At 33.5% G+C, this 115,343-nt stretch carries 106 protein-coding genes, 14 pseudogenes, 1 riboswitch and 1 other annotated feature; of the genes and pseudogenes, 34 read left to right on the forward strand and 86 right to left on the reverse strand.

The features are described 5' to 3' along the window. Positions 1-443 precede the first annotated feature (443 nt). The 4 genes from BM350_RS13140 to nadE all read left to right on the forward strand — a co-directional run bounded on the left by BM350_RS13140 (position 444) and on the right by nadE (position 4,354). Entirely contained in the window at positions 444-1,220 is a 777-nt protein-coding gene (locus BM350_RS13140) for an NUDIX domain-containing protein (protein ID WP_090914654.1), read from the forward strand. Positions 1,221-1,312: 92 nt separating this feature from the next. Beyond that, positions 1,313-2,782, forward strand: a complete 1,470-nt coding sequence (locus BM350_RS13145) for a nicotinate phosphoribosyltransferase (protein WP_090914653.1) — start codon at positions 1,313-1,315, stop codon at positions 2,780-2,782. Continuing rightward, positions 2,779-3,483, forward strand: a complete 705-nt coding sequence (gene nadD, locus BM350_RS13150) for a nicotinate (nicotinamide) nucleotide adenylyltransferase (RefSeq protein WP_090914652.1) — start codon at positions 2,779-2,781, stop codon at positions 3,481-3,483. Before BM350_RS13145 ends, nadD begins: the two co-directional genes overlap by 4 nt. Positions 3,484-3,532: 49 nt before the next feature. Further along, positions 3,533-4,354, forward strand: coding sequence for an ammonia-dependent NAD(+) synthetase (gene nadE / locus BM350_RS13155; protein WP_090914651.1), 822 nt, complete (start codon positions 3,533-3,535; stop codon positions 4,352-4,354). A 134-nt stretch (positions 4,355-4,488) separates the two neighbouring features. Here the strand turns inward: nadE and BM350_RS26945 are convergent, their stop codons facing one another. The 3 genes from BM350_RS26945 to BM350_RS13165 form a co-directional block, all read right to left on the reverse strand. Beyond that, entirely contained in the window at positions 4,489-4,650 is a 162-nt protein-coding gene (locus BM350_RS26945; protein WP_170857704.1) for a hypothetical protein, read from the reverse strand. Beyond that, positions 4,650-5,744 (reverse strand): response regulator aspartate phosphatase, encoded by a 1,095-nt coding sequence (locus tag BM350_RS13160; RefSeq protein ID WP_090914650.1) that lies wholly within the window; start codon positions 5,742-5,744, stop codon positions 4,650-4,652. Before BM350_RS13160 ends, BM350_RS26945 begins: the two co-directional genes overlap by 1 nt. Positions 5,745-5,892: 148 nt before the next feature. Further along, entirely contained in the window at positions 5,893-6,273 is a 381-nt protein-coding gene (locus tag BM350_RS13165) for a VOC family protein (RefSeq protein WP_090914649.1), read from the reverse strand. 523 nt (positions 6,274-6,796) lie between these two features. Between BM350_RS13165 and BM350_RS13170 the strand changes: the two are divergent. The 4 genes and pseudogenes from BM350_RS13170 to BM350_RS13185 form a co-directional block, all read left to right on the forward strand. Next, a pseudogene (locus BM350_RS13170) lies at positions 6,797-7,235 on the forward strand (zinc-binding dehydrogenase); the annotation flags it as partial. 190 nt (positions 7,236-7,425) lie between these two features. Further along, a pseudogene (locus tag BM350_RS27545) lies at positions 7,426-7,698 on the forward strand (phosphotransferase); the annotation flags it as partial. Between the two features lie 125 nt (positions 7,699-7,823). Then, the gene (locus BM350_RS13180) at positions 7,824-9,023 is read left to right on the forward strand and encodes an iron-containing alcohol dehydrogenase (RefSeq protein WP_090914648.1); all 1,200 of its coding nucleotides are present in this window, start codon (positions 7,824-7,826) and stop codon (positions 9,021-9,023) included. A gap of 329 nt (positions 9,024-9,352) precedes the next feature. Beyond that, the gene (locus BM350_RS13185; RefSeq protein ID WP_090914647.1) at positions 9,353-10,123 is read left to right on the forward strand and encodes an LAGLIDADG family homing endonuclease; all 771 of its coding nucleotides are present in this window, start codon (positions 9,353-9,355) and stop codon (positions 10,121-10,123) included. 722 nt (positions 10,124-10,845) lie between these two features. Here the strand turns inward: BM350_RS13185 and BM350_RS13190 are convergent. From BM350_RS13190 to BM350_RS13210, 4 genes and pseudogenes are all read right to left on the reverse strand, one after another. Then, complete coding sequence (locus tag BM350_RS13190; RefSeq protein ID WP_090914646.1) at positions 10,846-11,259, reverse strand: DnaJ family domain-containing protein; 414 nt, start codon at positions 11,257-11,259, stop codon at positions 10,846-10,848. A 17-nt stretch (positions 11,260-11,276) separates the two neighbouring features. Next, a complete protein-coding gene (locus tag BM350_RS13195) occupies positions 11,277-12,470 on the reverse strand; it encodes an alpha/beta hydrolase (RefSeq protein ID WP_090914645.1) in 1,194 nt (397 codons plus the stop codon). A gap of 211 nt (positions 12,471-12,681) precedes the next feature. Then, positions 12,682-13,167 (reverse strand): annotated as a pseudogene (locus BM350_RS13200) (dihydrofolate reductase). 284 nt (positions 13,168-13,451) lie between these two features. Then, entirely contained in the window at positions 13,452-14,321 is an 870-nt protein-coding gene (locus tag BM350_RS13210; protein ID WP_090914644.1) for a patatin-like phospholipase family protein, read from the reverse strand. 196 nt (positions 14,322-14,517) lie between these two features. On the opposite strand from BM350_RS13210, the gene BM350_RS13215 reads away from it, so the two are divergent. After that, the gene (locus BM350_RS13215) at positions 14,518-14,895 is read left to right on the forward strand and encodes a PH domain-containing protein (RefSeq protein ID WP_090914643.1); all 378 of its coding nucleotides are present in this window, start codon (positions 14,518-14,520) and stop codon (positions 14,893-14,895) included. 172 nt (positions 14,896-15,067) lie between these two features. On the opposite strand, the gene BM350_RS13220 is transcribed toward BM350_RS13215, so the two are convergent. Further along, a complete protein-coding gene (locus tag BM350_RS13220; RefSeq protein WP_090914642.1) occupies positions 15,068-16,741 on the reverse strand; it encodes a ribonuclease J in 1,674 nt (557 codons plus the stop codon). A 330-nt stretch (positions 16,742-17,071) separates the two neighbouring features. On the opposite strand from BM350_RS13220, the gene BM350_RS13225 reads away from it, so the two are divergent. Continuing rightward, positions 17,072-18,271, forward strand: a complete 1,200-nt coding sequence (locus BM350_RS13225) for a bacillibactin exporter BcbE (protein WP_348272203.1) — start codon at positions 17,072-17,074, stop codon at positions 18,269-18,271. A 52-nt stretch (positions 18,272-18,323) separates the two neighbouring features. Here BM350_RS13225 and BM350_RS13230 read toward each other — a convergent pair whose 3' ends face one another. The 11 genes and pseudogenes from BM350_RS13230 to proB form a co-directional block, all read right to left on the reverse strand. Further along, positions 18,324-19,220, reverse strand: coding sequence for a pentapeptide repeat-containing protein (locus tag BM350_RS13230; RefSeq protein WP_090914640.1), 897 nt, complete (start codon positions 19,218-19,220; stop codon positions 18,324-18,326). 145 nt (positions 19,221-19,365) lie between these two features. Beyond that, positions 19,366-19,887, reverse strand: a complete 522-nt coding sequence (locus BM350_RS13235) for a YfiT family bacillithiol transferase (RefSeq protein WP_090915008.1) — start codon at positions 19,885-19,887, stop codon at positions 19,366-19,368. A gap of 22 nt (positions 19,888-19,909) precedes the next feature. Continuing rightward, complete coding sequence (locus BM350_RS13240; RefSeq protein ID WP_090914639.1) at positions 19,910-20,410, reverse strand: GNAT family N-acetyltransferase; 501 nt, start codon at positions 20,408-20,410, stop codon at positions 19,910-19,912. Between the two features lie 78 nt (positions 20,411-20,488). Next, positions 20,489-21,826 carry an NAD(P)/FAD-dependent oxidoreductase gene (locus tag BM350_RS13245; protein ID WP_090914638.1) on the reverse strand — a complete coding sequence of 446 codons (1,338 nt, stop codon included), beginning with the start codon at positions 21,824-21,826 and terminating at the stop codon, positions 20,489-20,491. A 113-nt stretch (positions 21,827-21,939) separates the two neighbouring features. Beyond that, entirely contained in the window at positions 21,940-22,104 is a 165-nt protein-coding gene (locus BM350_RS26950; protein ID WP_170857705.1) for a hypothetical protein, read from the reverse strand. A gap of 11 nt (positions 22,105-22,115) precedes the next feature. Then, positions 22,116-22,895, reverse strand: a complete 780-nt coding sequence (locus BM350_RS13250) for an undecaprenyl-diphosphate phosphatase (RefSeq protein ID WP_090914637.1) — start codon at positions 22,893-22,895, stop codon at positions 22,116-22,118. A 206-nt stretch (positions 22,896-23,101) separates the two neighbouring features. Beyond that, positions 23,102-23,476 (reverse strand): nucleotide excision repair endonuclease, encoded by a 375-nt coding sequence (locus tag BM350_RS13255; protein ID WP_139207629.1) that lies wholly within the window; start codon positions 23,474-23,476, stop codon positions 23,102-23,104. Positions 23,477-23,582: 106 nt separating this feature from the next. Further along, a pseudogene (locus BM350_RS26240) lies at positions 23,583-23,660 on the reverse strand (spore gernimation protein GerA); the annotation flags it as partial. Between the two features lie 65 nt (positions 23,661-23,725). Beyond that, on the reverse strand, positions 23,726-23,851 hold the full coding sequence (locus BM350_RS27870; protein ID WP_280141378.1) for a hypothetical protein: 126 nt from the start codon (positions 23,849-23,851) through the stop codon (positions 23,726-23,728). 287 nt (positions 23,852-24,138) lie between these two features. After that, complete coding sequence (locus tag BM350_RS13260; protein WP_090914636.1) at positions 24,139-25,386, reverse strand: glutamate-5-semialdehyde dehydrogenase; 1,248 nt, start codon at positions 25,384-25,386, stop codon at positions 24,139-24,141. A gap of 190 nt (positions 25,387-25,576) precedes the next feature. Beyond that, a complete protein-coding gene (gene proB / locus BM350_RS13265; protein ID WP_090914635.1) occupies positions 25,577-26,680 on the reverse strand; it encodes a glutamate 5-kinase in 1,104 nt (367 codons plus the stop codon). 158 nt (positions 26,681-26,838) lie between these two features. Next, positions 26,839-27,049 (reverse strand) — a binding site (T-box leader). 267 nt (positions 27,050-27,316) lie between these two features. Between proB and proC the strand changes: the two genes are divergently transcribed. Then, entirely contained in the window at positions 27,317-28,135 is an 819-nt protein-coding gene (gene proC, locus BM350_RS13275; protein WP_090914634.1) for a pyrroline-5-carboxylate reductase, read from the forward strand. A 153-nt stretch (positions 28,136-28,288) separates the two neighbouring features. Here proC and BM350_RS13280 read toward each other — a convergent pair whose 3' ends face one another. The 3 genes and pseudogenes from BM350_RS13280 to BM350_RS13290 all read right to left on the reverse strand — a co-directional run bounded on the left by BM350_RS13280 (position 28,289) and on the right by BM350_RS13290 (position 30,327). Continuing rightward, positions 28,289-29,242 (reverse strand): TRM11 family SAM-dependent methyltransferase, encoded by a 954-nt coding sequence (locus BM350_RS13280; protein ID WP_090914633.1) that lies wholly within the window; start codon positions 29,240-29,242, stop codon positions 28,289-28,291. A gap of 143 nt (positions 29,243-29,385) precedes the next feature. Then, positions 29,386-29,565 (reverse strand): annotated as a pseudogene (locus BM350_RS13285) (GIY-YIG nuclease family protein); the annotation flags it as partial. 252 nt (positions 29,566-29,817) lie between these two features. Then, on the reverse strand, positions 29,818-30,327 hold the full coding sequence (locus BM350_RS13290; protein ID WP_090914631.1) for a MepB family protein: 510 nt from the start codon (positions 30,325-30,327) through the stop codon (positions 29,818-29,820). Between the two features lie 41 nt (positions 30,328-30,368). Between BM350_RS13290 and BM350_RS13295 the strand changes: the two are divergent. Beyond that, positions 30,369-30,753, forward strand: a pseudogene (locus tag BM350_RS13295) (transposase); the annotation flags it as partial. Positions 30,754-31,046: 293 nt separating this feature from the next. Here BM350_RS13295 and BM350_RS13300 read toward each other — a convergent pair. The 4 genes and pseudogenes from BM350_RS13300 to BM350_RS27255 form a co-directional block, all read right to left on the reverse strand. Then, on the reverse strand, positions 31,047-32,174 hold the full coding sequence (locus tag BM350_RS13300) for an NAD(P)/FAD-dependent oxidoreductase (RefSeq protein ID WP_090914630.1): 1,128 nt from the start codon (positions 32,172-32,174) through the stop codon (positions 31,047-31,049). A gap of 137 nt (positions 32,175-32,311) precedes the next feature. Next, positions 32,312-33,607, reverse strand: a complete 1,296-nt coding sequence (locus BM350_RS13305) for an MFS transporter (protein WP_090914629.1) — start codon at positions 33,605-33,607, stop codon at positions 32,312-32,314. A 119-nt stretch (positions 33,608-33,726) separates the two neighbouring features. Then, a complete protein-coding gene (locus tag BM350_RS13310; RefSeq protein ID WP_090914628.1) occupies positions 33,727-34,944 on the reverse strand; it encodes a methyltransferase domain-containing protein in 1,218 nt (405 codons plus the stop codon). Positions 34,945-35,016: 72 nt separating this feature from the next. Next, positions 35,017-35,190: pseudogene (locus tag BM350_RS27255) on the reverse strand (amidase); the annotation flags it as partial. Between the two features lie 438 nt (positions 35,191-35,628). On the opposite strand from BM350_RS27255, the gene secY reads away from it, so the two are divergent. Continuing rightward, entirely contained in the window at positions 35,629-36,933 is a 1,305-nt protein-coding gene (secY, locus tag BM350_RS13320) for a preprotein translocase subunit SecY (RefSeq protein WP_090914624.1), read from the forward strand. A gap of 153 nt (positions 36,934-37,086) precedes the next feature. Here secY and BM350_RS13325 read toward each other — a convergent pair whose 3' ends face one another. Genes BM350_RS13325 through BM350_RS13335 form a run of 3 tightly spaced genes read right to left on the reverse strand, consistent with a single transcriptional unit; the run spans position 37,087 to position 39,627 of the window. After that, the gene (locus tag BM350_RS13325; RefSeq protein ID WP_090914622.1) at positions 37,087-37,953 is read right to left on the reverse strand and encodes a DUF4097 family beta strand repeat-containing protein; all 867 of its coding nucleotides are present in this window, start codon (positions 37,951-37,953) and stop codon (positions 37,087-37,089) included. Between the two features lie 53 nt (positions 37,954-38,006). Continuing rightward, complete coding sequence (locus BM350_RS13330; RefSeq protein WP_090914620.1) at positions 38,007-38,711, reverse strand: ABC transporter permease; 705 nt, start codon at positions 38,709-38,711, stop codon at positions 38,007-38,009. Further along, positions 38,704-39,627: an ABC transporter ATP-binding protein gene (locus BM350_RS13335; RefSeq protein WP_090914618.1), complete on the reverse strand. Its 924-nt coding sequence runs from the start codon at positions 39,625-39,627 to the stop codon at positions 38,704-38,706. The genes BM350_RS13330 and BM350_RS13335 overlap by 8 nt, the downstream gene beginning before the upstream one ends. Positions 39,628-39,788: 161 nt before the next feature. On the opposite strand from BM350_RS13335, the gene BM350_RS13340 reads away from it, so the two are divergent. The 3 genes from BM350_RS13340 (at position 39,789) to BM350_RS13350 (ending at position 42,637) form a co-directional block, all read left to right on the forward strand. Beyond that, entirely contained in the window at positions 39,789-40,508 is a 720-nt protein-coding gene (locus tag BM350_RS13340) for a response regulator transcription factor (protein ID WP_090914617.1), read from the forward strand. Further along, a complete protein-coding gene (locus tag BM350_RS13345) occupies positions 40,499-41,602 on the forward strand; it encodes a sensor histidine kinase (protein ID WP_090914615.1) in 1,104 nt (367 codons plus the stop codon). Before BM350_RS13340 ends, BM350_RS13345 begins: the two co-directional genes overlap by 10 nt. A 282-nt stretch (positions 41,603-41,884) precedes the next feature. Next, positions 41,885-42,637, forward strand: coding sequence for a DUF975 family protein (locus tag BM350_RS13350; protein WP_090914613.1), 753 nt, complete (start codon positions 41,885-41,887; stop codon positions 42,635-42,637). Positions 42,638-42,834: 197 nt separating this feature from the next. Here the strand turns inward: BM350_RS13350 and BM350_RS13355 are convergent, their stop codons facing one another. From BM350_RS13355 to BM350_RS13370, 4 genes are all read right to left on the reverse strand, one after another. Continuing rightward, on the reverse strand, positions 42,835-43,332 hold the full coding sequence (locus tag BM350_RS13355) for a DUF421 domain-containing protein (protein WP_090914611.1): 498 nt from the start codon (positions 43,330-43,332) through the stop codon (positions 42,835-42,837). 139 nt (positions 43,333-43,471) lie between these two features. Next, entirely contained in the window at positions 43,472-43,843 is a 372-nt protein-coding gene (locus BM350_RS13360; RefSeq protein WP_090914610.1) for an ArsR/SmtB family transcription factor, read from the reverse strand. Beyond that, positions 43,844-44,263 carry an SRPBCC family protein gene (locus tag BM350_RS13365; RefSeq protein ID WP_090914608.1) on the reverse strand — a complete coding sequence of 140 codons (420 nt, stop codon included), beginning with the start codon at positions 44,261-44,263 and terminating at the stop codon, positions 43,844-43,846. Between the two features lie 197 nt (positions 44,264-44,460). Then, complete coding sequence (locus BM350_RS13370; protein WP_090914606.1) at positions 44,461-45,339, reverse strand: SDR family oxidoreductase; 879 nt, start codon at positions 45,337-45,339, stop codon at positions 44,461-44,463. Positions 45,340-45,568: 229 nt separating this feature from the next. Here BM350_RS13370 and BM350_RS13375 point away from each other — a divergent pair, with 229 nt between their 5' ends. From BM350_RS13375 to BM350_RS13405, 6 genes are all read left to right on the forward strand, one after another. Next, positions 45,569-46,021, forward strand: a complete 453-nt coding sequence (locus BM350_RS13375; protein WP_170857706.1) for a PH domain-containing protein — start codon at positions 45,569-45,571, stop codon at positions 46,019-46,021. 453 nt (positions 46,022-46,474) lie between these two features. Beyond that, positions 46,475-46,595: riboswitch (glycine riboswitch) on the forward strand. A gap of 107 nt (positions 46,596-46,702) precedes the next feature. Beyond that, entirely contained in the window at positions 46,703-48,070 is a 1,368-nt protein-coding gene (locus BM350_RS13380; RefSeq protein WP_090914604.1) for an alanine/glycine:cation symporter family protein, read from the forward strand. A gap of 884 nt (positions 48,071-48,954) precedes the next feature. Beyond that, the gene (locus BM350_RS13390; protein ID WP_090914602.1) at positions 48,955-49,917 is read left to right on the forward strand and encodes an AAA family ATPase; all 963 of its coding nucleotides are present in this window, start codon (positions 48,955-48,957) and stop codon (positions 49,915-49,917) included. Next, the gene (locus BM350_RS13395) at positions 49,917-51,131 is read left to right on the forward strand and encodes a DUF58 domain-containing protein (RefSeq protein ID WP_090914601.1); all 1,215 of its coding nucleotides are present in this window, start codon (positions 49,917-49,919) and stop codon (positions 51,129-51,131) included. Before BM350_RS13390 ends, BM350_RS13395 begins: the two co-directional genes overlap by 1 nt. Then, positions 51,128-53,344 (forward strand): transglutaminase TgpA family protein, encoded by a 2,217-nt coding sequence (locus BM350_RS13400; protein WP_090914599.1) that lies wholly within the window; start codon positions 51,128-51,130, stop codon positions 53,342-53,344. The genes BM350_RS13395 and BM350_RS13400 overlap by 4 nt, the downstream gene beginning before the upstream one ends. A gap of 355 nt (positions 53,345-53,699) precedes the next feature. Further along, the gene (locus tag BM350_RS13405) at positions 53,700-54,269 is read left to right on the forward strand and encodes a dihydrofolate reductase family protein (protein ID WP_090948250.1); all 570 of its coding nucleotides are present in this window, start codon (positions 53,700-53,702) and stop codon (positions 54,267-54,269) included. Between the two features lie 269 nt (positions 54,270-54,538). Here BM350_RS13405 and BM350_RS27550 read toward each other — a convergent pair whose 3' ends face one another. The 4 genes from BM350_RS27550 to BM350_RS13425 all read right to left on the reverse strand — a co-directional run bounded on the left by BM350_RS27550 (position 54,539) and on the right by BM350_RS13425 (position 57,518). Then, positions 54,539-54,949 carry a hypothetical protein gene (locus tag BM350_RS27550; RefSeq protein WP_244547997.1) on the reverse strand — a complete coding sequence of 137 codons (411 nt, stop codon included), beginning with the start codon at positions 54,947-54,949 and terminating at the stop codon, positions 54,539-54,541. 49 nt (positions 54,950-54,998) lie between these two features. Then, positions 54,999-55,469: a DinB family protein gene (locus tag BM350_RS13415; protein WP_170857707.1), complete on the reverse strand. Its 471-nt coding sequence runs from the start codon at positions 55,467-55,469 to the stop codon at positions 54,999-55,001. A 247-nt stretch (positions 55,470-55,716) separates the two neighbouring features. Next, positions 55,717-56,274, reverse strand: coding sequence for an isochorismatase family protein (locus tag BM350_RS13420; RefSeq protein WP_090914593.1), 558 nt, complete (start codon positions 56,272-56,274; stop codon positions 55,717-55,719). Between the two features lie 200 nt (positions 56,275-56,474). Then, positions 56,475-57,518 carry a serine hydrolase domain-containing protein gene (locus tag BM350_RS13425; protein ID WP_170857708.1) on the reverse strand — a complete coding sequence of 348 codons (1,044 nt, stop codon included), beginning with the start codon at positions 57,516-57,518 and terminating at the stop codon, positions 56,475-56,477. 286 nt (positions 57,519-57,804) lie between these two features. Between BM350_RS13425 and BM350_RS13430 the strand changes: the two genes are divergently transcribed. Next, positions 57,805-58,734 carry a GNAT family N-acetyltransferase gene (locus BM350_RS13430; RefSeq protein ID WP_090914591.1) on the forward strand — a complete coding sequence of 310 codons (930 nt, stop codon included), beginning with the start codon at positions 57,805-57,807 and terminating at the stop codon, positions 58,732-58,734. Between the two features lie 152 nt (positions 58,735-58,886). Here BM350_RS13430 and BM350_RS13435 read toward each other — a convergent pair whose 3' ends face one another. The 5 genes from BM350_RS13435 to BM350_RS13455 form a co-directional block, all read right to left on the reverse strand. Continuing rightward, positions 58,887-59,318: a hypothetical protein gene (locus BM350_RS13435; protein WP_090914589.1), complete on the reverse strand. Its 432-nt coding sequence runs from the start codon at positions 59,316-59,318 to the stop codon at positions 58,887-58,889. Further along, positions 59,315-60,196, reverse strand: a complete 882-nt coding sequence (locus BM350_RS13440; RefSeq protein WP_090914587.1) for an aminoglycoside 6-adenylyltransferase — start codon at positions 60,194-60,196, stop codon at positions 59,315-59,317. The genes BM350_RS13435 and BM350_RS13440 overlap by 4 nt, the downstream gene beginning before the upstream one ends. Positions 60,197-60,626: 430 nt before the next feature. Then, a complete protein-coding gene (locus BM350_RS13445) occupies positions 60,627-61,046 on the reverse strand; it encodes a GNAT family N-acetyltransferase (protein WP_003210015.1) in 420 nt (139 codons plus the stop codon). Between the two features lie 184 nt (positions 61,047-61,230). Continuing rightward, entirely contained in the window at positions 61,231-61,671 is a 441-nt protein-coding gene (locus BM350_RS13450) for a GNAT family N-acetyltransferase (protein WP_090914585.1), read from the reverse strand. Positions 61,672-61,782: 111 nt separating this feature from the next. After that, positions 61,783-63,126: an aminotransferase-like domain-containing protein gene (locus tag BM350_RS13455; protein WP_090914583.1), complete on the reverse strand. Its 1,344-nt coding sequence runs from the start codon at positions 63,124-63,126 to the stop codon at positions 61,783-61,785. Between the two features lie 125 nt (positions 63,127-63,251). Between BM350_RS13455 and BM350_RS13460 the strand changes: the two genes are divergently transcribed. Continuing rightward, positions 63,252-64,184: a DMT family transporter gene (locus BM350_RS13460; protein ID WP_090914581.1), complete on the forward strand. Its 933-nt coding sequence runs from the start codon at positions 63,252-63,254 to the stop codon at positions 64,182-64,184. A 92-nt stretch (positions 64,185-64,276) separates the two neighbouring features. Here BM350_RS13460 and BM350_RS13465 read toward each other — a convergent pair whose 3' ends face one another. Next, a complete protein-coding gene (locus tag BM350_RS13465; protein ID WP_090914579.1) occupies positions 64,277-64,690 on the reverse strand; it encodes a carboxymuconolactone decarboxylase family protein in 414 nt (137 codons plus the stop codon). A gap of 121 nt (positions 64,691-64,811) precedes the next feature. On the opposite strand from BM350_RS13465, the gene BM350_RS13470 reads away from it, so the two are divergent. Together BM350_RS13470 and BM350_RS27555 are read left to right on the forward strand one after the other, a co-directional pair. Then, positions 64,812-65,252, forward strand: a complete 441-nt coding sequence (locus tag BM350_RS13470; protein ID WP_090914577.1) for an Lrp/AsnC family transcriptional regulator — start codon at positions 64,812-64,814, stop codon at positions 65,250-65,252. 323 nt (positions 65,253-65,575) lie between these two features. After that, positions 65,576-65,818, forward strand: a complete 243-nt coding sequence (locus tag BM350_RS27555; RefSeq protein ID WP_244547998.1) for a DUF4183 domain-containing protein — start codon at positions 65,576-65,578, stop codon at positions 65,816-65,818. 44 nt (positions 65,819-65,862) lie between these two features. Here the strand turns inward: BM350_RS27555 and BM350_RS13480 are convergent, their stop codons facing one another. Both BM350_RS13480 and BM350_RS13485 read right to left on the reverse strand, forming a co-directional pair. Continuing rightward, positions 65,863-66,147 carry a DUF4183 domain-containing protein gene (locus tag BM350_RS13480; protein ID WP_090914575.1) on the reverse strand — a complete coding sequence of 95 codons (285 nt, stop codon included), beginning with the start codon at positions 66,145-66,147 and terminating at the stop codon, positions 65,863-65,865. 351 nt (positions 66,148-66,498) lie between these two features. After that, positions 66,499-66,687 carry a hypothetical protein gene (locus tag BM350_RS13485; protein WP_244547999.1) on the reverse strand — a complete coding sequence of 63 codons (189 nt, stop codon included), beginning with the start codon at positions 66,685-66,687 and terminating at the stop codon, positions 66,499-66,501. A 197-nt stretch (positions 66,688-66,884) separates the two neighbouring features. Between BM350_RS13485 and BM350_RS13490 the strand changes: the two genes are divergently transcribed. Next, entirely contained in the window at positions 66,885-67,196 is a 312-nt protein-coding gene (locus BM350_RS13490) for a DUF3784 domain-containing protein (RefSeq protein ID WP_090914571.1), read from the forward strand. Between the two features lie 200 nt (positions 67,197-67,396). Here the strand turns inward: BM350_RS13490 and BM350_RS13495 are convergent, their stop codons facing one another. From BM350_RS13495 to BM350_RS13515, 5 genes and pseudogenes are all read right to left on the reverse strand, one after another. Continuing rightward, a complete protein-coding gene (locus tag BM350_RS13495; protein WP_090914569.1) occupies positions 67,397-68,269 on the reverse strand; it encodes an AraC family transcriptional regulator in 873 nt (290 codons plus the stop codon). 878 nt (positions 68,270-69,147) lie between these two features. Next, a complete protein-coding gene (locus tag BM350_RS13500; RefSeq protein WP_090914567.1) occupies positions 69,148-70,368 on the reverse strand; it encodes an MFS transporter in 1,221 nt (406 codons plus the stop codon). A 60-nt stretch (positions 70,369-70,428) separates the two neighbouring features. Beyond that, positions 70,429-71,004 carry a TetR/AcrR family transcriptional regulator gene (locus BM350_RS13505; RefSeq protein ID WP_090914565.1) on the reverse strand — a complete coding sequence of 192 codons (576 nt, stop codon included), beginning with the start codon at positions 71,002-71,004 and terminating at the stop codon, positions 70,429-70,431. A 772-nt stretch (positions 71,005-71,776) separates the two neighbouring features. Then, positions 71,777-73,158: pseudogene (locus BM350_RS13510) on the reverse strand (alpha/beta fold hydrolase). A gap of 572 nt (positions 73,159-73,730) precedes the next feature. After that, positions 73,731-73,949, reverse strand: coding sequence for an alpha/beta-type small acid-soluble spore protein (locus BM350_RS13515; protein WP_090914563.1), 219 nt, complete (start codon positions 73,947-73,949; stop codon positions 73,731-73,733). A 384-nt stretch (positions 73,950-74,333) separates the two neighbouring features. Here BM350_RS13515 and BM350_RS13520 point away from each other — a divergent pair, with 384 nt between their 5' ends. Together BM350_RS13520 and BM350_RS13525 are read left to right on the forward strand one after the other, a co-directional pair. Next, positions 74,334-75,551, forward strand: coding sequence for a macrolide family glycosyltransferase (locus BM350_RS13520; RefSeq protein ID WP_090914561.1), 1,218 nt, complete (start codon positions 74,334-74,336; stop codon positions 75,549-75,551). 48 nt (positions 75,552-75,599) lie between these two features. Continuing rightward, positions 75,600-76,019 (forward strand): annotated as a pseudogene (locus tag BM350_RS13525) (Tn3 family transposase); the annotation flags it as partial. 138 nt (positions 76,020-76,157) lie between these two features. On the opposite strand, the gene BM350_RS13530 reads toward BM350_RS13525, so the two are convergent. The 3 genes from BM350_RS13530 to BM350_RS13540 all read right to left on the reverse strand — a co-directional run bounded on the left by BM350_RS13530 (position 76,158) and on the right by BM350_RS13540 (position 80,624). After that, a complete protein-coding gene (locus tag BM350_RS13530) occupies positions 76,158-77,021 on the reverse strand; it encodes a hypothetical protein (protein WP_090914559.1) in 864 nt (287 codons plus the stop codon). A gap of 70 nt (positions 77,022-77,091) precedes the next feature. Beyond that, a complete protein-coding gene (locus tag BM350_RS13535) occupies positions 77,092-79,389 on the reverse strand; it encodes an isoprenoid biosynthesis enzyme family protein (RefSeq protein ID WP_090914557.1) in 2,298 nt (765 codons plus the stop codon). A gap of 173 nt (positions 79,390-79,562) precedes the next feature. Then, complete coding sequence (locus tag BM350_RS13540) at positions 79,563-80,624, reverse strand: alpha-xenorhabdolysin family binary toxin subunit A (protein WP_090914556.1); 1,062 nt, start codon at positions 80,622-80,624, stop codon at positions 79,563-79,565. A 310-nt stretch (positions 80,625-80,934) separates the two neighbouring features. On the opposite strand from BM350_RS13540, the pseudogene BM350_RS13545 reads away from it, so the two are divergent. Continuing rightward, positions 80,935-81,507, forward strand: a pseudogene (locus BM350_RS13545) (recombinase family protein). 766 nt (positions 81,508-82,273) lie between these two features. Here the strand turns inward: BM350_RS13545 and BM350_RS13555 are convergent. The 13 genes and pseudogenes from BM350_RS13555 to mtnN all read right to left on the reverse strand — a co-directional run. Then, positions 82,274-82,585, reverse strand: a pseudogene (locus BM350_RS13555) (hypothetical protein); the annotation flags it as partial. Positions 82,586-83,125: 540 nt separating this feature from the next. Further along, entirely contained in the window at positions 83,126-83,941 is an 816-nt protein-coding gene (locus BM350_RS13560) for an alpha/beta fold hydrolase (protein ID WP_090914994.1), read from the reverse strand. A 264-nt stretch (positions 83,942-84,205) separates the two neighbouring features. Beyond that, on the reverse strand, positions 84,206-84,511 hold the full coding sequence (locus BM350_RS13565) for a MazG-like family protein (RefSeq protein WP_090914554.1): 306 nt from the start codon (positions 84,509-84,511) through the stop codon (positions 84,206-84,208). Positions 84,512-84,524: 13 nt separating this feature from the next. Further along, positions 84,525-85,625, reverse strand: a complete 1,101-nt coding sequence (locus BM350_RS13570) for a C45 family autoproteolytic acyltransferase/hydrolase (protein ID WP_090914552.1) — start codon at positions 85,623-85,625, stop codon at positions 84,525-84,527. 27 nt (positions 85,626-85,652) lie between these two features. Beyond that, positions 85,653-85,790, reverse strand: coding sequence for a hypothetical protein (locus tag BM350_RS26970; RefSeq protein WP_170857694.1), 138 nt, complete (start codon positions 85,788-85,790; stop codon positions 85,653-85,655). A 102-nt stretch (positions 85,791-85,892) separates the two neighbouring features. Continuing rightward, positions 85,893-86,738, reverse strand: a complete 846-nt coding sequence (locus BM350_RS13575) for a MerR family transcriptional regulator (protein WP_090914550.1) — start codon at positions 86,736-86,738, stop codon at positions 85,893-85,895. Between the two features lie 63 nt (positions 86,739-86,801). After that, the gene (locus BM350_RS13580) at positions 86,802-88,460 is read right to left on the reverse strand and encodes a M3 family oligoendopeptidase (protein WP_244548004.1); all 1,659 of its coding nucleotides are present in this window, start codon (positions 88,458-88,460) and stop codon (positions 86,802-86,804) included. Positions 88,461-88,508: 48 nt separating this feature from the next. After that, the gene (locus BM350_RS13585; RefSeq protein WP_090914546.1) at positions 88,509-88,757 is read right to left on the reverse strand and encodes a hypothetical protein; all 249 of its coding nucleotides are present in this window, start codon (positions 88,755-88,757) and stop codon (positions 88,509-88,511) included. 130 nt (positions 88,758-88,887) lie between these two features. Further along, positions 88,888-89,802 carry a UDP-N-acetylmuramate dehydrogenase gene (gene murB, locus BM350_RS13590; protein WP_090914544.1) on the reverse strand — a complete coding sequence of 305 codons (915 nt, stop codon included), beginning with the start codon at positions 89,800-89,802 and terminating at the stop codon, positions 88,888-88,890. 254 nt (positions 89,803-90,056) lie between these two features. After that, positions 90,057-90,575, reverse strand: coding sequence for a DUF6933 domain-containing protein (locus BM350_RS13595; RefSeq protein WP_090914542.1), 519 nt, complete (start codon positions 90,573-90,575; stop codon positions 90,057-90,059). Between the two features lie 231 nt (positions 90,576-90,806). Further along, positions 90,807-91,394 (reverse strand): GrpB family protein, encoded by a 588-nt coding sequence (locus tag BM350_RS13600; RefSeq protein WP_090914540.1) that lies wholly within the window; start codon positions 91,392-91,394, stop codon positions 90,807-90,809. A 97-nt stretch (positions 91,395-91,491) separates the two neighbouring features. Then, the gene (locus BM350_RS13605; protein ID WP_090914538.1) at positions 91,492-91,836 is read right to left on the reverse strand and encodes a DUF3221 domain-containing protein; all 345 of its coding nucleotides are present in this window, start codon (positions 91,834-91,836) and stop codon (positions 91,492-91,494) included. Positions 91,837-91,964: 128 nt separating this feature from the next. Then, entirely contained in the window at positions 91,965-92,669 is a 705-nt protein-coding gene (mtnN, locus tag BM350_RS13610) for a 5'-methylthioadenosine/S-adenosylhomocysteine nucleosidase (RefSeq protein WP_090914536.1), read from the reverse strand. A gap of 621 nt (positions 92,670-93,290) precedes the next feature. On the opposite strand from mtnN, the gene BM350_RS13615 reads away from it, so the two are divergent. Then, a complete protein-coding gene (locus BM350_RS13615; protein ID WP_090914534.1) occupies positions 93,291-94,175 on the forward strand; it encodes a PhzF family phenazine biosynthesis protein in 885 nt (294 codons plus the stop codon). A gap of 71 nt (positions 94,176-94,246) precedes the next feature. On the opposite strand, the pseudogene BM350_RS27560 reads toward BM350_RS13615, so the two are convergent. From BM350_RS27560 to BM350_RS27880, 14 genes and pseudogenes are all read right to left on the reverse strand, one after another. Next, positions 94,247-94,440, reverse strand: a pseudogene (locus tag BM350_RS27560) (IS3 family transposase); the annotation flags it as partial. A gap of 94 nt (positions 94,441-94,534) precedes the next feature. Beyond that, a complete protein-coding gene (locus tag BM350_RS13620) occupies positions 94,535-95,053 on the reverse strand; it encodes a SecY-interacting protein Syd (RefSeq protein ID WP_090914532.1) in 519 nt (172 codons plus the stop codon). 163 nt (positions 95,054-95,216) lie between these two features. Beyond that, a complete protein-coding gene (locus BM350_RS13625; RefSeq protein WP_244548000.1) occupies positions 95,217-95,483 on the reverse strand; it encodes a hypothetical protein in 267 nt (88 codons plus the stop codon). 101 nt (positions 95,484-95,584) lie between these two features. After that, positions 95,585-96,985, reverse strand: a complete 1,401-nt coding sequence (locus BM350_RS13630) for a sensor histidine kinase (RefSeq protein ID WP_090914530.1) — start codon at positions 96,983-96,985, stop codon at positions 95,585-95,587. A 1-nt stretch (position 96,986) separates the two neighbouring features. After that, a complete protein-coding gene (locus BM350_RS13635; protein WP_170857710.1) occupies positions 96,987-97,718 on the reverse strand; it encodes a response regulator transcription factor in 732 nt (243 codons plus the stop codon). A 28-nt stretch (positions 97,719-97,746) separates the two neighbouring features. Then, a complete protein-coding gene (locus BM350_RS13640; RefSeq protein WP_090914528.1) occupies positions 97,747-98,475 on the reverse strand; it encodes an ABC transporter permease in 729 nt (242 codons plus the stop codon). A gap of 13 nt (positions 98,476-98,488) precedes the next feature. Then, a complete protein-coding gene (locus tag BM350_RS13645) occupies positions 98,489-99,241 on the reverse strand; it encodes an ABC transporter permease (protein ID WP_090914527.1) in 753 nt (250 codons plus the stop codon). After that, complete coding sequence (locus BM350_RS13650) at positions 99,238-100,149, reverse strand: ABC transporter ATP-binding protein (RefSeq protein WP_090914525.1); 912 nt, start codon at positions 100,147-100,149, stop codon at positions 99,238-99,240. Before BM350_RS13650 ends, BM350_RS13645 begins: the two co-directional genes overlap by 4 nt. A gap of 277 nt (positions 100,150-100,426) precedes the next feature. After that, entirely contained in the window at positions 100,427-100,504 is a 78-nt protein-coding gene (locus BM350_RS27875; protein WP_280141382.1) for a hypothetical protein, read from the reverse strand. 574 nt (positions 100,505-101,078) lie between these two features. Beyond that, positions 101,079-101,468 carry an immunity 22 family protein gene (locus tag BM350_RS13660; protein ID WP_090914523.1) on the reverse strand — a complete coding sequence of 130 codons (390 nt, stop codon included), beginning with the start codon at positions 101,466-101,468 and terminating at the stop codon, positions 101,079-101,081. A gap of 98 nt (positions 101,469-101,566) precedes the next feature. Beyond that, on the reverse strand, positions 101,567-102,103 hold the full coding sequence (locus tag BM350_RS13665; RefSeq protein ID WP_090914521.1) for a hypothetical protein: 537 nt from the start codon (positions 102,101-102,103) through the stop codon (positions 101,567-101,569). A 132-nt stretch (positions 102,104-102,235) separates the two neighbouring features. Next, positions 102,236-102,520 (reverse strand): annotated as a pseudogene (locus BM350_RS13670) (hypothetical protein); the annotation flags it as partial. 403 nt (positions 102,521-102,923) lie between these two features. Further along, complete coding sequence (locus BM350_RS13675) at positions 102,924-103,421, reverse strand: barstar family protein (RefSeq protein WP_090914518.1); 498 nt, start codon at positions 103,419-103,421, stop codon at positions 102,924-102,926. Next, positions 103,421-103,588 (reverse strand): ribonuclease domain-containing protein, encoded by a 168-nt coding sequence (locus BM350_RS27880; RefSeq protein ID WP_254786480.1) that lies wholly within the window; start codon positions 103,586-103,588, stop codon positions 103,421-103,423. Before BM350_RS27880 ends, BM350_RS13675 begins: the two co-directional genes overlap by 1 nt. A 781-nt stretch (positions 103,589-104,369) precedes the next feature. On the opposite strand from BM350_RS27880, the gene BM350_RS13685 reads away from it, so the two are divergent. After that, positions 104,370-105,194: a VanW family protein gene (locus BM350_RS13685; protein ID WP_090914516.1), complete on the forward strand. Its 825-nt coding sequence runs from the start codon at positions 104,370-104,372 to the stop codon at positions 105,192-105,194. Positions 105,195-105,547: 353 nt separating this feature from the next. On the opposite strand, the gene BM350_RS13690 is transcribed toward BM350_RS13685, so the two are convergent. Then, positions 105,548-105,994 (reverse strand): GNAT family N-acetyltransferase, encoded by a 447-nt coding sequence (locus BM350_RS13690; RefSeq protein WP_090914514.1) that lies wholly within the window; start codon positions 105,992-105,994, stop codon positions 105,548-105,550. A gap of 360 nt (positions 105,995-106,354) precedes the next feature. On the opposite strand from BM350_RS13690, the gene BM350_RS13695 reads away from it, so the two are divergent. After that, positions 106,355-106,651 (forward strand): hypothetical protein, encoded by a 297-nt coding sequence (locus BM350_RS13695; RefSeq protein ID WP_244548001.1) that lies wholly within the window; start codon positions 106,355-106,357, stop codon positions 106,649-106,651. A 692-nt stretch (positions 106,652-107,343) separates the two neighbouring features. Here the strand turns inward: BM350_RS13695 and BM350_RS13700 are convergent. Beyond that, a pseudogene (locus BM350_RS13700) lies at positions 107,344-107,610 on the reverse strand (endonuclease); the annotation flags it as partial. A gap of 166 nt (positions 107,611-107,776) precedes the next feature. Between BM350_RS13700 and BM350_RS13705 the strand changes: the two are divergent. After that, positions 107,777-108,634 carry a metallophosphoesterase gene (locus BM350_RS13705; RefSeq protein ID WP_090914511.1) on the forward strand — a complete coding sequence of 286 codons (858 nt, stop codon included), beginning with the start codon at positions 107,777-107,779 and terminating at the stop codon, positions 108,632-108,634. 283 nt (positions 108,635-108,917) lie between these two features. Here BM350_RS13705 and ppsA read toward each other — a convergent pair whose 3' ends face one another. From ppsA to BM350_RS13725, 4 genes are all read right to left on the reverse strand, one after another. Beyond that, complete coding sequence (gene ppsA / locus BM350_RS13710; RefSeq protein WP_090914509.1) at positions 108,918-111,533, reverse strand: phosphoenolpyruvate synthase; 2,616 nt, start codon at positions 111,531-111,533, stop codon at positions 108,918-108,920. Between the two features lie 677 nt (positions 111,534-112,210). Beyond that, positions 112,211-114,064, reverse strand: coding sequence for an FtsX-like permease family protein (locus BM350_RS13715; protein ID WP_090914507.1), 1,854 nt, complete (start codon positions 114,062-114,064; stop codon positions 112,211-112,213). Between the two features lie 15 nt (positions 114,065-114,079). Then, positions 114,080-114,841, reverse strand: a complete 762-nt coding sequence (locus tag BM350_RS13720) for an ABC transporter ATP-binding protein (protein ID WP_090914506.1) — start codon at positions 114,839-114,841, stop codon at positions 114,080-114,082. Between the two features lie 42 nt (positions 114,842-114,883). Beyond that, the gene (locus BM350_RS13725) at positions 114,884-115,231 is read right to left on the reverse strand and encodes a YxeA family protein (RefSeq protein ID WP_090914504.1); all 348 of its coding nucleotides are present in this window, start codon (positions 115,229-115,231) and stop codon (positions 114,884-114,886) included. Between the last annotated feature and the right edge of the window lie 112 nt (positions 115,232-115,343).

Raw genomic sequence — 115,343 nt, forward strand, 5'->3', positions numbered from 1 at the left:
AACCTGCATTTTCCTGACACTCCCCCTATTAGTCTTACAAAACTGTAAGGTATCTGTCATCTTCTTCAATAGCATTTAAAAATATCCAGCTTATATACTAAAGGTAAATTTAATCAAAAGAGGAGTGGGCGAATATGTATGAAGTGATTGAAGAAGTGGTATCTGGCCTATGTGAATTTGTAGTTGAAGTTGCAGTTGACGCCGTAACTAGCATCTTTACAGATTGGAATACAGAGGAAGAAGAAATATTGTAAATTCAAATCATCCATTATATAAAAACAAACGGTGTAAAATTTAAACTAAGCCATATGGGGATTTTTAAAAATTTCTATGGACAAATAAAAATAATTCGTGCATAATTGAATTAATAATTAACCAATTGTTAATTATTAAGAGAAGAGAAATACGTAAAGAAAAATACTAACCGTTTAGGAGGGAGCTAAATGTCAAACCAAGAAGCTTTACAACAATATGATGTTAAAAAATATAAGACACCTGATGGCTATACATCAGATATCGCAGTATTTACTATTGTTACTGAGGAAAAAGAAGAACATAAACCTCCTGTTATGGCTTTGAAATTAATGCTGATAAAACGGGCATTGACCAATTCAGAAGGAAAACCTAATATTGAAGCAGGGAAGTGGGCGTTACCTGGCGGCTTTGTACAGGATGATGAAACGGCGTTTGAAGCAGCAAAGCGAGAGCTAGAAGAAGAAACAGGTGTAGAAGGTATACATATTAAACATTATGGCGTGTATGATAAACCTGGCCGTGATCCACGAGGTTGGATTATTTCTAACGCGCATTATGCAATTGTACCAGAGTATTATTTAGAAAAACGTCAAGCTAATGATGATGCTGCAGAAGTTGCATTATTTTCAATTGATGAAGTCCTGAAATTAGACTTAGCTTTTGATCATAACCAGATCATACGTGACGCAATTAAAGTCATCACAATTGATTTACTTCAAACAACTGTAGCAAAAAACTTCTTACCAAAGAGTTTCACATACTCTGAGCTACAAGCCGTATTATTGACTGTTACTGAAGATCCAGCAATTAAGAGTGGGCAGGCATTTGCGAGAAAAATAAAAACTTTGCCGTTCATTCAAGAAATTACGGGCCAAACGACTCAGCGAACATCGAAAAAATCCGCACAATTATATCGTTTTATAGAGATGGATATAGTGCAACCAATATACACAGCTAGATACTAATTTTTTTAAAATTAATATTTAACAATTTGTTAATTGTTAAATATTATAGATGTATACATACAATATATTTTAAATAATTGGAGGGAATTATAATGAATAATACATATACAGACGATAGCCTAACACTACATACTGACCTTTATCAAATTAATATGGCGGAAACGTACTGGGAAGATAATATGCATAATCGTAAAGCAGTATTTGAAGTATTCTTTCGAAAACTTCCATTCGGAAACGGGTACGCTGTTTTCGCTGGTTTAGAAAGAATTATAAATTACTTAAAAAATTTCCGTTTTACTGAAAGTGATATTGCATATCTTCGCGATGAATTAGGGTATCAAGAGGATTTCTTGGAGTTTTTAAAAGGTATAAAGTTTACTGGAACTGTCCGTTCGATGAAAGAAGGTGAATTAGTCTTTGGGAATGAGCCGATGCTTCGAATTGAAGCACCTTTAGTAGAGGCTCAACTCATTGAAACAGCTATTCTAAACATTGTAAATTACCAAACATTAATTGCAACAAAAGCTTCGCGAATGAAACAAGTAGTAGGAGAACAAACTGCAATGGAATTTGGAACTCGTCGCTCTCACGAAATGGATGCAGCAATTTGGGGTACAAGAGCAGCCTATATCGGAGGATTTGACGCTACATCTAATGTACGTGCCGGAAAACTGTTTGGCATTCCTGTAGTTGGTACACACGCACATGCAATGGTTCAAGCATATCGCGATGAATATACCGCTTTTCATAAATACGCTCGTAGACATAAGGATTGTGTATTTTTAGTAGATACTTACGATACATTAAAATCAGGGGTGCCAAATGCTATTAAAGTGGCCAAAGAACTTGGAGATCAAATTAATTTTAAGGGAATTCGACTAGATAGCGGAGATTTAGCTTACTTATCTAAAGAAGCGAGAAAAATGTTAGATGAAGCAGGTTTTACAGAAACAAAAATTATTGCATCCAATGATCTAGACGAAAAAACGATCACTCATTTAAAATCACAAGGAGCGAAAATTGATATTTGGGGAATTGGCACAAAATTAATCACAGCATTTGATTCTCCTGCTCTAGGAGCTGTTTACAAGCTTGTTTCCATCGAAGATATAAACGGTGAAATGGTAGATACAATTAAAATCAGCTCCAATCCAGAAAAAGTAACTACTCCAGGTCTTAAGAAAGTGTACCGTATTATTAATACGACAAACAAAAAATCAGAAGGAGATTATATCGCGTTAGAGACAGAAAATCCAGCTGAAGAAGATCGATTAAAAATGTTTCATCCAATGCATACTTTTATTAGTAAATTTGTAACGAACTTTGAGGCTAAAGAGCTGCATCACGATATTTTCATAGAAGGCGAGTGTGTATATCAATCTGCATCACTGCAAGAAATCCAGCAATTCACAAAAGACAACTTAAATTTACTTTGGGATGAATATAAACGCGGATTAAATCCAGAAGAATATCCTTTAGACCTTAGTCAAAAGTGTTGGGATAACAAAATGAAACATATTGAGGAAGTAAAACAAAAAGTTGCGGAGATGATTAGAAAATGAAAATAAATGAAATCAAATCAACTAAAAGTATGGAGTACCTTCAAGAATTGAATCCAGAAAAAGATATTAGCGGACTATTAAAAAAAGGGCGACGAATTGGAATATATGGTTCATCATTTGACCCAATTACGAATGTTCATTTGTGGACTGCTTCAACTGTGGCACATCGTAAAAAGCTAGATTATATTATCTTTTTACCTTCTACAAACAAGCGCATTGATAAGAAAATACAAACGACAGGTGATCACCGTGCTAAGATGCTCAGTTTAGCCATACAGGATAATCCCAAGTTCGTTCTGGACACCCATGAATTAAACGTATTACCAGGAAAACATTATACATACTATACAATGAAGCATTTTAGATCTATATTAAAAGAAGCAGAATTGTTCTTTATCATGGGTGCAGACCTTTTAGTAGATATCGCTGATGGAAAATGGAAGATGGCCGAAGAATTGATAAGTGAAAATAATTTTATCGTTATGGCTCGCAATGGTATCGATATGCTCCAAACGATTAGTCGATCCGCTCTCCTGCGCAATTATGATGATGGTAGATTTCAATTAATTGATAAAGGATTAGCTATGGAAATTAGTTCTACATATATACGCGAAGAATTTTCTAAAGGCGGCGAACCACGTTACCTTCTCCCGGATAGCTGCTACTATTACATCAAGGAAAAAGGTTTGTATCAATCATAAGGATTACATTGCATATAAAACTTTAAAAACTGAAAGGGAATGTTTTGAAATGACAACTTTACAACAAAAAATCATGTCGGATTTACATGTATCAGCAGTAATTGATCCTATTCAAGAAATTCGTAAAAGAGTAAATTTTTTAAAGGAGTACGCACTTAAAACAGGAGCAAAAGGCTTCGTTTTAGGAATTAGCGGTGGGCAAGATTCAACATTAGCTGGAAGACTTGCTCAACTAGCAGTAGAAGAACTGAGAACCGAAGGGAAAAATGTAAAATTCGTGGCCATCCGCCTACCTTACGGCGTTCAAAAAGATGAAGATGATGCACAAGCAGCATTACAATTTATTCGAGCAGACGAAGAATTTGTATTTGATATCAAAACGACAGTTGACGCTTTTGCAGAGCAATATAAAAAAGATGCAAAAGAGCAACTTACAGATTTCAATAAAGGAAATGTGAAAGCCAGGGTTCGAATGATTACGCAATATGCGGTAGGTGGGCAAAATGGCCTTCTTGTAATCGGGACAGACCACGCAGCAGAAGCTGTAACAGGCTTCTTTACGAAGTACGGCGATGGTGGTGCTGACATTCTTCCGTTATCTGGATTAACAAAAAGACAAGGAAGAGAACTATTGAAAGCTTTAGACGCTTCTGAAAGATTGTATTTAAAAGTTCCAACAGCTGATTTATTAGATAATAAACCACAACAAGCAGATGAAACCGAGCTAGGAATTTCTTATGAAGAGCTAGATGATTATTTAGAAGGTAAGAAAGTGTCAAAAGAAGTAGCAGAAGCAATCGAAAAACGATATTTAGCTACAGAACATAAACGACAACTTCCTACAACTATGTTTGATGATTGGTGGAAGTAATATATCATCATATTCTCTAACTAGCGGAGACAGATTAGTTCAATAACAAATCAATTAAAGAATGCACATATAAGGCATGTCTTATATGTGCATTCTTTTTATTTTTTAAAGGTCTTTTCATTTTGTAACTTAAATCAAAACGTTTTACCATGTTCTCTTTGAGGATCACTCGATTGTTCCAGGAATGTTTTACCATGTTCTGCTTGGAATGTGTTTGAAGGAGTATATCCAATAATTCCTGTTAGTAGTAAAGTTAATCCAAATGTAATTCCAAAAAATTTAGCTAATTTTTTCATTATTTTAAAGCCTCCTTATCGTGTAGTTTTTGTTCAGCTTCGTGTGACTTATAAAAATATTGACTTGCTTTATCAGGTTGATTAGAAGCATAAAACTTTAAAGCCAATTGTTTAGAGTAGTCATGCACGAACCCTAATAAATCTTCTCGCTCAAAGTATTGAATTCCTTCTTTAATTATTGTTTCAAATGTATTAATTGGTTCTTCTGTATTTAATGCGTGAAGGATGGAAAAGTGATGTTTATATCCAATTACTTGTAAACGGTTACAAATTTCCAATCCTTTTTCAATAAATTTATTTGTTTCTTCAGTGTGACCTAATTTAAAATGTTCTCTTGCTAATAGGAAGGTACATTTATAGTCAGTTTCAGGATCTTCAATGGAAGCAGATAAATTTCTAATAGCGGCTTTAGATAAGTTTTGCTCAGCATATAAGAAACCTAAATTATGTCTAATTTTTAGAGCAAGTAGTGTACTTTTCTTTTTATTAGCAATATCTAAAGCATTTATGAAATATTCTTCAGCTGATTCATATTGACCTAAAGAAGTACATGTAAGTCCTAAAATATTTGTACAACCAGCAATATTAACCTCATATCCTATTGAGTTTTCATAATAATTTTTAGCTTTTGTTGCATAATTAATAGCGACAAGTGGTTGACGAACTTGATAGTAGTATGCAGCAGCTTTGTAGTGAAATTCAGCTCTTTCAGCTTCGTCAGGTATAGTTTTTAATAACTCTTTAGCATTACTAAAGTATTCGTTAGCTTCTTTAAATTTACCAATCTCAGTAGCATGTATTGCTTTAAAGAAATGATAGTAATATGTTAAAGAATCATCAGTTGGTTTTTCGAAGCTATTAATTTTTTCTAACAAAGTATTTGATTCTTTATAATCATTTGTAAGTAATTTATATCTAAATTCTAGTAAAAAGTAGTATAGTAGAATGTTCTGATTTTCCTCAATCCTATCAATTTTCTTGTTTACATCATTTCTAATTTCAAGTGCAAGAACTGTATTTTGACTACGAATTGCATCATACCAATTATTTAATAAAGAAGTAATTTGTTCTAACGTAACTGTTGTAGTCTCCATGGCATAACCCCCCCCTAATATATTTTTATATAATTGTATCAAGTTTTACAATATTTAGGGATTGAGAAAAATATTTCTCAATAAAATACTATTGATTTAAAGAAAGGAGAAAATTTGTTATTTTTTCGTAAGAAGCATGTTGTGAACTTTAGATTGTTATTTCAATCTGATTGCCTTCTGGATCACTTACTACACTTTCATAGTATCCATCACCAGTAAAGCGAGGTTCACTCAATATAGGATAGCCAGCTTTTCTTAATGTTTCCGTTAATCGATTAACGTTATTTTTGCTTCCGACAGAAAAAGCGAAATGAGCATATCCAGTAATTTCATTTTTAGGTTTATTCTTTACTCCTTTCTTTCGCATAATTTCTATACGTGCCCCTGTTTCAAATGTAATAAAATAAGATTCAAATTGTTTTGTTTCATTACGATATAAGTTATTAGCTTTACCTTTAAAATATTTGGTATAAAACGTGCGCATTACTTCTAAATCATTTACCCAAATAGCTATATGTTCAATTTTCATTATCTTCACCTTTCAATTCATAGTCTTATTTTGATTCTCTTATAAAAGAATGGACTATAAAATTCAGTATCAATAAAGTGGCTGCTGGCTTTGTTGGGATTCCATAATAAGTTTATTTAATATATTGTTCAGGATAGTTAAAGGCTATTATAAACTTGTTAAATATGATCCTACAAAAAACTCTCTTTTGAGAAAAGAGAGTTTTTTTGTAGGTTCCAAATATAATTGTATATATTTCAGAATAATAAGTCTATAATTTATTTTTTAGAATTTTATAATTAATCATATTAATTCGGAAGTGGTAGGGAGTTATGAGAACGTGGATTTGTAGAAGATGCAAAACATTATGCACGCTTAAATGTTTATCAAATAGTACCAACTCTATATAAAGATCATTTTGTTGAGGAGAAAAATGTATTTACATAATCCATTTTTTAATTGACAGAGCAGGGTAGTTTAAGACCCGTTATTGAAGAATGAACCATTGTTCTATTTATTCATATTTTTCGTATGATATTAATAAATAGAACAATTTCTTCAACTAAAAGAAATAGAAAAACCCGCTCCTAGGGAAAATGAAATACTGGTAAAAATAAAAACGACAACCGTAACAGCAGGGGATATTCGGTCACGGAGTTTTACAGTTCCTCTCTCTGTTTGGTTGCCTGCTCGAATAACACTTGGTAAAATCTCTGGGAGCCGACAAGGTAATTGATTACACAGCAAAAGATTTTTCTCGTACAGACGAGACTTATGATATTATCTTTGAAGCAGTAAACAAGAGTTCATTTTCAGATTGTAATAAATTGCTAAAGGAGGACGGTACCTATATAAATGTTGTTGAACCGTTGCCAAGCGTTCGAATGCTATGGACTAAATTGACAAGCAGCAAGAAATTAATATTAAGTCAAAATTCACCTGAAACTTCCGAAGCATTAAATTTCCTTAAAGAACTTGTCGACTTATGAAATCAGCAATATTCATTGCGAAAAAATAGGTACAATTCTTGCAACAATACATAAAGCTGATTTTTCGGAGTTAAGTATAACAAATGATGGATTTGATAACGGACAACCTACTAATTGGAATTATTATTTGTAAAAAGGTAAAGAAAATCGTTCAGAATGGGTTAAGTTACTCCTTGAAAATCTCGATAACCTTAGTGAATGGAATTTAAAGGAAATTCGCGCATCTGAATCTCTTTCATCAAATATGGTTATTAGCCATAGGGATTTAGATTCTAAGAATGTTATGTGGAACCAATACAATCCCGTTCTTATTGATTGGGAATCAGCTGGTTATATAAATCCAATGCAAGACTTAATTGAAACGGCAATCTATTGGTCTAAAAATGAAAAAGGCGTCATTGATAAACAAAGATTCCTAAGTTTATTGATAAAGAAAAACAGTATCGTATATATGTAAGTAGTAAAAAAGACATTCATTTTATAGAAAACTCAAAGTATAAAAATAGTATTTTTGGTCTTCTTGCTACTATATTTATAGCTATGTATCTTAATACTTACCAAAAAGGAAAGGTAGGTCTTAATATGTACAAGTTGTATTGTAGATTATATCAAAACACGTTTAAGTTAGTTTCCCACTTTTTACCTTGGCGTGAACCTCAATTATTAACTGGAGAAAATAGCTTAAGTAAACTTCCAATTCACTTAAATAGTATCAATATTGATAGGGTGTTAATAGTGACAGACAAGGGTATTACGTCAATTGGATTATTAGATGAATTTCTTAAACAACTAAAAGAAGCAGGAGTAAAATATTTTATTTATGATAAAACCGTTCCAAACCCTACAATTTATAATATTGAAGATGCACTATCTCTTTACCACGTAAGTAAGTGTCAAGGTATCATTGCATTTGGCGGTGGATCACCGATTGATTGTGCAAAAGGGGTCGGGGCGCGTGTTGCTAGACCGAGAAAAAGTATTCCTGAAATGAAAGGGGTTTTAAAGGTCAGAAAAAAGATTCCACCCTTATTCGTAATCCCTACAACATCAGGTACAGGAAGTGAGGCTACAGTTGCTGCTGTCGTATCTAATAGTGAGACACATGAAAAGTATGCAATTAACGATCATGCACTCATCCCGCAGTTAGCCGTACTGGATCCGATGCTTACAGTTAAACTACCTCCCCATATAACATCAACTACTGGAATGGACGCTTTGACACATGCAGTTGAGGCATACATCGGAAAAAGTAATACAGAAGAAACAAAACAGAACAGTAGAGAGGCAGTTCAATTGATATTTAATAATCTTTATGAATCCTATATAAATGGTTCAAATATTCATGCACGCAAAAACATGCAGAAAGCATCATATTTAGCTGGTGTAGCGTTTACTCGTGCATATGTTGGAAATGTTCATGCTATTGCGCATACATTAGGAGGATTTTATTCCGCTCCTCATGGATTAGCTAATGCTATAATCTTGCCTTATGTTTTGGATTATTATGGAAAATCAGTATATAAACCTTTAGCTGAACTGGCAGATTTAATTGGGATCAGTAACTCATCTGACACCGATGAACAAAAATCAAAAAAGTTTATAGAAGCAATAAAAAAACTCAATGAAGACATGAGTATACCCAAAAAGGTCAGCTGCATTCTTGATAAAGATATTCCTGCTATGGTAAATCAGGCTTTAAAAGAGGCGAATCCGCTCTATCCCGTTCCCAAAATCCTTTCAACAGAAGACATGGTTCGGCTTTACCAAATGATAAAAGAATAAGAATGTTGCTCTTAAACTATTTAATTCTATCCATTAAATAAGTGGAAGGTTTATATAGAAAATTAAAACAAACAAGCTATTATTTTGGAAGACAACTCAACAAATTCTGAACAATTCGGAGTTACCTATTTACTTAAAAGAAAATATTAAACTTGCTGATAGATTAATAAAACTTAATGTTTCTCCTTAATTTATTTATAAATCATAGTTTTATCTCATTTAATTTGTTAGCTATCTTTTTTATTCCCAATAGACAGAACATAAGTTCTTTTCGTATGATAGAGAAGAAGATGTACTCAATTTATATCTGTTGAAAGGGGATAATTCTAATGTGTAGAAAGAGCAGAGGAAGGTCTAAATGTACAATGGAAAAGGGCGAAATGATTAAGTTATATTTAGATGGTTCTAGCACATCAGACATTGCAAATTTGGCTAACGTTACTTCTAGATACGTTCGCATGGTCCTAGCAGATAATAATGTCGAAATGAGAGCACGTGGCAGTTGGAAGCGTAAATATGATATAAATGAAGATTATTTTAAAACTTGGTCTAACAACATGGCATATATTTTAGGTTTTTTCATCGCTGACGGCGTAATAGCTAAGAACTGTCATACAGTTAGTATTTCTCAAAAAGAAAAAGAAATTTTAGAGGATATTAAAAAAGAAATAAAGTCAAACCAGCCATTATGTAAAAACAAAAATACCGATGTATATATGCTAAACTTAAATAGCAAAATCATGAAAAACGACTTAATAGATATACACGGCATTACTCCTTGTAAATCATACGATGTACAATTCCCGTATGTTCCAGAAGAATTTTTACATCATTTTATTAGAGGATATTTTGATGGAGATGGACATGTTAATCCTAAAAAATATTTTGCAAGTTTTGTCAGCGGATCACATCTTTTTATGAATTCTTTAAAAGAAGTATTAATCGCTCAAAACCTCAAACCTAAGTTTATTGATAAAGAAAAACAGTACCGAATATATTTAAGTGGTAAAAAAGACATTCAACATTTTGCAGAATGGATCTATAAAGACAAAGAATTATTTTTACGAAGAAAACGTGAAATTTTTCAACAGAAAAAATAAATTACCTTTCAGTTAGTGTGCATACTCTAAAGAAGCACACTAACTGATTTTTTATTAATAACAGAAAGATAAAGAATAGGGAGGTATCTAACAATACTTACTTAAACTTAGTTGATTTATTTTTTACAGTTGACATAATATAAATTATAGGTAGTTGTGAAAAGAAAGGGGTTTTATATCTCTATAAGCAAGTAAACTATACATTTTGAGATGAAACAGGGATTTTTGAAACAATCCATAACATATTTACATACCGGTTTAAAACTTCATAAATTTAAATACACGCTAAAATTTCATACACAAAATTCATTACATACCGTCGTAAAAATTTTTATGATGAATCCTCACACATAATTTATATTGAATTTCACTGAACATTGTATTTGTGAACTTCTCTTTATTTTATATTCATTTATATCTTAGTTTCTGAATATTCACAGAAGCTTGCTGTATATAAAAATTTTGCATAATTCGGTCTAACCTATCTTTCTTTTATTCAATTTACAATTCTTAGTTAACATAATGTTTTTATGAAACAAAAAAATTCTCCCTTATTATTTTGGGGAGAATTTTAATAATAGTATTGGTTTACTTGCTAAGAGTTTGATCCATATACCCGCTGTCCATAATTAATGATGTTTCTCTGTAATTTTTATGATGTCACATTATGAATATTCTCTTCTATAAAGAACTGTATCAAATTTAGATACCATGCTAAAATATTAACTTGGTATATTTATCTTCATTTTTTGCGCTGACGGCGGACAAGTTAAATTGTACTCATGAATTTTTTTATTAATCATTTCAACCATTGCAACAGTTTCTTCTTTTTCTGTACATGTATGCAACTTTTCCTTTAACGTATCAATCTCTTTCGAAAGCTCAATCCACCTCGGCAATATATGATTATCTTTCATCGTTTTATATAGTTGTTTTTCTGGATTATAAGAGAGACTTTTATCAATTTGCAGTGGCTTCCCTTTTCCTACTAAATCATCAAATACTCCTTCTTTTTGCGATCGTTTAATAATTGAACTAATATGATCTTCGTACGTATATGACCATACTTTTTCATCTTTTACTAAAATTTCTTGTTTCTTTAATGCCTTATCTAAATCTTTTTCTCTATCTTTCATATGCCTCCTCCTTTTTATTATTTCATAGGTATTTTAAATTGTTGTAAGGATACTAATCCCTGAGCAAACTGTTTATGCCACCACAATACATCGTGACCACCAGGAAATTCAACATAGGTACTTTGATATTCTTTTTCTTTAAGTACTTGTGCTAACCTCCTATTTGCTTCTAACAATGATTTATTTTCTAACTCCCCAGCACTCATATAAATATGTAATGGTAATGTGCTGCTTCTTTTAAAGTGATTTTCAATCCAAGGGTGTGATCCTTCGTAATTTTCTTTTTTCCAATGTACAGAACCAGACAATGATAAAACATTTCCAAAGATATCTGGATATTGCAACGCTGCATAAAAAGCTGCTAAACCACCAAGACTGAATCCACCAATTGTTGTATGATCTGGATCTGCATGAACGTGATATCTTTCTTGAATCCAAGGAAGTAGTTCTTTTGTTAAAAACATATTCATTTCCTCGTAAAATGTGAGTTCTGTAAATCGATCTACATGATCAATACCAATTAGGATACATGGCTGAATTTCTTTTGTATGTATAAGGTAATCTAGTGTTGCAGCTGCTGATAACGTCTGCAGCATAGATCTGCCATCAAACATGATAAGAAGGTCATAAGAAGATTGTTCAGGTGAGTAATTATGTGGAGTATATATCCAAAGTTGTCGTTTATTCTTCAATATAGGACTATGAATCTGATATGTTTCTATTTTTCCTTTTGGAATGTGCGTTTGCTGCTTTGTTTTGTCAATCTGCGACGATAGGCCTAGCTCTAAAAAAGACATTGGTTCTGCTTCATGCCCAAACATTTTAGAATTCAATGGATCACACTTATAATTTTCACTTCGTTTTACCCAATCTTGTTCAAAGTTATCATTAATTGAAAAGTAATACGTCGAAACAAACTTTTCTTTTGTTCGAAACGTTTTAAACCATATGTTTGTATGTGAAAGTTTATCCAGTTCATTCTCTTCTATATCCCAACCAGGAAAACTTCCAAATACATATGCGTTTTCGGTTTGTTCATCACCTAACCAAATATATGTAACAAGATCGTACTCATCATCAATTGGATAAGTCTCTACAATAGGTGTTTCTTGGTTCTTTATGCTCTCTAAAAACAATGTAACAGCAGAAGGATTTCCATGATTTAACTGCTTCGCCAAATCATGCATAACCGGACTCATTAGTTTCTTCATTTTTTCCTCCTCTTCTCTTTTCAACTCAATACTTATTTCAGTAATAAATTGATTGTTTCCTTGTTATTTACTGTGGGTATAGTGTCTATTTTGTGAACGAAATTTATATTTAGGACGATTATATAGAATAAAGTATGTTAAAAAAGGTGTTTTCCTGTCTAAAAAACACCTTTTTTAACATACCCCTAGTTATCGGTAGTTCTTCTCGAAATTATTTTATTTTCTCAAATACATGAAAGTAATAATCATAGTGGTTCTTTTCATCTTTAATTCCTTTTTCGACTGACAATTATTTCCACAAGGGATAATCAATCGTTGGGAAGAAACGATCTCCATCAAAAGGAGCGTGAATCTTAGTTATGTACAACCTTTGAATGTAAGGAAGAAACTGCCAATAGATTTCTTCTCCCCCAAGAATAAATACTTCTTCTCCTTCACATTTAGAAAGGGCGTCTTCGATCGAATAAGCTATATGACAACCTTCAGCCTTATAGTCTTTATTTGTTGTTAGGACGATGTTTTTACGACCATCTAGAGGTTTTCCTATTGATTCATAATTCTTTCTTCCTAAAATGATAGAATGGCCCATAGTAATTCTTCTCAAGTATGCCCAGTCATTCGAAAGTCTCCAGGGAAGATCGTTGTCTTTACCAATTACATTATTTTCTCCTACAGCAACCATTGCGGATATTATCATGTTCTCATCTCCTTTACTCCATCTTATCAAAAGTTAAAGCGTACTAACCCAACACGTTTCTATATCATGTTCTTGAATTCTTTTCATCAACCTTTGTATGGCATTATCCGGCAGCACTTTACGCCTTTTCAAATTTTCTTCAGCAGGTTCAATCCAATAAAAATCCAGATTTGTTTTTATTGAATTGTAAAAATACGGTAAATGAAATTAACTTGATTAATATGCTGTTATCCTCTTCCCTTTTTTCAATGTAATAGCCTAATCTTGACAATCATTTTTAATCGCTATTTCTGTTGCTTGTTAAAAGCCAATGACCACTCTTTTAACTGCTCAAATTGATTCTTCGCATCGTTATAACCAAGTTCATATAAATGAACCAATCTTTCTTGATTACGTTCCAATCCACTTACAGGTAATTGCACACTCGGTTGAATTACAAAGAAATTCTCTTTTTGTTCTTCTGAGTAGAGATACGATATAGTATTGTTGTAAATTTCAGAATGCTGAGCAAGGCGATCTGCCACATTCGGATACTGTCTATATAACCATTTTGCAATGGAAGCAAGCTTACTAGGCTGCTTTTTATATCCCGCTGGCTTTGTCATAATCACAACATTTTTTTGATATCCATCCCCCTGCGCTTTCTGAATCGGAATTGGATCAGTAATCCCTCCATCAAGTAGTCTTTTATCATCGTATTCAACTACCGGCGCAATAAATGGTACAGAGCTTGATGCACGAATAATTTTTAAAATATCATCTCCATGTTCATGCTTATTGTAATACACAGCTTCTCCTGTTTCACAATCAGTTGTTCCAATAACAAACTGTTCTGCTCCGTCTTGGAATGTTTGAAAATCAAACGGTACAATTTTATTAGGTACTTCATCAAATAAAAAATCCATGCCAAACAATTCGCGTTTTCGTAAAAAATTTCGAAAAGAAATGTAGCGTGGATCGCTTACAAGTTCTGTGTTTACTTTCTTGTTTCTTCCTTTTTGACGAGACAAATACGTAGCAGCCATACACGCTCCTGCTGAAACACCTATTACATAGGGAAAATACAAATTCTGTTCCATAAAATATTCTAATACGCCCGCTGTATATAGACCCTTCATTCCTCCGCCTTCTAAAACTAATCCGATATTATTCATCTATTGTCCCTCTATCATAAGTTCATTGTGTATAAAAAGTTCTTACACAAATATATTAGCATAAGATATTATGATAAAGTATTAAATCATTTCATTGCAATTACAATTTAATTCTTATACCTAAAAGTAAGAATCTGCTTTTCATTACATGCTACAATAAAAGAGATTCATTCTATACATAAAGGAGGAATTCATAATGGGTTTATTTAGTGGTTTTTTAGGAAATGCATCTGATGCAGATATAAGTGAAGTAAAACGTGATTTACAAGCAATTATGCTCGATGACGAACAAGTAGAACACGCTTATAAGTTGATTCGTGATTTAATCGTATTTACAAATCGCCGTATGATTTTAGTAGATAAACAAGGTATGACTGGTAAAAAGACGGAATATCATTCTATTCCATATAAAAATATTACACAATTTAGCATCGAAACAGCTGGACATTTCGATTTAGATGCTGAATTAAAAATTTGGGTATCAGGCATGCATAATCCAATTACGAAAGAATTTAGAAAAGATGATAGTATTTATAGCATTCAAAAAGCGCTTGTAGCATATACAACAAAATAACAATTGTGTATGTTTATACAAAACAAAAAGTATTAACCCCGTATTTTTTGGAACAAAATACAATGATATTGATTAAAAATACAAAAATAGACTTTTCTATGATAGTCTGTTTTTGTGTTCCATTATCTTTATCTATCCCCTATAGCATATTGCTGTGAAATGAAAAGTTCGTTTAAACTTCAATAATTATAGGAAGAATCATTGGTTTTCTTTTTGTATGTTCGTATAAAAATTGTCCAATGGTTTCTCTTATATGCTTTTTTAGAACATTCCAATTGTTAACGTCCTTCTTTTGTAAATTTTGAATGGTTGTTGTAGCTAATTGATTAATTTCCTTCAAAAAGTCTTCCGAATCACGCACATATACAAATCCGCGTGAAATGATATCTGGGCCAGAAATAATTTTCCCCTCTGTTTTACTAAGAGTTATAACGATAACAAGCATACCATCCTCAGAAAGCTGTTTGCGGTCACGTAAAATAATATTTCCAACATCTCCAATACCTAATCCATCAACATATACATTTCCTGCAGGTATTCGTCTAGATTGATAAGCCACTTGATTTCTTATATCAACAACGTCCCCGTTATTAATAACATAGATATTATCTTTCTTAACACCAACAGATTCTGCTAAAAGGCGATGATGATGCAACATTCTAAATTCACCATGAATCGGAATAAAATATTTCGGCTTCATTAAAGTAAGCATTAATTTTAATTCTTCTTGATAAGCATGTCCTGAAACGTGCATTCCTGTTGAACTCCCAGATCCATAAATCACATTAGCCCCTAATAAAAATAAGTTATCTACAATTCGTGAAACATTTCGTTCATTTCCTGGTATAGGAGTAGCAGCGATAATAACGGTATCTTCAGGAAGAATATCTACCTGCCTATAGCTTCCGCTAGCTAAACGAGCTAAAACAGCCAACGGTTCACCTTGACTACCCGTACAAAGAATGGCTACTTTTTCTGGATCCATTTGATTGATTTCATGCGCTTCAATCAGCATTCCCTCTGGAATATTCAAATATCCCTTCTCTAATGCAACGGTTACTACGTTTACCATACTCCTTCCGAGTAAAGCGAGTTTTCGATTTGTTTTAATCGCAGCATCCACCACTTGCTGTACTCGATTAACATTAGAAGCAAAGGTCGAAATAATTACTTTTCTATGGGCTTTGAAAAATGCCTCTTCAATATGGTTACCTACTAATCGTTCTGATGGCGTAAATCCAGACCGCTCTGCATTTGTACTTTCAGAGAGTAAAGCTAAAACACCGCCTTCTCCAATTTTAGCCATTTTATGAATATCCGGATATTGATTATTGATTGGAGTTAGATCAAACTTGAAATCCCCCGTATGTACAACTGTACCTTCTGGCGTATGAAAGGCAATCCCAAGACAATCGGGAATGCTATGGTTGGTTTTAAAAAAGGTTAAACTTATTTGTCCAAATTCAATAAACGATTCAGAGTCAATAACAAATAAATCAGTTACATTTTCCAGTCTATGTTCTTTTAATTTAATTTCAATTAAGCCTAGTGTTAAACGTGTTGCGTAAATTGGTACGTTCAATTGTTTTAATAGATATGGAATACCGCCAATATGATCTTCATGCCCATGTGTTACAACTAAAGCTCGAATCTTATCTTTATTTTCCTGCAAGTATGTAATATCTGGGATAATTAAATCAATTCCTAATAAGCTCTCATCAGGAAACTTAGAACCGCAATCAATTATGACGATATCGTCTGCATATTGTATTACATACATATTTTTCCCTATTTCATTTACACCACCTAAGGCAAAGATAGATAGTGTATTTTCTGCTGTATTCAAAATCAAAAGCCTCCTTTTAAACATTTAAATGCCTGTAAAGAAATACGGAGTTCTTTTTTATGATTAACCTATCTAAGTAAATATTATTCTAATTTATAGTGAATCAAACATTGATTTTCCTTTTATTAATGAATCAGATGAACAGTTTGAACAAAGTTAAATAATGAGCCTTTATTTCAAAACTACAATTTGCATACAAATTTAATAAAAAGTAAATAATTTTAATTAAATTGAATAAGTTATTTTTGCAGCATATGTGTAGATTTTTAAAGATTAGCACTAAGATATAAAAGCTAATACCACATACATTTGATTAAGGAGTGAGTACTTATAAATATAGATAGAAAAGACAGATGGAGTTTATGGGCTCTTTCATCTGTACCATTAGTTATGACACTTGGAAACTCCATGTTAATTCCAGTCCTTCCATTAATCGAAAAAAAATTGAACATTACTGACCTCCAAGTTTCTCTTATTATTACCATTTATTCTATCGTCGCTATTATTTTGATTCCTGTAGCTGGATATTTATCTGATAAATGGGGAAGAAAAAAAGTGATTATTCCTAGCCTATTTATAGCAGCTATCGGGGGCGCTATTACTGGCTGGGTCTCATGGAAACTAAACAATCCTTATATATGGATTTTAATTGGAAGAATAATTCAAGGGATTGGCTCGGCCGGGGCAATGCCTGTTGTTATTCCTTGTGTAGGTGATATGTTTCAAGATGAAGAACAAGTTAGTTCTGGTCTAGGACTAGTAGAAACATCAAATACATTAGGGAAAGTTTTAAGTCCGATTTTAGGCTCCTTATTAGCTTCATTTATCTGGTTTCTTCCTTTTTGGTTTATCCCTATTTTGTGTATAGTCTCAATTATATTAATTATGTTTCTTGTTAAACCACCGAATTCAACTAAGGAAGCGCCTCCATTAAAAGTCTTCCTACAAAATGTAAAAGATATCTTAATGGAAAAAGGGCGTTGGCTTCTTCCTACTTTTTTGCTAGGTGGAATCATTATGTTTATTTTATTCGGTATTCTTTTTTATTTGTCCTCAATTTTAGAAAAACGATATCACTTAGAAGGTGTTTGGAAAGGTCTTGTGCTAGCAATCCCTTTAGCTTCTCTCTCCCTTACTTCTTATATAACTGGAAAGAAGATTGGAGATAAAAAGGGAGTTATGAAATGGTGTATATGTGCTGGGTTTCTCATATTAGGAATAACGTTAACGATTCCGATATTCTTTAAAAATATTTATATTATTATCATTAGTCTTGTGATAAGTGGAATTGGAATCGGAGTGGCTCTTCCAAGCTTAGACGCTTTAGTAACGGAAGGTGTACAAAAAGAACAAAGGGGGTCTATCACATCTCTTTATAGCTCTATGCGTTTTGTTGGTGTAGCAGCTGGTCCGCCTTTATTTGCTTTATTAATGAAGGGACCGGATAATTATATCTTTTACCTTTCCATTTCTCTTGCTCTTTTGGGAGCTATATTGGCTCTTAAATTTATTAGACCCAAAGATAATTAAATCAACAAGGCTCTATTTTATAGCAGAGCCTTGTTGATTTCTTTTATGTTGTTTAATTCATTTTCGTTTCCAAAGCAGACCAATGTGCCGGGCGAGAGAGCGAGTTAGGTAATTTTGTACGCGCATCTCCCTTCGCTGAGTTAATCTGAACTTGAGTAAGAAAAATACTCTCTGTGAGATCTGCTCCTCTAAGATCAGCATCTCGTAAATCAGCACCGATCAGGTCTGCCGCTCGCATATCTGCACCGCGAAGGTTAGCAGCAATTAGGTATGCTCCTCTTAAGTTAGCTCCTCTAAGATCTGCTCCTTTAAGATTGGCCCCCATAAGATTAGCACTTCGATAATTGATTCTCTTGCTTTTTTGAGAACCCTTACGCTGACGATTTGATTCTATCCACACGAGTTCACTTGTCTTTAAAAGTAAATCATTTACATACGCTCGGTGTGATGGAACATCTAGTTCTATGAGTAAATCAGGACTAAGTTGCGAAAGTCGTTCCATTTCATCAAGTGCGCGCCTCAGTTCTCTGTGAATCGGACGAGTCGCTTTCAACGTCAAGGCTTCCGTCAAATATGAGAGCATTTCATGAAGTTGCTGCATAATTGGGAACACATCGAACATTTTCTTTGCCGTTTCTGGACCTTCTTTCCAATCGACTCCTTCAAAAGTTACTTGCGAAACCTTTTGCCCTGCACCGAAGCATTCAAAAACAGTACACCCTTTAAACCCCTGTTGTCTAAGATTCTTATGAATGCCGCACCGAAAGTCCAATTGGAGATTTTTACATGGTGTTCCGCCGTCTTTATCAATTGCGAAATCTGCTGAAGCTGCAAAAGGTAGTGCAACGCAACATAAGCCGAAGCAGTTCTCGCAGTCGGCACGCAAACTATTAAAACTAGTATCGCGCTTTATATTTGGATCATTATGTTTCTCAAACAATATGTGCATCTCCTTTGTTTCCGTATTCCTTACATGAATGAATATATAATTTGTTGCTTCATTTGTTAGAAAAAACGGTTATGCTATAAAAATCAAAATCTATTCTTTATTAAATAAAAGATTTCAACTGCCTAATTTATAATCTCTAAACTTATTACCATCCTAATCGATTGCGAAGAGAAGTAATGTGGGCAGTATGATGGCGACCGTGCCATGCATAAAGCCCAATCGTTACACCTAATTTATTAGATCCTGACTCAGGATGATGGAACGTCTTTTCAAAATCACTAGGTTTCATCGATCTCAGCAAAGTAACCCATCTTCTATGTAATGATTCTAAAATTGCTAAAGATACATCTACCGGAAGCTCAGAATCAGGAAGATCTGCCCATTTCTCTTCCATATATGGTTTAATCGTAGGATTGTTTTCTGTCAGTGCTAATTTAAAACGAATATAACTATTCATATGACTATCTGCAATATGATGAACAACTTGGCGCACTGTCCATCCTCCAGGACGATATGGCATATCTAGCTGATTTTTATCTAATTCTTTTATTGCTTGTGTTAATTCAGTAGGAAGGTTTTCAATTTGTTTTATCCAATTTTCTATTGTATCTTGCGTAATATTTTCTTCATAAGTGAAATGGCCAATCGGATAACGTAAGTCCATAATTGTATTGTTCTCCTTTTTTGTTTTAGTTAGTATGTCTCCAAACATAATGGATAAAATCAGTTTGAGCTACGTTTTCATCAATTGAGCTACGTGAAAAATTGCTCTTCTCTAATACTTTTTGAGAAGCAATATTATCAGTTGTTGTTTTTGCATGAATTTCAGTAACGTGATAGTTTGCAGCTTCAGCTAAAAGGAGTTTTACACCTTTAGTGGCAATACCTCTTCTGGCATATTTTTCTCCTATTCTATATCCAAGATACCCCAATTCTTTATCTTTCTCAATGTCTACTAAATTCATTCGTCCAACAATTGTTCCTTCATGATTTTTTATGAGATGAAAATATGAAATACATTCAAATTGCTCTTGTAATAATTCATAAAATATCTTTTGAAACATTTCAAATGTATAGTAATCCTCACCGCGGCTTGGTACCGTCTTTTCGAAGAACGTCCTGTTACTACATTCAAAAACAAACAATTCCTCTGCGTCTCCTGCCCTTAATTTTTCTAAATAGAGTTCCATACGCTAACCATTCCTTTTCAAAAATTTATCAACTATATACATTTTGCTATTTTGTCATAAAATCCTGCTGGGGAACGACTATTTTCTTCGGCTCGTAAATACAGCAAACAATACTTTTGGATGAAAAAGGTGTAATGGGCTACGTATGAGATTCATAACTCGTACTAATCGAATATAAATTTCTGAATTGCTTGCGGAAAGTTGATATATTTTTTTCGTATACCACTGTTGAAATGGCTGCATAAAAGGTTTAGCTCCTCTAATCTTAGGATGACGAAGTGATTCTGTAGTCGTCATTTCCCACGGCGTTGCAATAATCTTGGCTATTCGCTTATAAAATTTTCTAGTGAATCCTTTTTCTAGCGGACTGCCTTTCTGCAGGCATCGCTGCAATTCTTCTGCTTCCATCGCCGCGACAGAAATTCCTTGTCCAAACACAGGGTCAAAACGGCAATGAGCATCTCCAATTACTAAGAAACCTTCTGGTATATTTCTCGTTAAATCAAAACGCCGCCGCACTTGGTAAGGAATCTTATGTATTTTTATATCTGTAATCGATTCTGTTTTTGTAAGAAAACCAAGTACATCTGGAATAGGTAACTTATGAGCAAAGACAAGAAATTCTTTGTCAGTTTGTGGTGCATGCTCATCGGCATAACCACTAAACGTTATAAAATAACGATTGTCTTCAACGGTTTGAATAAATGCACCATAAGGGTTTTCAGGGAAACTAGGGGAAACAAGTAAATTACACCAATCAAGACGTTCTTTCTGTTTTAAACAAACTAATTTAGTCGCATAAAATAACTGGATCCTTACTTTTTCTTCTGTCACTTCTATACCATGTATTTGTAACCAATCTATATTTTTAGAACCAAATCCGCTTGCATCAACGACTACATCTGCATGAACTTCCTCTTCTTTTCCTGTTTTCAAACATTGTATTTTTACTCCGACAATTTTGTTTTGCTGCTGATCTATTAGCAACTGCTTCACTTTTGTTTCATATTTCGTGCTAATATTAGAAACTTGATTGATCCGCTTTTGCAAATGCCACTCGAGCATAGGACGACTCTGTTGGACCATTTTCAATTCTCCAACAAAAGGTTGCTTCCATAAACCAAAATGATGCCACCTTAAATCTCCTGTAAAGTTATTTACAATACCTCCATCTTCAATTAATTGCTCCGTAATGCCAGGAAATAATCTTTCAATTGCTTCTTCTCCACCTTTTAACAACACATGGGGATGATAACTTTGTGGAATCTTCTTTCTAGGTGCCTTTTCTGTCCATTCTTCGCCCATTTCTAAAACGATGACTTGCTGAAAAGAATGAGATAAAGCCTTTGCAGCAAGTTTTCCAGCAATGCTTCCTCCAATTACAATTGCAATCTCCAATACATTACCCCCCTGAATTTTCTACCTATTTTACTATTCATGCAACATCTCTTGAACAATACAACTTATGACAAACTAAAAAAACCCTGTATCATAACTCTAATACAAGATTTTGATTTTTAGCGATGATTTCATTCGTTTTTATCTTTCATAACAAGAACTGCATGTGTAAATAATCCACAAGCAATCCCGACAAAAATCCCAATGTTAGGCTTTTCTAATAAAGCTCCTCCAGCTAGCCCCAACATAAAAAATCCTCCATAAAATAATCCTACTGCTTGCTCATATTTTTTCATGGTCTTCCTCCTTAAAATACACCAGTAAATTGTAAAGTAAGAATTAAAATGCCAAGAGCCCATACATAATACGCAAACGTTTTGAGAGAATGATGTTTTAAATATTGAATCATCCAGGATACTGCAACATAGCCAAAGAACGCTGCAGATAGCGTACCAACGATAAGTGAAGTATTAGAAATTGCTTCTGCTTTCCCTTGAAAAACATCAAATGACTGTAAGATGATTGCTCCAACAATTGCAGGTGTCGATAATAAAAATGAAAAATAAGCTGCTGTTTCACGGTCTAGCTTTCTCCATAACGCAGCAACAATCGTCATCCCTGACCTTGAAATTGCTGGGAAAATCGCAACTGCTTGGAAAGAACCGATAATCAGTGCGTCTTTATATGTAATTTCGTCCATCTTTTTCCGACCGCTTTTTTGTTTCTCTGCTATATATAAAAACAAACCTGTCACCAAGAATTCCCATCCGATTGTAATACCTGTTTTTGAAATCTCTTCAAAGAAATCTTTAAACAATAAACCGATTACCACTGCAGGGATTGTTCCGATAATTAATAAATATGTTAATTTTGAGAACGGATTTTTAAGTAAATAAAGAAATTCTTTTTTATAATAAATAAAAACTGCTACTAACGTCCCTATATGAAGCATCGTATCTAAAAAAAGACCTGCCTCATCTAAACCAAAAAGGTGTCTCCCTAAATACAAATGACCAGTACTGCTAATTGGCAAAAATTCTGTTAATCCTTGGATAATTCCTAAAATAAAGGCTTCTAACCAATTCATGATTGTCTCCTTTCAAGTTTGCTTGTACCAGTATATGTTTGTATTTTTTTAGTTATGTGAAGTTATTCATTTTTAATAGATTCTCATATTGAATATAAGTATGGCGTTTCTTGGCAGCTAAATCTTGCGAAAAACTAACTTTGTGAATAGACGCCAAATAAAATGACCTCAGCATAATGCTGAGGTCATTTTATTTCCAGAATTTTTTATTTGAAAAATACTTTGTCTACATTATATTTCGCTTGCAAATCATTAATAATATATGTTTCGTAAATTTCTCGTTCCATCGGATCTTCTACGATACATGCATCAATTCGATATACTTCATCTCTGTATGCCTTCACTGGTGAAACATTATCTTCAAAATGCTTTTTAATTCTTTGACGTAATTTACGTGCTTTTCCAACAAACAGAAGCTCATCATTATTATTATAAAACATAAAAATGCCGCCTTTATCTCTTGGAATCAGGTGAAAATCAATAAATCCATTAATAGGAGTAATTATCGGCTCATCACCTTTAATTACTTGTTTGCGCTGTGTAATCGTAACGTCTGGTGTTGGCATCTCAATTTTGATCACTATATGTCACGTCCTTTTTTTGTTGTAAAGGAAAATAGTATCACAATTATGTAAAAAAAACCATTATAATGTTATCCCATGTATATATAATATATGTGAGTTTTCATTGAAAAGAGCTCTCTCTTTTCAATGAAAACTCACGAATTATTTGATGAATAGAATCTCCGGTCTCAGAAACATTCATTTTAGTATCTCTTAAAAACACCAGGTTAATTTTGAGGGACAGATTTACTGCCCCATATTGTTTACTTATTTTGATTTTTTTTGAGCTCTTAATGCTATTTTTTCAAGTCCATTTTCTCCTGCGAATTCTACATCTGCTTTTGGTAGAGCATTTTTATTATTCTTAAATTGATTATTCTTATTTTTAACCATTTTTTCACCACCCTTGTAGTTTGATTTAATTATTCCTTCAAGGATGCCAACCATAATAAATACGCTATATAAAGATCGCGGAGTAATATTTTTTCATTATCGGCACCCACGATTTTAGTTTGCTTTCTTTTTTTATAGGCTATGCGATTTGATTTTCTTCTTTAACTAAACTCATCCATTCGCTCAATAAGAAATTGAATACAAAGCGACTGTAACCAAATTCTCACCAGATGCCGCAGGTCCCATCTCATAAAATAAAAGGGGCTTTGCATCTGTCCTTCTACTTCTTATCCCCGAATCTGCCCATTCCCACGAATCACATATTTTGTGGAAGTCAAGGCAGATAGCCCCATCGGTCCCCGCGCGTGTAGCTTTTGCGTGCTGATGCCGATTTCTGCGCCGAAGCCAAATTCAAAGCCGTCAGTAAAGCGGGTCGAAGCATTATGGTAGAGCGCCGCGGCATCGACGGACGTGAAAAACTTGCTGACGTTTTCCTCGTTCTCTGTAATGATCGCTTCGGAATGCATGGAGCCATAAGCATTGATGTGGCAAATCGCTTCTTCAACAGAGGAAACGATTCTGACTGCCAGCGTAAGAGACAAAAACTCTGTTTCCCAGTCTTCTTCTGAAGCGGGTACAAGAGAAGAATCAATTGCCAATGCTTTCTTATCTCCGCGCAGCTCCACTCCTCTTTCCTTCAAGAAAGAAAACAGCTCGGTACCGAATCGCTGTGCCCAATTCTCATGAAGTATAATTGTTTCAATAGCATTGCATACAGACGGACGCTGTGTTTTGGCGTTTACGATAATATCGAATGCCATCTGTTTATCCGCTGTTTCATCAATGAAAATGTGACAATTTCCCGCACCTGTTTCTAATACAGGAACAGACGCTTCTCTCACTACAGTATCTATCAACTGCTTGCCACCTCTTGGAATAAGAACATCCAAGTACTCGTTCAATGTGAACAGCTGCTTTGCGTTGTCTCGTGAATTGTCTTCAATGAGCTGTACGCTTTCTGAAGGCAAGCTCGTTTGTTTGAGCGCACGATGAATGACAGCGACGATGGCTTTGTTGGAATAAGAGGCGGAAGAACTACCACGCAAGATCACTGCGTTGCCTGTTTTCAAGCAAATTGTGGCCGCATCCACCGTCACGTTCGGCCGCGCCTCGTAAATCATCCCGACAACACCGAGCGGCACGCGCATCTCCCGAATAGACAATCCATTCGGCCGTTCCCATGCAGCTACACATTCTCCGACAGGGTCATGCAAATCAATCAGCTGCCGGATACCCTCTGTCATATCAATAATGCGCTGTTCATTCAGCATGAGGCGGTCGAGGAGAGAGGCAGACATTCCTTTTGCTTTACCTTGTTCGATATCCCGTTTGTTCTCCTCCAAAATATAAGGTGTCTCTATTATCAATTGCTCAGCGACAGCCGCCAGTGCCTTATTTTTTTCATTAGTCGATTTAGCCACAAGCCCTCCCGCAATCTTCTTCGCTATTTGTCCCTTTGCCAACACTTCATTCATTTTCGTTTCCTCCTTTTAAAAATTAAAAAGTATAAAATTTGAGACGTGGCCAACTAGGCACTACCACCCAAGACTCTCCTGCATAGATATTAGTTGAATCAATCTGACGCTTAGAGCGAGAAAAGACAAACAGCATCTTCTAGGACGGAGGAGCCTGTGTTCTTCACTTGAACGAGCCATTTCTCTATTTTTAAAATAAAACCCAATTATCCCTATGAATGACCTCATAGCTATGCCTTTCGCCTCGCACTTGAATGTCGTGGCTCTGCATACCTTTTAGCTCCTGCAATTCCTCTGCACTATATCTGCACTGTCCTTTCCCTATCACCCGTCCTTGCTCTGTGATGACCTCCACGACTTCGCCGGCTTGAAAGATCCCAAACACACCGGTAACACCGGCAGGCAGAAGACTTTTTCCACGCTGAATGATGGCAGCGGCTGCTCCGGCATCCACTTCGATTTGTCCGCTGACAAGCGAATGCAGCGCGATCCATTGCTTGTTCATCTTAATCACTTTTTGAGGCGTATTGCCGATATACGTTCCATCACCTTTACCCTTCAAAACATCTAAAAGCTTCTCCTGTCCACGTCCTGTTCCGATGAATACACTCACACCGAGAGATAGTGCCGTCTTTGCCGCATCGATTTTCGATTTCATGCCGCCTGTACCAAGTTTTGAGCCAGCATCTCCAGCAAGAGAGGCGATTTCTTCCGTAACGGCAGGAAGAAAGTAATACTTTTTCGCGTCCGGATTTTTCTGGGGATTCTGGTCATACAAACCGTTCACATCCGTAAAAATTATGAGCATATCCGCCGAGACAAGCCCGCTTACTAAAGCTGACAGCATGTCATTATCACCAAACGTCAGCTCCTCCAAAGAAATAGAATCGTTTTCATTGATTATAGGAAGAGCGGAGCGGTTTAGTAGCTCGGATAAAGTGGCGTAGGCATTACTATATTGTTCTTTTCTAGAAAAATCACTTCTTGTCAGCAGAAGCTGCGCGGTAACAATCCCATATTTGCGGAATTCCTCCGTATACGCCTGCATCAACAGACTTTGCCCGACAGCGGCGGCAGCCTGCTTCCCTTTAATTGTCACAGGCCGGCCGGGATACCCGAGAGCGGAAAAACCTGCGGCGACGGCCCCAGATGTAATCAGCACGATTTCATGTCCTTCCTGCTTCAGTCGCGCCAAGGCGGCGACGTGATCTGAAAGCTGTTCGCCAGAGATGCCGCCATGATTTGCTGCCAAGGAACTGCTTCCGATTTTTACGACAATTCGTTGTTTTTTCACTTTTGTACCTCCTAGTCTAAAATAAAAGTTTTTTGTAAATTGTGCTGCTTCTTTTTTCAAATGGAACAAACTATTCTTCTACCACGTGCAATTTGCACAAAGAATCCCTTACTAACTCGCAATAAGGAGCCAAATAAAAAAGACCGCTCCGCCCTTAAAAAAAGGACGAAACGGTCATTGTTCCGCGGTACCACCTTCATTGATATAAATCTATATCCGCTTGTCGCCTGTAACGCAGGCATACGCCTAAACTTTCGTTTAAGACTCAGGGATAGGTTCGATAATTTCTATACGAGGAATCTTTCAGCCTGCGGATTCCACTCTCTTGCGCAAGAAGACATATGTACTAGTTCCCTTCAACGATGTTCACTTTAATTTTTATATAGTATGCAATATAACGCATTTTTATGTCAAGAGATATTTTAGAAAACAAGGAAGATGACAAGTTTAATTCCTGTTAATAAGTGATTTCTATATATTTTTTGTATTGCAAAAAGTAATGTACTCTTTTAAAATGTTTTTTTATACAAATCTCGTTATAATGTTTATTTCTTCTGTACGAGATGTCATTATTTTTTCAGAATAATAATTTCAAACCAATAAAATGTATAATAAAAGGAGCAAGAGCGAGTTATTATGAACAAACAAATAGGATTCATCGGATGCGGAAACATGGGTATCGCTATGATAGGTGGAATGATTAACAAAAATATAGTTTCTTCAGATAAAATAATTTGTTCAGATATAAGTGTCATGAATTTAAAAAATGTTAGTGAAAAATATGATATAACTACAACTACTGACAACAATAAAGTAGCTAACAATGCTGATATTTTAATTTTATCAATCAAACCAGACCTATACTCATCAGTAATTAACCAAATAAAAGAGCAGATAAAAAACGATGTAATAGTCGTAACTATTGCTGCTGGAAAAAGTATTAAGAGTACTGAGAATACTTTCGGCAGAAAGTTAAAAGTTGTTAGAGTAATGCCTAATACACCTGCTCTTGTTGGAGAAGGAATGTCTGCGTTATGTGCTAATGAAATGGTTACAGAAAAAGATCTAGAAGACATACTAAATATATTTAATAGTTTTGGCCAAACAGAGATAGTAAATGAAAAATTAATGGATGTTGTAACATCTGTAAGTGGTTCTTCTCCAGCATATGTATATATGTTTATAGAAGCCATGGCAGATGCTGCTGTACTAGATGGTATGCCAAGAACTCAAGCATATAAATTCGCAGCTCAAGCTGTATTAGGTTCTGCAAAAATGGTACTTGAAACAGGAATACATCCAGGCACACTTAAAGATATGGTTTGTTCTCCAGGTGGAACGACAATAGAAGCTGTAGCAACATTAGAGGAAAAAGGCTTAAGAACAGCTATCATTTCAGCTATGAAACGTTGTACGCAAAAATCTGTTGAAATGTCCAGCTTGACTAATAAGTAAGAAACTACGTTTAGGGGTAAAATAACATCGCTATCAAGCTAAGAAATACAAATACCTCCAAAACGAGAATATACAACGTAACAAAAATGAACGTTTAAAAATGAAAAGTAAACAAAAAAAGACCAATGCACTCATTGGTCTTCCCTTACTTCCCTATTCACAAACAAGAATTTGCCGAGCAAAGTTTCCTTTTCTTGTTACGCAGCGGTCTATAATTTCAAATCCAATTTCTTCGATCATGTGATCCATTGTTTCGCTTGTTACAACTACTACTTTTTTTGCAATACGGCGCGCATGCTTTAAAATCGAGAATTGATCTTCTGGTGTTGCGCACGTAAATAGATTGTACGGCATATCGATAATTGCTACATCGTAGTTTGTCTGAATGTCTTCGATAGGTCCTACCGTTACGTCTCCTTCAAAACCAAAATGCGCGATGTTTTCTCTTGATCCGATTACGACAAGCGGGTTAATATCACGGCCAACGATGTCAATGCCCATAGAGAGTGCTTCTACCACTACCGTTCCAATACCACAGCATGGATCGATCGCTTTGACTCCATCAGGATTTGGCACAGCGATATTCGCAACAGCTCTCGCTACACGTGTGCTTAGTGATGTAGAATAGCTGCGTGGTTTTTTCACGTGATGGAACCAAACAGCCTCGCTTTCCATATATGTTCCGAAGTACCAACGTCCGCCAATGATTACAATGCCAAATACACGCTCTGGATGATGCACATCGGCTTCACCTTCAATATGCATGCCGATATCTCGCTCAATAAGGCGGCGTTCTCCGTATTCTATTTTTTTCGATTTATCAAGATCATTAATTTTAACGAAGATGACTTTGAACGTGGATCCAGACAAATCAATCTGTTCGACCTGCTTCAAAATATCTGGCAGTTCATCTCCTTCATACATTACGTCAATCCGTTCTTTAATAAACGGGCTTCGGCTCGGATCAATTTTGATTGTGCTTTTCAATATATTAGAGTGCGATTCCGTTCCAAAAAGTGAGCGCATCTCCATATAACATAAAGAACGTTCCTCTTCGCGAAATGCATACGTATATATATACGCCGGTGTTTGGCTATGATTATCCAATCTATTCCCATCCTTTATCGTATCAAATTGTTCTTTCTCTCAAATGATATCCGTATCATTGTGCAACGTAACGTTGCAAGCGGTAAAAAAGGACTAATAAGCCGAGGAAAAGTTGTCTCATTTTATTAGTCCTTTTTATGAGCTACATCAATTTTGATTACTTCATCTCTATGGTCTTTGATTACTGATACAGTATCTTCAAAATGTTTTTTTATTCTTGGTCTTAACTTTCTTGCCTTACCAACAAACATTAGTTCATTCTTGTTGTTATAAAACATAAAGATTCCACCTTTATCTCTAGGAATTAGGTAAAAATCAGTAAACTGTAGCTTTGCAATAAAGTTTGATTAAAAAATGTGTTTTAATCCTTATTTAAAAGCAAATATAAAAACTTCATTTTGAAAAAAGATTGATCAAAATGGAGTTTCTCTTTTTAACTAAGTATGAAATTTTTATAAAAAAGTTTGATTATTTTAATACTCCTTATTCCACTAACGCACCTGTTTACGGAAATGGAATATTTTGTTTTAAATTATCGAACTTTATTTTAAAACCACATTTAGGGCTATCCAATTTTAGTTAGAGTATAGCTTTAATAGTTCTTGTATTGGTAAACTATTTGTATTGTTCATCCCAACAAAATATTCTAATTGCCATTTCTGTGTTTCGATAGCTTGTTTGCTAGTGGGATTTTCCCAACTAGGGTAAACTCTAATTGCCATTTTTCCTTTTGTAGTGGCTGTTTTAAGAATATTTTGTTTTACAAGTACTTCTTTTGGAAAAACGAATTGTCCAAAATTATTATTTCTAGTAAAAGTATTGATAACCAATAAATCAGTAGCTTTTTCATATGAAAAGGCTTGGTTTTTATTATCCCCATCTTTTTCCCAAAAAGCAACAAACTGTCCTATCTTGGTAGGTGTTATTTTTGCGACTCTAAATCTAATCGATTTTGAATTTAGCTGAAATATACCAGCCCCATAATCTGAATTTTGAGCTTCTTCTCGGACAGCTTTTATGGTTAAGTGATTGGGTTCATAAAACATTTTATTTACATATGTTAACGCATTATAAAATTCATTCATTGCTTTGCATCCCCTATTTTTTATACTACTAATTCCAACCATTACGCTGGCAAATTGAAATTTTATTCAAAACATGGAAATCTTTCTTTCAAATTGACAAGTGCAAAGAAATCAAGAAAGAACGTTTAGAATGCCATTTATATGGGTAATTCATTAGTATTTTACTCTGTTCATCGACGATGTTCAAAATAAGAAAAAGAAAGAGCTAAGTGAATACAAATCCATCTATATGATAAAGAATTATTATCTATTGTTTTATGAAGGATTACAGAAGGGCATCCATAAATTATTAAAAGTTTTACTGCACTTATATTATTTTTTAGAGAAAAACGGGAGAAAATCTCACCGGTACGAAAAAAAACCGTCTTTGATATCTTAGGTGTTGTGTATGATTATACGTTGTCACAAAGTATCAAAGTTGCATAATATTTTTAAAAACACCTATGTATTAGGTTTATTTGTTATGCCCATCTTTAGTACAATCGTAGAAGTTTTTAAAAAATAACTCTCACATATACCTTTTTAGCACCCTTAACTTGATAGCAATGTGGTTCTACCCCATGGCCATCAAGCTAAGAAATCCTTTTCTCTTCACAACAAAAAAAATCTTAATTCATATAAATAGTTGTAGGAAAGGAAATTTTTTTGTTATGAATTATTTTATTTTTTAGGCTGATGGGCATGTAATGCTATCCCTATATGTAATTCATACTATTTCTCTAATTCTTTGGCTGTTCAATTGCCCCTGCTACATCATAATAACTAAGATCAAGTTCTGTCTGTTCACCAAGGGCAAGTTTCGCAAGTTCAGAACCTAAATAAGGTCCTGCCGTTAACCCAGAAGCACCAAGGCCATTGGCAACGAGTATGCCTTCAAAGTTAGGTAATGCGCCAATTACCGGAAGAAATCCTGGTGTAAACGGCCTATATCCAACTCTTGTTTCCATCATCGTACTATTCGATAAACCTGGAGCAACTGATAATGCTTTATCAAATACTTCATGTAATCCGCCAGCTGTAACTCTGTAATCAAATCCAGTGTCATTTTCATGTGTTGCGCCTACTACTACACGGCCATCTTCAAAAGCAAGAATATATTGGTCATTTGGCGGCATAACAACTGGCCAATTGTCTGTATTCACGTCTGGTACATGAAGATGAACAATTTGCGCTTTTTGGAATGTAACTAAGAAATTGACACCAAGTGGTTGCAATAACTCATTTGCCCAAGCACCCGCAGTTACAATCACCTGATCAGCTGTTGAAGTTTCACCATCTACTTCAACACCAATAACACGATTGTCTTCATGTACTAATGATGCATTTCCATTCCTATATACAGCACCATGTTTCTTTGCAGCGTTCACAAGAGCCTGACGAAGTGCTCTACCGTTCACACGCGCAGCACCGCTAATATGTACAGCACTATACTCTTCTGATAATGGCGGAAAAAGCTTTTTTGTTTCAGCTGGCGATAAACGTGTAATTTCACCAATTTCCGGAGCATCCTCGCGTCGTTTATACGCTCGCTCCTCCATCTGATCTAATTTTTTCTCTTCTGTATGGAGACTAATCGCACCTACACGTTTATAACCAGTATCTGTTTCGCCATCTGCTTCTAATTGTTCAATTAAGGAAGCATAGTAACGAGCTCCCCCTTTCGCCATTTGATACCAAGCTTTGTTCCGGCGCTGTGACAGCCAAGGACAGACAATCCCTGCTGCTGCATCCGTTGCCTGCCCTAAATCTTGACGATCAACCAATGTAACACGAGCTCCTGCTTTTGCAAGATGATAAGCAGTAGATGCTCCGAGAATCCCAGCTCCAACTACAATATACGTTTTCATTTCTAACACCTTTCCCTTTTTAAATCTTTATTCCAGAAATTTGATCTATAGATGATCAAACATTACCTTTAAGGTGAATTTCTTTATTCAGTATACTGGAAGGAGAGTTTTTTTCAACTATAACGCCGCTTAACAAATTAAGTACTTATATTTTTGGAAGTCAATTCAAAGTTCAACTTATTTGACGAACCAATATTAAATAGAAAAAACAATATTCCCCCTGCAACAGGCATGACATAAGAAGGAAGGATATTTAATAGAGATCCTGATGATATCATCGCCATAGGAAGCATTATTTTCGCGATAGTAATGCCAATGCTTAGTACCCTACCTCTATATTCATCTGGAATCTCTTTTTGCATAAAATAAGACAGAGGGATGTCAATTAGCGCTATGACTACTCCAAACAAGAACATGAGGACAATGAAGAAACAGGCGTAAACGATAGAGTTCAGTTGTAAGCTTTTCAGCATAACTGGAACTCCTAATAAAATCATAAAAATTGATAAAGCAAAACTTAAATATTTTAAAAGAATGGAGTAGGAAATTCTTTCTGTGATTTTCTTTACCAATAAAGCCCCTAAAATCATCCCCACTGGGAAAGCTCCTTGGATCATACCAAACTCTTTTGAACCTAGCTTTAGAACGGTATTGATCATATACGGTAATGGAACAGTCACAGCAAAACCGAGAAAGAAATTAATTAATATTAAGATCATAAACATGCTCTTAATACTCTTTCTTTTGAATAAATAGTTAAATCCCTCTTTCATATCTCTAATTAAATGAATTTTTCCATCTGAATGCTCTTCATTTGATTGATGATTGAAAAGCTTGAAATGAATAAACATCATTGATAATCCGGAAAGAATAAAAGAAATTCCATTAATAATAATAAAAGTTCTCATATCAAAGATTGCAAAAACAATCCCGCCTAACATAGGTCCCATAATTGAAGAGATTGAGTCAATTATTTTACTAATAGAATTAATATTCATCAACATCTTTTCAGATACAATGTTTGGCTTCGCTGCTTCTAAACCTATTCCAAAGAAAGTAGTAAACACCGTCAAAAGGAAGGTAGTGGTGTAAATAATAAGTAAATTTAATTCATATTTCATACATAATATATAAACCGAAACTAACAAGATTCCGCTTAGAAGATCCATAAATACAACTAACTTCTTTTTATTGACTTTATCTACAAGCACCCCAGCAAACGGATTGATGATAATCATTGGAATAATTCCTAATATAAGAGTAATTGCAAAGCTTAATGCTGAACCCGTCTGCTTTAAAACGTATAATCCTAACGCAAAATTATAAATAGCTGTACCAAATATTGACACAGTTTTTCCTGTAGAATAGAGGACTAGGTTTTTTATTTCTTTTTTGCTCTTTTCGTTACTTATATTCATTTGTAATGCTTCCATAAGTACTCCACCTCGCTTAATTTTTTATATAACAAAGTGTAAGCTGTTGGGTGAACCCGACAACAATAGGTGCAGTCCATAAATTTTTAATGGAAAATGAAAAAAAGATAGGGTTAACCCTATCTTTTTCCAAAAAATGAATATGAATATATTTCTTCCCCCTGTACAAAGAAATTTTCGTACTTTCCACCTCTATCAATATATTCAGAAGTCCTTTCCTCAAGAGGTATATACTTCAAACCATTGATGTTTTTCTTAATTTTTCTAGCTATAAAGTTGTCTCTGAATTTAGCTTCAATTTTGCTTTTGGTGCTAAAGTTTTTAAAAGCAATAAATGATCCCAATAAGTAACAATCAGGCTTAAAAAGAGAATCCACTTCACGAAGCAAAAATTCCTCATGTTCAAAGCTGTAATTACTAGTACCCGAATGATCCATCACGATATCGACAGAGTATTCCTGTATAGGTATATCTAAAAAGTCAGCGCAAATAAAGAGAATGTTTCTTTTGACACCAGATCTCTCTAATACCCCTTTTAAAAACCGATGCCTCTCTAAGTTGCGATCAACAGCAATATACAAGCAATTTTCCGGTAATTCCCGAAAAATATTTCGCAGAAAAAAGCCAACTCCGGATCCTAGCTCAAGTACTACTTTATCGTTTAAGTCTAATCGACCAAGTTTCCTCCTTAACCATTCTCCAACTTTACGGATATTTTCCAAATAAGTTGGATCAGTTACATGAATATATTCAAGAACAAATTCTTCATGATGGTGGGAAGCAGCCGCCTGAAATGAATTGCCAACCTTTAAAATACCTGATTCAACAAGGTATTCTTCTCCACAATTGCAAGTTAACTTTCCCTCCATAATTTGATTTCGATTAATGATCCCATCTTGAAGAATAAGCTTTGCACTACATTTTAAACATTTCAGCATATCGAGTACTTTTAAATCAATCCCAATCCCCCAGCTTGAACCTTTCGATTTTGCTGATAACACATCTAATTTCGTCTTTAGCTTTTCCTTTATTTTTACTAAATTATTTATTTCCTGCTCAACCTGCTTATATTTATCCATAAATAAAGATTGATAGTACGTATCTTGTTCATAGTCCATAAATTCACCAAATTTTTTATAAAGAAAAAAATTTTTAATCTCGTTTAAACTAAAGCCCATCCCTTTAAATTCTAAAATAATTTCTAAATCGTTTTGACAGTGCTCATCAAAAAAATAATGCCCTCCCTTCTTTTCAGGCACAATCAACCCTAAATCCATATAATGCCTAATTGTATCAATACTCAATTTATTTACTTCTCCAAATTTACCAATCCTCACTATATCACTACCCGTACATATTATTTATTCATGAGTCCTTCTTTTCTTACACAAAAACCACTTTTATATCTACTACACTTTCTCTATTAAACTAGAAGGCTTCCGAAATTTTGTTGCTTGCTCAAAAGCGTAACCAATCTTTATTAAAGTTCCCTCACTAAATGCCGTTCCAGCAAAAGTAATGCCAAATGGACGCCCGTTTTCCATATATCCTGCTGGCAAAGCAATTGATGGATAACCGGCTTTATCGTACTTGGCGATTCGATACAAATAATACATAACAAGGTCTTTTGCTGTTAACTTACCCGTTTCCATCGCTTCTTGAATCATTGTAACTGTTAATTCTTCTCCGTCTATATTAGGTAATTGAAATTCCATATAGTGAACCCCTTTGTTTCTTTGAGAATATTATAACAATTCGAATCACCTATAATCTAGCAAAATTCCCTTGTATGTACTTATTCTTTTTATTCTTACCTCTGTACAAATATTTATTTTATAGTTATATTATGGTTATTGAGTTGTTACGAAAACATAAACATCGCTCTATTTTATATCCGTAAACTGTTTGAAAATCCATTTGTCATAATGAATTTTATTCGGAAGGAGGTTTGCAGTTTATACGTGAGGATATAAAAACTAGTTTTACTTTACATAATTAGTAAACATATAGGAGGCGACATGATGTTTCGTACAATTTCAAACTTTATGAGAGTAGCTGAGATCAGAAGCAAAATCCTTTTTACTTTAGCGATGTTAATCGTTTTTCGGATTGGCACATTCATTCCAGTTCCTCATACTAATGCTGAGGTATTAAAAATACAAGATCAAACAAATGTTTTAGGAATGCTCAATGTATTTGGCGGAGGTGCCTTACAAAACTTTTCAATTTTCGCCGTTGGCATCACACCGTATATTACAGCTTCCATCATCGTGCAGTTATTACAGATGGATGTCGTTCCTAAATTTGCAGAGTGGGCAAAGCAAGGTGAAATGGGCCGTAAAAAATCAGCTCAATTTACCCGCTACTTTACAATTGTTCTTGCATTCATTCAGTCGATAGGAATGTCTATTGGCTTTAACAATATGGCAGGTGGACAATTAATAACGGATCCAGGCCTAAAAACCTACTTATTAATTGCTACCGTATTAACCGCTGGTACTGCGTTTTTAATGTGGTTAGGTGAACAAATTACTGCAAATGGAGTAGGCAACGGAATTTCAATTATTATTTTTGCAGGACTTGTGGCAGGAATTCCAAGTATTATGAATCAAATATACTTACAACAAATTCATAATGCTGGAGATCAACTCTTTATGCATATTATAAAAATCGCATTAATTATTTTGGTCATTTTAGCAATCATCGTTGGTGTTATTTATATTCAACAAGCAAATCGGAAAATTCCTATTCAATATGCAAAAGCTTCTACTGGGAACAATCCATATCAAGGAGCAAAAAATACACACTTACCTCTTAAGGTAAATAGTGCAGGTGTCATTCCTGTTATCTTTGCTTCCGCATTTTTAATGACGCCGCGAACAATTGCGCAGCTGTTTCCAAGCTCTGCGGTGTCCAAATGGATCAATACAAATTTTGATTATTCACACCCAGTTGGAATGTGTTTATACCTTGGACTCATTATTGCATTTACATACTTTTATGCCTTCGTTCAAGTAAACCCTGAACAAATGGCTGAAAACTTGAAGAAACAAAACGGGTATGTTCCAGGCATTCGACCAGGGAAAATGACAGAGAAATACGTAACAAAAATCTTATATCGTTTAACTTTTATCGGAGCAATCTTTTTAGGGGCAATCTCTATTTTGCCGATTATATTCACAAAAATTTCTAATTTACCAGCTTCCGCCCAAATTGGTGGGACAAGTTTACTCATCATTGTCGGGGTCGCGTTAGAAACAATGAAAACGCTAGAGAGCCAGCTTGTGAAACGTCACTATAAAGGATTTATAAAGAAAGTAAATTAACATTTTATTTTATACAAACCCCTCTTATATATCGTAAAAACAGCGATATATAAGAGGGGTTTCTTTTGTTCAAAATGGGTTCTTATTGTTTGTTTCCAAATACACTTTCAATTTATATTTTGGATCAAGCTTTATTTCAAATCAGCAAATATGTTAATTTATCTTTATTGTTCCTTCTCTACTTAAAACTTCCAATTTATTTGCTGCATCACCAATGGTCCCTTCTTTTGATTTTTCAGTATCCCTTTTTTTCTTAAATCCATCTAGATTAACGGTTATATCAGATGAATGACTATTAGTAGTAAGCATTAATGAAGTCGGGGCTTCTTTATAAGATACAGCAATATCTCCTGATTTTGTTTCTACAAACAATGACTCTCCTTCTTTTGTATTTTTAATTGTTACTTCACCCTCTGTTGAAGTAACTTTCATCTTAGGACTAGTCACACTTGTAATATAATTATCACCAGTAGTGGAAGCTACAGTTAATGCCTTTAACGAGCTATCTTTCAAGTTGAATTCCCCATCTTTTGATGTAAATTTCCCCTTATCCGCTGACAGTCCTTCAATTTTTTCAGCACCAGAGTCGTTTGAAATTACAATATTTTTAGTCGCTACATCTTTCATTTTTATATCACCGAAACTATTATTCAATGTAATCGTATCTATTTCATTCTTTGGGATAGAAATATAGATTGTACCTTTCTTCCCGAAACTGAATCCTTCAAGTATTCCCTTTTGGTCTTTTTGATTCATTTCTATTTTCTTCCCATCATTTTTAATTGTTACGGGATCTTTTTTCTTGTCCTTTTGTTTTCCTTCAACTTCAATTGTTATCTTTTTTGATTTCGTATTTTTGAACTCAATATCCCAAGACTCGTTGTTTATCTCTACTTCTTCAATACTATCCGCTTCAAAGGAGGTTTCTTTTTCAAAACTCTTTCCTCCTACTTCTTTGAAGCTAAAAACGAATCCACCAGTTACAATTAATGCAGTAGAAGCTAGTATCATTTTTTTCAATTTTTATTCCCCATCCCTTGTTGAATTTGAATATTACTCCAGCCCCGCTTTGTTTAAGCAACATCAATTTTGTCAATTTTATAATAAGAAAGATGTCCAATGATTAGACCAAGTAGACAGAATGCAATTGGTACCCCAATGAATTCGAATAAACTAGTCGAACTACCGCCATTAGAAATAGTTGAGTTAATCAAAAACCCTATTAATACAGCTGAGGTAATTGTTGTAGCGGTTGATTTTTTTCTCATACCAAAATATAAAGGAATCAGGCTTACTCCTGCCATCATAAATGCATGAATACAAGTAGTTGGAACTGTAGTAATTATTTCACTCATACTAACAGGTGTTTCAAAGAATCCTATAATTGGGTTTAGAAAGAAAGTTAACATACTGATAATAAAGGTAGTAAAAATTATGCTAAAAAAACAAAATCCAAAAACAATTGATAACTTAGCTTGCAATATTTTTTTCCGTTGTAGTGGATAGGTAAACACAAATTGAATCGTTTTGCTCTTGTATTCATCAATGACTAAACGTGATAAAATTACACTTGAAAAAATGATAAATGTTATTCTAATAAGAATATTCGTTAAAGACATGAATGCCATATAATCTGGAAACATTTGCTCACTCTCACCTTTAGAACCTATTGCCATAAGACCAGCAGCAGCAAAAATTCCAACAATACAAATTGCTAGTCCTTTAAAATAACTAGATAAGAAATGTTTTTTCCATTCTAGTTTCATAAGTTTAAACATGTTGACCGCCTCCATTAATAAGGTTTAAAAAGTACTCTTCTAAATTGTGTTGTTTTCTTTCAATTCTCTTTACTATGACGTCATTCAATATCAATTCTTTATTGATTTGATATTGAGAAATGGCTTGTTCAAAAATCCGAATCGTATTCTGGTCTACTATTTCATATTTTTTAATTCCTAATGTATCTTCCAGTATCTGTGTCGTTTTCTTCAAATTGTCTACTTCGATTTCAAGATATTCGATATTTTCTTTTCTGATTTCTTCCATTTTTACTTCTTTTAATAATTTCCCCTGATTAATAATGCCTATCGTATCTGCTATCGATTCAATTTCTGAGACAATATGACTTGAAATTAAAATAGTAATTCCATATTTCTCTTTTAAAAGTAATAAAAGCTCCCGAATGTCTTTAATACCGATTGGATCAAGTCCATTGATAGGTTCATCAAGAATTAAAATTTCCGGTTTCGTAACAATCGCCCGTGCAATCCCTAATCGTTGCTTCATCCCTAAAGAAAATTCATGAATTTTTTTATTTCCCACATCCTTCAGACCAACAATTTCTAAAGCTTCATCGACCGCCCTTTTATCATGATAGCCAACGTATTCGCAGTGAAAGTCTAAATTTTCCTTTGCTGTTAGCCGATCATAAAACACGGGATATTCAATGATGCTGCCTATATTCTTTAAATATTGATAGGATGTTGGTAAAACAGGCTGGTTTAATACTATAATTTCACCAGAAGATGGCTTTACTAAATTTAAGATCATCTTCATAATCGTTGTTTTTCCGGCCCCATTCGGTCCTAAAAACCCATAAATTTCTCCTCTGTTTATTTTCATATTGACATTAGAAACCGTTTCGTTTCCCTCAAACAACTTACTTAATTTGTTAATTTTAATAATAGTTTCCACTCGTTGTCCCTCCTGCTTTATATTGATATGTTACAATAAGCTTAACGAATGAAAGTAAAATCAAAGTAAACTCTATGGAAAATGCTTGTAATATTTTTATTTAGATAAATATCTACAGAAGATAAATTGATATGATGAGGTTGAAATGAGGGATAATCGAAATGGAATCTGCAAAAATATTAGTAATAGATGACGAAGTTGGTATATTGAAATTATTAGAAATAATACTAAGGAAAGAGAATTTCATTCATATAGAAACTGTCTCAGCAGGAAAAGATGCGCTGCAACGTATCAAAGAAAAAGTATATGATATTATTTTGCTCGATATCATGCTTCCAGATATAAGCGGGTTTGAACTATGTACAGAAATTCGAAAAAATACAAATACACCTATCATTTTTATTAGCGCACGCTCAACAGACTTCGATAAATTGACGGGTTTAGGAATAGGCGGAGATGATTATATTACAAAACCTTTTAATCCTTTAGAAGTAATAGCTCGAATAAAAGTCATCCTTCGTCGTCAAAAAATGTATGAGAGTTCACAACAACAAAGTACTTTATACAATTATGACTACTTCACTTTTAACCCTGAATCTGCAACATTAACTGTTAAAAATCATCCGGTAGAATGCACAGCAAAAGAGCTGGAGTTACTACATTTCTTTTGCAAAAATCCAAATCGTATTTTCACGACTGCTCAGCTTTACGAATTTGTATGGGGAAACGATGTTTTTGGAGAAGAAAAAACCGTCACGATCCATATATCCAAACTGCGGAAAAAACTTGGTGATGATACACGCAAACCAAAAATCATTGTAAATTTACGAGGAATTGGCTATAAATTCATCCCTCCAAATGAGGCGTTTATATGCGAATAAAAACTCGATTTACATTCCATTTAGCATTAGGACTTATTCTTTGGATGCTTGTAACTGGTTTTTGCATTGTCATTATTGTTGAAGGTATTTTTCCGCTGTTCGGTATCATTGTTAATGAAAACACTGAAGGTTTGCTTGTGGCTGGGATTTTTGTTATTAGCACAATTCTTTGCATTGGCTTGTTTGGATGGTATTTTGGTGGTCCGATTGGATTCATAATGACTTGGATCCATCAACTCTCACAAGAAAACTACAAACAACCTAAAGGTTTGCAAAAGATTTATACCAAAAAGGGAAAACTTCGTATGCGTTATCTTCTGTATCAGGAGGTACTTCAACAGCTCCAAATATTAGCTGTAAAATTACAAGCTGCTGAAATAGAAAGAGAAAAAATAGAGCACGCCAAACAAGAATGGATTGCTGGTATTTCGCATGATTTAAAAACACCACTAACATATATCAAGGGATATTCAGCGCTTTTATTAAATGATCAGTATGAGTGGTCAAAAGATGAGGTTCAATCTTTTATCCAAGAAATTGATGATAAAGGAAAACATATGGAAGAATTAATTCAAGATTTAAGCCTCGTCTTACAGCTAAATAATGCTGAAGGTATGTTACCTTTACATAAAACGAATCAAGATTTAGTCGAATTTACAAAAAGAGTTGTTGCCGACATTAGTCATGATCCGCAAGCAAGTAACTATAAACTTCACTTTCAAACGGATACACCTGTAATTCATGTTGAATTTGATCATAAATTTATGCAACGTATCTTACAAAACATTCTCATGAATTCGATTTTACACAACCCTGAACACACCGATATATATACAACACTTTCTGATAATGATAAACATGTAGTTATCCATATTAGGGACAATGGTGTTGGCATGTCCTCTCATATGATAGAAAATCTTTTTCAACAATATTACCGAGGAACAACAACCGATTCCTCTTCCGAAGGGACTGGGCTTGGAATGGCAATTGTCTATAAACTTGTACATGCTCATAATGGGACAATTTCTGCCAAAAGCGAGCTTTCGAAAGGAACATCATTTAATATCATCTTGCCGAAAAAAGGACGTTCATAAGACAATAAGTCTTATGATGTCCTTTCATTTTTTAAAATATCGTAACTACTCAGCCATACATTTCATTTAGAAACTTGGATACACCCCCTAATACCTATAGAAAGGTATTCTCATTTTTTCGTTAATCCTTGCTTTAGATAGTTTACTATTTCATTAGCACTTCCGTATTTCAATATAGATAGATTTCAATTTATTTGATTAATAAAATTATAAAATGGATATTCCTCCTGGAAAATGTTATTATTCTCTATGTTATGAAAAATTTTGAAGGGTGGAACTAAAGTGATTAGTGATTTAAAAAAGGCAGCCTTATCTTCATTAAAGGGCAAGTGGGGATTAGGGGTAGGAACAACATTCCTTTATTTTGTCTTACCTGTAGTAAGCATGTATATCACTGCATTAGTCCTAACTTGTATGTTTGCTTTTTCTTTTAGCACGATACAAGCTGCGAATTTTGTAGACATTATAGACATTGTAGACGGTGAACCAAAGCTTAATTTGACTGGTAGTGTGTCTCTATTTCTTGGATGTGCGATTCTTATTCTTATTTTTATCGCTTTGCAAAGTATGTTTGATTATGGGTATTATAACTTCACATTACGTTTAGCAAAAAATGAATCTACTACAATTGGAAATTTATTTGAAGGATTCAAGTCAAAACATATATTTAGAACGATAAAACTCGGTATTTTACAAACCATACTCCTTCTTTTATGGAGCCTCTTATTCATTATTCCAGGTATTATCAAATCCTTATCCTATGCTATGGCTTTTTACATACTGATAGAGGATCCAAATTGCACACCACTAGAAGCGATTCGAAGAAGTAAGGAAATGATGAAGGGGCATAAATTTGACTTATTCATCACAATGTTAAGTTTTATTGGATGGTATATTTTAGGTTGTATAGTGGGGCTGTTTGCTCTTTTTCTCCCGTATTTATGGCTGAACCCCTACTACTATACAACAATGTCTCATTTTTACTTAAATTTAGTGAATAGAAACAATACTGGGGGAGAAAAGACAATTAACTAAAAGACACAATATTACCACCGAACAACAGCTAATTTCTCCACTGAAAGCATTGGAGTTGGAATGGCAATTGTTTTTAAACTTGTACATGCTCATTCTCTGTCGAGAGCGAGCTTTCGAAAGGAACATCATTCCATATTATCTTGCCGAAAAAAGGACGTCCATAAGACAATAAGTCTTAAGACGTCCTTTTATTTTCCTTATTCTTTAGAAATATATTGCCGCAGTACCTTCTCCAACACTTCGCGAGTAACCGGCTGTGCTTGAGCGGTTAATTGATAACCAATGCGGCCGCTTGGCTCTGCAGTTACTTGCTGTAATGTTTGAATGTCATGAATTCCTAGCTCTCGTAAATACATAAATAATTGCTGTTCTGTCATTTTGGCACGATGTAAGTTATCTTTTACAATTTGTCCATCTTTAATAATAACGAGCGTGTTACCATCTAGAAATCGCTCCACCTTTCGTGATTTCACTTCTAAATAATGAATGATCAGTAAAACAATCGAAAATGTACACGCGGTTAATATTGTTGTTCCTAACTTCTTACTTAACACCGGCTCTACAATAATGCGTCCAATAGATACAACGACAATAAGTTCAGCTCTTGTCATCTGACTAAGAGACTTACTTCCCGCAAATTTTAAAACGAGAATACCTGTAGCGATTAGTATCATGCTTTCAAGAACAATATTCATCTAGTCCATTCCTTTTACAGCAATTTATACACAGTATTACCATCTTCAAATTAATCTTAATCCTGTTTATCAAATATAAAAGAGTATGTTTAAACAATTTGTTCTAAACATACTCTTTTTCATATAGAAGAAAGTGATCTTATTCCTCTTGTTTATCTAATTTTGTTTCAACAATTTTTAACCCATGATTCTCTCCATTTTCAACAACGTGTTTCAAAATGGATAATTTATTATTCCAAAATTGTTCGTAAAACGAAAGCCACTGCTTTAATTCTTGTAAAGGTTCTGGCTGCAGCTGATAAATTTTTTCTCTTCCTACCTTCTTTCCGCTAACTAACTTTGCCTCTGAAAGAATGTGAAGATGTTTTGTGACAGCTGTACGACTAATCGGAAAATGAGATGTTATTTCTGAAATAGGCAATTCCTTCTCTGCCAGTAATCGAAGTACCTCTCTACGGGTTGGATCAGCAATCGCTTGGAATACATCGTAATTTTCTGCTGATGGAGACACTTAGCCTTCAATAACCTTTTTAAGTTTTTCGTTCACAATGGCCATCCAACCAAATGCCATTTTCTCACGAATAACAGAACTTTTCTCATTCGGTTTTGGAAGAATAAAGTCAGGCTCTTTCCAACCACCATGAATGAGTGTAAATTCAGTTTTATCGCCTAAATCTTTTAAAAGAAAAGAAACAATCCAGCCATCTGTATCCCAGGCAAAAGAAAGATGATGAGGAGCATCAATTTCTAATACTTTACATGGAGATGGTCCAAAAGGAGATTGAATATGAAATTCATGTCCTACTTCCGCTTGAAAATCATTTGGCATAAACCATAATGCAATACCTTCTGCAGTTGATACTGTATCCCATACTTTTTGAATAGGTGCTTCTAGCACGATTGTTTGCTTAATATCTTGTAATGTGTTCATATTACTTTTCCTTCTTTCCTAATTTTAAAATGCAACCTTTTGGTTTCACTTTGACATAATATAACACCTTTTGGTTTCATGTCAATATTCATTAACCCTTTTGCAATCCTGTGAATATCAAAAAAAGATTGTAATAACTAAAAAAACAGTATGGTTACGAATGTTTAGTTATTCTTTCCTAAATCCATTAAAATTCTTTATAAAGTATGTTTAACATGTTCGTCAAAATATTTTCCCCAATCAGGCTGTCTTCCATCTATATCTTTGAATTTATATTCTCTTGCTAATTCCCACGAACTAAGTGCTTGTCCTGTTTTCTTATGAACATTCGGATCGCTCGCTAAAGAAGCAATTGCTCGTCCTATAAAAAATGGCGTTTCTGATGCGATAAAATGCGGATCTTTTTTTGCTCCTTCTTGCCAATTATTTTCTGTCACACCGAATATATCTAACATTGCTTCAGAACGTAAAAAGCCCGGACTGACTGCAACAGATGTTATATTGTAGGGAGCTAAGTCTCTTGCCATTGCCTGGGCTAAATGAATTGTGGAAATTTTAGCGAGGCTATAAAACATATTCCCTCGATATTCGTAATCAACACCATCTGTAATCTCAACAACGAGTCCTTTCTTATTCTTCACCATAAGCGGGACACCGTAATGACTCGTTATGATATGAGAATGTACAGCGGTTGTTTGCATTTGAATTCCATTATCTAAGTTATGTTCCCAAAATGGTACATTCCACTCTGTCAGTGGATCTCCTCCCCATACATCATTCACTAAAATATCTAACTGTCCATTCTGCTCTTGTGCAATTTTTACGAATAAAGCTTCGACATCTTCTTTCACAGTATGATCAACGCGAACCGCAATTCCTTTTCCACCTTGCTTCGTTACAAGTTCAGCCGTTTCTTCGATAGTCTCTGTTCTTCCCATTGATGATAAGTTTCCTCTTGTACTTCTTCCTGTCACATATACAGTAGCACCAGCTTCACCAAGCATCATCGCAATGCCTCTTCCAGCACCGCGTGTTCCACCAGCTACTACTGCAACTTTCCCTTGTAATGGTTTCATATATTTCTCCTTTACATATGATTTGGTTACACTTCATTTCAAAAAATGATTCCTTTCCCCCTCCATTCTGCCATCTAAATTCAACATAAACTACTTTATTTTCAATATTCTTCTCTGAAAATAATATATTCTTAATTATATACACCAAAATGTGGTAATATTTACATATAGATAAACTAGTCCTCAATTCTCACAAGAAAACATCTTACACAATAAAGAAGGTGATGTAATGAAATGGAAAGTAAGACGGGACCGAGGATATTGGTATATGATGACTGGAATCATCCTGTTATCTAATATACTCCTCTCTCTTCCGCTCTGGTTAGATAACACACTGAATTCTGTAGATTGGCTCATTATCCCTAGTATCATTTTAATATTTGACTTATTCATGTTATGGGTTATTTTCGGCATTCGCTATGAATTGCAAGAAAAGAGCTTATATGCAAGATGCGGTCCTTTTTGGTGCAATGTTCCCTATGAAAATATTACAGATGTTCATCCAACTGATGATATGCTTATCGGTTTTCGTCCAGCAGCTGCATTTCACGGTGTAGAAATTCACTATCCAAATGCCTTATTTGGCAGTGTGAAACTATCACCAGAAAACGAAGAATTGTTCATACAAACTGTACTTGCTAGGTGTCCACATTTACAAAATAGTGAAACAAAACAGCTCTAATTCAAAATGTATGAATTAACGCGTGAAAATTATAATAATGTGCTTACTAAGGTAATCTATGAATTACGAAAGACAAGTATTTTTCAGTTTAAATGAGCGCGTAAAATCATCGATAACTACTATACAGAACAAAAAATGACCTGCACTCACTTTCTTCTCTTTGCTTTAAAACCCTGCATGTGGCAGGAAAAGGCACTGACCGCTTCTATGCATGGCCAGATGCTCTCGCCCATCTAAAAAACGAAAAGTTTTTTTATTTTGTTTTTTAGTTTTATATTTATAGATATTTCCTTCTTGACTTATCATATAAATCGTGATTATAATAACTCATGTTAATTTCATAGCATTCGGATGAACCATACAGGAGAAGATCCTTTGATCTACCGATGGGGCAAAAAGCTGGTCGGACAGCTTTGAAACTCTCAGGTCTTGTATTCAAGTAGAACTGTATGGGGACGAATCTCTGGAGAGACTCCCTCCTGTTGCATAGCAACATGGAGGAAACAGGGCACCGAAGGAGCAAATCCGCCATTACAGCGGATAATCTCTCAGGTAAAAGGACAGAGACAAGCGACAGAAAATACCGATTCCCGAATCGGTTTATTTTTCTATTCCTTGTATCTCCAGAGACCATTTCGTTTACATGAAATGGTTTTTTATTTTTTCTAAAGGAGAGTAAAGATGGAAACAGTGAATCAAGTATTAGAAGTAATCAATCATTACGTATGGGGGCTGCCGACACTCGTACTGCTTGTTGGAACAGGAATCCTCCTTACAGTACGTCTGCGAGGCCTACAATTTATCAAACTATTATACGCACATAAGCTAGCATTTGGAAAATCGGAAGACAACTCTTCTAGAGGTGACATTAGTCACTTCCAAGCGTTAATGACCGCCATGTCAGCTACTATCGGGATGGGAAATATAGCCGGCGTTGCAACCGCAGTATCTATCGGAGGACCCGGTGCAGTGTTTTGGATGTGGATTACTGCCTTGTTTGGAATGGCAACAAAATATTCAGAAGCAATTCTTGCAGTAAAATATCGCATACATGGTGCTAACGGTGAGTACTCGGGTGGTCCAATGTATTATTTAGAACATGGGTTAGGAAAGAAATGGCTCGCTATATTATTTGCTATTTTCGGAACAACAGCTTCATTTGGAATTGGAAATATGGTGCAGTCTAATTCAGTTGCTGAAGCTATGAAAATTAATTTTTCCGTATCTCCTGTCGTAACAGGAATCGTAATGGCTCTTTTCATCGCAATTGTCATTTTAGGCGGAGTTAAAAAAATAGGAAAAGTGACTGGTTTTTTTGTTCCAATTAAAGCTTTCTTTTATATCATTGCTGGACTTATTATTATTTTTTATCATATAGATCAAATTCCAACAGCATTCCAGCTTATTTTCACTGGTGCTTTTCATGGCACTGCAGCTGCTGGAGGCTTTGCCGGAGCAACCATTGCTTCAGCTATTCAAATCGGAATGGCGCGAGGTGTGTTTGCAAACGAAGCCGGACTTGGCAGTGCGCCGATTGCTGCCGCTGCTGCGAAGACTGACTCCCCCGCTAAACAAGCACTCGTATCTATGACGGGAACGTTCCTTGATACATTTGTTGTATGTACAATCACTGGTTTAGTACTTATCACAACAGGTGCTTGGAATTCCGGTAAAACGGGCGTTGAAGCAACAACATTTGCATTTCAAACTGTATTTGGAAGCGCCGGAAGTATGATCCTTGGCATCGCAATTATTTTATTTGCGTATTCCACAATGTTAGGCTGGTCATATTATGGAGAGAAATGCGTTGAATATTTATTTGGCTATCATGCGGTTCGATACTACCGCCTCATTTTTGTTGGTATAATCATGTTTGGGGCAAATTTAAAACTAGGACTTGTTTGGACGTTCTCTGATATTGCAAATGGACTAATGGCAATCCCAAATTTAATTGGTTTGATTGGATTAAGCGGGATTGTTGTTACAGAGACACAACGGTTTTTGCAGGCGGAAAAATCTAACAATTCTAAAAATCGGATTGCAAGTTAAATTAACTCTTGTTTTTAAATAAAGTTTGATTAAAAAACCATTAATTTATGATAAATAGGAAGAATCCATTTTGAAAAAGTTCGAGCAAAATGGATTCTTCAACTATAAATCATGATACGATTTCTATAAAAAATTTTGTAATTAATTATTATATTATTTCTCCATTACCTTTAATTTCGTCTCTACCCTAACAAACATAATAATTATTAATAGTATCATAAGAGCTATGAGTGCAATTATTGTTTGTGGATACCTGAATGTTAGGCTAATTATACTTCCTATAAGAATCATTAAAAAACCATTTTTCCTCATAATTTCAGCACTATATTTACAAGCATATATACCATTAAAATCCCCCCTCTTTATTTATTTTTTAAAAATTAATTATTACCTTTATAAACTAATTACACCATATTATTATAATCGAACTTTAATTTGTTAATTAATGTGAATATATAGTGTAACAACTATATGGCATTATTCATGGAAACCCACAATAATCAAATAGGCCACAGGTATGACACTCTCAAGCTTTCCTAAGGTCTTGAGTAAAAGGTACTAGGAGAAATCAGTAACACTGATATTAGGTAGAACTAAAAATAATAATCTGAATATTTACGAAATTAAGGATAGGATTTCCTTTGGATATATCGAAATTATAAAGTATGTCATTATGTTTTTTATATTTAAACTTTTTCTATACATGATCAAAGGCTTCCTAGCCAAAATATAGGTTTCAATTTTTAACTTATATAATACAAATGCTAATTATTTCTTAGATTACTATTCTACTGCAATAAACCGAAGAAAACTCATTTCTTTAACTTAATTTCTATTTCACAGTAAATGAACTAGAAAACGATTATAAAATTAGGAGGATTACGATGACGCAACTTGATACACTACATCCAATTGTAGAAAAGATCATAAACAATATTGAAAAATTGATGGTAGGAAAACGAAAAGAAACGATCCTAACTTTGACAGCTCTCTTAGCTGAAGGGCATGTTTTATTAGAAGATGTTCCCGGTGTCGGAAAAACAATGTTAGTCCGCGCCCTTTCTAAATCCATTGATGCCGATTACAAGCGAATTCAATTTACACCTGATTTACTGCCGTCAGATGTAACAGGTGTTTCTATTTATAATCCAAAAGAATTACAATTTGAGTTTAAACCAGGGCCAATTATGGGGAATTTCGTTCTTGCTGATGAAATTAATCGTACATCACCGAAGACACAATCGGCCTTACTTGAAAGTATGGAGGAAGGTAGTATCACAATAGATGGCATCACAAGACTGTTACCAAAACCGTTCTTTGTAATGGCGACGCAAAATCCGGTCGAATATGAAGGAACATATCCTTTGCCGGAAGCTCAGCTCGATCGTTTCTTATTGAAGCTAAAAATGGGTTATCCTACTCCAGAAGAAGAATTTGAAATTTTAAATCGTATGGAAAAAACAAATCCTCTCTCCCGTTTACAGGCTATTATTACAATAGAAGAATTATTGAAATTACAACTATGCACACGGGAAGTATGTATAGACAAAGAAATCAAACATTACATTGTAAAACTTGTCACTCAAACCCGGTCTTATAATTCCATACAGCTAGGTGCAAGTCCACGTGGCTCTATTGCTTTAATGAAGGCTTCACAGGCTTTTGCATTCATCCATGGTAGAAATTATGTTATTCCAGACGACGTTAAATTTTTAGCGCCCTACGTTTTAGCTCACAGACTTATTCTCAAAATGGAAGCGAAATTTGAAGGTATAACGGGAGAAAAAGTTATCGCAAAAATCGTTGCCCGTACTTCCGTACCGACTCAAAGGACGATGAACCTTTGATGAAACGACTACTGCGAGCAATTTATCATGTTGCCAAGTTGTTGTTGATCCCTCTATTCCTTGTCTTAACATTTGTATATGCTATGCTGCAAGGAGGGTTTGTAAGTTGGTTTTTGTTTTACAGTACGATTCCTTTCAGCCTTTACTCATTACTACTTCCCTTCTATGCCTTACGGGACGCTGAAGTGAGACGAATAACGAATCAAAAAGAATATTTGGCGGGAGAACAATTTTTAAGCACTATTACAATAAAAAGAAAATTCCCTTTCCCCTTACTTTATTTAGTTGTAGAAGATGAACTGCCGCCACAATTTACAAATTATAAACAAACAAAGGCGAATAAGGTAATACTATTTCCAGGGTTAAAACGAAGTATTTCGTTTCAATATGTCATCGATACAATTCCTAGAGGAGAGCACACTTTTTCGAGCATACGTGTAAAAACTGGCGATCTATTCGGTATTATGGAAAAAGAGACATTTTTTTCAGTTCCTGATACATTTTTAGTCTATCCCAAGTATGTAGATATAACTTATCGACAATTGGAAAATCATTTTGAACAAGGAGCACTTTCAGCAAATATAAATTTAACAAAAGACTCTACAGTCTCTGTCGGTGTCAGAGAATATAAACCTGGTGATCGTTTTTCATGGATTGATTGGAAAGCAACTGCACGAACAAACAATATAATGACGAAAGAGTTTGAGCAACAGCGCAGCCATAATATCATGATATTCATGGACAGAACCCCATCTTCCCTATTCGAATCAGTTGTTACGTTTACTGCCTCTATTGTAAGGGCTGTCTTGAAGCAAAATTCACCAGCGTCATTCGTGTCTGTCGGAAAAGAACGAACTGTATTCCCTTTAGATAATGGAGATACTCAGTTGCAACAAATCTTTTGTCATTTAGCGAAAGTACAAGCAGACAGTATATTCCCGCTCTCTCAAAGTGTAGAAATGGAATTAAGAAAAATGTATCAGCCAATCACTACTATACTTGTCACAAGCGATCTTTCTCTCGATATTCAAAAAGCAGCTGATTGTGCAGCGATAAAAAATAGAAAATTAATAGTGTTCGTCGTAAAAGAAAAAGCAAATCAACTCTCACATCGAGAACTAAGTATACTAGAAACTCTACAAAAACGAAAAATAATGGTAAAAGTGGTTTATGAAAACCGTTATACGAACGTGTTTTTTGAGGTGAGCAAATGAAAACATTACAAGTGAAAAATCAATGGGATATGAGTAGATTCTTTATACATATATGCGGATTTTTTCTTTTACTAGAGTGGGTAAGGCCGCTTATAGGTATTACAAATGTAGGTAGACTAGATATTTTTGTAATATTTATAGGAATTTGCTTCACTCTCTCTTTTTTTCAAACGAAGTGGCAAATTCCAATTAAGGTTGTAGCAATTTTATTCATTATTCATTCCTTATATTATAAAAATGCCTTTATAAATCCATCTTGGCTCACAACATTCTTTTCTGATATTTCTCAAAACTCCTCCCTGTTTTTTCAGGGAAATTTGCTAGATATTTCTCCAGTTTTTCCGACATTCTTATTTTTTCTATCATTCTGGTTTTTGAGTTCTTTCATCTCTTTTTGGATGATTCATAAAAAACGCGGATTGTTATTTCTTATTTTGACTATCATTTATATCTCGACTTTTCATAACTTACATTTATACAATTCAAATTATGCGATTATTCGTACCGTTGTCATCGGCTTTTTTATGCTAAGCCTTCTTCAAATTGAACGGATAAAAGCAAGTGAACAATTACAACATTATGCTAGACATCTTACAAAATTACTTAGACCTCTTGCGATATTTATTGTATTGTCCACAACCATTGCATACTTTGCTCCAAAATTCGGCCCTCAATGGACCAATCCGATGACTTTTTTAAAATTCAAAACATCTGAAGCAAATGAGAAACCAAAAGTTTCTAAAATCGGGTACGGTTTAGATGACTCGCAATTAGGCGGTCCTTTTGAGGCAGATCATACAATTGTTTTTACAGCGCAAACGCAAAACAAACAATATTGGAGAGTAGAAACAAAAGACTTTTATACGGGAAAAGGCTGGGAAGTTTCTGAAAAGCCGAAAAAAATTTCTTTTAAAAATAAAAATGACGTCATGAGCTGGTACGAACAAAACATAAAAATGGAGACAACCGCAGCAACGATTACTATGCAAAAAAGTTATCCTCACCTTATTTATCCAGCAGGATTAGTATCAGTTGAGGCTATTTCTGACATATCATACAGCGTTGATCCATTTTCAGAAAAAATTTATACAATGAACGGAGACTCTTCTACTACTTTAAATTCGTATAAAGTAACCTATGAGACCCCGCAGTTTTCCATAGAAAATTTGAAAGCTGTAAAACCAAATGAAGGTCATGAAACAAGTTCTTATTTCAGAACTAAGTATACACAGCTTCCCGAATCATTACCACAGCGAGTAAAAGACTTGGCTGTCAATCTTACAAATGATAAAGACAACCGCTATGATAAAGTATTAGCTATTGAAAATTACTTAACAGACAATTCTTTTGTATACGAAACAATCAATGTCATGGTGCCTGCCAAAAACCAAGATTATGTAGATCAATTCCTTTTCGATACAAAAAGAGGATACTGTAATAATTTTTCGACGTCTATGATTGTATTACTACGTTCCGCCTCGATTCCAGCTCGCTGGGTAAAAGGCTATACAGAAGGAACTCTTGACAATACATTAGGTGATAACGTTTATAAAATCGCAAACAATAACGCACACTCTTGGGTCGAAGTATACTTTCCAGGATACGGATGGATTCCGTTCGAACCAACAAAAGGATTTACCAATCCATATTATTTTATAAATAACGCTCCAGCTTCTACTTCGCAAAATAGCGAAGTAATCAACTCTAACAACGAACAAATGCAGCAGCGGAACAATGAAGCAAAACTTAAAAGTTTAATAGAAAATACAGAAGAAGTTTCTACCAAAAAGATTACAAATTCTAAAAAAGAATTTTCTTGGTGGTACGTATTCCTCTCTACTATACCAATGAGCATCATAGGGTACATTCTCTTTACCACTAGAATGAAATGGCTTACATTTTTTGTGATTTTTTTCTATAAATACCGAAAAGGTGATGCCGTTTATCCAAAAGCCTACGATGCACTTTTAAAACAATTTGCGAGAATCGGTATACCCCGAAATGAAAGTCAAACATTACGAGAGTACGCACTCCGTATCGACACGCTTTACAGTTCGACTGATATGCAACAACTTACTCTCAGTTATGAGAATGCTATGTATCAAAAGGAACAGGGCGCAGCCGAGTGGAACAAATCCGTACAATTATGGGAAGTGCTTATGAAAAAAGCAGCCTCTATGCCTAAATCAACTGACTTCGATGCAGTAATTTAATTTTTTAACAAAGTGGTTTTAAAATCCTTATGAATACAGCTTAAGAAAGTTATACCGTTTGTAAAAAAGTTGCACCGTTTTCCCCCTTTGGATATGGTTATCTAAAGGGGTGTTTTTATAGTAAAAAAGAAAAGAGCATCTGAATTAAAAGACCGGTTAAGGAACTGTTGAGTGACAATAAGTTGTTCCGTTAAAGGGCCATATTCTTAAATGAATTGTGGGAATAATGGCAATTTGAGATGATTGTTATTCAGTTAAAGAGCAGGTTAGTTTAATAACATCAGCAACTTTATTCAGAATTCACAAAAACTTGACAGGAGAAACAATATCTAAATGATTAAAGGGAGGAAGAATTATGTCCAATAACGTAAAACCAAGAAGAATAATTTTAGATTTAGCAGTTACTTTAGATGGTTTTATTGAAGGAGAAAATGGGGAAGTTGATTGGTGCATCATGGACTCTGAGATGGGGTTTATTAATTTCTTAAATCAAATTGATACTATTTTATATGGAAGAAAAAGCTACGATTTATGGGGACGATTTACTCCGGAAATTGAAGATACTGATACTGAAAAAGAAATTTGGGAACTAGTTCATAGCAAAGAAAAATATGTGTTTTCCAAAACACAAAAAGGAACTGATAATAAAGCAATATTCATAAACGACAATATTTTTGAAGAAGTAAATAAATTAAAGAATAAGCCTGGTAAAGACATCTGGCTATATGGTGGAGCAAGTCTTATTACAACTTTTATCAATTTAGGGCTTGTTGATGAATTTAGATTATCTGTTCACCCCATTATTTTAGGAGAAGGAAAACCGTTGTTTATTGATATAAAACAGAGGATGAATTTAAAAATGATTAATACAAGAACGTTCTCCTCTGGCGTTGTGCAACTAATCTATCATTCGAATGGGAATTAATAATATTGCGCATTTCAAAGATAACATACAATAAAGTGAAACTTCCGTCAGTAGAGGTTTTCTTCATCCCCCACTGACGGAAAGCCCTCACCAATCGGGCTTTTACGGGCAGTTATCCCCCATTTAACGTGCCTATATGTAATTCATTTAAAGGATATAAAGAATAAAAAGGCTCTAATATTGAATAAGAATATAAAGGGCGGAACTTATTTAAAGATTTTTGAAACTTTTTACTTTTAGGTAATCGGTTAGAAGAAGATAGCCAATTTCTAATCTCCTCCTCCGCCATCTCCTGAACTGCCACATCCACTATCACCGCTACTATCACATCCATTATCACTATCCCAATATCCCCATGATGAATCTGAAGAGCCATTTCTCGATTTTTTTCCTTTATTTATATTGTTATTAGTCTTATTGTCTTCCTCGAACAGTACAAACAATGCAAGATATAGAAAAAGTAATACCATCATTACCAGAAAAATTATTATCGAATCCAAAAAACGAGTTGGTTTAACAAATAAAAATAAACTTCCACATATACATGCTGCTGTTATTCCATATATTATTTTAGCTATCAATCTTTTAGACGAATTGATTTCCGGGGCCATTTTTTGCATTTTAATAGCCTGCTGCCTTTGATTATATTTTCTCTGTTTTCTTTTTCTTTTTTTACTCATATTTTCCCTCATGTTTCTTTTTTTAGCCTTATTAATATTTATAACTAACTTAATTGTCTCTAAAGTTTAAAAATCCTTTAATTTGCTTTATATGATAGATGTCATGTTCCACCATTCCTCTGAAATATTTATCCACTGTCATTTCATTTGACCCTATATGGAAAATCCCCTCTAAATCGCTATCGGCTAACGAATCTAATAATCTTTGTCTTGTTTCACAGACCTCTTGAATTAATTGTACCTTACTAATTCCTGAATGTGCATATCCCTTCGCCAGCCTATTCATGTCTTCTACATTCACTTTAGATTTTGGAAGTATCTCTCCATTCACCATACCTTCAAGACGTTCTTCTAAAATATATCGATCCCAATACATGAAATGAGAGATAATTGCAGCCGTTGACCATTTCCCTTCACAAATAGGACTAAAAAATATCGTTTCATTTACTGCCTCTAAAGAAGTGAGGAAAGGGATTAACTGATTTAATTCTCTTCTAACGCAATGAGTTGACTTTTCCAAAGTTTTCCTCTCCTTTTGTAAAATTACAATAAATATATTACATTCTAATGTTTGAAACACATATAACCCCGTTCTAATTTTAAGACCGGGTTATACGTGTTTCATTTTGGTGAAAAATACTTCACCACATTTTAAAATATAACAATAACGCCGTTTACATATAAGTTGGGATCTTCCATAATCACGTCTGATTATCGAAGCTCAATAATTTTTTTGCGCTTTTCAAATGAAGTGGACAAATGGCGATTTACCGGTAATTGTCATGGATTGGTTGAAACAAATCTTCCTGGGTAGTCCGAACAACAGAAAAATTGTCAACATTGTAATGACCATGAAGTATTTCATTATGATGACTTATGATATTTTCAGCAGATAGAATTGAAGAATCTGTCGTCGAATGACCATCTCCAACTAAAGTAACATCAAAATGATTCACCGTTGCAGTTCTAACCGCCGTGTCAATACAGTGTTCTGTTTTACATCCCATAATAACAAGATGCTCAATCTCGTTTTCCTTTAAAAAATCCATTAATGGTGTACCATAAAACGCATTTGTAGCTGCTTTATCAACTATTTTTGCAGTGGCTGGCACTTTTACTTTCGGGTGTATTTGAAACCCTGGACCTTTTCCTTCAGCAACATCTTTATCCCTTATAAAGACGATTAAAGCCTGTGATTCTATTGCCTTATTAATAACTAAGTTAATGTGATCTAATAATACTTCTTTATTAAACACACTTTTCGTTTCATTATTACCATCAACTAATTCTTGCTGGACATCAATAATAAGCAAAGCTTGGTTCAATAGAAAAACTCCTTTTCCTTATAATTTTTACATGTGTTCTCCATGCCTTTCTTCATTTTCATATCCATAATATCGCCTCCCTTATCTTTTAATTTATTTCGTTATATAAATATAAAATCCTCTTTTTAAACCGGATATCATTTGAAAATTTTTTCCTTTTGTTATTCAACTATATGGTCCTTTAATCAAATAATGTTTGATCATCTCTCAAAAATAATTTCTTCAATCCCCTTCATTACTTCAAAGGCTCCTGAACTTTTGTTTGAAGATACTACTATTTTGATTCCTGACTTAGGATAAAAAGCTGAATGGAAACTCACGCCAGGGTCATATCCCATTACATGATATTTAATTATAGATTCTTCACTTTTAGTGATCCAAAGTCCATACCCATAATCTACCCCATCTTTAACATGGGTTTGTGAATTCAAAAGTATTTCTGTACATTCTTTACTCAAAAGTTGATGATTAAACAATGCTTCCCAAAATTTGATCATATCTGATGATGTGATAAAAGCCCCCCCATCAGCTCCACCTTTTATCGGAATAGAGTAGATATTCGTTCTCCATGTTCCATCTTTATTATCTATGTACCCATAGGCAGTGTTTTTAGGGAGTTGATCTAAAGGAAAATATCCTGAATCATTCATTCCACATCGTTGGAAGAGATTTGATTCAATATAGTTGGTAAAAGAAAGTCCTGATTGTTGTTCTACGATTAAACCTAAAACAATGAATCCAGCATTATTGTAGTGGAATTTCTCTCCAGGTTGGAACATCATGTTCCCCTTTTGAAATAAAGGGAGAAAATCTTTTACGTCATTTAAAAGATACATAGATGTTTGTTTCCAAAGGTCTTCAAAGTTATCCATTACTTGTTCATCAAAATAGTCTGGTATTCCAGAAGTGTGAGTCAAAAGGTGATGAATTGTTATGTCTTTGTTAAAATGCGGGAATTTTATGTTTAAACAATCTTCAAGACGAGTTTCAAATGAAAGTAAGCCTTTTTCAACAAGTTGGCAAATAGCAACAGCTGTAAACAACTTACAGCCAGATGCAATTCCAAAGCGTGTATGAACAGTATTCAATTTTTTATCAGCCCTATTCGCATAACCAAATGCCGATTCAAATAAGACTTCATTGTTATCCTTGATGTAAATAGCTCCAGAAAATTGTTCATCTATTATGTTATGAATTGCTTTAGTAAGTTTTAAAGCTCGATTGCTCAAAATAATCCCCCTCATTCTATTAAATGAATGTTATTCGTTTTGTCTTTTCTCCCTCATTAATAGGTAGTAATGTATTATTCCCCATTTCAATACGAATTTCCTTTTACTCATTAATACTATGAAGAAAGATTCGTTCGTTTATTATAGAGACGAATATCCTCTCTTTTTATACATACTAAAATATAAACAAAATATTTGAATGTTTAAACGATCCAAGCAGGCCAACTGAAAACTAAAGATTGTTTTTTATGGTAATATAAGGATTGAAGACAACCTATTTTAGTTTAAAGGAGACGTTTAAATGTCAGCAATAAGGATTGAGAAGGCATCTATTATAGACGCTGAAACATTAACAGAGATTTCAAAAAAGGCCTTTAATGAAGAAACAAAAAAATGGTTCCCAAATCAAGAGAATATAATTGACTATAACATTCAGCCACCAGGGTATGCTTCAATTGAAATGACCAAGTATATGATTAAAGAGTTAAATTACTTCAAAATTCTATACAACGAAATGATTGTGGGTGGAATTATTGTCACGATTTCAGGTCAGTCTTTTGGGAGGATAGACCGTATTTTTGTAGACCCTAACTCTCAGGGGAAAGGCATAGGGTCAAAAGTCATAACTTTGATAGAACAAGAGTTTTTAAATGTGAGGACTTGGGATCTTGAAACATCTAGTAGACAAATCAACAACCACTTCTTTTATGAAAAAATGGGATATAAAACAACCTTTAAAACAGAAGATGAATATTGTTACATAAAGAGAATAGAAACTTCATCAAGAATAGAAAACTTAGTTGAAAATGAGGATATTTCAGATACCCAGTATGAAAGCTGCAATATGGCTAAGACGGAGTGTTATCAGGTAACTTTAAAAGACAGTTCTTTTAGCAACAGTAACATGATGAGCAGCCATATTAACAACTGTAATCTTAGTCATTCAAAGTTCCATAATATAAATTTTAGAAACACATTGTTTGCCGATTTAAATTTTTCTAACAGTGAAATGGCCTTAGTGACTTTAGATGGGGTTCGTTTCGTTGATACAAATCTTGGAGAAGAAGATAATCCAATTACGTTTAAAAGATGTAATCTTAAAGGTAGTAAAATAACTCATAGTAACCTTAGGGATGTGGAAATACAGCAAAGTGATATAACAGGTATGAAGATAAACAACATCCCTGTTGTGGATCTTCTTGAGTTGTATTATCAAGTAAATAAAAAGTAATCAATTATGAAGAGCATGTTTTGAAAAAAGATTGATCAAAACATGCTCTAAATTATTGTGATAGATTAATTTATTTATAGGCTCTGTTAAACAATATTGTTGATTTTTAAAAATTATAAAGAACTTCTAAATGATGAAGTCCTTTAAGCTCATTAAATTCCTAAAACGGAAATGAACTTAGTTGAAACACTTTTTTCCTCTATCCACGATTGGAATTCGGTAATCATCGAGAAAAGTTGCTTTATGTTTGTATCATAGTTTTCCATAAACTCTTTCTCAGAATAGGTGAACGGAAATCCTAAAACATCTTTCAATGAATGTGGATTAGGATTATTAACCAGAAATTGTTTCATTTTTTCCAATTCCTTATTAATTAGCTTCCAATTATCTGTATCTATCTCATTAAAAGCATAATAATCAAATTTCTCATAGCACCTTTCAAAGGCAGGCATAATATAGCCAAAGTTTTCTTCTGTAAAGAAAATAGAAGAAGTATTCCAGCACTCACCTTTATACTTGTCAGGGAGAATCTCTATATAACAAGAGCCTTCGAGGGTACTGGCATCATAGATTATTTCAATCATTTAATCACCCCTTTATCAGAAGGTAAATCTCTAACATGTTTAAGATATTTAGTCATATTTCTATCATCATCAATTGGGTATGTGAAATTAAAGTGTTCAGCGACATCTTTGGATAAGATTCTAAATAATTCACAAGTAACAAATATTGATTCCCATATATTTTTATAATCAGAATTAGAATAGGTTTCTTTGTACATTTTCCAATATGATTCTGGAAGATATTCCTTAAAATATTTCCCTAACTTTCCTGGTGAAACTTGAAAATCTTCTTGTATTCCAATCCACCAAGTAACCATTTTATCCAAAGAATCTCTCGTCGTATATTCAAACATTAGTTTTGCATATGGGAGTTCATCACGCCAAATTCCTTTTGCAACATTTTGTAAACACCACCAGAAATTGTTTGTATAGCTATCGTATTCACTTTTGGACGGCTTTTTGACATGGTAATCTATATCGGTAGGATAAGGAATTGCTGGCAAAAGATTATCTTTGTCCATTAAGGGAAGAGTGAGCTTATCTTTTTCATACTCTTCAAACATAACTTCTTTTGTTTGGATACGAAGGTCTATGCGATTTCCATCTGTAAAGAGCATTAAAAAACCATAAGACCTAGTAAAATCAAACTCAATTCCCCTGCCAAAATCACTTTTGTCAGGTTCTTGCATCATTATTAAATCTCCAAAAGCATGAATCCATGTCTTATCCTTTATAAAAGGTGCTGTTTCTGTCACAACATAAACAACATCATAATCCTGAAACATATCTTTTGGTACATTTGGGTTTGTTCGTGAACCATTCATATAGACTGCTCGAATACGTTCATCTTCCTTGGCCATGTTTATTATAAGGTCCATCATTTCTTGTTCATTTCTCATCTAATTCCCCTCCGAATATATAGTTAGTTTTACATAAAAATTCAAAATGGAGGGGCTCGTGGATGGTATAAACCTAATCTCATAATTTATAATTTATTTAAGATTTTTTTCATCTAGCCTTCCTTTCCTATTTAGAGATAGCTTTTTTATAAGTTATTTCAACATTTTTTCCTAGATTCCTTTTTAACATTTTTAACCAATATGTCAAACAAGATCCTAAAGGGGTACCGTCAGGAAATTGCAGTTTTACAACGCTAAGGAGGTTTCAACCCATTAAAAAAATCGATCTCTTAACCAAAAAATCGACTTTTTTTATTTGTTCTTATTCAACTAAAGCCTCCGTTAGCTTAATAAGGAAAAAAGGTTACTAGAAGAATAATGGTTTTTATGTTGATTCATGTCTTCTTCTAAAATTTCAAATTTATTATGTCTATTTTTTTGAAATTACAGTAAACATCCCCGTCATGTTGGGTGAGTAATCTTTAAAATCATATTTTTCATAGAATGATTTCTTACCTTGTGATGCAAACAAACCAATAAACGCTTTATCTGGGGCATTCCGATTTAAGTATTCAACCAAAATATTCATTATTTCCTTTCCAATACCATTCTTTTGATAATCTGGATGAACCACTATATCTTGAATATAGAAATAGATAGCCCCATCGCCAACAATTCTCCCCATACCCACAATTTGATCATTATCATTGACTGTGATGCAGTGAATAGAATTTTGAAGTGATGTTTCCACCACTTCAAAATTCATATAATTAGTCCATCCCACAGAGTCACACAAATATTTGTATTCTTCCAATGTTGGAATGTTATTTTTAATCTCATATTTCTTCAAAATGTATCCTCCAAGACTTTAATTTCACCCAATAAAGTATATTCGACACAGTTTTATCTAATCCTCTTACTAACTTAACCTGCCCCTGTTAAGTTTTCCGCTTAACGTTGTAAATCCGCATAAACTTGACGCTATTCCCTAAAGAAAAAAAGACAATTTCTTGTACACTAAGGAATCGACATTTTTATGTTCTTTCTATACTAAAGCGCTTGTTAGTTCGTAATTCGTTTCTAAATTCACATAGAAAACGTTCTACACCTGGATACTTTTCACCAAGACTTGTTATCTCAAAACCGTATTTCCGATAAAATTCCACTGCATCATTATCAGTCTCAGCATAAATTAATGGATATTTATTAGAGATATAATTAATCATATTGCTACCAATACCTTTATCTCGTTGAACTGAAGATACTGCAATATGTTTAATTTCACATTCTTTTACACTAATAATTTCAATGCCTATACAACCAACAATTTCTCCCTCAAGCTCCAAACTATATAATTTTCGATTTAATAATTTTGAATATTTTCCATATTCTTGCTCCACTTTAAAATCTGATGTGGCGAAGGATAAAAGTTTCCTTATAGATGGATGAATCGTTTTCGAATTAACTTCTTTCATAAACATCACCTTTTCTAAAGCACCCGTTAAATTTAAGTACATTTCTTCATAATCTTTTTTATCTTAACATAAATATCCATTTCGAAAAAATATAATAATTCCACCTTTAATTTATATACGTTTCAATTCATCAATAATCTTATATACCCCCTCTTCAATCCTTTCTGTTTTTACATTCGACACATTCAATTTTAATATTTTTTCTTTTGGAAACGAAGATAAATAATTTTTCTCAATCGAATCTAGTAATAGTTTGTTTTGTAGTAACTTTCGAATAAGCGGTTGAACGATAACCTTCTTATTTAGAATGATATGTGTATGCACACACGGCAAATTTGTATCGTGATATTGAAATAACTGTTTGTTCATACTACTCCATTCTTTCAAAGAAGCCACTAATCTCTTGGATCTTTCGTAATAGGAATCACGAATTTTTTGTTTATGCCGATCAAACATACCGCTCTTTATGTAAACTTCTAGAGCTGCTTGTGAAATCATCGAGCTATCGATATCTAGTAATTTTTTATAAGTAAAGAAGTTTTCAGCTAAACAATTAGGTATCACTGCAACACCAACTCGGAGTCCTGGAAAAATAATTTTAGAGTAACTTTTCAAATAAATAACATGGGAGGAATCATCATAACTATACATCGGATCTGCTTTAGCATCTCTTTCTAAATCCGCTAAATAATCATCTTCCACAATAAACACATCATACTTCTTCGCTAAACGGACAATAGCTTCCTTTTCTTTCTTAGAATACGATGTTCCTAATGGATTATGAAATCTCGGCATTGTATAAAAGAATTTAATATCTTCTGTTCGAAATATATGTTCTAATTCTTTTAAGTCGATCCCTTCGGCTGTTCGTTCTATGCCACTCACAGGAATGCCATGTGTTTCTAAATATTCGATAAACAAATGATAACTCGGCTGTTCAATTAGAATCGTTTTCTTTTTATTTGGAAACGGAATATAAGTTAACAAAGATAATGCCTGCTGAACACCTGATGTAATAAAAATATTTTCTTCATTGGTAAATACTTGATAGTTTGTTAATTGCCTTTGAACAACTCGAATTAACGAAGGCAATCCCTTTGGAGTTCCGTATATAAATAAATCATTTTTATATGTATCAATTGCTTTATTCATGCAATGCTGAAAATCTAAATATGGAAAAACATCCGGATCAGGTGCAGATGTTGCAAAATCTATGACACTACTATACCTAACATGATTTTCGTTTGTTTTTTTCACAACATAGTATCCACTTTTCGAAACGGAGTATATCATATGTCTTTTTTCTAACTCTTGAAGCGCACGGATAATGGTACTTTTCGTGCATTGATAACGCGCACTTAAAAATCGAATAGAAGGTAATTTATCTCCTTCTTTTAATTCACCAGTTTGAATTAACTTTTCTAAATCATTAAAAACAATTAAATATTTATACACGCTTACACCTCTATATATTTTTGTACCGGTACAGATTGTATTTATTTGTATTGTAGCACCCACAAGAAAACATTACCATTTACATATACTGGCCAGTAAGAAAATTGATGATACGAGGTGTGATTATGACACAAATAAAAAAAGCATACGCCGCAGCCATTCTTTATACATTCATTATTGGTTTTTCATTTATGTTTGTAAAACTAACTTTTACAATCACGGGACCATTGGATACATTAGCTCATCGATTTACCGTTTCTTTTCTAACCGCATCTATTCCAGTAATATTCGGTTTGATCAAATTAAATATTACATTTAAAAATATGCTTTCTATTTTACCTGTAGCCATTTTATATCCAGCTTTATTCTTTACTTTTCAAGCATTTGGATTAGTGTATACATCTTCTTCTGAAGCAGGAATTATTCAGGCTACCATTCCTATCTTCACAATGGTATGCGCCTCTTATTTTTTAAAAGAACGAACAACAATTTGGCAAAAACTATCCCTTCTTTTATCTGTATCTGGTGTGATTTTCATTTTTGCTATGAAAGGATTAGGCTCTCATACTACCAGTTTTACGGGTGTTATACTTATTCTTTTATCAGCATTATCATCAGCTGGGTATAACGTTCTAGCACGAAAGATGACAAAACAATTTCGACTAATCGATGTAACGTATATGATGACTGTAATTGGATTTGTTTCCTTTAATACGCTGTCTATTGGAAATCATATTGCAGCTGGAACGATGCATCTCTATTTTCAGCCCTTTACAAGCTCGTTATTTCTAGTTTCCATCTTATATTTAGGAATCCTTTCTTCACTGTTAACAGCATTCCTATCAAATTACGCTTTATCCATTGTAGAAGCATCAAAAATGAGTGTATTTAGCAATGTATCCACTTTAATTACGATGTTCGCTGGTGTAATTTTCTTACAAGAAGAGCTCACGTATTACCATATCATCGGAGCAGTCATGATTATTCTCGGGGTAATAGGTACTAACTTTTTAGATGAAAAATTTGTGTCAGTGAAGAAAAAAAACGTTAGTGTGTAAAAGAAAAGCATGTTTTGAATCTATTCAAAACATGCTTTCAATAATGTTACTAATATTTTTTTAAAAAGGATACTCCATTACATATTTTATAATTACTCTAATGCTTCTAATTTCAGCATCGCACCAAAATATTGCGAAGCAGTGGTAAAAGCAATACATGCACACAGCTCACTTATTTCTTCTTCACTAAAACATTCCCTCAAAATGGCAAAAGTTGAATTTGATATCTCTCCCTTTTGCTTTAAAAACACTTCCGCAAATCCTACTGCAGTAGATATTTTTTCATTAAACTTATCAAACTCAGGTTTTCCTTTCGCTTTACAGTACTCACAGCCATTACTTTGTGCTAACGTTCTCCTTACTTGTTCCTTTAACTCAGCAGAGAGCAGTCCATCTTTTTCTAAAACATCTCCCAAATGAGACCACCCTTTCATCACTTCTATGTTATGCCCTAAAAGTCTTTGAAATGGTGATTCCCCAAAATTTGATTCAATAATTCTTGCCATTTAAAGCACCTCCTTGTTATATTAATTATAAAAAATAATATTATTAAATCACATTAAATTAGAAACAAATTATCTAAAAATACTTTAAATAATTAACAAAAGAAAGAGGATTTATTTAAAAATGAAAATAGATAATATTGATAAAAAAATAATAGATGAATTACATAATAATAGTCGTTTATCAATGAGTGAAATTGGAAGGAGAGTTAATTTATCTTCACCATCCGTAACAGAACGTGTAAGACAAATGGAGTCATTTGGAATAATTAAAAGATATACTTTAGAAATTGATTACGAGAAATTAGGTTTACCTATTCAATGCATAATTGAAGCAACAGTTAAAAATGGAGACTATAAATCGTTTAAAAATTATATAGAGAAACTTCCTAACGTAGAATTTTGTTACCGTATAGCAGGAAATGCTTGTTACATGCTAAAAATGCAATTTGAAAATTTCGCCAAAGCGGAGGAATTCATTGAAGATGTAAATCCATTTGCACATACTGTTACACATTTTATTTTTTCACCAGTTCAAACAAATTTACGAATGAATACGGACTAAACATTCACCTAAAAATTACTTACGCTTATTAAACTATCCTGAATCTTTAGTGAAAGAACCCAAAAAGATTTAGTTAATAAGATTAGGGCTTGCCTAGTTATATACACATTTCCCCATTCTGCATATAGTAAGAATATACTCATATGTTTGTATAAAAGGTGGTTATTATTTTGAGATTTTCTTCTAAAAAAAAGGGGTCACCTTGTTATTTTCCATGCGCTCTTCCTCTTCCTCAACCAGGACCAGTAGGCCCTGAGGGCCCTCAGGGTCCTCAGGGTCCTCAAGGCCCCCCTTTTCAAGGTCTAGTTTCTGTTAAAAATCTAATGTTTTTTACAGTCTCTGATGGTACAAAACTTGTATATAAAAATGTTGATGGTTTACCTCAACTTGGAATTACAGAAATTTTAGCACCAGAACAAGTGTCATATATGAATTTGTTTATAAACGGTATGTTACAATCAACGAATTCTTATGACGTACAATCAGGTACATTGACACTACTTACCGATGAAGTTCCACCAGCTGGGACTCCTATCACACTTCAATTTATTTTAATTAATCAATAAAAAGCGGATTCTTTTAAAAGAATCCGCTTTTTTATTGCAAAGTGTTAGTTTACAACAAATTCAATCGTCACTGGAACACCAGGATCTAAAGCATCTGCATTAGGAATTGTAATAGCTGCTGTAGTTACACTGGAATCACCTGCAGCTTGTAATTGTCCGTTCAAATATAAATTATAATATGCAAATGATGAAGGAAATGCCGTAGCAGCACCACCAGCATCATTCGTACAGGCAGTTGCTAATATATTGAAAGTTGCACCTGCTCCTGTTCCAGCACTAATTGTTGAATTAAACCTTCTACTAGTCATAAATGGTTTAATAATAGCCAATGGATTTCACTCCTTTCATTTTTCAATAGAGTAGGGTTTGTCCTACTCTATATACTATTCAAATCTTTTATTTTGAAAACGGCATATTACTTAATTATCTTGTTTTTGGGTATGAGTGCAATGGCTGGGGTGAAGCGAGGAGCTAGCCCCTTCTAGTGTCATAAAAATATGAAGTAAGAGGTATTTCACTCAGTTCTTGTTTCTTTTTAATTAGAAATAATTTCAAATTTGAAACATAGTAGAAGAACAAAGAAGGGTGCTAATTAAACAAAGTTATAAAATGCTGTTGCTTCTCCTACCATTCAAAAGCAAGTAAACCCATAGTTTCAATCCCTTTTCTCATGAGTATATTTAAGTTGTTTTAAGAGTAGATGTATTTAGTACAAATTCCTGAATTACACGCTTCAATTCATCTTTGTTTTCTAAATAAGGATGATGTTTATCTTTTAATATAGTAATAGACATGTTAGGGAACTTAAATTTTTTATAGTGATCTGGTCCAATAGCATCATCATAGGGGTACAGGTGCATGCTCATCAACTTAAGAGGCTCATTGTTCCCCAAAATGAAAAAATGAACTAAATTTCCATGAACAACTATGAAGAAATACAATTTTCGTTTTGGGGATACTCTAAAATATTAGCTTGATGGTGATGGGGTAGCACCAAGCGAATTTCGTACGGTAAGCATTTAGAATAATAACCTTTTATGGTAAAATTATGAAAAGGGCGGTGAATATGATGGCTGGATTGGGAATTTGTACGATTGTTAGTTTAATTATAATAATAAGTGGTTACCAAATTCATATAAAAAAACGTTTATCTCTTATTGCTGGATATCAGGAAGAAACTTTTATTGGTGATAAAAATAAACTAGCTAAATTATTCGGTATATTTGCTTACATTGTAGGAATTGCAACCTTTCTACTCCCTTTTGGATTAGAAAACTTTGGAGATATTGCGGGTATCATCTATGCAGTATGTATATGTGGAGGCGTAATAATAGTTTTGATATGGAAGCAATTCTTGAATAATATAAAGCAACAATAAAGTTATTTAATTTTAAGACTTCAAACTAGCATAACCCCCGTTCTGATTTTAGGACGGGGTTAAAATATTAGTTGTTTAATTTTTGATGTAAAATACTTACTGCACTTGAAAATATAAGAATAAAGTCGTTTAAATTGAAGGGGTCTTCAACAATCGCTCCCGATTCTAAAATAGTACGCTGACTTTCTAATTGATTATAATTACTTTTTTAAAATCGGTATCCATATTTCGCTTTTGAGAGTTGGTGAGGTTACATCTTTATTCTCATTCCACAGGACTTCTGGACCTTCTATTTGTTCATAATTTGAGGATGGAAACCATTCGGAATAAATGCGTCCCCATACATCTTGCAGCGTATCTGGAAATGGTCCGATTGCTTCAAATACAGCCCATGATAAAGCAGGAACTTCAAGCTGTATTAGGTTATCAGGACACGCTTTAGTTGTTGCCACACCAATATAATGGTCAAGCCCCCCTTTTTCCTCCATCCTGCCTTCAGAAAAGTTCGTGGATGCATTAATAAGTCCCATAGGCTCGACATTAGAAAGTTTTTTTAATTTATTTATCATTTCGCTGTCCAAATTTCCCCACATAGAGGCGATTTCCGGATTAACCCCTTTGAAAATAATAGGAACTCTTTTCTTAATACCAACGATGCGAAATGCCCCTTTTTCTTCAATTCGATAGTTCATTTCACTTCCTCCTTTGATTGATAAATGGAAGGTCATTCGTGGGTAAGCTTTAAGTGAATGACCATTATTTCTAGCTTCTGACGGTGTTATGCCATGCAAACTTTGAAAAGCCCGTGCAAAAGAATCTGGTGAATTGTAGCCGTATTTCATTGCAATGTCAATGACCTTTACGTTGCCACCTTTAAGCTCAAATGCTGCCAGAGTAAGCCTTCTGCGACGGATGTATTCCGATAGTGAAATACCTGCAAGGAAGGAAAACATCCTTTTAAAATGGTATTCGGAGCAGAAAGCTAGCCTCGCTACTTCTTTAAAGTCAATATCATTGGTAAGATTTTCTTCAATATACTTTAATGCTCCATTCATGTTTTTAAGCAAATCCATTTATATGACCTCCTTTATCAAAAGAATAGCAGGAATTGAATGTATCCATCCGACTTTTCATGCACAATTATGTAGGGTTAACTCACAAGTAATAAAACGTATTATTCAATAAAATGTCGCGATTGTGAAATAACAGAATGAGGATTTTTAAATAACTTTATTGTAAGTTTAACATCTTTATTTGTAATTAAACGACTTTATTGTAAATTGACAAATAAACCATGTTAAGAAAAAGGGTCTAGCATATCCAGACTCTTTTTTAATTTTTTAGCAAAGCAAAACTGAAAGCGGACGTTTAAGGAACTTTATTTATTTCTAACGAAACTGACAGAAATACAATCAAAAACCAGTTCCAAAACTCATTGCCAAAAACAAAGTACCATAACAAATATTAAATACCATTTATGGGACATTCTTAACGTACGGTAAAAACAAGTTTTTTAACTAAAAAAATCTTTAGCGTACGAAATTTGCGTTTTGTTGGCGAGACCTCTGTATGCAATTTATCATTTGAAAACTGCGCAAATGATCTCCTAAAGTTACAAACTTTGTTGTAAAGGTATTTGGTAATCTTTTTGGTAATTATTTTTGGTAAACGATAATCCTAATAGAATCAAAGACAAGTGAAGCAGTAATCATTCGTTACAAAAATACTGGCTTTTGGTAATAGCATGTATTAACATAGCATTACTTTATTCAGCAATCGGGACATATAATTGAACAACATCCTATGCCTTATTGCATAATCTTATTTTTGTCATAGGCAAAACGAATAAAGATAAGAAATAATAGTGATTAATTTGCTCCTGATGTAGAAGATAATGCTAATACTACCCCAAAATTAGACTTTGACTCTAACTTTTAGAGGACATTGATAATTAGGACATGTATTTGTTTTTGGTTTTTGATAAATTTATTGTATTATTTTTTATTAAATGAACTAATAAGGCGATTAAAGGAAAAGTTGTTCCAATGAGTAAAGTTACTTCACTATTAAATTTATAGTAAGTATAACTTCCAATCCATGAACCAAAAGCTCCTCCCAAAAAGAAAATAGTCATATATAATCCATTAAGTCTGTTTCTTATCTCGGGATTCAAACCAAAGATAACTTTTTGACCTAATAATAAATTTCCTGATATACCAATATCAATGCCAATGCCCGAGATAAGTATTAAAATTACACTAAATAGTGAATGATCTTGAACAAAAAATAATAGTATGATAGATAATAGTACGAGCGCCATTGATACATTAGTCATTATAAAAATATAACCTTTATCTGCTATTTTACCAATAGTAGGAGTTAATAAAGCTCCAGCTATTGCAACAAAGCCAATTAATGCAATTTCATTATTTGAAAAATGTAATGGCTCAGACCTTAATAAAATTGGAATAACTGTCCAATAAAGACTAAATGTTGCAAATAAACATGCGTGATAAAAAGCTCTTTGTTGTAAAGGAGAAGTATTTATTAGTAGTTTTACCATAGAAGCTATTAAATTTGGATATGACATGTTACTAGTCGATACTACTTCATAGTTGGGCAAAAATTTTATAATTAACAGTAATATGGCAACTAGGGTTATTAATGAAAAAAGAAATACCATTCTCCAGCCAAACCAGTCAGCTATTCCGATAGATAATGGGCGAGCAATCATAATCCCAATCAATAGACCACTCATCACTTTACCCACATATTTACCTGTCTCTTCAATAGGCACAATCCTCATTGTTAGTGGAACTAACATTTGAGCCGCACAGGATCCAATGCCAATTATAGTTGTTAATATTAAAAAAACAATTCTATTTGTCGAAATTAGCGTACCAATTAATGAAATAATAGTTAGCCCGATAAGAATTCCTATTATTTTCTTACTTTTAAATAAGTCAGCCATTGGTACGATAAAAAACAAGCCCAATCCATACCCAATTTGTGTCAAGGTAGTGAGCAATCCAGATAAATTAGAAGAGATGTTCAGATCTTTTGCAATGAATTGTACAATTGGTTGTGCATAATAAATATTTGCAACAAGTGAACCACAACTAATTGCCAAAATAAATATTAGAAAATTTGTCTTTTTAGTCAACTTTATCATTCCTTTTGTTTATTTTTATTTTTTCGGTACGTTCGTTCCAAAATTCTTGAAAAAGAAAGACTATAGGTCTGCAATAGTCTTATCCACTAGATTATAGGCTAGATTTTTCTCTTTTTTATATCTGGACATTAAATTAATGCTATGATTTAAACTTAATAAAGAATATGCAACTAATTCAGAGTTAGCCTCTTGTGAAATTTCTCCTTTCTTTTTTCCTTCTTCAATGACTTGCTTAAATACTTTTTCAAGTTCATTAAAATCATTTATAAGTATTTCTTCTATGGAAGGATCAATATTTCCAATAAGCAGTGAAGAATTAGTTATAATACAACTTTTGGGAATGTCATCTGAATAGCATTTTTCAATATGTTGATAAAAAAAGGATTTAAGTGATGCTTTAGTGCTTATACCACTAAAAAGTAAATTTCTCTTTCCATAGCTATAGTTTTTATAATGTTCTAAAACCAGTTTAAATAGTTCATCCTTATCTCCAAAACTATCGTAGAGAGTAGATCGACTTATTCCCATCGTTTCAATAAGATCTGAGATATATGTAGCGTCATAACCTTTCTCCCAGAATAAATACATAGCTTTATTCAAGGCATGTTCTTTGTTAAAACTAATACTTCTACCCAATTTACAACACTCCAATCATATAATTTAGTATAAAAGTTCCGGAACGATAAGTCCAGAAAACTATCTTGAGATCAAATCTTCCATTATAGATAAACCCCACAATCATCAATTATTAATCTTTTTAAAGCCAGTTCGATTCCATTTCTATAAATGTAACTCATCGGTAAGAATAGGAAACTGTTATTGATATCACTTTCAATTAGCTGGTATAACTATTTTCCAATTTCCATATATCCAATTATAAAGTAAACGACAATAAGAATTTGAAGAACAACTCAAAGTTTTGAAAGAAAAAATCGCTAAACTAAAAAAAGAATTGGGATACGAAGAATAACATTACAAAAAAACTCCGAATAAAAATATTCGAAGGAAAGTAATTACTATAAACTTTGTATATCCTGTTCAGTCTAAAACATTTTTCTAATTGAACAATTTCTGTATATTGATAGAAATTCTGTTGTTTACTCAAAGTAGACACTTTTTCAGCATCCTTATATTTTTTAAAATTTTTTTACAAAAAAACGATAGTCCGTCTACATCTTAGATAGAAAGAATACCGGTTTTTTCATCTTTGAGAACAATAATTTCTTAACTTGATAGACATGAGACGAAAATAATAATTCATCTATTATCGCTATTTACGAATGAAGAAAAAGGAGAATATAGACCGTAAAATACAGCACATTATTCTACAAAAATGCGTTGTTTGAATGTACAAATTATTATATTTAATCTTTTATTTAAACGAAAAAGTATCTATTTATACATAACATTATTGTTTTGTATCATTAATCCATTTAGCAATATCCTCAATGACATATTCAGGTACATTGGCAGGAATCATATACTCACTTGGTAGACTTAAACTTCCTTCCCCTTCTGTAAAAGCATAGTTTAATTTGGGGTATTCTTTAAAAGTAACATTTGAGCGGTGTGACAATCCTTCTTGCCAACGGGAAAACTCTTCTTGTTTGGTTACCTGGTAATCACGTGCCCCTTGTAAAATAAACAGTGGTTCTAATTGTTTTTTTGCTACTTCAACAGGATGCCAATGTGCAAAATCATACCAAACATACGGAAATCCTAATACAAACTTTGATGGTGGATTATTTGGATTAAAAGAAGGATCTTGTAAATAAGTAAACTGTTTCTCATAAAAAGTTATAATTTCTTGCGGATAACCCAAATAACGATATTGATCAATCAAAAGTTCTGGCATTGTACGAGCAGGTGCTGCGAGTATAATCGCACCTCTTATGAGTGAAGAAGGTGCATGGCTTAGTATACGAGGCATCATCATCCCTCCTTGGCTATGACCAAGAATAAAAACATTATTTGGATCAATTCCCTCTTGTTGCACAGCAGATTTTGCAGCATATATCGCATCATCTGTTGTTTCTTTATCAACAGTTGCAATTTCTTTTGAAAATTTAAAAGGGTGTTCCATCGTCCTTTTTTCATATCGAAGAACTGCAATTCCCTTCGAAGCAAGTCCTACGGCTATATAGCGGAAGGTCTTTATATTTCCAAACAATTCGTCTCGATCGCTAGGTCCTGAACCATGAACTAGAACCACGACAGGGACTTTTTCTCCTTGTTTATAAGTTGGAATTGTAAGTGTAGCAGGTAAGGGATAAGTCGAATTTCCAATCACAATGTCTCTCTCATGGTAGTTATCAGGTGCATCGTATGCAGGTTTTGGAGCTTCTGAAACATGTTTTTCTTTTTTTTTTTTAGTAATTTCATCTAGTTTACCACCAGGTGTAAATTTTAAAATAAAAGTAAAAGATTTATGTTTAAATTAAATAGGGATTTCTACATTTTGGTGGACTAAATTTCGTTCACTTACTACAACGTCTCCAATTTTTTGAACTTCCCATTTTTTTCTTGCCCTTCAGCCCACCATGCAGCAAGATCATCATGTGGAAAACGTGATTGTAATGCGGTGGAGAAATACTTTCTTGCTTCTTTAGTCTCTCCTTTTGATAATGCCGTAAAAAACGAAGTAGCTCGCTCTTCATAAGAGTGTTTTTCTTCAATTGTTTGTTGTGTAGCTGCATTTGCTTCTGAAGCAAGTGGAATAGTCGATATACCCATTGAAAAGAAAAGTGTAAACGTCATAAGAGATTTACGAGTTACAGTATTTTTCGTCATAAACCAACCTCCTGAAATTATATTGCTAGTGATACAAACCATGGTATATTATGTGAAATACTCACATACAAGATTTCGACAATGTTTGTATAGAAACCTGCTAAGGAAGGAGTCATTGTGGTAAGATGAAAAAAAGCTAAAGGAGAGCATTAATTTTAATTGAGTTTAATATTTTTGAGGAAGTGCTAAACATAGAATAAACAATAAAACCCCCTAAAAATAAATAAAGTGTTACTTTAAAAAACGGATTTAGCGTTTTCCTTTTTTAATAAACATTTCTTCATCATTCAAATTCCAATAATCCCCAATCTGTCCTTATATGTAACATTAATCTTAAGATTAATATCTATTTTTTCAGCAATCCATTAGACAACTCATACTCCCCTAATAAGACGTCTGAAACAATACGATACCAATTATATTGTTGCCAATAAAAAAATCGTTACAGAGCAATCTGAAAGGTCGATTTTCTGTTCTTTTGTAATATTTTTCAATTTTATGTAAATAAATGTTAAAAAAGGCGTCCTTAATTATGAGTAAGGACACCTTTCTATTCTTTCTATGTAAAAACTTTAATGAGCTCTATATTGCCCTATTAACTTCTCTTCACCCATTCGAACAAGGCGTTTTGTAATTTCTCCACCAACAGAACCATTTGCACGTGCAGATGTCTCTGGACCAAGTGTGACTCCAAGTTCACGAGCGATCTCATATTTCATTTGTTCAATTGCACTTGCTGCACCTGTGATAAGAATCTCATTTGTATTATGATAATGTCCTTGAATATTCATAATTACACCTCCAGTATATTTGTATATAATGTGCTCTTAATTATGATAAATATACATATTATCATAATACTTTTTCTCAAAACAAAAGCTCCACTAAAACAGAAGAATGAGAATGATTAAAAAATATAGACATTTCAAATTATTGTTTGTTATAATTCAAACGAAATAGATAAATGTCTACTTTGTATGTTTAACAATCCCAAAATTAACTAAGTACAATTTTGAAATAATGATAGAAGTCTTACCAATAATATTTCTAAACACAAAGAGACATTTCATCATTAATATGATTCTAGATTTCCCATATTATTAGGGTAATTAAAATGTAATTTTATTATCTTAATTTATAAACGTATCAAACCAAATTTACTGGAGGGGATAAAAATGAAAAAAGCACTTTACATCAATATAGGTGAAGAAGGACACGTAAACCCGACGTTAGGATTAGTGCGTGATTTAGTAAAACGCGGAGACCATATTGTCTATTATTCATCAAATCATTTTGAAGAAAAAATCAAGAAAACAGGTGCACAGTTCCGAGCCATTGATCAAGAAGCACAAAGAAAACTCACGGAAAATATGAGTCTGATGGCTTCCCAGCCCAAAGAATATTTATTACATTTTCTAAATGCAATGGAAATGATCACTGATTCCATTCTTGAAAAAATCTCCAAAGAAACATATGATTACATCATCTACGATGCACAGTCTTTACCTGGAAAATGGGTTGCTCACCATAGAGGTTTAGTATCTATTGCAACTTGGACCACGTTTGCTTTTTCACAAGAACTAAAAGAAAATATGAACCTGACAGGACCAAAAAACATAGAACAAAAGCGAGAGCGTCTAGCCATACTACAAGCATTTTTGCAATTAGAAGAAATAGCAAAACGGAAACAATATTTAGAAGAAAAATATGAAGTGCCGTTATCTGATAATTTTTTACTTTGCCCGGGTTCAGGCAATTTGAATATTGTTTTTACTTCTTGCTATTTTCAAAGAAACAGCAAGGATTTTAAAGATGGATATATTTTTGTCGGTCCTTCCATTGCTGAAAGTGAAACTCTAAATGATTTTCCAGTTGATGAATTAAAAGGACGATGTGTGATTTATATTTCTATGGGAACCATAATTAACAATCAGCCTGAATTCTATCAAAAGTGTTTCGCCGCTTTAAAAGATTTCAATGCTAAAGTAATACTTAGTATAGGCAAACAATTAACGGCGGAACAGCTAGGAGATATACCTGATAATTTTATTGTTCGTAACTATCTTCCTCAATTAGATATACTGCGTCAAACGGATGTATTTATTAGCCATTGTGGAATGAACAGCACAAGTGAATCACTTTATTTTGAAGTACCTCTAGTTATGCTTCCATTTATAAACGATCAGCACACGATCGCTGAACGAGTACACGAACTTGGTGCAGGATTTATGTTAAATATTCAGCAATTATCAGCCGCTGATTTAAAACATGCCGTTAATGAAGTATTGCAACATTCGATTTATAAAGAGAATGCAAAAGAAATTAGTCAATCATTCCGTGAGGCAGGCGGTTATATCAAAGCCGCTGATGAAATTATTACATTTACTCGTTAATACTGTTATGTATCCCGCTCAAACCCTATTAATTTAAGAATTTTATAACATCCAACTTATCAAGCAATCTGTGAATTAGGAAAAGAAATGAAAACAATTTTCTTGTGTGATTATTTACATTTTGAAGAAATCCGTCGAGAAATTCATGAAGGTCTAAACACTATTGAACATTGGAATTCCGTTAATAACTATATATTTTATGGAAAAAACAACGAAATTCGTTCTAATTCTTTAGAAGACCAAGAAATATCTGCACTATCACTTCAATTATTACAAAACTGTTTAGTATTTATGAATACATTAATGGTTCAAGAAGTCTTGTATGACAATAATAAATATTTACTTAACAGAATGACTGCTGAAGATTTCCGAGGGTTAACACCATTATTTTATAATCATATTAATCCATACGGTACCTTTAAATTAAATATGGATCAAAGAATCCCTATTAAGCTGAAAATAGCATAAATTCTTTAAAGATGCTACAGTTCGATATGATAATCGTTCACCTAAGCTAAATAAATAGAAAAAAGCTCAAAAACAGCGGTTTCTGAGCTTTTTTATAACGTGACTTCTATTAAAATATCTACTTAAAACTGCTTTTCTTCAAGAAAAGTTCTCTGCATTTTTATAAAAATTTTCCGCTTCATCCCGAATTGCTTTCCAATCTTCAAAGGCCAATTCGAGCTCTAAAGCAGCAATGAACGCTTCTAGATTTTCGATATCCTCAATATTGTCTGCCAGTTCTTTTAAATCATAAGATATAGATCCCCATATTCTATGAACTTTCCGAATAACAGGTAAAACGTTCTCCTTAAACTGAATCAAATGCTTAACTGGAGCTACTAAATAGACAACTGTGTTTTGTGCAACAACGAAATCATTTGAATCATACAATGGTAACTGTGACATCAGATACGACCATGTTGGTACTATTTCTTCGTATTTTTGAATTTCTGAATAGAACTCGGAGAGAGATGTTGCTATAGATTGAGACTGTTGATAATATGCCTGTGCGTGATTAGATAAATCTTTACACATATTTATGAATTTAGATTTAGTGTTTGGAGATAGTTTACCATTTTGTGCTTCCGATATTACTTGATTAAGGTCATTAAAATATTTAATAGTAATCAAATCTGCAAAAGCCACAATGTTTTGAGAAAGGATAAGTATATCTTTATGTCCTCCATTGTCCCAGAACCTACATTTTTCTATAACGTTTAACTTAGTTGCAATTGCTTCTTCAACTAATCTACGAAAAGTAGAAGTTGTGATGAGTCTATCCCAATTACTTTTGACTTTTCCGTCGAGTATGAGATATATTCTTTCCTTCACTTGATCGATACTAGTCGGTGCTGAGATCCATTTGTTTAAATAATTAGCGAATGAACGCCATTCTTCTATCGTAAGGAGAAAAGGAGAATTTTTCCCTCCTAATTCTCGTGGAGAAAAGGCTAAATGGTTCATATGAACACCTCTCTAGATAATTGTTAGTTGTATTTACTCATTGCTTTTTAAACAGATTTTATTAAATCATTTAAACCGGATTATTTTTCTTGTAATTAGCAACAAGAGAACCTGCTAATTCCATTCTGATTTTTGTCACATGAGAAAGGTCTGGCCCCTCATGAACTTTAATTGTCCAGGTTGTGTAAGGATTTGGAATAAAGTAGTCGTAAGCAAATTCGTCCGCAATGATTCCATCAGTAATTATTGTAGCTCCTTGATAACTAAATCCTCGATTAAAGGATTCCGAATTAAATTGAAACCTTTTCTCCATATAATTATCATAATAGTGTCCTGAATTCGTAATCCGTATTTGTACTTTAGAAGTAGCGTCAATTCCATCTAACCAAATTCGCATTAATTTAAGGCGAACACGATACTCATTTTCAAAAAGGGAATCGTTTAAGTTAATTTCCCACGAAGCTTCTCTTTGTTCCTTCAATGACTCTAGAATTTTTGAATCTGTAATTTCTACTATTCTATTTTGAAAAAGTTGAGGAGGTGGATTAAATTGTTTTAAAGCCTGCATACAATCCGTTTGTATTGTTGCCACATCCACTTTTAGTTCGGATACATCTTTTAAGATATTTGGATTTACATCTGAGTCTCGGAGAGCCCAATATTTATAAGCATGTTTGTAATTTGCTAATGCCACAAATAGAATTTGCTTCATGTCTATATAACGTTGATAAATCTTTTGTTCCATTTCTTCATTTTCAGATTCTTGCTCCTCTAGATTTTCAATATACTCTTCTAACCTTGCAAGATCAGCTTGATGGATATGTTTTTTAAGTAACAAACGGAATAGTTCTTGACTACAACGAATGATGGTTACTTGGTTTGAAGCGAGTGTTTGTCCATATACAGCTAAGATGTCTAACTCTAGTAGATATGCCCTAGCACCTTCAATTTCTTTCTTAATTGCATCATCTAAAGCTGCAGCTGTCTTTAACTTAAATATGTCCCAAGTTGCTTTACCAGTTAAATCTTCTTGAGGAATATCCCAATCAGTATCTTTAATTTTTTCAAATAGGTCATCTGGGAATTGCATATCTCCTGATGCCTCTGATATATCTTCTGCTAATGCATATACCTTGTTAATTAATTCAACAAGTTCATTTAGTTTCTCCATACTTTCTTTTAATGCTTGAGCTAATGCTGATAGTTCACCACCAGCTTCTATAATTTCTTTTAAAGCATTAATTATCCCTATTATCTCTCCAGGGGCAGAAGCTCCTCCTGAAGCAATTATGGAACCCATAGATTGTGCAAAATTTAGAATAGTACTTACCATTTTGAAAGCTAATTTCATTTGTTGTTCATATTCATATTTCTTAAGTCCATACTCGAACTCAATTTTAGATAATGTTAAGACGTATTGCTGTTTCTCAAATTGACGTAAAGATGTCTCAATTGCATCTCGAGAATTTTTTAAATTGTTTTTTGCTTGATTAATTAATGTTTCTTTAAATAATAGGGTATCTTGTTCATGTTTTAGCATGAGCAGGGCTGCATTTTTACGATCATCAATTGATAAATTTTTATCTAAGTAACGATGATATTGCGCCTCAAATTGCTGTGCAGCTCCCAAAAAAGCATTAATTTCATCTCTGTAGAGTTCTTTATCTAAAAGGGGCACAAATGTATTATCACCACGATTAGCAGTTAAAATAGCCAACAATGAAGTGCTTTGTACACACAATGAAGCTAGTCCGTCATATTGAGTAGTAAATATCTTTAACCAATTCAACTGATTGGCTGCAATATCAGGTCTTGATTCAAAAAATAGACACGCTACTTGGAAAACAGAAGTAAAAAGTTTTGGAAGTTGCGGTGTTGGGACTACGTGTGCAATTTCTTCTGCAGTAAATATTCCATCCTTATCGGACAATCTTACGCCTTTATTTTTGAGCTCTATAGAATAAGGAGGTGGAGAACTTTGATTATAGATTGGAGTTGCATGTAACACTCCAGAAAGTTCAATACCATATATCGTCAACTGTGCTAACTTGCCTCCATTTTTATAATCTAGTAAAATCTCTGCGGTCCCTTCTGATTGTACTTCCACTCTTCTTGCTCTAATAACTAATTGCATATCTTTTAAAATACAGCTGAAATTGTTAGGAATTCGGACTACATCCGCAAAAATTGAAACCATACTTGGTGTTAATTCACTATCCTCAATAGACTTAAATACTTCTCCTAAGTCAACGAATAAATCACGAATCTCATATTTTATTCTTGTTGCATTTAAGTAAGACGTTCCTGGAATTTGTTGATTTGTTAATAACTCCTCATACAAAGCCTTATAATCAATACTACTAACCATTATGAATTCCTCCATTTAAAAAATGAGAGACAAAAGAAAGAATGTATGGAATAAATGAAAATTTATCCTTCTTATTCTTCTTTTGTCTCTAGATTTATAGCCCGAACTGTATTTATTTCATTTATTCCTATATTAGAGCGATTTATATTATAGGTGACATTAATATTTCATATTTAAGCTGTGTATTGTTCAACAACAAACCCAACATCTGCATTAACTCGGAAGTCATCCGCTTGTTTCCCAACAGCTTCCCACTGCATAATAGCCAATTCAACTCCAAGATCAGCAAATTCTGGATCATCACGAATATCTTCCATAACAATTTTAGATAGTTCGTCAAGATCACTATGAAGAGAATTCCAAATGCCATGAATTTTCTGTATTATAGGTAACGCAGCAGCCATTTGCTCTTGGATTTTATCTGTGCCTGTATCGGTTTTATCAAGCAAAGACATCAGATAAACATTTCTTTGAATTATTTTACCAGATTCTTCTATTTGTTGTTTTGTAGCATCAATTCTCGCTTTTAATGCTTTCCCTTTTGTACTGTCGAGAATTCCCTTTAATGCAAATCCAAAAACAGGACCAAGTAACAACGATAACCATGATTGAGATTGATAGTCCTCATACTCATCCATATACTTCTCTAAATCTTCCCGTAAGCGCTCTACCGAAGCTCTAAGTTGTTTTACTTCTTCACTATGTTCGCCATATTTTTTATCATATTTATCCTTAACCACTATTAAGCTCTGATAATCATTTGCCGTATCAGTTGCAAATGTTCCAATCATGGTTGCCAATGCACCGGCATGATCACGAAATTCAGATGCTTCCTTTGCTAGCCTCTCACAGATTTTCTTAAACATTTCTAAAGCTTCGGTATCGCCATCTATAATAGCTGGTAAATAATCAAGTAATGGCTTGTAGTAAACTTTTGCTCTCCTTGCATAATTTACAATTTCATTAGCAACTCTAAGAACTTCTCTATATGTGTTATCTGTCCAATTTTGACAGTGAATTTTAACATTTGTATAAACAGAATATAATTCATTAAAATCTGGCATCTCATCTGAAGCTGAAAGCGCTAAAGCTTTACGCATCTCAGCTTCATTCACAGGTACATATGCTCCATCACCTGTATATTTTTGAATCGTAATCCATTCCTCTTTAGAAAGTAAGAATGGGGAATCTTCTTTACCTCCAAGATCTCTTGGAGAAATATCTCGTTTTACCACTACAATACACCCTCTCTAATTTATGAAATAATATATCTATAAACTTTCCATTTACAAATTCATATAATTACCTCCATTGTAAATATTTGATAATAAAAATTATATATAAATCCGAAGAGAAATATATCTATGATATGAGAGTATAGATTTTTTTAAAAAATTCATAATATTCAATTAATAATTAGGTTTAATTCTGTGCAATACACCTTTATCCCAATAGAGTCTACTCTATTGGGATGTTTCTGTAAGTCTGCTATAACGGTATCTCAGAGTGTCCCATATGACTTGTTTCAAAATAGGAGTGTGAAATATGAGAAAAATAGGTTATGTACGAGTAAGTTCTGTAGATCAAAACCCGAAGCGGCAATTACAGAATACGGAAAAAATTAGGGTAAATATTATATATCAAGAAAAATTATCAGGGGCTACCCAAGATAGACCTGAACTTCAAAATATGTTAGGTGATCTTAAAGAAGGAGACATCATTTATGTGACAGATCTAACGCGAATTACTCGAAGTACAAGAGATTTATTTGAATTAGTTGATTACATAAAAAATAAACAAGCAAACTTAAAATCATTAAAAGATACTTGATTAGATTTATCTGAAGAAAATCCATATAGTCATTTCTTAATGACAGTAATGGGAGGAGTAAATCAATTAGAACGAGACTTAATCCGAATGCGTCAACGCGAGGGAATTAACCTTGCTAAAAAAGAGGAGAAATATCAAGGTCGAGTTCAAAAATATCGTGAGAAACATGCAGGAATGAATTATGCAATGAAGCTTTATGAAGAAGGAAATATGACAGTAAAACAGATTTGCGAAATTACGAGTGTATCTAGATCTTCTTTATATAGGAGGATACACGATTTAAAATAAACGAATATATTATATTTCTAATGTTATTCACTTATTATGGAAATGTCGTTGCGGACTAGAGCAGGAACCCTGTCACTAGGCCTTTATGTATAAAAAACGAGCTAATATTCAGCTCGTTTTTTATTTCTATCATTCATTAATCACAAAGAATGACGTCAATACCGGTGCCAAGAATGACACGCCCCAAAACAAAAAACGTAATCACGGCTGTTCCAGGTCCATCAGTAGCTGTGAAAGTGGCAATAAAGTTGCCAGATGCATCCGTAAAAGTAGGATTAGGCGCTATAGTACCAGGAAGATTATCCACTGCAAAAGTGACCGGTGTACCTGCTGGAGCAGGAACTCCATTAAATAACACTTGACCAGAAATAACAGATTCATTTGGACCTGTTCCAAAAGCACATATCGTCTCTGGATCGATAAGAAAGGAAATAGATATTAAATCACAATTAACAATAGTAATAGTAGCGGTATCGCTTGCTCCCAAAGCAGAAGCAGTAATCATTACAGTCCCAGGTCCGTCAGTAGCTGTGAAAGTGGCGGTAAAGTTACCCAATGCATCCGTAAAAGCAGGATCAGGAGATACAGTACCAAGAGCAGGAGCACTTAATGTAAAGGAAATCGGTGTACCTGCTGGAGGGGGACTTCCATTCACCAACACTTGACCAGTAAGAACAGATTCATTTGGACCTGTTTCAAAAGCACATATCATAGTTGGATCAACATTTAAGGTAACAGTTACTGTGGGTGGAGGAGGAGGAGAAACTGTTGCTAATAGATCTAGAACATTTTCAAATTTGAACTCAAGCAGCATTTCTTTTTTAATGACGTCACGAAGAGTTCTTTGCACACTTGAGTTGACGATAAGAAGATTAGATATCGTAACTACTGGAGGAGAAAGTGTAGTTCTTCCTGACGGTAATGTTCCTAAAACAAATTGAAGCTTCTCAGCCTCAGCGTTGATAATGTGAGCCAAAGCTAATTCTTCTAAGGCAATGGAGCTTAAAAGCAATGGAATTGTCTGTGCAGTCGTAACAGAAATAGTAGGTGTAATATTAGGGATGTTTGGAAAAGACAAGATGCATTCATCCTTTCTAGGAAACCGCCGAATCACCTTATTTCGTGTATAGCTCAGGTCTCCTACTTTTATAATTTGAGCGTTCATAATATTAAAAGCAATAATATGAACAAGGAATTTACTAGGTATTCTCTCTATTCTATGTAACAAGCGTTTGGATGGCTGAGCACTTGTCCTGCTGTAGAGGTATATTTTTGTTGAACAAGCCCTTTTTATTTATGGAACACCTGCAATATGAGTAGGAGCACAGATTATCAATTCAATAATCCGTTCCTCTAGATATAAAAAAACACTTCCAATAACACTGATTATATGAATGGAAAGTCCCTTCAACTTCTGAAGGGACTTTTAAAGATTTTGCGATACTTTGGTTTTATGTTAGCGAAAAGTGTTTTCATGTACAGAAAACACTTTTTCAGTCTAATACTTTTTTCTATAGTCTAAAACATTTTTTAATGAGACACTGGTAAATTTATATTCTTGAAGGTATTATCTATAGATTACATGTTCCTAATGTTAAAAACAAAGAATTTTCTACAATCATTTTTCTTCTACTCTATCTAACCATTCATTTATTAACGAATGGAATAAAACATCTTGCTCAATCTGCAAGTTATGTCCTGCTTTATCTAAAACCGCAAAAGTGGCCCGGGGAAATTTATCAAGCAACTCCCAAGCATCTTTATATCCTGTTACTGAATCCTGTTTACCCAATAAAAAGAGGCTTGGTTTTTCATACAGCGATAACTGACTATCCACATCAAACGAAAAAGCATATTGTTCCTTTAATTTTGTTAAAAACGCCTCATCTGCTATTTGAATTCCTGATATAATCTCTTCAAGATAACGTTGCCAATTATATTCATTAAGCACTACAAAATTCGAACTAAAATTCTCACATTCCTCCGTACTTAACTGAGATAAAAACTTTTCATCTCGGTAAATAACCGTATGCGGAGGAAGCTTTCTCTTGCTTATATCCGGAATAATCAAAGGACAAATAAATGCTGCGCCATCTATTTTTTCTTTTCTTTTGGATATAACTCCTCTAGTTATGTATCCACCATATGATTCGCCTGCAATTAAGAAAGATTCGTCTGGAATAATCGTATCTATGAAATTTAAAACAAGATCTAACATTCCATCTGAATTTTGAATAGATTCGTGCCCCCTCGTTTGTCCCATGCCTGGTAAATCGATATAAATTCGTTTCCAACCTTCTCTTTGTGAAAAAATAGGCTCCATACAACCTGACATTAGTCTATGATCAGGAGAAAAACCATGAAGCATGATAATTGGTTTTCCAGAACCATAAATTTCATAATGAACTTTGACATCCCCTATTAAGCATTCCATTATCATCCACTCCGAATTTTCAGTATTTTCAATACTATAATATAGTAAAAGTTCTTTCTTTCCAAACAATTAACCTCATGCTTCGTATTGTTAAGTAAAGACCATTTTTATTTCTTTGTATTTTGCATACAGTTTACATAACATAATTATATGATATACATTTCTTATTAACTACTTGCTTGCAAAAACGTTTCTAAAAGCTGTTTTATTTCTTCTATAGAATATCCCTGACTAGATAATTCATGTTATAGAAACCGACTATTTCTATACATCCCAATGTCTATATTTATTTATCTCACTCTTTTTTCTAAATGCATATTCTAAGTCAATATCAAGTTTGTTAGCAAGATCAAAAAGATTCCATACCACATCGTAAATTTCAAAACTTAATTGTTCCTTTAATTCATTACTATTCTCAGAATCAGGTTTGGAAGAGATTTTTAAGACTTCTTGAGCGACCTCTCCTATTTCTGTAACCAAAAATAAGGTTCTTTCTTCAATCGTTGCGTTCTCAAAACCTTTACTTTTACTAAACTCTCTAACATCTCTTTGTAATGCAGATATTTTCACTTTGCCAATCCTCCTATTTTGAAACTCTCCAAAAATCTGTTCCGTATTCTCTATTCTGAAAGTTAACTAGTAACGATGTTTTAAAAAACCTATCACCGACGCCAATCTTATATACCTTATTTTGCACCGCTGACCCAAAGGAAAATTCAAGCTGATAATCAGTAAGATTGAACAATACAGAATGAACAGTTCCAAAATTTTCTTGGTAATTATGAACGGACAACCCATCCGGAAACTCAGTAGAAAGAAGTTTCTTTAATTCGCCAACAGATCTTTTACCACTGGCACTAAACTTATGCTCTAAAATATTAAATCGTAGTTGTGAATGAACGAATCTTCCGAATTCAAGATTTTCAATTTCAGGAAATAGAGCATGATTCGTTGCGATTAAATAGTCGCGATCCGTTTTTCTTACAGCTTTAGCGCCATCATACGTTTCATATAAAGCTGCTTCACCATTTGCATCGGCTAAGAGTAAATTCATATTCGCTCCAATAGGCATGTTCTCTAAACACCAAATTCCTTCCTCAACATTTTTACAATTTTCAAGTAAGGCTCTTACTATTACCATAAATTGCAGTCCTTTTGTGACGGGCTTTTTCATTCCTATATGCTTTCCAACTGGAATACCGCATGAGGCAAAAGCTACACAGAATCCCTTCTCATTTAAGCCTTCACTTCGACCAAAGTAAGAAACAGAGAATCCAGTATGACTGTATTTACCTTGAACTTTTGTCGTGCATAGTCTCATATCAGATATTGCTGGTGACAAATCGTAGTTTCTAAGGACATAAGTTTTATTGTCAATTGTTTTAGACGGTAAAATAGCACCTAAACTACATCCTCCTGGTTGTAACCAAGCTTCATCGTAACAGTTCAGATAACTAGACTTTACATCAAGTGCATCTGCAAATCCTTCTAGTTCTTCATTTAAACCAGGACAGTACTGCTCAATTAACTTTTTCATATTTTTAAATTTACTTTCATCTATTAATTCAGATGATACAAGTACATTCATTGCATAAGGATTCTTTTTTATTTCTTCTCCTTGCCTTCTACCAATCTCATAACTATTCCCTTCAAGAAAAGAAAAGCGGGCTTGAAACATATCCATATTTATCTCTCCAATTCAAATTAATAATCAATATCTTATCTCTCTTTTAAAACCTTTCAATTTTTCTTCAGTTACCTTTGAAAATTGAAATCCATTTTTATAAAGGATTTCTGCATAATGCTTTCCCGCCTCATAAGCATTTCCTTTTAATCTCGGATGATACATAATAAATCCCTCCATTGTGTATTTCTTTGTATATATAAAGAATAAACCCTCCACTTACTGGAGGGTTTACTCTGTTTTTACATAAAAAATTGTTAGTTAACTCTAATCCTTGTTAACTGGTATACATATTTTGGTGATAAATTCTGATGGATGTCTGTTTAAATCTGGCCTTATATCTCTTATATTAAAATTGGACGGAACAAGTCCTTTTTCATAAATCTCTATCCCTTTTCCTATCTGAGTTAGATTCTGTTCTCTTATCCAACTTTCCAACACTTTATATCCTACATCCAATTCTGAATAAGGACCTTTAACAGTAGTGCACGCGTATATCCCACTAGCTAAAATTTTACAGCCGTCTATCTTATTCGTATCATTTACCGGAAGAAGTAGCTCTACATCTGCCTCTTTTTGATTCAAATCTCTTTCGTGAAAGGTGGACATTAACTTTCCGTTAACTACAAGATTAAAAGCGTAAACTCGATCAAATAAACTTTTAACGAATTGATCTATAAATTTTATCTTTATTTTCTCACGAATAGCATAGACTGTTATTTCCTTTCGATCTTCAATATAACAGCTAGACAAAACAGGTCCCGGGATTATAGAAGCTTCTTTTTCTATTTGCATTTTTAACATTTTCATTTCTTCTATTTGTTTAGAAATTTGCTCCTTTTGACATTCAAGGTCACAAATTTTATGCTCTAATACGCTTGTCCATTGCAATCGATTAGCGCTTTCAATTAATTCCTTAATAGTAGGTAAGGAGAATTGAAAACTTTTTAAAAGCATAATTTTTTTCATGACCTGAATCTTTTCATAGTCATAATACCGATAGTTTGTTACAGGATCTATGTAAGAAGGTGTTAGTAAACCAATATCATCATAATAGCGTAATGTTTTAACAGGAACATTACATATTTTAGAAAATTTTCCTATAGAGTACATTATATTCTTCCTTTATTGACTAATAATAAAATATTTACTGCAATTTAAAACCTCAACACCTTATTACTCTTCCTCAAATAACTCCAACTCTTTCTCCACAAACTCCATCAACTCCTTAATTGTTTGCGCCGAAAAGTCAAAACGAATCCCTGCCGCTTCATACACTTCTTTTACTGATTGTGTGCTTCCTAAAGATAGCGCTTGTTTATAATGAATTAAAGTTTGTTTTGGATCCTCTTTATACTGCTTGTACATCTGTAGAGCGCCTATTTGTGCAATTGCGTACTCAATGTAGTAAAAAGGAACTTCGAAAATATGTAAAATAGACAACCACTTTGTCTCTAACCAATTTTCATACCCTTCCCAATTCACAAAGTTAGAATCATATGTTCTCGCTAGTTCTTTGAATTTCGCTCTTCTTTCCACATGCGTATGGTTTGGATTCTCATACATCCAATGCTGGAATTGATCAACTACAGTAATGATGGGCAAATATTGTATCATCAATCGGAGTTGCTCACGCTTTGCTCTTTTGAAATCTTCCCCACTTGGATAAAACGTATTCCAATACTCCATCGTTAGGAGTTCCATTGTTGTGCTCGCCAATTCTGCTGATTCCATTGGGACATTTCGATACTGCTGGGGCTCAATGTCTTTCATGAGCTCATTATGAATACAATGACCCATTTCATGTAACAGCACAACTACATCATCTTGTGTGTTACAACAATTCATAAAAATAAATGATTGTTTAGAGACGGGTAAGGATTCACAAAAACCGCCCGGAGCTTTTCCTTTACGGCTCTCTAAATCTAAAAGATTCTTTTCTTTCATCTCATGTAGTAATGCCGAAAACCGAGAATCAACCTTTTCTAAAATATGAAAAGTGCCTTTCACTAACTCGTCTACATTTTGAACCGGTTGTAATGGCTTCTCGTTTATTGGAACAGCTCTAATATCCCAAGGTCTAAAAGTATTTAATCCCAAAGTGTTTTGTTGTTTTTCTTGAAGCTTCTTCTGTAACGGAACAACATATTGACGCATTGCTTCTGCTAACTCATGACAATCTGCTGCTGTATAATCAAACCGTTCATATTTTCTAAACATATAGTCGCGATAATTTGGCAAACCCACATTTTGAGCTTTTTGATGTCGCAACGCAATTAACTTATCCATAATGATCTGAAGATCCTCTTCAACAGATAACATACTTTTTTGAATAAGGGTCATTGCATTTTTTCTAACCGTACGCTCAGGATCTTGAAGATATACCTCCATGTCGCTTAACGACTTTTCTTCATCTTCCCACATTACGGTTAAGTTACCTGTAATCTCGAAATATTTCGTTACTAACTCATCTTCTTCAATTTCTAAATCTATATTTTTCTCATTGAACAAACGAATTGCATTTTCTACTTTTTTATTCAATAAACCGAAATGTTTTGGATCTAGCTGCAAACGAAATGGAGATTCATAGTATTTACTGTCTAGCAAGCTTTTGTAGCGTTTCACTAATGGCTGCACATGCTTTTGATCAAAATCGAAAGCCTCTTTCGCTTGCTGGTCATGGGTGTTGCACTGAAATTGAATATAATGTCGTTTAAGCTGCTCTTCTACTTCATCTAAAAGCCGAGACTGCCTTTTCAACCAACTCTCAAGTTCCTCACTACATTGAATCTCTGTTTGTAATAAATCTTCAAATTGTTGTTGTAACGCTTCCAAATCACTAATAACTAAATATTCAGTATCATCCACGCATAAGGCACCCTTTCATACAATATTCTTTGCAACAAGTTTCAAATGCTCAGCAGGAATAATTTGCTTCACTGTTTCCTGCAAATCTTCTGCCATCACTTCTTCAATATGCTCCAAAGCGACTTCTAATATGCTACACTCCATCGTTTCAACATTGAGTAGGGAATAATGATCATTTTTCTTAATCACCAAATATCTATGATCTTCTGTCACTAGTAAAGCACCTAGCTGAATTCCTGATAATCTGTTATCTTCAAATTTCATGTATATTCCTCCCATCTATAATTATTTTACAATAAAAGGATATTGGAGGGTACAAAAATAAATAGATGTTTTACTACCGGCCAATTAGCCCAAACAAAAAAACACCTCTCATTTCGAGAGGTGCTTACCATTAAGATATTAATTCTTCTCCAATAATTTTTACTTCTGTTTCTAATTCTACGCTAAATTTAGATTTTACCGTTTCCTGTACATAACGGATAAGTTTCACATAATCACTCGCTGTCGCTTCACCTACATTTACGATAAATCCAGCGTGCTTAGTAGATACTTGGGCATCTCCTATTTGTTTTCCTTGCAACCCGCTATCTTGAATTAACTTACCAGCAAACATACCTGGAGGACGTTTAAAAACACTGCCACAAGAAGGATATTCTAATGGTTGTTTTGATTCACGCAAAAATGTCAATTCATCCATTTTTTCTTTGATTTTATTGTAATCGCCTTCTTTTAAATCAAATGTCGCTTCTAACACAAGATGCCCTTCTCTAGAAATGGAACTGTTTCTGTATTCTAATTCTAAATCATTTTTATTTAAATTAAGAATTTCGCCATCTCTAGTTAGAACTAATACACTTGCAATAACATCTGATACTTCGCCGCCATATGCTCCCGCATTCATGTATACTGCTCCGCCAACTGTTCCTGGAATTCCACAAGCAAATTCTAATCCAGTTAGATGATTTTTCAATGCAAATCTCGAAGTATCAATAATGGTTGCCCCGCTTTGAACAATTATTTTATTACTTTCCAATGAGATATTAGTTAATTTAGTTAAATTTAGAACAATCCCTCTAATGCCGCCATCCTTAATAATGATGTTTGAACCATTTCCTAAAATAGTGAACTCTATATTATTTTGATTTGCGTATTTTATTACGTTTTGTACCTCTTGATACGTAGTAGGTAAAACAAAATAATCCGCATTTCCACCCGTTTTAGTAAAAGTGTATCGTTTTAACGGCTCATCTTTTTTAACTTTATTATCATCTAATATATTCAATAAATCGCTGTATACTTTATCCATTTCCCTAACCTCTTTACTAAGAATCTTTCCTATCCATTATAATGTATTTAGTTTCAAAAAAACATAATACGTTATTTTGTTTAAAAATTCAATTAATAAATTAAACTAGACGCCATTCCTCACTACCGAAATATGTCAAAAAAAGGCATACTCAACCCTTGTCGAGATATCTTTCGGAATAGACTAAATTTCTTCTAGTTAATATCTTTCTCTATTCACTATTTTGTATTTACTGCAGGTTTATAGGATAACTGCTATTGCTTTATCCCTTCAAGTGCATCTTTCATCATTTCAACTGGATACTTCGATAACTTTAGCATTATTTGATGGTTCAGCCATTGATTCATTGCCGCTAAATCTATAAACTCTTGCTTCTTTTCAACTAACTCATAATAAAAATAATGATCTACAGCGAAAATAGACTCATTTATTTGTGAAATAATACTTCGATTATTTGTTGCTGCAAATTGTACAATTGAATCTTGATTTAAGTACTGTTCAATTATCTCAGGATCAATTCCATCTAATAATAAATTTGTGGTTAAATTCTTCTTAAATACAAGGTGTAAGTTTTGCAAGTCTTTCTTTAATACGCCATAAATAACAAAGTGATATCTTGTAGCGTTATTCATAAACATTACACATTTTTTTCGGCCAATCTTAAAAAGATTTGCATGCCAACAATATAGTGGATTGAAATCAGCAGCATCTATTTTTTGAACTTTTATTTTCATTTCATCGGCTAATTTTTTTGTACATTGGATAAGTTGCATATATTCCTCATTCTTCCTTTTTATTTAACAACTGAATTTCCGTCCATATTTTATGAAAAAACAATTATTCCCCCATATTTCAATAGACATAGCCACTTTTGTTTATTCTATAATTATACACTTTTTGCAACTGTAGTTTTAGAATAAAATTTGAACAAAAATATCTCACAACCAGTAATTTACGAAAAAAATAAAAAGGATCCCTTTCGAAAAAAAGATTGATTAAAATGCTCATGAGTTCGGAGTATATTTGTTTTCAAATTCCATTTTCGCAATTTTAGTATATTTATTAACAAATTCTGTTTTTGCTTCTGTATATCCGTCTCTGTCACGTTCATATTTATCTATTAAGCGCATTTTCAAGTTACCATATTCCTCGGCAACATCTTTATGTAGTTGTAAAAAATCTCTAAAATACAATTCATTCCAATTTCCTATATACCTAACATGAAGATGAAATACTTTTTCAGCAAATCCATTTTCTTTATAGCCTTTCATAAACATCATATGAGGTGCTGGCTTTTGTGGTTGGTTTTCAAAGGTATATCCGTTTTTCTCTAACACACTTACTAAAAATTTCAAATCACAGTCTTCAGCTATTTCCAGCAATATATCTATCGTTGGCTTTGCCAATAATCCCTTAACAGAAGTACTTCCTATATGATTTATTCGTTCAATATATTGATTGCCGATTATGTTGCTAAGCAATTTTTCTTCTTGTAAATACCAATCTTTCCATATCGGATTATGTTCTTTCAGAATAATCGGGAACAGTTCCCACAATTCTTCAAGTGACATTTCTGATAAACTCTTCCCCATAATACATTCCTCCATTGTACTTAGTAAACTGTTTTATCAAACTTCATTTCAAATCCACATCTGTATTCTCAAATATTGAATGAATCATCTCCCTCCTCTAATCCTGAATTTTCTCCAATTTTATAACCCGTACCTTCGCAGGATAAGATTCAAGCATTTCACTATACTCTATTCTAACTTTGTCACCTGTTTGTAATTCTTTTCCTAAACTAGGATTAGTAAAGTGTAAAATAGCGTCAGCAGGAATTTTCCTTTTTAATCTTTCCTCTAAGTGTTTTCTGTCATATTCGTCTTTTATAAGCTTCCCTTCAATGAAAAACACAGTATCTCCCTTAAGCAGAATATAACCATATATCCTATTAGAAACCGCATTATTAATTGTTTTCGTTGTAGATTTTTTAAATTCATAACTTGTATCTATTTTCCAAGTTAAAACAATCATGAAGATAATTACAAAACATATAATCGTGCCAACTATTTGTATATTTTTTTCATTTGCATCTCCATTATCCCAAATGCCTTTTCTAAAATATTTATAACCAAATAGTTAAAATACCATAAATGAAATTCCTACACGTTAATTTCTTTTAATGAATGCAGTAAAAATGCCAACATATATTCGCATGCTTTCTCACAAGCTAACATTTTAAACACCTTTTGTTCTTCTACTGTTTTATCATTCGCTTGATCTGAAGCAGCTTTTAAACAAAGAAATGGTTTTTCATTCACATAACAAACGTAAGAAAATGCAGCAATTTCTTGATCTACCGCAAGTGCTCCGTATACTGTCTGAAGTAATTCTCTCGTTTCTGAACTACGAATACGCTGGTCACCCGAAACAAATGTACCATAATGAGAGTTGTAAACAAATTGCAACTTTTTCATTTCTTTAATCAGCTGTTTGGAAGGTTGAATACTTGCTGCTCTGCCCGTATATAAATCAAACGGATCCGTTCCCGTTCCCGCTCCTGTTACATCATGTTGCAGAACTTTAGTGGCGACCACAATATCACCGTTTTTCACCTTGTTTGATAAACTTCCACAAATACCTGTCATAAAGAGCTGCTCTGGTTGAAATTCACTAATAAGAAGCTGAACACAACTTGCACATTGTACTTTTCCGACTCCAGTTATGACAGAAATCAATTCGATGCCATTCAGATTATGAAAATGAAATTCCCAAGCTGCTCGTTTTTCTTTCCGATAGCTTGGATAATATTTATGTAAATACGTAAGCTCTAGTTCCCATGCCGCCACGATAGCAATTCGGTTCATAGATAAAAGTCCTTTCCTACTATTTCTTTTTTTATGTAGTACATATCCGAAATGCAGTTAACGATAATATAATTATGTAGTTCTTTTTTGGATATCATTATGCATTTTTTGATGTGTATATTCCATAACTTTCATAAAGATTTAGAATATACACAATCATTTACTTCGCTCTTACTAACCAATAACCTTCTTTTTCCTTTTCAGCATAAAACATTCATAAAAAACGCTGTCCATGTTTTTTATATGGCGTGTTTGGGTCTGTATAGTAACGACATATATGTTGAAAAATCAAAATGGATTTATATAAATGGTAAAAATAACTCAAACATGTGCTCACAAAATGCAAAGCTTAATTTATTGAAAAGATTGAATGTTAGCACCCGCTAATTCTTCTTTTGACTAGCTAGGGCCAATTCATATAAATAAAATGTTTTTAAAATAGAGTAGCAATACATGTTTATCAATCTAAGATTTCCGATTATCCCCTAAGTGAAAGTCTTATTATTCTATTAGTACATGGAAGTTTAGAAATTTCTTTGCAAAAATTTAGAGAATTACAACAGAAATTGATTTATATTAAAATTAGTGTTTACAGACTAAATATTGGGGTGTGGAATTAAATTGGAAAAAGAATTTATAGTAATTAATAGCTTCTCTGGTGAAAATTTAATGGGAAATCCCGCTGCTATTTTTTTGGACCCCAGCAATTTAAAAAATCATACTTTACAAAGCATCGCTAAGCAGATAAACCTTGTGGAGACTGTATTTGTCTATCCTTCTTATAATGCGGATTTTCGATTTCGTTATTTTACTCCTCATAATGAAGTATCGCTTGCTGGACATCCAACAATAGCAGCATGTATTGCCTTAGTAAATGCTAAGAAAATTGATCCTAATAAAAAAAATACATATCAAATTGAAACTCAAAATGGACTACGTGAAATTGTTATTGAAACCGTTAGAAATCAAGTACTTGTAAAAATGAAGCAAAGCTCCCCTAAATTCATTTCACCATTAATAAGTAAAAAGATAATCGCCAACACTTTGGGAATTCATGAAGCAGATATTGCTTCCAATCTTCCAATTCAAACGATTGATTTGGGCGTAAAATATTTAGTAGTAGCAGTAAATTCTTTAAGCGCATTAATGTCAGTTAAACGTGATGTTCAATTGTTACATGAGTTGTGTGAGAATTTAGGTGTTCGTGAAGTGCAAGTATTTACATTTAAAACTTATGGAGAGGATTTTGATTTTCACACTAGAAATTTGTGCCCTAGAGAAGGTATAGAAGATCCTGCTTGCGGACTGGGGAACGCTGCTGTTGGAGCATATCTTGCACAAAATTATTATAATGACCAAAAATTTATTCACCTTCGAGCTGAGCAAGGTACGATTGTAAAAATGCCTTGTTTAATAGAATTGTTTATATCAAAAAAAGAAAAGGATATAGAACTTTATATAGGTGGTACTGGTAAAAAAGTAGTTGAAGGCAAGTTCTTTATTTAGTTTATAATATTGTAAACGAATTCCTGTTCCGCCATATCGTCAATATTTGGGACACCGAAAAGTGAATCTTTAGCCAGATCTTCTATTACTTGAGGGATTTTATAACCAGTACTACTACGGATTTGCTTACGGTTATAAAACCCCTCGAATAGCGCTAAGTTTACTTGCTAAAACGTGACCTATTGTGTACGGTATATTTTTTCCTTCTTTAAAATGGCATGAACGACTCAATACAAACATTCTCATATAGACACTTCCTCCTTGAAACCCTCTTTGTGTCCATATGACTATACTAAATCTGTTTACTCACATCCATTACTTCTTAACTTATATTTCGAATTGAACCTTATTCCCTTTCATTAGAGCATTGAAATGAGTTCTGCTAAACTTTTACTAATAACTTCAAAATTTCCCGTTTCATAATCTTCTATCTTCACTTGTCCACTTTCATTATCTACAACTACCAAAAGCCCATTACACTCTATACCTATAGGAATATTCTTTAACTCATTATGGTGTGCCTTTTTATATCCTTGTAAAGAAGTATAAAAGTCTCGAAGTTCAATACCTGGTATAACAGGATTTAGTTCCAGTCCATACTCTAAATAACTGCCTGCTAAATCCAAAAACCAGTAAGAATTATAGTATTCTTTAATCGAATGATGTAATTGTATTGCTAATTTCTTTTCTATATCAGAAAAATCATGAAATACATCTTTTTCTACGGGTTTCCAAAAAATATATTCCTCTACATCTGGCTCCCCTTCATATATAAAAGAATCTGCTTCTTCTATCCACGAAGATTTTGGTAATGAATTATTATAGCCTTTCCACTCCTGAAGTAATTTATGAAAATACTGCTTCATTTCTTCTTTCATTTTCACTTCTCCCAAACCATTATTGATTCTCTATTTTTTCAGCCTTGTATAACTAATACTATCTACAATTTTATACATGTTTCCTTGTTTATTTGATTTTTCAAGACAAAATACATAGTTACAATAGGCAATCCCATCACCGTACTTTTTGCTATTGTAAATCCTATACACTCTCATCGATAATTTTGAATCCGCTATACTCATTCAAAGCTCTAAACACATCGCTGCCTCCATATGGCCATGCATAGGGATAAAATTCAATTCTCCCAATATTGGTTAATACCTTTTCACAAGATATCAGTTCATATCCTCCACAAGCAAACGCTTTAATCATGGACTCAAAATCCCAAGGGATGACCAGCTTAGGTTCCGTTAAACGTTCTTCTACAGGAGTTTGTTTCCATAATATCTGATAGTTATGTAATACCATATTAACCTACGAAATTATAAGTAAGGAGCTAAATTCGTTCATGATAATTTTATTTGTAGTATGATTCACCGTTATAGATGTGGTAAAGTAGATAACTACAATCAAAAAATTACAAAGACCTTAGTTCCTCTATTCAAATTACTATTAACATGTATTGTACCACCATGAACTTCTATAATCTGCTTAGAAATTGCCATACCAAGACCTGAGCCTTTGTGAACTTCTCCTGTATTGGTACCTCTGTAATATCTTTCAAAAAGTTTTTCAAGATCTTTTTGTCTAATTCCATTTCCGTTATCTTCAATTTCAATAATGATATGTTCTTTTCTGCTTATTCTAACCCATACTTTTGTATGTTCTTTATTATGGACAACAGCATTAAAGATTAGATTTGTAAAAGCTCTTTGCAGAACAGTACTATCACATCTAAAGATAATATTTTCCTGCTCTGGCTCAAAGTTAATCTCTACGGTTTCATACTTAGGATGATTGAGGATGTGAATAATCGTTTCTCTTAAAATATCTACTAGGTTTTCATCTTTTTTAGTTAAATGAGTATGAGAGTTCTTTAACTGATAGGTCAGCTTTAAATCTTCCACTAAACTATCCATATAGTTTGACTTGTTCAATATTATTTCCACATAACTTACAATATCCTCATGAGTAAGCTTATAATCACTGTCAAGTATTACCTCTGAATAACCTTTTATGGAAGCCAAAGGAGTTTTAATATCATGAGTTATATTCGCAATCCACTCTTCCCTTACTTTTTCAATATTTTTTCTTTCCAATTCATTTGTTTTAAGGGCATCAGAAAGATTATTCAAACTTGAATAAACGTCCTTATATATCCCTTTACTTAAAAATTTCTTGCTGTAATTTCCTTGAGACAGTGACTTTATTCCCTCTAAAATATTTAATATTGGATTAGTAAGTTTTACACTAAACAAATAACCAACAATAGAAGCAATGACTACAAATGCAATAATAGAACTAATAAAAATCTTTAAAAAATCTCCCACAATTGTTTCTGGGTTAAAATTAAAAGAGAATTTCGCAACCTTATCATCTGGAAAGGCCATTATATAGCTCCATTTTTTCCCTTCATTTTCTACCATACCAAGAAAAATTGTATATCCTCCTAAAGCTCTTGAATTCTTATGATAATAAACAATCTCCCCTGGAGTATAATGATTCGGTACGGACTCTGGCTTTCGACTACTGAATACTTCTGTTCCATTTTCATCCAACACTTGTAACCAGCTACTATATTTTTCTAGTTTAGAAAGTTCTTTTTCTTCAATAAATATATTGCCATTCTTAAATTGAATTTTCTCACCAAATTCTAAAGTCATTGCTGGAGCTTTTACCTCTAAAAGTTCTTTAGGGTAGGCAGGACCTTTAAAAAACAATAATAGATTCATAATGAAAAAACATAATAAAGTTATGATAATCGTTATGACAATGGAGGCTAAAAACCTCCTTGTTAATTTCCACTTCATATTATTTTTCCTTTGTAGAAAGTTTGTAACCAAGGCCCTTGATGGTCTTTATATATTTTGGGTTACTTGGATCATCTTCTAATTTTTCTCTTAAATGTCTAATGTGGACCATAATTACATTATCATAGCCCACATACTCATCTTCCCAAACTTCATCACAAATCTTTCTCTTACTTAATATTTGATTCTTATTTTTGGCCATATATAGAAGAAGTTTATATTCCTTTGCTGTCAGTTTAATTGGAATACCTAACTTTGTTACTTCTCCCTTTTTAGCTTCAATTTTTATCTCATTAAATTCAATAATACTTTCATCTTTGTCTTTCTTTTTCTCTAATCCAATGTATTGATTTCTTCTAAGTTGCGCTTTAATACGAAAGGCTACTTCCTTAGGGCTAAAAGGTTTTGTAACGTAATCATCTCCGCCAATTCCAAGACCTAGAAGCTTATCAATATCATCAGACTTCGCAGAAAGAAAAATGACCGGGGCATAGGTAAATTCTCTAATTCTTTTACATACCTCATACCCTTCAATATCGGGCATCATAATATCTAGAACAATGATATCAGGATTTTCTTTTTTACAAATTTCAACGCCACTTAAACCTGTGAATGCTTTATATATTGTTGCAAACCCCTCTTTTACAAGCACTGTTTCAAGCAAGTCTAATAAATCTTCTTCATCATCAATTAACAGTATTTTTTTATTAGCCATTCCTTCTAAGCTAATCATTTTTTTACTTCCATTCCATTTGTTTTCATTAAATTACATCCTTTGCTCTAAATTTTAATAAGCCTATAAAAATAATAAGAAAAAATGAACTAAAACAAACGGTATACATTGTAACTTCTTTTCCAGCAAAAGAAAATATTTCCGTCATGCTTGAAATAATTGGATATGCCCAGGGGTAATAGATCCAGTAAGCAGCTGAATTCGCCACTAGCATGGACGGAAGAGCAAGACCAGCCCCTACAGCAAGTGGAATTCCTATATGGGAAAATCGAAAACTTATATAAAATTGGATTGCTATTATGGGTAATGAAGCAATAAAGACAATTAGAGATTTACATACGAGAAGATCGTAAGGTATAGTATCCTTTAATCCTAACTCTATTCCTACCGTAATGGTACCTATACTAAATATTAATACACTATATAACGTAATCATGCTTCCCATTAGAAGTTTTGAAAAATAGACATTCTCCCTTTTGACTGGCATTGCTAAAAGTTGCTTCCATCCATTATTGCTATGTTCTATTCTTGTAATCATGACCATTATTACTGCAATACTAACAGGAAAAATAAAAGAAGAAAATTGAGACATACTCCCTGTATATAGAGTAGACCAAAGTTCCACCCCATTCAATTCTTTCTGGCTTAATACAAACATTCTTCCTTGAAAAACAGCAAACAGAGGAAGAATAGTCGCTAGTAAAATAATTTGTGAACGCCTTAATTTCAGCCATTCTATTCGTAATATGTTTAACATTCTTTACCCTCCCTTATGAAATATCTCTTCTTTGAAACTCGATGATACCTAATAGTAAGATGATTACCCCTGAAGCAAGACCACTATATAGCGCGATAGAAGGATTAATTTCTTTTTGACCAGCTATTAAATATGGATAAAGATATGGAAAAAATTTTGCTTTAGCAGGAATTTGAGAAAAGATAATAGATGACAAAATCATACCAATAAAACCTATCGCAACTGGTATAACCATGTTTCTTAAATATGAGCTTAACCAGTTGTGAAGAGCTGCTACACCAAGTATTGCTATACACTGATTAATGACATATTTACTATAAAGACCTATATCTACGGCCTCTGGAAAGCCAATTATTATACCTACTACAATCAGTCCTATGGTATTTAAGCAAATCAATAACGCGGAAAAAATCATAATCGTAATAAACTTTGAAATAAAAACGGAGGATTTTGTAACGGGTAGACTTAGAAGCGTTGTCCAAGAACTTTGCTTAAATTCAATTTGGTAAACAACAACACCAATAACGGCTACAAAAATAGGAAGAAACTTCCCCCACTGTAATAATGCATGGTTTTCGATCAGAAGCATTTCCCAAGAGGTAACCCCTTGTTTTTTTATAGAATGATATAGAAAATCCTCATACCTTAAGTACATATCTAAAAACATTGCTACTGTTGTACCTAAAGGTATAATAAAAATAATTAACCATAAAAGCCCTCTTTTTTGCTTTATTACATCCGTTCTTACAAGTTTTTTTATATTCATGTCCTATTCTCCTCCTTAGTCATTTGGAGGAAAATATCTTCAAGCGTATCCCTTCGCTGACTTATATGGTAAACTTCGTGGCCACTTAAAATTAGGTCTCTGTTGATATCCGCTGGATTCGCCATCATATCCTTTATTATAAACATTCCCTCTTTTTCTCCGACAAGAAATCCTTTATTACTCAGATACTTACCTGCATCTCCTTTTGGCCTTGCATCAACTAAGATTTCAAGTTCGCTTTTTTCTCTCAATTCATCAAGGGTTCCTTGAAATATTAAATTTCCTTTGTTAATAATTCCAACACGATCGGCAATTAATTCTATTTCGCTTAAAATATGGCTCGAAACTAAGACTGTAATCCCCATTTTACTGGGTAAACTTTTAACAAGATCCCTAATTTCATGTATCCCTGCTGGATCAAGCCCATTTGTTGGTTCATCAAGAATTAACAATGCAGGATTCCCAAGGAGAGCTTGAGCAATTCCAAGCCTTTGCTTCATACCTAGTGAAAATTTTTTTACTAATTTATCTTGAACATTAGTGAGATTTACAATTTTTAGAACCTTATCAATTTCTTTTTTATCAATCTCTAGTATCTTTCTTATAATTTCTAAGTTCTCATAAGCAGTTAAATGTCCATAATAAGAAGGATACTCAACCATCGAACCTACATTTTTAAGAATATCTATCCTGCTATCTTTCATTGATTTTCCAAATAAGGTAACCGAACCATTTGTTGGCTTTATTAATCCAAGAAGCATACGAATCGTTGTCGATTTTCCTGCTCCATTTGGCCCTAGAAAACCGTATATGTTTCCCTTTGGCACTTGTAAATTTACATCATTTACTGCATAAAAACCCCCAAACTTCTTAGAAAGATTTTTTGTCTCAATAATATATTCACCCATTTTTCAATACCTCCTCATCTTCCATATAAAAGAATTATAGTTGATAAAAATTAAGCCTTTATTCAGTTAACCTTAAGCGAACCTTAATTTAAGCCCGGCGGCAATAGGAGAAGGCCAAGGAAGATGTGAAGAACTTGTGTAAATATTAAACCAAAAATATACATTTTTCCTGTTTAAGTATGTATAAAAACCCTCTTGATCTTTAATTCGATACGATTGTCATACAATACTAACGACTGTGGTGTAATACAAGCTCCAATATGGCATAGCTAATTTTTCATCTTGGAAAAGCTTCATCCCAAACCTTGAGATCGATGTTGATTGTTAAGATTGTGCTACGTTTTTCATAACGCATATCAATTAGCTGAAAGAATAATTTTTGCTTCTTCTGGCTTGATTAGTAAGTAATCAAGCCAGAAGATGATAAGTAATTTATACTTCGTAATTATCTCTGTGGTAAGGGCTGTAAAAAATTCTTTTCTTGTTTTAAGGAGAACATCGGAATTTATTTGATATGGAGAAAATGATGACTAGAGATACATAATTATTAAAAGGTTCAAAAGCTGAAAGCTTTTGAACCTTAACTCTAGCTATGGGAATAGTTTCGGAATATATTAGGTAGATTATATTTTGCTTCTTTAAACTTTCGGATGAGGAATTTTTAGTAGCTTATTGGCCTCTCATAGTTGAAAATTTTATAGAGTAAAAAATGTTACCGATAATAAATCTTATATATAATATATATTAATATTAAATATTAGAAAAAGCTTCACAACAATATTTTATTGCTAGTTTTTAGGTTTTCTTCTATTATCCATCCAGGAATAACCCCGGCAACCTGTCGCAGGATCTATTGTACCAAGTAAGCCTTCTTTTTTGTATTGTCCATTTTCTTGACATAGTACCATCATTAGACATCTAAAAAACTATTAATTATATGGTACAGCACCAATAAATATAAATTCTAAATCCTCAGATGTATCTTTTTCTTTCTCTGCATCGTATTGAAAATCATAAAGCAATATAACGGAATTAATATCATACTCTATATTTTCTTTTTTCATTAAATCTTTAAATTTTGGAATAATAATCTCACTATATGAGGAATCCTTTAAAATATCCTCTATTTTTGTGTTAGGTTTCTCATAGAAATTAACTTCCATGTTATCTTCATCGTAATAACCAAAACCAAAGTTAACTCCAAACTTTGAATGTATTATATCTCCATCTTCTGTATATTCAACATCAACATATTCTTCAAGATGATTAAATGATTGACTTGTCCCGATCCACAACGAAACCATTCCTCTATACTCCATATTGTCTCCCCTTACGGTGAACGCCCTTATCTTACACCTTTATTAATATGTAAGTTTTCTCGTTCTTTAATTTACTTTTCATAAAAATAGGTAGAGTGTTATTCCCTACACATACGCATTATTGGGTCTTGACCGTGAAACCCAATACAGATAGGTATATTACTTTTTCTCTTGTTACAAACGCTAATAAAACAGCACACTGTTCTAGCGATTAAGTATAAAGTATTGCCAATTGCCTTTTGATTTGTATCAAAACCATTTTTAGAGTACATTTCGGCAAACTCAAGAAATTGCGGGCCTTCTACTTCATTAGTCCAATCGCAAGCCCAATCATCATCCTGTTCTTCAAGAGGAAGATAATCATCACAAACAAAGAAATGACCGCCCCAATGATTATCGAGGTCATATTCATAATAGATAGCCTCAGAAGATTCTTCTTTTGCGATTATCAAAGCTTCATATAATCCAAAACTCAATTTTCTTTTGTATACATCTAGGCTAACCGATTGAATTCGTTTTGCATCATTGGTAGACGAGAGGGTAACACATATTTCATAATACTTAGATTCTATTTGCGATACATGTAATGAAAATATATCTTCTTGTAACTCTTCCAGATATTCAAAAATATCCATTTTCATCACTCCTTAAGAAAGTTATGCAGCCTTCTAAGCGATTCAACAATAGAAAAAAACTCTAAAAAAGTTGGTACAATGAATTTATTTCCTCGAAATTTGTTTTTCTTTTAGAACAAGCTTTACATCTCATTAAAAACTACACCAAAATACACGGTTTACTGTTTGTTGAAAAGCAGGGACTTTAATAAAGTTTAATAGTATGTCTTTCTCATTTGTCCCAACATATTTATCGTTATCTACATTATAAAATTGAAGAACTTCCACTTTATATACTCCATTTTCAATGTTAATTTTATAATTGGAGCAATTTTTATCAGGCACTTTATTACTTTCAAATTGTGCTGCCATTGTAAGACAGTCGTAATCAACTACATATAATTGATTCCCAGTTACTCTTATATAGCCTTCTGCTTTTAGGCTTGCATCATACACATGATTCCAAATTCTTCTGTTTTTTTTGAATAACTAGATATGTAGCCGCCTTGTCGATTTGAACACCTTGCACATTGTGATTGAGCCGCCTCAATTCTCCTCCTTTTCTTTGTATTAATCATGTCCGTTTGATAATACTCTTTTACAAGTGAAACCCTATGCTTTCCTCCATCATTAATACCACATATTGCACAAACTTTATACCCTGTACAGATTTTTTCTGAGCCTTAGTAGTAGTTCCTGAAGATCTCTTATATCGCTTAGTAACCCAATGTATTTTCCCTTTATAAGTAAGAGGATTTACCATTCTTTTGGCTAATTTTAACTTCCCACCACCAACAGCTCCTTTAGCTGTTGCTGCAGCAATACCTTTTGCATCACTTTTTTATTTAATAATATCAATTTTATCCATTCCTATATGTCTAATTCTTTCAATAATATAGTTTTCTTTATCAACCGTACAATGAAATACTACATGAAAAGGAGTTGGAACGGTCACTAGCTCACCATATTCTCTTCCTTCTTCCCATTCCACACATGTATCATATAAAATTTCAATAAACGCTCCGAAGTTTCTATCATCTCCCAAAAGAACTTTATCTGCATCATTAATAGAAATTAAATACTTTTCCGCTTCAAGCCAACTCAAATCATTGATACATTCATCAAAGGAATTCCAGTTGTCACTAAAATAATCCGGGAATCTCATTTTCCTAGAAAATTCATCAAATAAACTACTTATATTAACACAATTATTTCCATCAATTGATATATATCCGATATTATCTTGGGATTCTAATTGTTTCAACCGATGAAATTCATCTGTAAATATTAAATGTACAAAAGGGGCATTTAATACTTTAAATTTCTTTTCAATCTGCATTATCTTATCATCCTTTTTTTACGTGGTACTTTAACAAAAGTCTTATAGTAATCGTTTGTATAATATATTTTTCCGTTTTTGTCAATTACAAGCCTTTGTTTACTTCTATTTACTCCTTTATAACCACTGAGAGCTCGGTCATCGTTTCTTTTTATTTGATTATGCACTTGATAAGCCTTTTTAGGAATTTTAGTTAAGGTTTTACTCTTCTTCTATTTCTTCTGAATCATATAGTAATTTTTCATTCACAACATAAATTGGGCCATTTCTGTAAACTCCCGCCACCTACGCTTCACTTAATTGAAGTATCACTTAAGATACTTATCCTTATTCCAAAAATCTTGGTAATTGATTCAAATATTTCATCTCTGATAGATCCAACTAAATTATTCAAATAAAACCTCTCCCTAATTGGAAAAAGGGAAGTTTGACTGGCCAACTGGGCTCACCATATCAAGAAGGCAACTAAGGTGGCTTCTTGATGGATTTGCTTTTCATCAAAAACAAGAGCATCAAGCCGTATATGCGAGAACAATCCTGTGAAAAATTCGTATGTGTGGAAGGGATTCGATTCATTTTGTCGAATGGATTCATCTATGAAAACAACATCTTCTCATCAAAATCAACCTACAATTGAATCTCTTCAAGCTCAAATAGAAGAACTCACGAAAAAAGTAAGATGGTACGAAGAACAATTTCGTCTTAGTCAACAAAGAGCTCACCTTCCATTTTTCTACACCAGAAAAGTTTAGTAGGTAGTCACGTTCTAATTGATACCGTGAGAGTATATAAATACGATTCCTTCGCTAAACTATTGACTTATGAGTTAGTAAAACCCTTTTATATGTGCTATAAGGTAATACAGTAAGAAATACATATCAATTTGCTTAGTGATGATGAATAAGGTGTAATTTTGAATACAATATATATAAAGGAGCTCAACTCTCAATGGCAAGAAAATTATTAACACAAAGATTTCCCTTTTTAATTCCTATTAGAATCAGACAACGTAGGCTGTTTAAAAAAATAAGTGACCGCCTTGAAGGGCATAAATTTCCAAAAACATTTGAGCAAAATCCATTACCTTACAGGATTTATAAACATAAATCTTTGCTTATTAGAAAGTTAGGTGACACGGATATACAGCTGCAATATAACAAAATCACCAATCTAAAGCTAGCCATCTGTAAAATAAACCAGGTTGTAATTAAACCGGGAGAAACATTTTCATTTTGGCATCTTGTTGGTAATTCTAGTGAAAAAGCTGGATATAAAGAAGGAATTATTCTAATGAATGGCGAAGCGATAAAGGGAATAGGCGGTGGTCTCTGTCAGTTAGGGAATCTTCTCTACTGGATGTTTCTTCATTCAGAATTGGAAACAGTGGAAAGATATCGTCATAGTTTCGATCCATTCCCTGACTATGGACGTGTAATTCCATTTGGAACAGGCGCCACTTTAATGAACGGTATTATTGATCTCAAATTGAGAAATAATTCAAATATTTCCTATCAAGTCAATCTACATCTTGATGAAGAATACATCTACGGAGAAATCAGGGCATCCCAGTATCCTCCACATAAGTATTCTATCGTTGAAGAAGATCATCGTTTTGTAAAAAAAGTAGATGGTCAAGTATACAGACAAAATAAAGTTTATAAAAAAATAGTTGATCGTGTCACAGGTAACTTAGTTGGCAAAGAACTAGTCATGGAAAATGATTGCTTAGTAAAATATGAAGTAGATGATGAGAAAATTGTGGATTCTTTATAGACAAGGATTTTCACACATCGCAATAGAAAGGGCCCTAGGGTAGAATTGTGAAGTCAGCTATCCTAGGGCTTTGCTTATTGTGTTTTAATTTTGGAACGAAACAAGTAGTTGGTAAATCAGGAGCCCATGAAAGTAGTTTTGCTATTTTTTTATATTTTAAAATTGATTGATAGTAAACAAGAAAGGCTGGCAAATTGCCAACCTTTCTTGTTTTTACAGTTTTAATGTTTTGTTATCAAACCAATAATAACAAATAGTGCAGATTTGGCATAAAGTCGTATCGTTTACAAAAAAATTTGCAATGTTCCCCAATTTCTTTGTAAAGTAATACCTAGAAGACTAAATATAAGGCTTTATAAGGTGAACTTCGCCAATTGTTCACCCCAAGATGATAATTCAGTTTCAATAAAGCCAGCCTTCCTATAAGCAATTTTTGCTGAAAGATTTTTAGGATTATATCCAATCATGATTAGAGGAATATTTTTATTATTAATACTTCTTATCTCTTCAATAATGAGAAATATAGCCTGTATACCTATACCTTGTCCTTGGTATTCTTTATCAATCATTAGTCTATAAATCCAATAATTATTATCATCAGAGTCTATTCCAAACATTGTAAATCCTATCAACTTACTATCAAGATATATACCTTTTGCATAGAAATTATCTAAAAATTGAACCTCTGCAATAGAATAAAGATTGGAGGCGATAAATGTACGTTGTTCTTCTTTTACCGATAATTCTATAGCCTCTTCCCAATTACTTTTGTCAATGGGTTTTAAAGATATTTTGTTCAATATGATCCCCCTTTCGAATATAGAAGGGAACCACGTAGTTTTTGGACTATTAAAACGTTATTCCCTTATATTTACACCCCAAAATACTATTATCTTTTAGCATTCTTCCCTCTTTTTCTATTTTTTATTTCCTTTTCTATTATACGTTATAAAAATAATATGTATAATAAAGTATTTTTTGTTTATTTGTTCCAAGTTCTATTATATTTTATGATACTATTAATTTGAAATAAATACATATCATGTTGTTTTATTTCATGTATCATATCAATACAAGTGATGTAGAGTTATTATTAATACGAACCTCCAAAACTATATGGTGGTATGTCTACGAAGCAAGAAGATAAAAGGAGGGTTTATATGTTAAGAAAAAACAAATGGATCAATTATGCAAAAGTGTTTGTTTTTTATTTCATTATACTGATCGTATATGCCGTATTGTTTGAGTCTGGTAAAGAGTATATGGAGGTAAGAATGGATAATAATCTTTTACCCCAATTATATTTAGCTGCGGGGCGTATACTTTTGGGATTGTCGATATGGTTTCTTCCGGATAAGTTAGGGATTAAGATTCATTTCATTTGCAAAATTCTTACATACATCATTGCGATGATACTAGCACTTATCTTTTTAGATGCGTTGGGTCTGTTGAATTAATAGAGTGTAAAATAGGATGTACCGAATAATATTATGTGTGATAAGGTGTTGTGTACTATAAAATCTATCAATAATCTTATTTTATCACGTATACAAACTCGCAAACTGTGGGCCAAAAGCGCCCATTATAGCTTTAAAATAAAAAACTTTAGTATAAGTTTTATTGAATATTAGCCTCATTTAGTTTAATAAAGCATTCCTGCTTCTTTCAATGCCTTTTGATAAGTCTTATAATTTAGCTTTTTAACATCGTCCCGAAACAAATTTTTTCTAACAGTATTAAATAGTTCGCTCGAGATGGTAGGAAATTCATTTTCCCAATGCTCTCTTTTATCCAAATTAATTAACGATTCAACGGTAACAAGATAAATATTTGGGAATTGCTTCTTAATGTCAGAAGAATACTTTAGAAACTCTTTTAGGTATTTATCAAAATGGTGACAATCGTATTCTTTAATACCTGTATAGAACGGAAACCCACTTTCATCTTTCCACTCAAGGAGAAGTCCCCAAAAAGCAATAAGTGAACCTGCTCTATTTACTGCAGTAAAAATATCTATGATGCTCTCCCTACCAATCCCTTACAAACCAATGATTCTATAATAAACATGAGAAAAGAGTGATCCTTATGACCACTCCTTTCCACTTTATATTTTTTAAATTATAATTTTACTTATTTATTTCCAAATCGCCCCAAACTCACCGTGAGATTTCGCCCAAACATGCTCTCGGTTCCAATTATCGACCTCTGAACCATTTGTAAATTTCCCTTGCGAACGCCCTGTATATAAGAGAAGTACATTATTTTTATTATTTGGATCTTCATCAGTATCTCTTAGCGCTTCCCAAATTGCACTATATGATATCTTTGTATGATTATCAATAATATTATGAAGTTCCTTTTTTAACTCTAAGCCCGTTTTCCCCTTCATGCTATTATAATATGTATCATCATAATTAGGTTGAAGTTACCCCTTGATTTACTTAGATAAAAACCCAGTGACAGAGAGTCTATATAATTAATACAAAAAAACACAACAAAGAATGATTTTTCATGTTTAAATAGATAAGGTAGATAATCATTCCTGAAATTCATAATTTTCACAGTTATGTAAGGGGGAAACTATGAGAAGAAAGTATAAGAGGTTAACGGTTGTAATTAGCTTATTGATAGGATTAGGCATATTTTCTTATTTACAAAATAATTTATTAGGTGTAACTAAGATTACCATAAAATCAACTAAAATACCTAGTGCATTTAAGGGTTTCAAAATTGTACAATTGTCTGATTTACATAGTAACGAGTTTGGGGAAAACCAAAAAAAGTTGATAAAAAAAGTGGAAAATATTAATCCTAATATAGTTGTTATCACAGGTGACTTTATTGATAGTGAACGATATAATGCAAAAGTAAGTTTGGAAGTGGTTAAACAACTTGTAAAACATTATCCAGTTTATTTTGTGACAGGAAATCATGAAGCATGGTCAGGTCGTTTTATGAACCTAGAAAAAGACCTAAAAAAATACAATGTTACAGTTTTAAGAAATGAACATGCCATTATTAAAAAAGATGGACAAGAAATATATATTTTAGGCATAGATGACCCAGCATTTAAAGTTAGTAATCGTAGTGACTCTGAGTTTGAAGGAATTAGTGTAGTTGCAAAAGAAGTCATACAGGCTAAAGAAGGTATCAATCCAAATGGGTTTAAAATATTATTATCCCATAGACCAGAATATCTCCGTGCATACACTGAACAACAAATAGATTTGGTGTTTACAGGTCATGCTCATGGTGGACAGGTTAGAATACCTTTCGTGGGAGGTTTAGTTGCACCTGATCAAGGATTGTTACCAAAATATACGGCTGGAATATATAAAGACAAAGATACTTCAATGATAGTAAGTAGGGGGCTGGGAAATAGTATCATTCCTCAAAGAATTTTTAATAGACCGGAGATCGTATTTTTACAATTTAAATAAAAAACTGCACCTCCAATTGTTAGACACAGTCTAACAATTGGAGGTGCACTTCAAAATTTATCGGAAGAATAATTAGCTTGTGCTCTACTTTCGGCAGTATCAGTATTAGATTTTACTTTACCGCAATTATATGCTCCTACATAGTATAGGCATTTGTTAGTAGGCCTTACCATACATGTTATATGTCCTAGTAACAGAGTTCTTACCATAGACCGAAAAGTACCACGATATCAATGATTCTCCTAATTCGAATGCTTTTCTTTTATGATTTAAATGTAACGAATTATAGTATTTCTATATAACCTTCTGTTCCATTCACTCGAATGCGTTGCCCATCTTTTATCAACTTGGTGGCATTTTCTGCCCCGACAATTGCTGGTAAACCATATTCGCGTGCGATAACTGCTCCATGCGTCATTAATCCACCTACCTCAGTGACTAGCGCTTTTATAGATACAAACAATGGGGTCCAGCTAGGATCAGTAAAGGTTGTAACCAATATATCTCCCTCTTCTAAATTCGCATTTTCCATATTTAAGATGACACGTGCTCTTCCTTCGATAACACCGGAAGAAACGGGTAGACCTGCAATAGCATTAGATGGGAGATGCTCCCGTTTGTATTCACCTGTAATGATTTCTCCATCGGACGTGATAACACGTGGGGGAGTTAGTTTTTCATATAGTTTGTACTCTTCTTTTCGTTTGCTGATGATTTGGTAATTCAATTTGTTTGTACCTACGACTTCGCGAAATTCCTCAAAAGTAAGATAGTATATGTCTTCTTTTTTACGAATAACTTTGGCTTGTACGAGCTGTTTGGCTTCTTTCAGTAAAGCCTGCTTATAAACGAAGTAGCGATTAATCATGCCGTATTTTGGATACTCCCGATAACCGATGAAATTCCGGATCAGGCTGATTATTCGTTCTGTCTTTTCGGCTTTTCGTTTACCATCCGGTAATTGCTTCAATCGGTCTAATAACTCTTGTTCTTTTTTCAAAGCTTCCTGTCGCCCTTGCTCAAATTTTCGTTTGCTAGCATTAGGCTCAAAGTTTTTGATGTTACTGAGAATCATGGGGATGAGTATAGTTGGTTTTTCGCTCCAACGAGTTTTAGTAATATCGATTTCTCCGGGACATCGCATTCCGAATTTGTTGAGATAAGCATTGATAGCATCTTGGATTTCCTGTCCACCATCAAACTTAACCAGTTCATCCAAAAAGTTATCCTCGTTTACATTTTGTAGATAATCAATTACTTCCGGATAAGGACGAATCACATCGGCGACATCCAATAGCGCCAGACCCATTTCCGAAGTAATATTATTTGGTACAGATAGAGACAGCGTGTCTGCTACATTTTTTTCACCTAACCACTTGTTCATTTTTTCATTGATCCATGATGAAGCATCCATAGCAGCCATAATCACACCCAAACTTTGTGGGTCAAATAAAATCTTCTTTAATTGCTGGATATCTTCCAGGATAAAATCAAATAAATCCGATCCTGATTTCGTTTGGATGTTATGCTTTAACTCTTCTATCGATGTTTGACTACGCTTAATCAAATCAGAAACGATTGTCGGATCGTTTTCGATTTGTGCTTGAAGACCCGCAGACGACATATCTTTATTGCTTTTATCAGGACTCTGTTCTTTTTTATCATTTGGTAACGATTTTATAAAATCTCCTCGCTCTATTATGGTCATAAGTGCGCCTTTGATGAGCGGATCGGATTGTCCCAAGGTATCCATTATCGTTTTTCTGCTGACAGGCGCAGCCAGATTATGCGTGATATCAACAAATAATCTTCCACCAGCTTTAAACCTGGGTCCAAAAGATGTTAACTGGAATAAAGACATTCCCAATGGTTTCAAGGGGTCGGTCATCATTTGTTGATGACCAACAGATACATAAACGTGATTTTCCTGATCATTTGCTTCAGGGATGGGGTATAAAGTAGTGATTGGCCGACTCTGGACAATATAAAATGTATCATCAACCAAACACCATTCGATATCTTGTGGGCAACCAAAATACGCTTCGATCTGTCTTCCGATACGTGCCAGTTGTAAAATTTGTTGGTCAGTAAGTGTTTGGCTTTTTTGCTGATTGGGTTCTATTTGCTGTGTTTCTGTGCCTCCTTCTTTTAAGGCGTAGATTGCTAGTTTTTTGGTTGCAATCATTTTATCGATAATCTTTTCTCCTTGCACCTTATAGCAATCGGCAGATACTAAGCCGGAGACAAGTGCTTCTCCTAGTCCAAAGCTAGCATCGATGGATAGCAGCTTTCGATTGGAAGTAATCGGATCAGCAGTAAATAGTATTCCGGAAGCTTGTGGAAAAATCATCCTTTGAATAACAACAGACAGATAAACCTTGCGATGATCAAATCCGTTTTGCATTCGATAAATCACAGCACGATCAGTAAATAGTGAAGCCCAGCACTTACTAATATGTTGTAAAATTGCATCTTTTCCTTTGATGTTTAGGTAGGTATCATGTTGACCAGCGAAGGAGGCAAATGGAAGATCTTCGGCTGTAGCACTTGAACGAACAGCATATGCATGCTCGGCGCCAAAAGTTAAGAGATATCGATCGATATCTTCTTCAATCCCCTTCTCGATCTCGATCCCCTCAATCAGCTCACGAATCTTCCTGCTAATTTCACTGATTCTTTCTCGTTCGTCCATTTTTTGAACTGCTAGTTGATCCAGTAATTGATGAAGCTCCTCATTTTCCCCAATAACTCTTTTATATGCCTCAGTGGTAACACAAAATCCCTCTGGTACAAGTATTCCTTCAAGCCTCGAACATTCGCCCAAATTCATCCCTTTACCACCGACTACCATTTGTCTTGTTTTATCGATCTCCCGAAACTCTAGTACATATGGTTTCATGTCTTTCCCTCCTATTTATCCCGCTATTCGTGGGCAGTAAGACCCCCACCTCAAGATTCGGAGAGAAACGAGGAAGATAGGGGGAGATAACTGCCCGTAAAAGCCCAATTGGGCGGGCTAACCATCAGTTGGAGATGAAAAAACTCTCCACTGATGGAAGTTTCACTTTATCGCTCAATACCAAGACGAATCATATGACAAAAATTGTTCATCTGATCAACCAATTACGCTACCCACTCGTTCTTGCTTCTGGTGAAGTTCCATGTTCTTATCAAGCCCCCCCTTTAAAAAAATAAAAATATGGATTGACTAAAAAGGTTTTTATGGTGTATAATTAAAATAGGGATAATTTATACAAAAATAGATTATTAGTGTATCTATATAAATTTACCACAGTTTCTCATTTTTATCAATGTATTTACACGAGCATAGTTGTCTCACAAGTTAAAAGGAAGAAAAAACATTTCACAAGACAAATGACTCACACTAAATAATATCCAATCATTTAGTGTAGCGTTAGGGAAATGCGGGTTTATAACGTTAAGAAATTCCAATATTAAAAAGCCCAATTTCTTAGTATTAATATTAAGAAATTGGGCTTTTTCTGTTACCCCATTAAAACACCAGATTATTGAGGATTTTAAAGAGTGATTATACAGTAAAACATCACATTCTTATTACTTTTTTTCAGGAAGAACAATTCTTTTATATAATTGAACTGTAATAAAGTAATAGATCGAATAGATAACTACGAAAATCAAGATCGGTAACCAAATACGGAAATATGGATCAATTAAGATGAAACCAAAAATCTTCATACCCAATAATACATGAATTATACCTACTATCCCCGGAAATAAAAACACTAAAAATAACTCTTTATAAATGGATTTTGCTAATAATTCATGACGGACTCCAATTTTACGAAGCATTTCATAGCGTACAATATCTTTTGATGCACCAGAAAGAATCTTAAACATTAAGCAGCTTGCCATCATCGCAAGGAAAGCAATACCTAAGAAGAAACCCATAAATACTGTTCCGCTGGCACTGGCGTAAATCCCAGTATATATTTGATATTTACTGAAGATATCTTCAGCTGTGACATTTTTATATTTAACTAGCTGCAACTCGTCAATTTTTTTCCATTTATCTAAATATGTTACAAAATCCTCAGTTTTTCCAATTACAACAATGTTTTCTTTTTCTTGTATGCCATCGTACATTTTTTGATCTACTATTTTTTTTACTTTTTCCATGTAATTTAAATAGGTTGGTTGAAGAGAGCGTAAAGCGTCATCCCACTCTTCTGGGATAATATTTGTATTCTCCATATTCTCCTCACCATATTTTGAAATTGCTCCTACAGGAAGATTTTCAGAAACTCGTTTTACTTTCCCTCTATCCTTTTTTTCTATTCCAGCTTGCACAAGTGGACGGTTTTTCTCTAGATCTTCTTTCAAGTAGTAAACATATTTGTCATCTATCTTATAGTGATATTCATTCTTTTCTTTAAATGTAGTACCATCTAAAATATTCTTTTCTTCTGCTGTTGGATTATGAATGACTGTATCGTATATTTCAAGTTGATCCGTCGATTGAATTACGTTATTTTTGAAAGCCATTCCACCTGAAATCGCCCCCGCACCAAGTGCTACTAACATTGCTACTGTTGCGAGTACCTTTGTTAAACTATTAATACGAAAGTTTAATTGAGCAAATGTAAAAGCATTAAGACCTTTCTCACTACGCTTTTTATTACTCTTTAATTTTTTAATAATAAGCGGAAGGACAGAAGTAAATAACATATACGTTCCCGCTGTAGTTGTAAGCATCGCAATCATAGGACCCTGTTCTTTTAACTTATCCATATAAATCATTGAAGTATATCCAATTCCCAATAAAATAATAGCTAAAAATGAAACAATCCCGGTCCACTTACCTTTAATCATTGTACGTTCTGCTGAAGCATCTGCATGTACAAGTTGCAGAACGGAGATGCGTGATAATTTCACACTATTCATAATGGCAGATAACACAAATAATACCAAGAAGAACATACAAGTAACTAACATAGATGGTACATAAAACCCTTGGTAACCACTCGCAGTAAAATCCAGTTGCTTCATGAGGAGTTTACCAATCCCTTGTGAAAGCCCTATTCCTACTGTAATTCCAATTACTAAGGATATTGCCCCAATAATAATCGTTTCCAGAAACATAAGTAATGTAACTTTATGTTTTTTTGCACCTAACATCATATACATCCCAAATTCTTTTTGGCGAAGAGACATCAAAAAAGAATTTGCATATAGAACATAGAAGAATGTAATGATTGCTAATAGAGCTGAACCTGTTTGAAACACAGGCGCAATGGACCGAATATTAGTATTTGCTTCAACAAATGCTTTATTTAATGCTAGCGTTTGAAACATGTGAAAAATTGGAATTGACATAACAAGACCAACTAGTAAGACAATATAATCTTTTAGCTTACTTTTTAGTCCTGATATAGAAAGTTTAAATATCATGGTGGGTGTCCTTTCTTATCCTTTTTGTGTACCTAAATCCGCAAGTACATCTAAAATTTCTTTATAGAACACTTCACGCGTACCACTACGATGAATTTCTTTATATAACTCACCATCTTGAATGAACAAAATGCGCTGGCAATAACTTGCACTATATGGATCATGAGTAACCATCATAATCGAAACATCTTGTTTTTCATTTAAATTTTTCATTGCTTCTAAAAGGCTTGTTGCATTTTTTGAATCCAGTGCCCCTGTTGGCTCGTCCCCTAAAATAATTGCTGGTTCATGTACAAGCGCGCGTGCTGCCGCGGAACGTTGTTTTTGTCCACCAGATACCTCAGATGGATATTTTTGAAGTATTTCCGAAATCCCTAACATATTGGCTACTTTCTTTACTTTTGGACCAATCTTACGCGATGGGACTCCTTGAAGTGAAAGTGGAAGCGCAATATTTTTATAAATAGATAGATTCTCTAATAAATTGAAATCTTGAAAGATAAATCCTAATTTTTGAGAGCGAAAATCTGAAAGCTCTCCTTGCTTCATTTTAGTGATATCGATACCAACAATTTCAACAATGCCGCCAGTTGCTACATCTAATGTTGAAATTACATTTAATAATGTTGTTTTTCCTGAACCAGACGGTCCCATGATTCCAACAAATTCTCCCTCTTGAATCGAGAACGATACATCTCTTAAAGCGTGTGACTGATTTTCACCTTTTTTACCGTACACTTTTTGAACATTTTTTACATTTACAACTGAGTTGTTCATAATATTCTCCTACCTTTGTTTTTAACTCGATAAATTCATTATTTATTTTTTTAGTTTTTCTTTTGCTTTCTCAGGAACTTCTTTTTCCTGCACTTTCTCAAATTCGTAAACATACTTTCCTTTTACATGAACCTTTAAATAAGAATCTGGATAATCATCCTTACCAGAAACCCCTACTTTAATGGTATTTTCATCGCCTGATTCATCAACTCCGTTTAACATGTAAAAATATCTCTTACCATCAGGTTTTGCTTCCCCTTTTGTAAGGACGTACACATCTTTTTCTTTCACTAATGGATTAAATCTATCTATTATTTCTCCTCCCATATAAGTTAATAATCCACCTCCTACAACAACTAATCCTGACACTGCAATCCATGCTTTTTTCATCTATCTTTTCCGCCTATCTTTTCCGCCTTTCTTTTCCTATTTAATTAGGTGTCATCTCATTCATTCTTTGGGATTTTAATGAGAATGAATATGCTTTCTAACACATTTCTAA

Source organism: Bacillus sp. 103mf, from assembly GCF_900116295.1.
Lineage (GTDB): Bacteria > Bacillota > Bacilli > Bacillales > Bacillaceae_G > Bacillus_A > Bacillus_A bruguierae.

Bases quoted from the DNA above. Each gene is read 5' to 3' on its own strand.
- BM350_RS13595 (WP_090914542.1), bottom strand. From the start codon at position 90,575: ATGCAACTTATCCAATGTACAAAAAAATTAGCCGATGAAATGAAAATA.
- BM350_RS13365 (WP_090914608.1), bottom strand. From the start codon at position 44,263: ATGAACACATTACAAGATATTAAGCAAACAATCGTGCTAGAAGCACCT.
- BM350_RS13465 (WP_090914579.1), bottom strand. From the start codon at position 64,690: ATGGCAAGAATTATTGAATCAAATTTTGGGGAATCACCATTTCAAAGA.
- BM350_RS13400 (WP_090914599.1), top strand. From the start codon at position 51,128: ATGAAAACATTACAAGTGAAAAATCAATGGGATATGAGTAGATTCTTT.
- BM350_RS13660 (WP_090914523.1), bottom strand. From the start codon at position 101,468: ATGGAGTATAGAGGAATGGTTTCGTTGTGGATCGGGACAAGTCAATCA.
- BM350_RS13640 (WP_090914528.1), bottom strand. From the start codon at position 98,475: ATGTTAAACATATTACGAATAGAATGGCTGAAATTAAGGCGTTCACAA.
- BM350_RS13425 (WP_170857708.1), bottom strand. From the start codon at position 57,518: ATGAGGGGGATTATTTTGAGCAATCGAGCTTTAAAACTTACTAAAGCA.
- BM350_RS13530 (WP_090914559.1), bottom strand. From the start codon at position 77,021: ATGAACCATTTAGCCTTTTCTCCACGAGAATTAGGAGGGAAAAATTCT.
- BM350_RS13725 (WP_090914504.1), bottom strand. From the start codon at position 115,231: ATGAAAAAAGCATGGATTGCAGTGTCAGGATTAGTTGTTGTAGGAGGT.
- BM350_RS13715 (WP_090914507.1), bottom strand. From the start codon at position 114,064: ATGATATTTAAACTTTCTATATCAGGACTAAAAAGTAAGCTAAAAGAT.
- BM350_RS13635 (WP_170857710.1), bottom strand. From the start codon at position 97,718: ATGATTAGCTTAGAAGGAATGGCTAATAAAAAAATACTGTTAATTGAT.
- BM350_RS13215 (WP_090914643.1), top strand. From the start codon at position 14,518: ATGGGTTTATTTAGTGGTTTTTTAGGAAATGCATCTGATGCAGATATA.
- BM350_RS13375 (WP_170857706.1), top strand. From the start codon at position 45,569: ATGAAATGGAAAGTAAGACGGGACCGAGGATATTGGTATATGATGACT.
- ppsA (WP_090914509.1), bottom strand. From the start codon at position 111,533: ATGAAACCATATGTACTAGAGTTTCGGGAGATCGATAAAACAAGACAA.
- BM350_RS13560 (WP_090914994.1), bottom strand. From the start codon at position 83,941: ATGGAATGCTTAATAGGGGATGTCAAAGTTCATTATGAAATTTATGGT.
- BM350_RS13470 (WP_090914577.1), top strand. From the start codon at position 64,812: ATGAAAATAGATAATATTGATAAAAAAATAATAGATGAATTACATAAT.
- murB (WP_090914544.1), bottom strand. From the start codon at position 89,802: ATGGATAAAGTATACAGCGATTTATTGAATATATTAGATGATAATAAA.
- BM350_RS13370 (WP_090914606.1), bottom strand. From the start codon at position 45,339: ATGAAACCATTACAAGGGAAAGTTGCAGTAGTAGCTGGTGGAACACGC.
- nadE (WP_090914651.1), top strand. From the start codon at position 3,533: ATGACAACTTTACAACAAAAAATCATGTCGGATTTACATGTATCAGCA.
- BM350_RS13140 (WP_090914654.1), top strand. From the start codon at position 444: ATGTCAAACCAAGAAGCTTTACAACAATATGATGTTAAAAAATATAAG.
- BM350_RS13685 (WP_090914516.1), top strand. From the start codon at position 104,370: ATGGCAAGAAAATTATTAACACAAAGATTTCCCTTTTTAATTCCTATT.
- BM350_RS13645 (WP_090914527.1), bottom strand. From the start codon at position 99,241: ATGAATATAAAAAAACTTGTAAGAACGGATGTAATAAAGCAAAAAAGA.
- BM350_RS13210 (WP_090914644.1), bottom strand. From the start codon at position 14,321: ATGAATAATATCGGATTAGTTTTAGAAGGCGGAGGAATGAAGGGTCTA.
- BM350_RS13240 (WP_090914639.1), bottom strand. From the start codon at position 20,410: ATGGAACTCTATTTAGAAAAATTAAGGGCAGGAGACGCAGAGGAATTG.
- BM350_RS13380 (WP_090914604.1), top strand. From the start codon at position 46,703: ATGGAAACAGTGAATCAAGTATTAGAAGTAATCAATCATTACGTATGG.
- proC (WP_090914634.1), top strand. From the start codon at position 27,317: ATGAACAAACAAATAGGATTCATCGGATGCGGAAACATGGGTATCGCT.
- BM350_RS13355 (WP_090914611.1), bottom strand. From the start codon at position 43,332: ATGAATATTGTTCTTGAAAGCATGATACTAATCGCTACAGGTATTCTC.
- BM350_RS13180 (WP_090914648.1), top strand. From the start codon at position 7,824: ATGTACAAGTTGTATTGTAGATTATATCAAAACACGTTTAAGTTAGTT.
- BM350_RS13330 (WP_090914620.1), bottom strand. From the start codon at position 38,711: ATGTTTAAACTTATGAAACTAGAATGGAAAAAACATTTCTTATCTAGT.
- BM350_RS13575 (WP_090914550.1), bottom strand. From the start codon at position 86,738: ATGTACTCTATAGGAAAATTTTCTAAAATATGTAATGTTCCTGTTAAA.
- BM350_RS13460 (WP_090914581.1), top strand. From the start codon at position 63,252: ATGACACAAATAAAAAAAGCATACGCCGCAGCCATTCTTTATACATTC.
- BM350_RS13305 (WP_090914629.1), bottom strand. From the start codon at position 33,607: ATGGAAGCATTACAAATGAATATAAGTAACGAAAAGAGCAAAAAAGAA.
- BM350_RS13290 (WP_090914631.1), bottom strand. From the start codon at position 30,327: ATGAATGAATTTTATAATGCGTTAACATATGTAAATAAAATGTTTTAT.
- BM350_RS13430 (WP_090914591.1), top strand. From the start codon at position 57,805: ATGTCAGCAATAAGGATTGAGAAGGCATCTATTATAGACGCTGAAACA.
- BM350_RS13395 (WP_090914601.1), top strand. From the start codon at position 49,917: ATGAAACGACTACTGCGAGCAATTTATCATGTTGCCAAGTTGTTGTTG.
- BM350_RS13300 (WP_090914630.1), bottom strand. From the start codon at position 32,174: ATGAAAACGTATATTGTAGTTGGAGCTGGGATTCTCGGAGCATCTACT.
- BM350_RS13165 (WP_090914649.1), bottom strand. From the start codon at position 6,273: ATGAAAATTGAACATATAGCTATTTGGGTAAATGATTTAGAAGTAATG.
- BM350_RS13160 (WP_090914650.1), bottom strand. From the start codon at position 5,744: ATGGAGACTACAACAGTTACGTTAGAACAAATTACTTCTTTATTAAAT.
- BM350_RS13490 (WP_090914571.1), top strand. From the start codon at position 66,885: ATGATGGCTGGATTGGGAATTTGTACGATTGTTAGTTTAATTATAATA.
- BM350_RS13195 (WP_090914645.1), bottom strand. From the start codon at position 12,470: ATGAAGAAACTAATGAGTCCGGTTATGCATGATTTGGCGAAGCAGTTA.
- BM350_RS13695 (WP_244548001.1), top strand. From the start codon at position 106,355: ATGTTAAGAAAAAACAAATGGATCAATTATGCAAAAGTGTTTGTTTTT.
- secY (WP_090914624.1), top strand. From the start codon at position 35,629: ATGTTTCGTACAATTTCAAACTTTATGAGAGTAGCTGAGATCAGAAGC.
- BM350_RS13720 (WP_090914506.1), bottom strand. From the start codon at position 114,841: ATGAACAACTCAGTTGTAAATGTAAAAAATGTTCAAAAAGTGTACGGT.
- BM350_RS13185 (WP_090914647.1), top strand. From the start codon at position 9,353: ATGTGTAGAAAGAGCAGAGGAAGGTCTAAATGTACAATGGAAAAGGGC.
- BM350_RS13230 (WP_090914640.1), bottom strand. From the start codon at position 19,220: ATGCACATATTGTTTGAGAAACATAATGATCCAAATATAAAGCGCGAT.
- BM350_RS13605 (WP_090914538.1), bottom strand. From the start codon at position 91,836: ATGATTGTTTTAACTTGGAAAATAGATACAAGTTATGAATTTAAAAAA.
- BM350_RS13600 (WP_090914540.1), bottom strand. From the start codon at position 91,394: ATGGGGAAGAGTTTATCAGAAATGTCACTTGAAGAATTGTGGGAACTG.
- BM350_RS13705 (WP_090914511.1), top strand. From the start codon at position 107,777: ATGAGAAGAAAGTATAAGAGGTTAACGGTTGTAATTAGCTTATTGATA.
- mtnN (WP_090914536.1), bottom strand. From the start codon at position 92,669: ATGAACCGAATTGCTATCGTGGCGGCATGGGAACTAGAGCTTACGTAT.
- BM350_RS13435 (WP_090914589.1), bottom strand. From the start codon at position 59,318: ATGATTGAAATAATCTATGATGCCAGTACCCTCGAAGGCTCTTGTTAT.
- BM350_RS13515 (WP_090914563.1), bottom strand. From the start codon at position 73,949: ATGAATATTCAAGGACATTATCATAATACAAATGAGATTCTTATCACA.
- BM350_RS26970 (WP_170857694.1), bottom strand. From the start codon at position 85,790: ATGTATCATCCGAGATTAAAAGGAAATGCTTATGAGGCGGGAAAGCAT.
- BM350_RS13340 (WP_090914617.1), top strand. From the start codon at position 39,789: ATGGAATCTGCAAAAATATTAGTAATAGATGACGAAGTTGGTATATTG.
- BM350_RS13520 (WP_090914561.1), top strand. From the start codon at position 74,334: ATGAAAAAAGCACTTTACATCAATATAGGTGAAGAAGGACACGTAAAC.
- BM350_RS13260 (WP_090914636.1), bottom strand. From the start codon at position 25,386: ATGAATGAAGTGTTGGCAAAGGGACAAATAGCGAAGAAGATTGCGGGA.
- BM350_RS26950 (WP_170857705.1), bottom strand. From the start codon at position 22,104: ATGAAAAAATATGAGCAAGCAGTAGGATTATTTTATGGAGGATTTTTT.
- BM350_RS13345 (WP_090914615.1), top strand. From the start codon at position 40,499: ATGCGAATAAAAACTCGATTTACATTCCATTTAGCATTAGGACTTATT.
- BM350_RS13190 (WP_090914646.1), bottom strand. From the start codon at position 11,259: ATGAAAGATAGAGAAAAAGATTTAGATAAGGCATTAAAGAAACAAGAA.
- BM350_RS13665 (WP_090914521.1), bottom strand. From the start codon at position 102,103: ATGGATATTTTTGAATATCTGGAAGAGTTACAAGAAGATATATTTTCA.
- BM350_RS13440 (WP_090914587.1), bottom strand. From the start codon at position 60,196: ATGAGAAATGAACAAGAAATGATGGACCTTATAATAAACATGGCCAAG.
- BM350_RS13650 (WP_090914525.1), bottom strand. From the start codon at position 100,149: ATGGGTGAATATATTATTGAGACAAAAAATCTTTCTAAGAAGTTTGGG.
- BM350_RS13570 (WP_090914552.1), bottom strand. From the start codon at position 85,625: ATGGATATGTTTCAAGCCCGCTTTTCTTTTCTTGAAGGGAATAGTTAT.
- BM350_RS13405 (WP_090948250.1), top strand. From the start codon at position 53,700: ATGTCCAATAACGTAAAACCAAGAAGAATAATTTTAGATTTAGCAGTT.
- BM350_RS13450 (WP_090914585.1), bottom strand. From the start codon at position 61,671: ATGAAAGAAGTTAATTCGAAAACGATTCATCCATCTATAAGGAAACTT.
- BM350_RS13625 (WP_244548000.1), bottom strand. From the start codon at position 95,483: ATGGTATTACATAACTATCAGATATTATGGAAACAAACTCCTGTAGAA.
- BM350_RS13630 (WP_090914530.1), bottom strand. From the start codon at position 96,985: ATGAAGTGGAAATTAACAAGGAGGTTTTTAGCCTCCATTGTCATAACG.
- nadD (WP_090914652.1), top strand. From the start codon at position 2,779: ATGAAAATAAATGAAATCAAATCAACTAAAAGTATGGAGTACCTTCAA.
- BM350_RS13620 (WP_090914532.1), bottom strand. From the start codon at position 95,053: ATGAAAGAAGAAATGAAGCAGTATTTTCATAAATTACTTCAGGAGTGG.
- BM350_RS13675 (WP_090914518.1), bottom strand. From the start codon at position 103,421: ATGCAGATTGAAAAGAAATTTAAAGTATTAAATGCCCCTTTTGTACAT.
- BM350_RS13145 (WP_090914653.1), top strand. From the start codon at position 1,313: ATGAATAATACATATACAGACGATAGCCTAACACTACATACTGACCTT.
- BM350_RS27550 (WP_244547997.1), bottom strand. From the start codon at position 54,949: ATGAGTAAAAAAAGAAAAAGAAAACAGAGAAAATATAATCAAAGGCAG.
- BM350_RS13500 (WP_090914567.1), bottom strand. From the start codon at position 70,368: ATGATAAAGTTGACTAAAAAGACAAATTTTCTAATATTTATTTTGGCA.
- BM350_RS13250 (WP_090914637.1), bottom strand. From the start codon at position 22,895: ATGAATTGGTTAGAAGCCTTTATTTTAGGAATTATCCAAGGATTAACA.
- BM350_RS13585 (WP_090914546.1), bottom strand. From the start codon at position 88,757: ATGAAATTTGAAGATAACAGATTATCAGGAATTCAGCTAGGTGCTTTA.
- BM350_RS27555 (WP_244547998.1), top strand. From the start codon at position 65,576: ATGTTTTTTACAGTCTCTGATGGTACAAAACTTGTATATAAAAATGTT.
- BM350_RS13495 (WP_090914569.1), bottom strand. From the start codon at position 68,269: ATGGATTTGCTTAAAAACATGAATGGAGCATTAAAGTATATTGAAGAA.
- BM350_RS13390 (WP_090914602.1), top strand. From the start codon at position 48,955: ATGACGCAACTTGATACACTACATCCAATTGTAGAAAAGATCATAAAC.
- BM350_RS13535 (WP_090914557.1), bottom strand. From the start codon at position 79,389: ATGGTTAGTAGTATTGATTATAAGGCTTTGTATGAGGAGTTATTAACA.
- BM350_RS27875 (WP_280141382.1), bottom strand. From the start codon at position 100,504: ATGCGTTATGAAAAACGTAGCACAATCTTAACAATCAACATCGATCTC.
- BM350_RS27870 (WP_280141378.1), bottom strand. From the start codon at position 23,851: ATGGTTAAAAATAAGAATAATCAATTTAAGAATAATAAAAATGCTCTA.
- BM350_RS26945 (WP_170857704.1), bottom strand. From the start codon at position 4,650: ATGAAAAAATTAGCTAAATTTTTTGGAATTACATTTGGATTAACTTTA.